Source organism: Streptacidiphilus carbonis (genome assembly GCF_000787775.1).
Classification (GTDB): Bacteria; Actinomycetota; Actinomycetes; order Streptomycetales; family Streptomycetaceae; genus Streptacidiphilus; species Streptacidiphilus carbonis.
This window is the reverse complement of the sequence record NZ_BBPM01000022.1, coordinates 1-82248: the sequence shown is the minus strand read 5'-3', so window position 1 is coordinate 82248 and position 82248 is coordinate 1. Positions and strand designations below refer to the sequence as shown.

The window sequence follows — 82248 nt, the reverse complement described above, 5'->3', positions numbered from 1 at the left end:
GGGCGGCGCCCGGCTCTGCGGCGGTGGGGGCTGGAGGGGCGGGACGACCTGGGGCGGGCCCTGCGGGCGCAACGGCGGGACGCCGCCCGGGGGTAGCCGCGCTGCGGGGGTGGGGTGCGGGGGTCTGCCGAGCGAGTTGCCGCCGGAGGGTGGCTTGTCGCGCAGTTCCCCGCGCCCCTGTTCCTTCCCACCGTCGGGGCTGACGTGACCCTGACGTGCCCCGAGGGCAGCTGACGGGCCGGGACCTCGTAGCATGGCCCGCGGAGTCGAGGTGTCGAGGAAAGGGCGTACGGGGGCATGGCGGACAACGGAGCAGGACCAGGGGCAGCGCCGGGGGGAGCTGACGGCTCGTCGAGCGCGCCGCCGCCGCCCGAGTACGCGCCCACGCAGACGTATACGCCCGGGGTGCCGCAGCAGGCTCCCCCGCCTGCGGCGGACGGGGGGATGGCCTACGCGCCGACGCAGACGTACAACCCCGGGACGCCGCCGCCCGCGCCGCAGCAGCAGCCCCAGCCACCGCAGCAGCAGCATCCTCAGGCTCCGCAGCAGCCCGGGCCGGGGGCGTGGCCGGCCGGCGGGGCGACCGGGGCGTACCCCTCTGCGCAGCACGGGGGTTACGGCTATCCCCAGCAGCAGACCCCGCAGACTCCGCCGCCCGCCTACCCGCAGGGTTACCCCCCGCAGCAGCAGGGCTATCCCCAGCAGGGCTACCCGGCCCCGCAGCAGGGCTACCCGCAGCAGCAGCAGGGGTTCCCGCCCCAGCAGGGCTATCCCCAGCAGCAGGGCGGCTATATGACGCCGCCTCCGCAGAAGCGCGGGCTGGGCGGGGGCGCGATCGCCGGGATCATCGCCGGTGTGCTGGTCGTCGTCTGCATCGCCGTGGTCGGTGTGATGATCGCCAACAACGGCAGCAAGAAGGACGCCAACACGCTGTCCAAGTCGTGGTCGGTGCCGGCGGCCGGCTCGGACGACCGGCTCATCGGCTCCTGGCTGACCACCAGCACGCTGGTCCGGTCCAGTTCGACCACCGGCGTGACCGCGTACGCCGTCTCCGACGGCAGCAAGAGCTGGACGCTCACTCCGCCGTCCTCGGCCATGACGCCCTGCGCCATGTCGCCGACGACGACCGCCGCCGGCGTCGGCACCATGGCCTTCGGCACGGACGACAGTTCCTGCTCCGTCTTCGCCGGGGTCGACTCGAACACCGGGAAGATCCTCTGGACGGTCCCGCTGACCGACGCGACCCACTCGGTCGCGATGTCGGCCAGCACCTACATCCAGGGCTCGGTGGCCACGGTCGTCAGCGGCGACCGGATCGGCGGCTTCAACATCGGCACCGGCAAGCAGGTCTGGGCGCTGAAGGCGCGCGGGGACTACTGCAACGAGTCCGCGGTGGCGACCACCGGCATCGTGCTGGTGGACGACTACTGCGCGGACGTCAGCCCGTCCTACACGCTGACGGCCGTCAACGCGAGCACCGGCGCGCAACTCTGGCGCAAGTCCGAGAACGACCACACCGACATCAACAGCCTGCTGAACAGCTCGCCGCTGGTCGCGATCGTCTCCAGCAACAGCGTCGCCTCACTGAACGTCTACGACAGCAGCGGCAACAGCGGCAAGACGCTGAACGCGCCCAACCTGAAGGTGGACGAGTACCACCAGGTGACCGCGTCGCTGCCGAACCAGATGCTGGTGGTGCAGGGCCAGGAGGACTCCAGCTCGTCCAGCAGCGACAGCACGGCCGGGAACATCGTCGCCTTCAACCTCTCCACCGGTACCGAGGCGTGGACGTACGACGGTGAGAGCAACCACGGTGCGCTGCTGGCCGAGTCCACCGGGGACGGCAAGCTCTTCGCCCTGTCCACCGGGTCCTACAGCGGCTCGCCGCACTTCGTCAGCCTGGACCCGGCCACCGGAAAGTCCACCGTGCTGGGCGCGCTGCCGTCCGACACCGACGGCTGGACCTTCTCGGACGGGATGCTCTACGCGACCGCCGACGGCGGCCTGATCGCGCTGAGCAGCTACGGCGACGAGGCCGCGGTGTCCAAGTACCACAAGTAGGTCTTCCCCAGGTGCTCAGGGCCCTGGGACCGGTCGCACCGCCGGTCCCAGGGCCCATGCCGCCACCGCGTCGGTGATCCGGGTCAGCAGTTCCTCACCGCTGATCGGGGCCGACTTGAGGACGGCGAAGGAGTGGTTGCCGTACGGGAGTGCGAGCAGCCGCTGGTGCGGCGGCAGCGGGGGGAAGTCCGGGCCGCCGCCGAAGGGGTCGGTGGCGCCCTGGACCACCAGCACCGGCCTCGGGCAGGAGAGCAGCTCCGCGGCGCGGCTCTTCTCCGGCTTGCCCGGCGGGTGCAGCGGGAAGGCCAGGGCCAGCACGGCGTCCGCGTCGGCCTGCTCGGCGGTGCGGCAGGCGACCCGGGCCCCGGCGCTGCGGCCGCCGCTGATCAGCGGGATCCCGGCGGCGGGGCCTTCGCGCAGCCGGGCCAGGACCGGGAGCCAGCCGGCGTCCAGGGTCTTCGGGGCCGGGGCGATCTTCTTGCCGGCCACCCGCCAGGGCTGCTCCACCAGGGCGACGGTGACCCCGAGCGGCGGCAGCGCAGCGGCCAGGGCCCGCAGGTCGGGGGCCTCGATCCCGCCGCCGGCGCCGTGTCCCAGCGCGAGGACGGCCAGCGGCCGGTCGGTGAGCGCGGGGTGGGAGGTGATCCGGGCGTCCCCGGCGGGGGTGTCGACCGTGCTGACCACGGTCCTGGTGGGAGCGTTCATGAGGGCACCCTAGGACGGGGAGGTTCGCCGTGCGCGGAGGCACGGTCGACCGTCCGTGCGACATGGGAGGATGCCGGACAGACACCGAGACGAAGGAGTCACGCAGCGTGCCTGGCACCAACCTGACCCGCGAGGAGGCCCGTACCCGGGCCCAGCTCCTCCAAGTGGACGCGTACGAGATCGAGCTCGACCTGAGCACGGCCACCGACGGGGGCACGTTCCGGTCCACCACCGTGGTCCGTTTCACCGCCACCACTCCGGGCGCGTCCAGCTTCATCGACCTGGTCGCGCCGAGCGTGCGCGAGGTCGTCCTGAACGGCACCGCGCTCGACCCCTCAGCCGTGTTCGCCGACAGCCGGATCGCGCTGCCGTCGCTCGCCGCCGAGAACGAGCTGCGCGTCGTCGCCGACTGCGCCTACACCAACACCGGCGAGGGGCTGCACCGCTTCGTCGACCCGGTCGACCAGCAGACCTACCTCTACACGCAGTTCGAGGTCCCGGACGCCCGGCGGGTGTTCGCCTCCTTCGAGCAGCCCGACCTCAAGGGCACCTTCCGGTTCACCGTCACCGCCCCCGCCGGGTGGAAGGTGATCAGCAACGAGGTCTCCCCCGAGCCGGAGAAGGGCGAGGCCGAGGGCACCGAGGTGCACCGCTTCGCGGCCACCCCGCGGATCTCCACCTACATCACCGCGCTGATCGCCGGCCCGTACACCGGGGTGTTCGACAGCTACCAGGGGGCCGACGGCCAGAGCGTGCCGCTGGGCGTGTACTGCCGCCCCTCGCTGGCGCCCTACCTGGACGCCGAGGCGATCTTCGAGGTGACCAAGCAGGGCTTCACCTACTTCCAGGAGAAGTTCGACACGGTCTACCCGTTCAGCAAGTACGACCAGCTGTTCGTGCCGGAGTTCAACGCCGGAGCGATGGAGAACGCCGGCGCGGTCACCATCCGGGACCAGTACGTGTTCCGCTCCAAGGTGACCGACGCGGCCTACGAGGCCCGCGCGACGACGATCCTGCACGAGCTGGCGCACATGTGGTTCGGCGACCTGGTCACCATGGAGTGGTGGAACGACCTGTGGCTGAACGAGTCCTTCGCGACCTTCGCCGAGGGCATCTGCATGGCCGAGGCGCCCGGGACCAAGTGGCCCAACTCCTGGACCACCTTCGCCAACCAGATGAAGACATGGGCCTACCGGCAGGACCAGCTGCCGTCCACCCACCCGATCATGGCGGACATCAACGACCTGGAGGACGTCCAGGTCAACTTCGACGGCATCACCTACGCCAAGGGCGCCTCGGTGCTCAAGCAGTTGGTGGCCTACGTCGGCCAGGACGCCTTCTTCGCGGGCGTGCAGGCCTACATGAAGCGGCACGCCTGGGGCAACGCCCGGCTCAGCGACCTGCTGGGCGCGCTGGAGGAGACCTCGGGCCGCGACCTCGCCTCCTGGTCCAGGGCCTGGCTGGAGACGGCCGGGATCAACATCCTCCGCCCCGAGCTGGAGGTGGACGCCGACGGCGTGCTGACCTCGCTCTCGATCCGCCAGGAGGCCCCGGCGCTGCCGGCCGGTGCCAAGGGAGCGGCGGTGCTGCGGCCGCACCGCATCGCGGTGGGCTTCTACGACCTGGACGACAGCGGCGCGCTGGTGCGCACCGAGCGGCTCGAGCTGGACGTGGACGGCGAGCTGACCGCCGTCGAGCTGCCCTCGGCCCGCAAGCGGCCCGCCGTGGTGCTGCTCAACGACGACGACCTCTCCTACGCCAAGGTGCGCCTGGACCCCGAGTCGCTGGCCAATGTCACCGCGCACATCGCCGACTTCGCCGATTCGCTGCCGCGCGCGCTGTGCTGGGCCTCCGCCTGGGACATGACCCGCGACGGCGAGCTGGCCACCCGCGACTACCTGGCCCTGGTGCTCAGCGGCGTCGGCCGGGAGTCGGACATCGGCGTGGTCCAGTCGCTGCAGCGGCAGACCGAACTGGCCCTGGAGCTCTACGCCGACCCGGAGTGGCGCGCCGAGGGCCTGGCCCGCTTCGCCGACACCGCGCTGGAGCTGCTCCGCTCCTCCGAACCCGGCGGCGACCACCAGCTGTCCTGGGCCCGCACCTTCGCCTCGCTGGCGAGCACCGACGCGCAGCTGGACCTGCTGGCCGCGCTGCTCGACGGCAGCAGCACCGTCGCCGGGCTGACCGTCGACGACGAGCTGCGCTGGACCTTCCTGGAGCGGCTGTCCGCGACCGGCCGGGCCGGCGAGGACGCCGTGGCGGCCGAGCTGGTGCGCGACAACACCGCGGCCGGGCAGCAGCACGCTGCGAGCTGCCGCGCCGCGCGGCCGACCGAGGCCGCCAAGGCGGAGGCCTGGGCCGCGGTGGTCGAGGCCGAGACGCTGACCAACACCGTCCAGGAGGCCGTGATCGACGGCTTCGCGCAGACCGGGCAGCGGGAGCTGCTGGCGCCCTACACGGCGAAGTACTTCGCCGCGATCAAGCGGGTCTTCGAGGAGCGCTCGCACGAGATGGGCCAGCAGATCATCGTCGGACTGTACCCGTCGCTGCAGGTCGAGCAGGCGACCCTGGACGCCACCGACGCCTGGCTGGCCTCCGCCGACCCCGCCCCGGCCCTGCGCCGCATGGTCGTGGAGTCCCGGGACGGGGTGGAGCGCGCCCTGCGCGCCCAGGCCGCCGACCGGGCGGCGGCCGCGAAGGGCTGACGGTCGGTCAACTGTAGGCCGGCCCCTGCTCCCCCTCCGCTTCGACGGTGTGGGGGGCGGGGGCCGGTTTCTCGTTCATGACGGCGGTGAGGGCCCCGGTGCGGGGGGAGGCGGTGATCTGCTCCAGGGAGACCGGGCGGCCCTGGGCGTCGGCGACGGGGAGGCGCCAGTTGGGGTACTCGGTGGAGGTGCCCGGGAGGTTCTGCGGGCGGGGGTCGCCGAGGGTGTCCGGGAGCCAGACACCCAGCAGCCGGGCCGGGGTCCGCAGCAGGTAGCGGTGCAGCGCGGCGACCGCCTCGGGGGCGGCCCCGCCCTCGGCGGGGTCGGCGAGGTCGGCGGCCGGGCCGTCGCCGTACGGCGAGACCGAGAGCAGTCCCTCACCGGCCAGCTCGCCCAGCCACTCCTCGACGTCCGACTCGGCGTCGGCCTGCTCCTCGGCCAGCGGACGGGTCAGCAGGCCGAGGCGGTGCCGCAGTTCGACGTGCTCGCCGCTGAGGCGGGAGGCGGTGCTGGGCAGGTCGTGGGTGGTCAGGGTGGCCAGGCACTGCTCCCGCCACTGCTCCGGCGGCAGCGGTGTGCCCTTGGCGTCGTCGCTGTAGTCGCGCTCGAACCAGAGCACCGAGGTGCCCAGGATGCCCCGGTCGGCCAACTGCTCGCGGACGCCCGGCTCGACCGTGCCCAGGTCCTCGCCGATGACGGCCGCGCCAGCCCGCTCCGCCTCCAGCGCGAGCACGCCCAGCATCGCCTCGTGGTCGTAGCGGACATAGGTGCCCTCGGTCGGCGGGCGGCCCTCGGGCACCCACCAGAGCCGGAACAGCCCCATGACATGGTCGATCCGCAGCGCGCCGGCGTGCCTGACCACACCGCGCAGCAGCGCGGCGTAGGGCTCGTAGGCGGCGTCGGCGAGGGCGTCGGGACGCCAGGGCGGCAGGCCCCAGTCCTGGCCGCGGGCGTTGAAGGCGTCCGGGGGCGCGCCCACCGAGATACCGGTGGCCAGGCAGTTCTGCAGGGCCCAGGCGTCGGCGCCCTCGGGGTGGCAGCCCACCGCGAGGTCGTGGATCAGGCCGACCCGCATCCCCGCGCCGCGGGCCGCGGCCTGGGCGGCGGCGAGCTGATCGTCCACCAGCCAGGCCAGCCAGCGGTGGAATTCGACCCGTCCGGCGAGCTCCGCGGCGGCCCGGCGGACCGCGGCCGAGCCGGGGTCGCGCAGCCCGGCCGGCCAGGAGCGCCAGGCCGGGCCGTGCGCCTCGGCCAGCGCGCACCAGGTGGCGTAGGCGTCCAGGCCGGCCCCTTCGCGATGGAGAAAGGCCTGGTAGGCGGCTTCCCGGCCGGGGCTGCGGCGGACCTGGTGCAGGAGTGTCAGTGCCTCGTGCTTGAGTGTCCAGGTGGCGTCACGGTCCACCAGTCCGTCGCTGAGCAGCACCGCGTCGCGCAGCGCCGCGCCGTGCCGGGCCAGCTCATGGACCCGGTCGCGGGCGGCGGCGTCGAGGTAGGGGAACTCCGGGACGGCCTCCACCCGCAGGTGCACCGGATCGGCGAAACGGCGGGAGGAGGGCCGGTAGGGGGACGGGTCGGTGACGTCGCCGGGCGTCGCGGGCAGGCCCGCGTGCAGCGGGTTGACCTGGACGAAGCCGGCGCCGTGGGCATGGCCGGCCCACTGCGCCAGGTCGGCCAGGTCGCCCAGGTCGCCCATGCCCCAGGAGTGCTGGGAGAGCACGGAGTAGAGCTGGGCCAGAAAGCCCCAACTGCGCTGCCGCACGCCCGGCAGCCGGGCCGGGGCGACCAGCAGCGGCGCCGCGGACGCGCGGCCGTTGCGGCGGGCGCACAGGGTGTGCCGTCCCGGGGGGAGGTCGCCGGGGATCCGGCCGGTGGCGGGGCGGTGGTCCAGGCTGCGCGGCGGGTGGCCGTCCGAGAACTCGATCCAGACCTCGGCGTCGACGGGAACGGTGAGGTCGTGCGGCTGCCCGGTCCGGGTGACCACGACCCGGGGCAGCAGCCGGGCCGCGGTGCGGCGGTGCAGCGCGTCCAGGGCCCGGGCGGCGGCGTCCGGGGTGGAGGCGTCGACGTCCAGCGCGGCGAGGACCGCGACCAGGGTGTCGCCGGGGACGGCGGCACGGCCGTCCGGGCCCTCCCGGACGGAGTCGACACCGTGCGCACGGGCGAGCGCGAGCAGCGCGGGGCCGGCTGCGCCGGACTCGGCGGATGCTGACGGCACGTCGGCGGGGACGGGGGCGGCAGTGGCCACAGGGGCTCCTCGGCGAGGGAGGCACAGCACGGGTGGACGCGGTGCGGATCGAAAGGGTGCGGATCGAAAGGGTGCGGACGGTGCGGTGTCGGGCGATGCGGCACATGCGGCGGTGCGGTCCGGGGGGCGCGAGCCGAACGCGGTGGACGCCCAAGCTCCTACCCGGGTATGGGGTAGGACGACACCGGGAGCGCCAGGGTTCACCCCGGTCGGCCCGGAAATCGGAGCGCCCTCCGTCGCGGGAACGCGATCGTTGACAGTGGACACGGCTCTCTGATGGTCTTAGCCCGCCCCCTTCACTGACGCAGGCACCAGGAGACCGCGTGGAGCACCGGCCTTCCCTCCCCGCCACCGTCGGCAGCGGCCTTCGGCGGCAGTTGGAGCAGAGCTCCGCCCTCCAGTCGGTGGTCTACTCGGGTGCCGCCCTCAGCGCCCGGCGCACCGCGGCCCGTACCGCGCGGCGGCTGGCGCCGGCCACCGCGGACCGGCTGATCTCGGAGTTCAAGGGCACCGAGCCGCTGCTGGACCGGGTGCGCGTCGCGGCGTCGCGGACCCGGCGGCGCGGGACCGCGCTGCGGGCCAGTGCGGCGCTGACGGTGGCGGCCGTGGTCGGCGGGATGATGGCGGCCGGTCCCCAGCAGGCGCTCGCGGCGACCCCGGCCACGGGCGCCGCGGCAGGTACGGCGACCAGCACCGACGTGAACGGCACGGCGGCCGGTACCCCGCAGATCTATCCGCGCCCGCAGTCCCAGGAGTCCTACGGCGCGGCCGTGTCCGTGCCGGCCCGGGTCCAGGTGGTGGCCGCGCCCAAGGCGGATCCCGGCGCCCTGGCCCAGGTGCGGGCCGCGCTGACCGCGGCCGGGGTGAAGCAGATCGACGCGTCGACCGCGACCTCGACCGGCGACCCGGCGCCCGGCACTCTCACCGTCTATGTCGGCGGCCTGGCCGAGGGAGCAGGCGGCGCCGCCGACCGGGCCCTGCGCGGCATCGCCGCGGCCGGCGGCACCGAGTCCCCGCTGAGCCCGGCCGGGCTGCCGGCCGGCGGCTACGTGCTGGCGGTGGGTCAGCTGCAGGTGGCCGGGGGCACCGCCGGCGCCGCCGTGCTGGCCGGGGTGGACGCCGACGGCACCTACAACGCCGCCCAGTCGCTGCGGCAGCTGTTCGTCACCACCGCCGGCGGCTCCCGGCTCCCGGGCGTCCGGGTCAGCGACTGGCCGACGACGCCGGTGCGCGGAACCGAGGAGGGCTTCTACGGGACCCCCTGGACCGCCCAGCAGACCCTGGACGAGGTGGACTTCCTCGGCCGCACCAAGCAGAACTACTTCCTCTACGCCCCCGGCGACGACCCGTTCCGCTCCTCGCGCTGGCGCGAGCAGTACCCCGCCGACCAGCAGCAGCAACTGCGGACGCTGGGTCAGGCCGCCTCGCTGAACCATGTGACCCTGGGCTACGGCCTGTCGCTGGGCGGCTCGGTCTGCTTCAGCTCGCAGCAGGACCAGGACGCGCTGATCAGCAAGCTGGAGTCGCTCTGGGCGCTGGGCTTCCGCTCCTTCCAGCTGCAGTTCCAGGACAGCAGCTTCAGCCACTGGCACTGCGACGCGGACGTGTCCCGCTACGGCCGGGGCGCGGCGGCGACGGCCCGGGCGCAGAGCGACCTGGCCGCGGCGGTACTCAAGCGCTTCATCTCCGCGCACCCGGACGCGGCCCCGCTGATGCTGCTGCCCACCGAGTACTACCAGGACGGCGCGACGCCGTACCGTACGGCGCTGGCCAAGGACCTGGACCCGGCGGTGCAGGTGGCCTGGACCGGTGTGGGCGTGCAGCCGTCGACCATCACCGGCAGTCAGACGAGCAGCGCCGCACAGGCCTTCGGGCACCCGCTGGTGACCCAGGACAACTACCTGGCGAACGACTCCACCCCGGACCGCCTCTACCTCGGCCCCTACGCCGGCCGGGACAGCGGCGTGGCCACCGGGTCGGCGGCGCTGCTGGTCAATGCGATGCAGCAGCCGGTCATCTCGCGGATACCGCTGTTCACCGCGGCCGACTACGCCTGGAACCCGACCGGCTACGACGCCCGGGCGTCCTGGCGGGCGGCGGAACAGGACTTGGCGTCGGGCCGGCCGACGGTGGTGGCGGCGCTGGCGGCGCTGGCCGGGAACAGCGCCTCCCCGGCGCAGAACCTGGCCCCGCAGGCGGCGAAGACCGGCGACTTCCAGGCGAGTTCGACCCCGGTCGCGTCGACCTCGTCGCCGGACCAGGAGGAGTCCGCCTATCTGCGCCCGCTGATGAGCGCCTTCTGGTCGGCCCTGGGCGGCAACGGCTCCGCCGTGGCGCTGCGGGCGGCCTTCACCACCATGGCGCAGGCGCCCGCGGACCTGGGCGCCGGGACGGACCCCGGCGGCAGCGCCGTCGCGGCCGAGGACGGCGACTGGCTGGCCCAGCTGGCGCTGTACGGGCGGGCCGGGCAGACGGCGGTGGACATGCTCACGGCGCAGCGCGCCGGGGCCGGCGCCACGGCCTGGGCCGACCAGCTGAAGCTGCGTCAGCTGATGCAGCAGCTGTCCCAGTCGGACGCCACCATAGGAAGCGGTGTGCTCGACGCCTTCCTCAAGCGGGCGCTGGCGGCCTCGAACAGCTGGGCGGGGCTCGGCGGCTCCCCGACGGTGCCGACAGGCACCCTGGGCACGGCGCAGGACCACGACCCCGCGCTGATGGTCGACGGCGACGCGAGCACCTACTACTGGAGCGACGCCCCGCCGCAGGTGTCCGACACCATCGGGGTCGACCTGGGCAGCACGCAGCAGGTCGGCACCGTCTCGGTGCAGATGGGGTCCGGTGACGGCGGCCCGGCGGCGCAGGACTACCTGCACGACGCCGTGCTGGAGTACTCCGACGGCGACGGCGGCTGGCACACCGCCGGCACGTACCACGATCAGATGACCGTCAAGGCGACCCTGCCCGCCGGCACCACCGCCCGCTACGTGCGGCTGCGGGCCACGGCGACGCAGGCGAACGCGGTGGCGGTGCGCGAGTTCACGGTGACGGCGCCGAGCACCCCGCTGACCGCGAGCGGCGGCCCGGTGGGCCTGCCCGGCTTCCCGGTCTCCAATGTGACGGACGGTGACCTCGACACCGCGTACAAGGCCGTGGCCGCGCCGCAGGCGGGGGACGCGCTGGCGGTGACCCTGGGCACCGCGCGGGCGCTGAGCCGGGTGGTGGTGCTGACCGACCCGACCGTGGCGGCCGAGGGCTGGATCGAGGTGCACCAGCTGCCGGCGAAGACGGCGGCGGGTGACACGGCGAAGGGCGGGACGGCGGCGCCGAAGGCCGGCTGGGTCCGCATCGGCGCGCTCACCCCCGGCTACACCGAGCTGGCCACCGACCCGCGGGTCGACATCGACCAGATCCGTCTGGTCTGGGCGGCAGGCAGTCCGCCGCCGGTGGTCGACCAGGTGGTCCCCTGGTACGCGGACACCCCGGTGGCGGCGCTGCAGCTGCCCCAGCAGAGCGTGGACGTCGAGGCCGGCGGCAGCGCGGCCGACCTGGCCGCAAGCCTGCAGGCGCTGGGCTTCTCCGGCGCCTCCGGCACCCTCACCGCCCAGCTGCCCAAGGGGCTCAAGGGCCTCACCGTGACCACGCCGAAGACGGTGCTGCTCCCCCGCGGCGGCACGGCGACGACCGCCCTGCGGATCACCGCCGACGCCGCCACCCCCACCGGCAGCTACACCGTGCCGGTGGTGTTCACCCCGGCCAAGGGGGGCCAGCAGGTCAGCGAGAGCGTGCAGGTGAACGTGTATCCGCGCACCTCGGGACCGGATCTGGCACGCACCGCCACCGCCACCTCCTCGGGCGACGAGGACTCGGACTTCCCGGCGGGCAGTGTCAACGACGGCGACGCGACGACCCGCTGGTTCTCCCCCGCCAAGGACGACGCCTGGGTCCAGCTGGAGCTGGCGCAGCCGGCCACGGTCGGCGAGGCGGTGCTGCACTGGCCGGACACCTTCCCGGCCCAGTACCGCATCGAGACCTCGGCGGACGGGGTGACCTGGACCACGGCCGCCACCGTGCTGGACGGTCAGGGCGGCGACGAGACAGTCCACTTCAACGCACCGAATGTCCGGTACGTCCGGATGCAGGGGGTGCAGCGCGGGACCCGCTTCGGCTACTCGCTGTTCGGCTTCGAGCTCTATGCCGTCGCCGGGACACAGACCACCGGCACCGGCCTCCCGCCGAGCACCCCCGGCGGCACCGCCTCCGCCTCCCCCCGCCCGGGCGCCGGCGCCTCGCCGTCCGTCGGGGCGACGTCCGGAGCCTCGCCGTCGGACCCGGTCTCCACGTCGCCCAGCACCGGTCCGACGGACGGTTCCACCACCGGCGCCGACCCGAGCGCATCGGCCGGGCCGCCGACTCCGGGGGCCGCCGAGTGATACCCAGACAACTGCACCTGGCCAACGAGGGCCTGGCCTTCCTGCTGGAACTGGCCGCCTTCGCCGTCCTGGCCTGGTGGGGCTTCAGCACCGGCAGCGGGGTGCCGGTCCATCTGCTGCTCGGGCTCGGCACCCCGGCCGCGGGGATGGTGCTGTGGGGGCTGGTCGCCGCGCCCCGGGCCAGGTTCCGGGTGCCGCTGCCGGGAGTGCTGCTGGTGAAGGTGCTGGTCTTCGGCGGTGCGGCGGTGTGCCTGGGCCTGATCGGCCACGGCGGCTGGGCGATCGCCTTCGGCGTCGTCGCCCTGGTGAACACGGCGGTGGCCACCGTCGATCGCAACGCCCTCTTCCGTACAGGGAGGGACGACGCCGGCCCGGACAGCATCGAACCCTCCGTCACCGGCCTGAACGGGTGACGAAGGGTTCGATGCGGGAGCCTCGCCGCTGCGACGGCTAGGCGGACAGTCGTTCGGTCGGTGCCTCCGGTCGAGGGACGTCGGGGGCGACGTGGGAGACCTCCTCACGGGAGCCGTAGGGCTCCAGATACGGGCGCCACCGGGGGTCCCGGTGCCCGGTGCCGATGATCCGCCAGGCGAGGCCGCTGGGCGGGGCCGGTGGACGCTTCATCCGCCAACCGAGGTCGGCGAGGTGGCGGTCGGCCTTGACGTGGTTGCAGCGGCGGCAGGCCGCCACCACGTTGTCCCAGCGGTGCTGGCCGCCCCGGCTCCGCGGCACCACGTGGTCGACGCTGGTTGCGACGGCACCGCAGTACACGCACCGGCCCCCGTCGCGCGCGAAGAGCGCGCGCCGGGTCAACGGAACAGGACCACGAAAAGGGACCCGCACGAAGCGGGTCAGTCGAACGACGGACGGCGCCGAAATGGCGCTGGTGGCGCTATGCATAAGTACCCCGGAGTCCTCAAGGCTGACAGCCTTCTTGTCGAGGACCAGAACGAGGGCGCGGCGCATCGATACGACGCCTAGTGGCTCGTACGACGCGTTGAGGACCAGGACATGCGGCACGAGGGCCTCCCTTTACGCCGACGGCGCGTGGCTCGCGCCGGGACGAGCACGCAGTCCGGACGGACTCCGTACCGGTCACACATGGTTCACTTCACGATCTCCCCTCAGTGTCGCCGTAGGCCTCCCCGTGGCGCCACTAAACCGGAAGAACAAGGGCAGTGTGTCCTGCCCCACATCCTTCATGCCCCAGATCTTCATCTGCTGCACTTCCTGCCTGACAGGCGGGCATCCTCGCTCATCCGATCGACAGGTGTATCGGCCCCGGGGGCGACGCGGCGGGGCCGGTGTCACAGCGACCCTCGGTAGGGTGTGCTGATGGCTACGCAGACTCCCTCTCCCACCCCGACCGCCCCGTCGATCGGCGATGCGACGAAGAGTGCAGGTCAGGCCGTCGGCTACCTCAGCAGCCACTGGGAGGGCTGGGTCACCGGCGGAGTGAAGATCATCTTCATTCTGGTGATCGCGCTGGTCGTGCGGGCGGTGATCCGCACCATGATCAGCAAGATGGTGACCCGGATGGCCCAGGCCCACCGGGAGAACCAGCCGGCGCTGATAACGAACCTGCTGGAGAACGCGGAGCGGCGCAAGCAGCGCTCGCAGGCCATGGGCTCCGTGCTGCGCAGCGTCGCCTCGTTCCTGATCCTCGGAACCGCGGCGCTCACCGCGCTGTCCGTTCTGGGCATCAACCTGGCCCCGCTGCTGGCCAGCGCGGGAGTGGCCGGTGTGGCGATCGGCTTCGGCGCGCGCAACCTGGTCACCGACTTCCTCTCCGGCGTGTTCATGATCCTGGAGGACCAGTACGGGGTCGGCGACCAGATCGACACCGGGGTCGCCACCGGGACGGTGCTGGAGGTCGGCCTGCGGGTGACCAAGCTGCGCGGCGACGGCGGCGAGATCTGGTACATCCGCAACGGCGAGGTGAAGCGGATCGCCAACATGAGCCAGGGCTGGGCCACCGCTGCGGTCGAGGTCCCGGTCGGGTACTTCGAGGACCTGGGCCGGGTGGAGGAGCTGATCCTGGTCGCCGCGGAGGAGATGGCCAAGGACGACCCCTGGACCGAGCAGCTCTGGGAGCCGGTGAAGGTGCTCGGCGTGGACTCGCTGGGGTCGGAGACGGTGGTCGTCAAGGTCGCCGCGAAGACCATGCCGGGCAAGGCGCTGTCGGTGGCCCGCGAGCTGCGGCGCCGCATCAAGGCGGCGCTCGACGAGAACGGCGTCCAGGTCGGCACGGTCGCCCTGCCGGCGGCGAGGAGCGAGGACGGCGCCGCCTCGACCACGCCCGAGATCGCCTCCCCGTCCGCACTGGCCGACCCCACCTCGGTCCAGTCCCGCGCGGCGGCGGCCATAGCGCCGCAGACGCCGCAGACGTCGCGGCAGCCGGGGCACGGGGACGGGCGCTAGGCCTTCGGCTGCGGCGTCTGCCTGGCTGGTGTTCGCGCAGTTCCCCGCGCCCTGGCTTGTGCAACTGAGGCAGTTGCAGACCCATAGGGGCGCGGGGAACTGCGCGACCAGCCATGCACACACCCGCACCCGGGCCCCGCAGCCCCGCCAGGTAACGCTTCGGTTTCCGGCGGGGACGACCCCGCACAGCCCATTGACACGCCCTTGCCGGGGCCGTACGTTCCTGCCCATAGTTAGGAAAGTTTCCTATTAGTTCATGCGCGGGTCCAAGTCGGCAGGGCGTTCACCGGGACGATTCCACGGCGAGCAGTGGAGTATGTCTCCGGTCCCCCGGTAGTTCGGTGTGAGGAGTGAAGAGGCAGATGTCCGCCACAGGCCACAGCAGCGGCAATGGAACGACCGGCGGCGGGAACCCCGGGCAGCCGGGGACCCCGAGCCTGCTGCGCGCCATCAACGACCGGGCCGCGCTGGAGCTGCTGCTGGAGCAGGGCCCGCTGTCGCGGAGCCAGCTCGGGGTGCTGACCGGGCTGTCCAAGCCCACCGCGTCGCAGCTGCTGGCGCGGCTGGAGAGCGCGGGGCTGGTGGTGCCGGTCGGCACCACGGCGGGACGGCCGGGGCCCGGGGCGCAGCTGTACGAGATCAACCCCGAGGCGGCGTTCGTCGCCGGGCTGCATGTCAACCCGTGGCGGATCCGGGTCGCGATCGCGGACATCACCGGCGCGGTGGTCGGCGAGTACCGGCTGGCCACACCGGGGCGGCACGCCGCGGGGACGGTCGAGCGGGTGCGCGAGGCCGTCTCGGCGGCCGCCGACGCGGCCGGGCTCGACCGCAGCGTGCTGAAGCAGGTCGTGATCGGTACGCCGGGAGCGCTGGACCCGACCACCGGCAAGCTCCGCTACGCCCCCCACCTGCCGGGATGGCATTCGCCCCGGCTGGTGGCGGAGCTGACGGAGGGTCTGGGGGTCCCGGTCGCACTGGAGAACGACGTCAACCTGGCCGCGGTGGCCGAGCAGCGGGTCGGTCAGGCCCGCGGCGTGGACGACTTCGTGCTGCTGTGGGTCGAGGACGGGATCGGCGCCGCGGTCGTGCTCGGCGGCAAGCTGCACCGGGGCCACACCGGCGGCGCGGGCGAGGTCGGCTACATGCCGCTGCCGGGCGCGCCGGTGGTCAGAAACGTCCGCCGGGAGAACGCCGGCGGGTTCCAGATGCTGGCCGGCGCCCCCGCCGTGCTGGCGCTGGCCAAGGAGCAGGCCATCGCCGCCCGCACCGCACCGGAAGCCGTCAGCAAGGCCGCGGAGGCGGCGGGACAGGGCGACGACGCCATGCTGGCCGAGCTGGCGCGACGGCTGGCGACCGGCCTGGCCGCGATCGTCGCGGTGGTCGACCCGGAACTCGTCCTGCTCAGCGGTGACATTCCGCAGGCCGGCGGGGAGCGGTTGCGCTTCCTGGTCCAGGAGGAGCTGACCGGTCTGGCCGTGTCCCGGCCACGGCTGGGGATCAGCACCGTCGAAGGCTCACCGGTGGTCGTCGGAGCGCTGCAGTCGGCGCTGGCGACCGCCAGGGAGCGTGTCTTCAGCACCCACTGACACCCCGGGATCCACCGGCAACCACCCCCACGAACCCCCTCGGACCGGCGCACGGCGCCGGGGCCGTGGATCAGCACACCCTGACGCAGCATCCACGAACTCCCCTCGGACGGGCGACGATGCCCGCCACCCCATTGGAGGAAACCCGTGACGACCTCTCCCTCCGAGAGAATCCGCAGCGCAAGCTTCCGGCGCGCCACCGCCGCACTCGCCTGCACCGCGGCCCTGGCGCTGACCGCCGCGGCCTGCACCGGCAGCAGCAACGCCGGTTCGTCCGGCAATGTCGGCAGTTCGTCCGCCCCGGTGACCATCACCTTCTGGCACGGCTGGAGCGCCCCGAACGAGCTCAAGGCGATCAACACCAGCATCGCGGCGTTCGAGAAGGCCAACCCCAACATCAAGGTCAAGGCGGTCGGCAACGACACCGACGACAAGGTGAACCAGGCCCTGCGGGCCGGCGGCGCCAACGCCCCCGACGTCGTCTCGACCTTCTCCACCAACAACGTCGGCGAGTACTGCAGCAGCCACGCCTTCGCCGACCTGACGCCGTTCATGAAGGCCGACGGCCTGGACCCGGCCAAGACCTTCCCCAAGTCGATGCTCGACTACACCGACTACAAGGGCGACCAGTGCGCGCTCCCCGAACTGGGCGACGCCTACGGCCTCTACTACAACACCGACATGTTCAAGGCGGCCGGCATAGCCAGCCCGCCGAAGACCCTGAGCGAGTTCGACGCCGACGCGGTCAAGCTCACCAAGGCCAGCGGCGGCAGCTACAGCCAGCTCGGCTTCATGCCCAACTTCCACGGCTACGAGAACCAGTCCGAGCACCTGCTCGGCCAGTGGGGCCCGAGCTACTTCACCGCCGCCGGCAAGTCCAACGTCGCCGCGGACCCGGCCTTCACCCAGATGCTGACCTGGGAGCAGGGCCTGGCCAAGTCGCTCGGCGGCTTCACCGAGCTCGAGAAGTACCGCAACACCTTCGGCGACGAGTTCAGCGCCAAGAACCCGTTCGAGACCGGCAAGGTCGCGATGGCGATGGACGGTGAGTGGCGGGTCTCGATGCTCAAGACCGACGCCCCCGAACTGCACTACGCCACCGCACCGTTCCCGGTCCCGGACGCGCTGGCCAGCACCTACGGGCGCGGCTACCAGACCGGCACGATCATCGGCATGAACGCCAAGAGCAGCAAGCAGGCGGCCGCCTGGAAGTTCCTGAAGTTCATGACCACGGACACGCCCATGCTGGTCCAGTTCGCCAACGCGATCTCCAACGTCCCGAGCACCTTCGCGTCGCTGCAGGACCCGGGCCTGGACCACTCGCCGCAGTTCCAGACCTTCCTGGACATCGCCAACAACCCCAACACCAACACCACGCCGGCCACCGTCAACGGCGGCAAGTACCTGACCACCATCCAGAACTTCGAGTACGACTTCGAGGCGGGCAAGGTGCCCAACCTGGCGAACGGGCTGAAGGGCCTGGACACCACCATCGACAACGACCTGGCGCAGGCCGGGCAGTAAGTGGTCCGGAGCAGGTCCCGGGCCGGCGCCCGCAGCGGCGCCGGCCCCCTCCCCCGCTACTCCCGCACGGCTACGACCCGTCCTGACCTGGTGGTGACAATCAGATGGCAACCGTCCTCGGCATCGGCAGGGGCCCCCGCGGCTCCAGGAGCGCAGTGAGCCTGCCGGTTCCGCCCGCGCTGCGCCGCAAGCGCCGCAGGGAGCTGTCGACCGCGGTCGGCTTCCTCTCCCCCTGGCTGATCGGCTTCGCGGTCTTCTTCGCGTACCCGCTGATCTCCACGGTGTACTTCTCCTTCACCCACTACGACGGCTTCAACGCGCCGACCTTCGTGGGCTTCAAGAACTACACCTACATCCTCACCAAGAACGCGGACTTCTGGCAGGCCGCCCGCAACACGGTCTGGCTGGTCGTGGTGATGGTGGCGCTGCGCACCGTCTTCGGCCTCGGCATCGGCCAGCTGATCGTCAAGATCCGCAGCGGTGCCGGCTTCTTCCGCACCGCGTTCTACCTGCCCTACCTGGCCCCGCCGGTGGCGGCGACCATCGGCTTCGCCTTCCTGTTCAACCCCGGCACCGGTCCGGTGAACCACTTCCTGGGCGAGCTGGGGCTGCCGCAGCCGGGCTGGTTCACCAGCCCCACCTGGTCCAAGCCCTCGCTGGTGCTGCTCACCCTGTGGGGCATCGGCGACCTGATGGTCATCTTCATGGCCTCGCTGCTGGACGTGCCGACCGAGCAGTACGAAGCGGCGTCGCTCGACGGCGCCAACTCGTTCCAGCGCTGGCGCTACGTCACCCTGCCCAACATCACCCCGATCATCATGTTCGCGGTGGTCACCGGGGTCATCCAGACCATGCAGTTCTACACCCAGGCGATCGTCGCCGGACAGGTCGCCTCGGGGGTGGTCGGCAACTCCGGCCAGCCGTTCCAGCCCGGCTACCCGAGCGGCTCGACCTGGACGCTGCCGCAGCTGGTCTACAACATCGGCTTCCAGAACTTCGACTACGGCTCCGCGTGCGTCATCTCGATCATCCTGTTCGTGGTCGCGATGGCCTTCACCGCCCTGCTCATGCGCCGCCGGGCCGGCCTCGTGGGCGAGGACTGATCCGCTGTGTCCACCGGCAATCCGCAGTCCTCTGCCCACTCCCCCGAAAGGACGGGTGCCCCCGCCATGAGCGACACAGCAGTCCAGACCCCGGGCGACACCCCCGGCAGCGCCCCGGCCACCGTCCGCTCCCGCAGCGGAGTCCCGTCCAGCTCGGCCGCGGCCTGGCGCAGGGCCAAGCGGCAGAAGCGGCTGGAGTGGATCGCGGTCCACTCGGTCGCCATCGCACTGGCGCTGATCTTCATCCTGCCGTTCGTCTTCCTGTTCCTCACTTCGGTGATGACGGACAGTCAGGCGCTCACCACCAACTTCTGGCCGCAGCACTGGGTCTGGAGCAACTACCGGACCGTCTTCAACGTCCCGGGTTTCGGAACCTGGTGGAAGAACACCATCGAGTACGCGGTGCTCGGCACCGCGCTCACCGTGCTCTCCTCGGTGCCGGTCGCCTACGCGCTGGCCAAGTTCCGCTTCCCCGGCCGCCGGGTGGCGATGCTGGCGGTCATCTCGATGATGATGCTGCCGCCGCAGGTCATCATCATCCCGATGTACCTGTTCTGGGCGAAGCAGATGCACCTGGACGGCACCCTCTGGCCGCTGATCATCCCGATGGCGTTCGGTGACGCCTACTCCATCTTCCTGCTCCGGCAGTTCCTGCTGACCATCCCCAAGGAATACCTGGACGCGGCCAAGGTGGACGGCTGCGGCGAGGTCCGCACCCTGCTCAAGGTGGTGCTGCCGATGGCCAAGCCGGCCATCTCGGCAGTCGCCCTGTTCCAGTTCTTCTCCTGCTGGAACGACTACTTCGGCCCGCAGATCTACGCCTCCGACAACCCCGCCGCCTGGACCCTCTCCTACGGGCTCCAGTCCTTCCACGGGGCGCACCAGACCAACTGGAACATGACCATGGCAGCAACCCTGCTGGTCATGGCACCGGTGATCGTCGTCTTCTTCTTCGCACAGAAAGCCTTCATCGAAGGCGTGACACTGACAGGGGTCAAGGGCTGATGAGCCGCACGTCCACAACAAGCCCGGCCACTCCCGGCCTGCTCAAGCTCGTCGTCGTCGGCGGCGGGTCGACCTACACGCCGGAACTCATCGACGGCTTCGCCCGGCTCAGGGACAGCCTCCCGATCGGCGAACTGGTGCTGGTCGACCCGGCCGCGGACCGGCTGGAACTGGTCGGCGGGCTGGCCCGGCGGATCTTCGCCAAGCAGGGGCACCCCGGCACCATCACCACCAGCACCGACCTGGACGCCTCGGTCCAGGGCGCCGACGCGGTGCTGCTGCAGCTGCGGGTCGGCGGCCAGGCCGCGCGCAACCAGGACGAGACCTGGCCGCTGGAGTGCGGCTGCATCGGCCAGGAGACCACCGGCGCGGGCGGGTTGGCCAAGGCGCTGCGCACCGTGCCGGTAGTCCTGGACATCGCCGAGCGGGTCCGCGGGGCCAACCCGGACGCCTGGATCGTCGACTTCACCAACCCGGTCGGCATCGTCACCCGGGCCCTGCAGACCGCCGGCCACCGGGCGGTCGGGCTGTGCAACGTCGCCATCGGGTTCCAGCGCAGGTTCGCCTCGCTGCTGGGCGTGGTGCCGGAGCGGATCCGGCTGGACCACGTCGGGCTCAACCACCTCACCTGGGAGCGCGGCGTCCACCTGCTGGACGAGCCGGGCGGCGGCACCGGGCGGGACGTGCTGCCCGAGCTGCTGGAGCGGTTCGGGCCGGAGATCGCCGCCGACCTGGAGCTGCCGCTGTCGCTGGTACAGCAGTTGGGCACGGTGCCGTCCTACTACCTGCGCTACTTCTACGAGCACGACCGGGTGGTGGAGGAGCTCAGGGTCAAGGGCTCGCGCGCGTCCGAGGTGGCCGCGATCGAGCGGCAGCTGTTGGAGATGTACGGGGACCCGGAACTTGACGAGAAGCCCGAACTGCTGGCGAAGCGGGGCGGCGCGTTCTACTCCGAGGCGGCGGTGAACCTGGTGGCCTCGCTGCTGGGAACCGGCTCGCCCGCCGGGGCGGTGCAGGTGGTGAACGTCCCCAACGACGGCACCCTGCCGTTCCTCCCGGACGATGCGGTGATCGAGGTGCCGGCGACGGTGGACCGCGGCGGGGCGACCCCGCTTCCCGTCCCCGCCGTCGAGCCGCTGTACGCCGGGCTGATCGCCCATGTGACGGCCTATGAGCAGCTCGCCCTGGACGCGGCCCTGCGCGGCGGCCGGGACCGGGTCTTCCAGGCCCTGCTGGCGCACCCGCTGGTCGGCCAGATCGACCTCGCCGACGGCCTGACCGACCGTCTGATCGCGCACAACCATGAACATCTGGCATGGGCGTGACCACGACCGACGAGCGGCCGACTACCGGTACGGAGAGCGACTCCGATCATCCGGGGGACGACCCCCGGGATTCCCACGCGAACCCCGGGGGGTCGATGGGCGGCGGGTGGCTACTACGTGCAGAAGCAGAGGACGACCCAGTGGGGCAGCAGCAGGTGTGTGAAGAGGAGAGCACGGTCGGCAACCCGTTGGGAGCCGGCAGCCGGGGGGCCGGCGGGCGCGAGCTGGTCCCCGGGGTGCTCGCCATCGACGCCGGGAACAGCAAGACGGACGTGGCCCTGGTCGGCGCCGACGGGCAGGTGCTCGGCACCGCCCGCGGCGGCGGCTTCGTCCCGCACGTGGTCGGCAGCGAGACGGCGGTGGCCGGGCTGGCACCGCTGGTGGCGGCCGCCGCCGCCGAGGCGCGGATCGACCTCGGCGCCGGACGGGGACCGCTGGCCACCCATGTGTCGGCCTGCCTGGCCAACGCCGACCTGCCGGTGGAGGAGCAGCGGCTGCAGGAGCTGATCGCCGGCTACGGCTGGTCGCGGACCACGGTCGTCGCCAACGACACCTTCGCGCTGCTGCGTTCCGGCACCGACGCCCCGCGAGGGGTCGCCGTGGTCTGCGGCGCGGGCATCAACTGCGTTGGGCTGCTCCCGGACGGACGTACCGCGCGCTTCCCTGCCCTCGGCATGATCACCGGGGACTGGGGAGGGGGCGGGGGCCTGGCCAACGAGGTGATGTGGGCCGCCGCCAGGGCGGAGGACGGGCGCGGCCCGCAGACCGCGCTCGCCGCCGCAGCGGCCGAGCACTTCGGCCTGCCGACGGCGCTGGCCGTGGCGGAGGCGGTGCACCTGGGCAGCCTGGCCGAGGCCCGGCTGCACGAGCTGGTGCCGGTGCTCTTCGCCACCGCCGAGGCGGGCGACCCGATCGCGCTGGAGCTGGTGGACCGTCAGGCGGAGGAGGTGGTCCGGCTCGCGGTGGTCGCGCTGCGGCGGCTGGACCTGCTGGACTCCCCCGCCGACGTGGTGCTGGGCGGCGGGGTGCTGGCCTCCCGGCAGCCGTTGCTGCTGGACGGCGTCAAGGCCCGGCTGGCCGCGGACGCGCCGAAGGCCGTGCCGCGGATCGTGACCACCCCGCCGGTGGTGGGCGCGGCCCTGCTGGGCCTGGACCACCTGGCCGCGGTCGGCCTGGGCGGTGCGCCCGACGCGCAGGAGCGGCTCCGCGCCTCCTACGCGCTGCGGCGGCCCTCGGCGGCCGAGGGGGGCGCGCGCGTGGTCTGAGGGGGCCGGGCGCGTACCCGGCGGACGGCCCGGCGGACGGACTCCGCCGGGCCGCCTGCCGTTCTTGTGTCTGCCGTTCCGTGCAGCGGCTCAGTTGGCCCAGGGCGGGGCGAGGGTGCTGCCGTCCGGGAGGGTGGCGGTCAGGCCGACCGTGGTGACGGTCCACATGGCGGCGGGTCCGCCGCTGAGGTTGTCGACCTGGAACAGCGCCCCGGCCGGGGCCACCACCGTGTCGCCCGACGACAGGTCGGCCGCCTCGCCGTCCACGGTGAAGCGCAGGGCTCCGGTGAGGACGTGGATGACCTCCTCGCGGCTGATGGTGTGCGGGACGCCGGCGGTACCGGCCGGGATCTCGCCGCGCCAGGCGCAGATCTCCTTGCTGCCGGTGCCGGGGTTGGCATGGGCGACGAACCGGACTCCGTGGATCTCGTGGACGGCGGCGTCGGCGCTGCGGATGACGGGCATGGTGACTCCCCAAAGAATGGTCAAGTGGCTTGTCCTTCTGGGGACAGTCAAGCTGCTTGCCCATCGATAGTCAAGCAGCTTGTCCTTCTGTGGCAGACTTGGCCCATGAACGACACCTCTGCCGAAGCCGGGGCCCTCACCGCACTGCTGCTCTCCCTCAGCGGCGAACTGGTCGCCGGCATCCAGGCCGGCGCCGTCGCACGGGGATTCGGCGACATTCGCCCGGCGCACGGCTATGCCTTCGCGCGGCTGGCCCCCGACGGCGCGACCATCGGCGAACTGGCCGAGCACCTCGGCTTCACCAAGCAGGCCGCCAGCCAGCTGGTCGACGAACTCGTCCGCAAGGGCTACGTCGAACGCCGCCCGCACCCCCGCGACGCCCGCGCCCGCCTGGTCGTCCTGACCGACCGCGGCTGGGCCTGCACCCGCGCCGCGGACCGGGCGGCGGAGGAGACGGTCGCCCCCTGGATCGCGGAGCTGGGCCCGGAACGTTTCCACGCCCTGGTCGCCGACCTGGCCCGACTCGCCCCGAGGGGGCCGATCCGGCCGAGCTGGTGAGGCGGCGATGCCCCGTTCTCGTCACAGCTGGGCGACGAAACCTCAAGATCGACGCAAGTCCCGTGTGGATGCCCCGGGCGTTGGCCATACTGCTCCCAAAGGACCGCAGCAGGGGAGCGACGGGGGAAGGGGGCGCGCCTGATGACGACGCCGGGACAGGGGTACGGGCAGGGCGGAGGGGCGGTGGCCATGGCGCCGCCGTCGCCGCCGGCCGTCGCACGGCCGGCGGCCCGAGGGGGTACGCCGAGCAGCGACAGCCGTGGTCCTGGCAGCGACGGACGCGCTCCGGGCCGGGGCGGGCGTGGTCGCCTGGCCGCCTCCCCGCTCCGGCGGTTGTGGACCATGGGGACGGTGCTGGCCCTGCTGGCCGTGGTGTTCGGCGTGCTGACGGTGACCCAGGTCGTGCAGAGCGCCGACGCCGCCACCAGCGTGGTGGAGCACAGCCAGCCGCTGAGTGACGACGCCGCGCAGATCTTCCACTCCCTGGCCGACGCGGACACCACCGCGGCGACCGGTTTCCTGCAGGCCGGCGATGAGACCTCGGCCGTGCAGAAGCAGTACAACGACGACATCGCGATGGCCTCCACGCTGCTGGCCAAGGCCGCCGGCAGCACCGCCTCCGATGATCCCGGCCAGGCCCAGATCCGGCAGCTCAACTCGCAACTCCCGGTCTACACCGGCCTGGTGGAGACGGCCAGGGCCGACGACCGACAGGGCCTGCCGCTGGGCGGCGCCTATCTGCGGTTCGCCTCCTCGCAGTTGCAGAACGCGATGCTGAAGGAGGCGAAGCAGCTCTACGCCACCGAGACCGACCGGCTGCACCACGACTACGCGGACGCGCAGGCGCTGCCCTGGGCCTCGATCGGCCTGGGCCTGGTGCTGCTGGCAGCGCTGGTGTGGGCGCAGGTCCGGCTGTTCCGGGGCACCAACCGGGTGTTCAACGTCGGCCTGCTGGCAGCCAGCGCCTTCACCGCCGTCGCGCTGATCTGGCTCGGCACCGCGCAGAGCCTGGCCGCGTCCGACCTGCGGGACAGCAACACCCGCGGCGCTGCGCCACTGCAGATACTGAACGAGGCTCAGATCACCGCGCTGCAGTGCCGCGGCGCGGAGAACCTCAACCTGGTGGCCCGCGGTTCCACCACCGACTACCAGACCCTCTGGGCCCAGGTCAGCAAGGAGCTGGCCGGCCAGGGCGGGTATCTCGACCAGGCCGCGCGGATGACCGGCGGCGACGCCGCGGCCCAGCAGCAGGTGCGGGCGGCCGTGGCGGCGTTCAGCACCTGGGACCAGCGGCACGAAGTCGCCGGGACCGCCAACAACGACGGCGACTACGCCACCGCGGTCAAGGACACCATCGGAGTGCCGGGGGCCGGGTCCACGAACACCACGGATGCGGCGTTCACCAGTCTGAACTCCAGCCTGGCCGCAGCCATCAGCCATGAGCAGGCGAACTTCGCCTCGCTGGCCGCGGACGGGCGCAACGCGACCGCGCTGCTGGCCGAGGGCGCGGGCGTGCTGGCGGCGCTGGCTGCGGCCGGGGCCCTGCTGGGCATCAACCGCCGTGCGGCGGAGTACCGGTGAGGGGGCGGCAGAACATGGGGAAGCTACTGATGGCCATGGGAACGGGCAGGCGGACCCGGGTGACCGTGCTGGCGGCGGCCGCGGTGCTGCTGGGCTCGCTGGCGCTGCCGGGCAGTTCGGCGGCAGAGCCGCGGCCGCAGAGCGTGCGGATCGTCGGCGGGACTCCGGCGCTCGCGCCCGCTGCCGCGTCCTGCAACACCACCACCGGCCTGACGCCCAGTACGGACGACAGCGGCGCGAACGTGCAGAAGATCGTGAAGCGCGGGAAGCTGATCGCCGGCATCGACACCAACAGCGACCTGTGGGGCTTCCGCGACCCGGTGACCGGGAACCTGCAGGGCTTCGACATCGACCTGGTGCACGCCCTGGCGAAATCGATCCTGGGCGACGCCAACGCGGTCGAGTTCCTCGCGGTGCCGACCGCCAACCGGATCACCGCGCTGCAGAGCGGCCAGGTGGACGTGGTGGTCCGGACCATGACGATCACCTGTGACCGGCTGAAGCAGGTGTCCTTCTCGGTGCCCTACTTCTACGCCGGGCAGGAGGTGGTGGCGCCCAAGTCCTCGTCGATCACCGGCCTGAACGACACGCTCAAGGGCAGGACGGTCTGCGCGGCGTCCGGCTCCACCGGCCTCGACCAGTTGAACGCCGACAAGCACGGCGCCAAGGTGATGCAGGTCGCCAACCAGCTGGACTGCCTGGTGCAGATGCAGTTGGGCAATGTCGACGCCACCGTCACCGACAACGCCCTGGGCGCCGGACAAGTGGCCCAGGACCCGACCATTCATCTGGTCGGCGGCCTGCTGGACCAGGAGGTCTACGGTGTGGCCATGAAGCTGGGCTCCACTGACCTGGTACGCAGGGTCAACGCGGCGATGCAGGACTTCCTGGCGAACCAGTGGGTCACGGAGTACAACAAGTGGTTGAAGCCGCTGGGATCCTCCCCGGGGGCGCCCGTTCCGCACTTCGCCGGCTGAGCGACAGGCAGATCGGCTCAGGGCGGGTCGGGTCGGGTCTGGGCGGTCAGGGCGGGTCGGGTCAGGCAGGTTGGGACCGAGCGGGTCGGAACAGGGCACGACGACGGGGACCGAAGAACGAATGGCGGACGGATGGCGTTGACAGGACCCAACGGTCCCGTGATGACCCGGGAGGAGGTGGACCGCACCCTGACCAGGCTCGGTGCCGAACGCGACGCCGTGGAGGCGTCGTTGCTGGCGCTGCAGGACCACCCGGGCCGCCGGCTGCTGGAGGGCGCCGAGTTGAACGGCCGCACCCGGGAGCGCTGGGCGCAGGCCGAACCGGGCCTGGGCCTGCTCTGGTCGATGTTCGACACCTACTCGGAGGCGCTGGCCGCCGCCCGCGCGGTGCGCTCCCGGCGGACCCGGCCGGGCCAGGCCGAGCTGTACGAGCTGACCGAACTGCTGCGCGGACGGGGTGTCACCGTCTCGGCCGGGCGGCTGCCGCAGGGCGGCCACACCGTCGTCGGGATCACCGGTGGCGCCCGGATGAGCGAGCAGGTCAGCCTGACCGAACTGGTCGACCGGATGAACGGCTGGTACGGGCGGGTCATGGAGGTGGCCTCGGCCGCCGACGCGGTCTGGTCCGCGCTGCCGGCCCGGATAGACCTGCTCACCGCCGAGTTGGGCCGGGTACGGGCGCTGGCCCGCTCGGTCGGCGTGCATCCCGGCGAGCACCCGGCCGGCGACGCGCTGGAGGAGATGGCCAAGGAACTGGCCGCGCTGCGCGGCGAGGTGGTCTCCGACCCGCTCGCCTTCTGGACGCCCCACCCGGCGGCCGCCGGCCAGGAGACGGCCCGGGGCGCGGTCCCCGGCAGCGTCGACACCGGACGCTACGACCGCGGCGCCCGCACCGTGGACGACCTCCGACTGGAGCTGGAGGACCTGCTGCGGCTGCGGGACGACGCCGACGAACGGCTGGAGGGCGTCGGCGAGACGCTGGCCAGAGCGGACGCCACACTGGCCGAGGCCCGGCGGGCGCGCGGCGAGGTGCTGGCGAAGATCGCTTCCACCGAGGTCCCGGCGGTGCCGGGACCGGCCAGCGCCATGCGCGAGCGGCTGGCCCAGGCCGACCAGTTGCGGCGGCACGGGCAGTGGCACCGGCTCGGCCCGCTGCTGGACACCCTGGAGGGCGCGGCCCAGCGGGAGTTGGAGCGGGCCAGGGAATCGCTGACGGCGGTCACCGCACCGCTGGCGATACGCGCGGAACTGCGCGGACGGCTGGACGCCTACAAGGCGATGGCCGCCCGGCGGGGCGTCGCGGAGGACCCGGAACTGATCGAGCGTTACGACCAGGCCCGGCGGATGCTCTGGAGCGCACCCTGCGACCTTCGGGCCGCGGAGTACGCGGTACGGCGCTACCAGGACGCGCTCCGGCCCCCGGGCAACGGTGCGCCGGCCGGCGGTTCGGCGGGCGGCGGCGGTTTTGACGGTGATCTCAACGGCGGCGGGGCGGGTCCGGTGGACGGGCGCCCTTACAGGGGTTGACCATGATGGCGAACAGTCGATCGATGGGGGGATGGCGGGGATGACGTCCATGACGGGCACACCGTGCACGCGGCCCGATTGCACCGGTGGCGGGGTGATCGACGCCGACGGCTACTGCACCGAGTGCGGACTGGCTCCGGCCGCGGTTCCCGCCCAGGCGGCGGCTCCGGCACAGGCGTCGGCGCCGGCACAGGCCGCACCGGGCAGGGCGGCGGGCCCCGGTTCGCCCTGCACCCGGCCGGACTGCACCGGCGGCGGAGTGATCGACGCAGACGGCTACTGCACCGAGTGCGGACTGGCGCCCGCGCCGGTCGTCGTCGCCCCGGCGGCGTCCTCCGTGCTGCCGGGCGCGCTGTCCGGCGCAGGCGTACCGGAGCAGGGGTCGTCCCGGTCGGCCCGCACCGGCAGCACCCGCGGCTCCTCGCGCTCGCTGTCGGGCCGTTCCCGGTCGGTGCGCAGCGGATCCACCCGCTCGGTGTCGGTGCGCAGCACCCGCAGCAGCACCGGGCAGTCCAGCCGGGGCGCCCTCGGCGCCGGGCTGGTGACGGTGCCTCCGATTCCCACCACCGATCCGCGCAGCATGGTGCAGGAGCACCCCGAGGTCCCCGAGCGCAAGCGCTACTGCAGCAAGTGCGAGGCCCCGGTGGGCCGTTCGCGCAACGGCAACGCGGGCCGCCCGGAGGGCTTCTGCACCAAGTGCGGCACCGAGTACTCGTTCAGCCCCAAGCTGTTCGCCGGCGACCTGGTCGGCGGCCAGTACGAGGTGGTCGGCTGCATCGCGCACGGCGGCCTGGGCTGGATCTACCTGGGCATCGACCGCAGGGTCAACGACAAGTGGGTGGTCCTCAAGGGCCTGCTGGACACCGGCGACGAGGAGGCGCTGGCGGTCGCCATCGCCGAGCGCCGCTACCTGGCCGAGGTCGACCATCCCAACATCGTCCGCATCATCAACTTCGTCGAGCACCCGGACCTGGCCAAGGGCAGCACCGACGGCTACATCGTGATGGAGTACGTCGGCGGCAAGTCGCTCAAGGACATCGCGGACAGCCGCCGCGGCGCGGACGGGCGGCGCGTCCCGCTGCCGGTCGAACAGGCCATCGCCTATGCGCTGGAGGCACTGCCGGCGCTGGGCTACCTGCACAGTCGGGGCCTGATCTACTGCGACTTCAAGCTGGACAACGTGATCCAGTCCGAGGACACGCTGAAGATCATCGACATGGGCGCGGTGCGCCGCCAGGACGACGACGGCGCGATCTACGGCACCATCGGCTACCAGGCCCCCGAGATCGCCACCGACGGCGTCTCGCCCGCCTCCGACCTCTACACCGTGGCCCGCTCGCTGGCCGTGCTGACCTTCGACTTCCAGGGCTTCTCCACCGTCTACCGGGACTCCCTGCCGGGCCCGGAGGACGTGGAGGTCTTCGACCGCTACGAGTCCTTCTACCGGCTGCTGGTCCGGGCCACCGACCCGGACCCGGACAAGCGCTTCTCCTCGGCGCAGGAGATGGCGGAGCAGCTCACCGGGGTGCTCCGGGAGATCCTGGCGCTCCAGGACAACCGGCCGCGGCCGGCCCTGTCCACCCTGTTCGGCGCGGAACTGCGGGTGGTCGACACCGAGTTGGTGGGCCCTGCGGCCTTCGACGCGCCCGGCAGGGACGGCGCCGGGCGGCGTGGACGCGGACGCAAGGGTGTGCCTGCGCCGCGCGGGCCGATGCCGGTGCACGCTGCGCCGGGTGCGGCGCCCGCGGCCGCGGTCGGGGTTCCCGGCGCCGGCGCCAACGGGACGCACCCGGCGACCATCCCCGGAGTGGGCCCGGCGCTGCCGTTCCAGCCGGGCGGCGACGCCGCGCCGCGGGTGCTGGCGCTGGACCCGCGGCCGGCCGCGCTGGCGCTGCCGGTGCCCCGGATCGACGTGGGCGACCCCAACGCCGGGTTCCTGGCGGCGCTGATGGCGACCGCTCCGGCCGATGTCATAGCGGCGCTGCGGTCCGCACCGGTGAGCTCGGTCGAGCTGCGGCTGCGGGAGCTGCGCGCACTGATCGAGATCGGCGACCTGGCCGCGGTGGACGCGGCGTTGAACTCGCTGTCGGCCGACCACCCCGACGACTGGCGGGTGGTCTGGTACCGCGGGCTGTCCGCGCTGGTCGCGGCGGGCACCGCCGGCGGGCCGGAGCCGCTGGCTGCGGCTCGGGCCGCGGCCGACTCCTTCGACGCCGTCTACGACGCGTTCCCGGGCGAGGCCGCGCCCAAGCTGGCGCTGGCCATCTGCGCCGAGGTGCTGGGCTCGCGCGAGGACGCCGCCGAGTTCTACCGGCTGGTGTGGACCACCGACCGTTCGTACGTCAGCGCGGCGTTCGGGCTGGCCCGGGTTCGGTTGGCCTCCGGCGACCGGGTGGGCGCGGTGGCCGCGCTGGAGTCGGTGCCGGAGACCTCCAACCACTATGTGGCGGCCCGGGTCGCGGCGGTACGGGCGCGACTGCGCGAGCGGTCGGCGGCGGAGCCGCTCAAGGGCGATCTGGACGCCTGCTCGACCCAGCTCACCGGGCTCGGCCTGGACGCGCGGCGGCGCGAGGAGCTCTCCGTCGAGGTGCTGGGCAAGGCCCTGGGCTGGGTGCTGGCCGGGCGTCCTGACGGGCCGGCAGGTGCAGGACCGATTTTGCTGCTGGGCCATCCGGCGGAGGAACGGGAACTGCGCTTCGCGCTGGAACAGTCGTACCGGGTGCTGGCGCGTCTCGCGGAGCAGCCCGAGAAGCGGATCGAGTGGGTGGAGCGGGCGAACCGCACCCGGCCCAGGACGTGGGTGTAAGCGCGCATGGACCAGTTGACCCTTTCCTGTCCGAACTGCGCGCAGCCGGTGAGCGAGAGCGACCGCTTCTGCGAGCAGTGCGGGCGCGACCTGACGGCCGCGGTCAACCCGCCCTCCGGGGCCGCGCCCGGCGGCCCCGCGGGGCACGGGTACAGCGGGGCTGCGCCTGCGGCCGGCCGGGCGTCGGGGGCGGACGGAGCTGCGGAGCAGGGGCAGGCCTATCGGGCGGAGGAACCCGTGGGAGCGAGCGGACACGGTGGCGGTCCGGAGTCGGGGGCCCCGGGCGGAGTGCCGCCCATGCCTCCCGGGCCGCCGGCGGTGGGGGTGGATCCCCGGGCCGGGTTGGGCCGCGGTGTCGCGGAGGCCTCTGCCGCGCCGCAGGCGCCGGCGCATGTGCCGGGAGCGACGGGGGACTTCCTGCTGGCGGCGCCCTCGCAACTGCTGGTCAGCGAGGACGACCTGGACCCGGAGCCGGACCACGCGCCGACCGAGCCCAACCCCGTGGTGGTGATCGCTCCGGGCAGCGGTCCGGTGTGTGTGGGGTGCGGGGCCCAGCGGATCGACGCGGACGGGTACTGCGAGGCCTGCGGGCGGGCGCAGCCGCGTCCGAGGGACCATCAGGAGCGCGCGCTGGCGGGGGTCACCGGGGTCAGCGACCGCGGCCACCGGCACCACCGCAACGAGGACGCCTTCGCGGTCGCCGCCACCTCCCGTCCCGGCGGCTCCCCGGCCGTGGTCGCGGTGGTGTGCGACGGGGTGTCCTCGGCGACCCGTCCTGACGAGGCGTCACAGGCCGCCGCCGACACGGCGAGCGAGTACCTGCTGGAGGCGCTGGAGTCCGGCGCCGACCCCAAGCCGGCGATGCACGCCGCGATCATGGCCGCGGCCCAGCGGGTCGAGGACCTGGCCAACGAGGGCCCGCTGGAGCCCAGCCGCAACTCCCCCGCCTGCACCATCGTCAGCGCCATCGCGGCCGGCGGCGAGGTCACCGTGGGCTGGGTCGGCGACAGCCGGGCCTACTGGTTCCCGGACGACCGGGTCGGCTCCGAACGGCTGACCGTGGACGACTCCTGGGCGGCCAGGATGGTCGAGGCGGGGCTGATGGAGGAGGCCGAGGCCTACGCCGACGCCCGCGCCCATGCGATCACCGGCTGGCTGGGGGCGGACGCCGTCGAGGTCGAGCCGCACACCACCGTCTTCGCGCCCCCCTCCGCAGGGGTGGTGCTGATCTGCACCGACGGCCTGTGGAACTACTGGGAGTCGGCCGCCGACCTGGGCGCCGTGGTCCCCGCGGACGCGCGGACCCGCCCGCTGGAGGCGGCCCAGGAACTCGTCAGGTTCGCCTGCGAGCGGGGCGGGCACGACAACATCACGGTCGCCGTACTGCCCTGCCTGCCCTCCCCTCTGTCCACCTCGTACACACCCACCGAGCTCTCGCTGCCCGTCATGGGCGCGGGAGAGAAGCGGGAGATCTGACCCATGGCCAGGCTCGCCAAGTCCAACCTGCCCCAGTTCGCCGTCGACATCTTCCAGAACGAGTACCTGGCCGAGGGGGCCCGGGAGGTCAACGCGATCGTCACGGTCACCGCGACCGGCGGAGGGACCAGCGGCAGCGTCGGCTCCCAGCCGGTCAACTACGCCGACGGACCGGACGCGGCGGTAGTGATCATGGTGGACTGCTCGGGATCCATGGACTACCCCTCCGACAAGATCCGCGCCGCCCGTGAGGCCACCGCCGCCGCGATCGACGCGGTCAGGGACGGGGTCGCCTTCGCCGTGGTGGCCGGGACGCACGAGGCCAAGGAGGTCTACCCGGGCGGCGGACAGCTCGCGGTGGCGCACGCCGGCAGCCGTGAGGAGGCCAAGCAGTCGCTGCGGCGGCTCACCCCCAGCGGCGGGACCGCCATCGGCACCTGGCTGAGCAAGGCGGAGCAGCTGTTCCACTCCCGCCGGGACATATCCATCCGCCACGGCATCCTGCTCACCGACGGCCGCAACGAGCACGAGAACCCCAACGACCTGCAGCGCACCCTGGACCGGGTGCAGGGCCACTTCACCGCGGACTGCCGCGGCGTGGGCACCGACTGGGAGGTCCAGGAGCTGCGCCGGATCTCTTCGGCGCTGCTGGGCACGGTCGACATCGTCGCCGACCCCGCGGCTCTCGCCGACGACTTCCGCGCCATGATGGAGAACGCCATGGGCAAGGAGGTGGCGGACGTGGCCCTGCGGGTGTGGACGCCGGCCAATGCCGCGGTGAAGTTCGTCAAGCAGGTCGCCCCGACCGTCGAGGACCTGAGCGGCCGCCGCAAGGAGTCCGGGCCGCGCGCCGGGGACTACCCCACCGGCTCCTGGGGCGACGAGAGCCGCGACTACCACGTGTGCATCGAGGTGCCCTCGGCGGCCGTGGGCAGCGAGATGCTGGCCGGACGGATCAGCCTGGTGGTGCCGCAGCCCGACGGGAGCACCGAGGTGCTGTCCCAGGGCCTGGTCAAGGCGGTGTGGACGGACGACATCGCCGCCTCCACCAAGATCAGCCCGCAGGTGGCGCACTACACCGGCCAGGCCGACCTGGCCAACGCGATCCAGGAGGGCATGGAGGCCCACCGGCGCGGCGATCTGGACAGCGCGACGTCCAAGCTGGGCAAGGCCGTCCAGCTGGCGCACGAATCGGGCAATGAGGACACCTTCCGGCTGTTGGCGAAGGTGGTGGACGTGGTGAACCCGAAGGAAGGTACCGTTCGATTCCGTAAGAACGTCAGCGAGGCCGACTCGATGACACTGGAGACCCGGTCCACCAAGACGGTCCGGGTCAAGAAGACGCCCTGATCAGACCCGCATCAGAGCACCACGCGTCCTGAAGAAGCAGGCCGCCCGGCCGGGCGCTGCACCCACGAGCCAGAGGGGGGCTCCCTATGCCGATCTGCCCGCAGGGACATGATTCGACAGCCGCCGACTACTGCGACTACTGCGGCTGGCCCATGCAACCACAGGCTGCCCAGCCGCAGCATCAGCAGCAGCCCCAGCAGCAGTGGGGGGCCCCGGAACCGGCACCGCAGACCGCCGGGCTGGAGATGTGTCCGATCTGCAGCACCCCGCAGACCGGCCGCTACTGCGAGGAGTGCGGGTACGACTACGACCTGGCCTCCCCCTCCCGGCGCGCCCAGCAGCCGCAGCAGCAGCAGCAGTCCCCGGTGCCGCCGCACTTCCAGCAGCAGCCTCCGCAGCAACAGCAACCCCAGCAGCCGCAGCAGCCCCAGCCCTACGGTCAGCAGCCGCAGCCCGGTTACGGACAGCAGCAGGGCTACGGGCAGCAGCCCGGCGGCTACGCCCAGCCCGGCCAGCCGCAGCCCCAGCAGCCGCAGCCGCAGCCGGGGAACTACGGCGGGGTGCAGTACTCCACCGGCGACACCAGCGGGGGCTTCGGTACCGACTACTTCCTGCCGCCGCCGGAACAGCAGCAGCAGTCCCAGCAGTCCCAGCCGCAGCAGCCGGCCGGCCGGGTCACCTGGGTGGCCAGCGTCGCCGCCGACCGCGACTACTTCAACGACATGATGGCGCGCAGCGGCCCGGACGCCGCCGGACTGTACTACCCGCCGTACTCGCAGGAGCGGCGGGTGCCGATGACCGGGCGCGGGCAGCTCCGGATCGGCCGCCGCAGCAACCAGCGCGGCACCGTGCCGGAGATCGACCTGTCCACGGCCCCCGAGGACCCGGGCGCCTCGCACCAGCACGCCCTGCTGCAGGAGCAGCCGGACGGCGGCTGGGTGGTGATCGACCAGGACTCCACCAACGGCACCACCCTCAACGGCGCGCCGGACTCGATCCCGGCGCACACCCCGATCCCGTTGAAGGACGGCGACCGGATCCACGTCGGCGCCTGGACCACCATCACCGTGCACCACGCCTGAGCGGCGTCGGGCAGCGCGCCCGGTTCAGGCCAGGTCGGCGCTGCCCTCGCGGTAGACCGTCGCCGAAACGATCAGCCCGTCGCGGAAGCGGAAGAACCCCGCGATCGGGACGGCGCTGGTCACGCCGTCGTGCGTGAGCGTCTCGGTGAGCTCGCAGGCGGCGGACTCACCCTCGGCCACCACGCTGCGGACGGTCAGCTTCGGCATGATGTTGGCCATCGCCCAGCCGAACAGCTCGGTCAACTCGGGCCGCCCGGCGGCGGTGTCGGAGCCGGTACGCCAGACCGCGTCGTCGGCGAACCCGGCCATCAGCGCGTCGAGGTCGCCGGCGTTGAAGGCGTCCAGATGGGCCTGCAGCAGTGCGCGCGGTGCGATCATCCGCCGAGTATGTCGGATGGCCGCTGCTGGCGTCTGCGAATATGGGGCTGTGGAGCAGATCAAGCGAGGCACCCCTGACACCCGGACGTTCTTCGAGCAGGTCGGCGGAGAGCCGGTGTTCCGGCGCCTGGTGCACAGCTTCTACCAGGGCGTCGCCGAGGACCCGCTGCTGCGGCCGATGTACCCGGAGCAGGACCTCGGGCCGGCCGAGGAGCGGCTCGCGCTGTTCCTGATGCAGTACTGGGGCGGCCCGCGCACCTACAGCGACGAGCGGGGCCACCCGCGACTGCGGATGCGGCACGCGCCGTTCACCGTGGACCGGGCCGCCCACGACGCCTGGCTGCGCCATATGAAGGCGGCGGTGGACGGACTCGGGCTGGCCGAGGAGCACCGGCAGCAGCTCTGGGACTACCTGGTGTACGCGGCCGCGTCGATGGTCAACACTCCCTGACCTGTACACGCTGATCAAGCTCCCGTCCACTCCCGGGTCGGACACGATTTGCCCAAGGCCCTTCCGCCACCACTGGCCTCCGTGACAGGATCGCCCGCGAATCAGCGGTGATCGGGCGAGGGCACGGGGGCTCAGGTGGGTGGCTTCGTCCTGCTGCGGGTGCGGGCCCACCGCCTGCTGATCACCGCCGCGCTGCTCACCGTGCTGCTCACCACCACGGTGCTGGCCGCGCTGGCCGGTTTCACCTCCTCGGTCGGCGACGCCGGGGTCCGCCGCACGCTCGCCACCACGGACGCCGCCGGCACCCCGCTGCTGCTGACCCGCGCCGCGGGCCAGGCGGACCGGACCAGGAACGACGCCGCGGTCCGGCAGCTCGCCGCCGACGCCTTCCCCGGGCTGCCCACCGGCACGCTGGCGCTGGCGCTGTCCGACCCCTACGCACTGCCGGGCGCGGCCGAGGGAGCCGACCCGGACACCGCCACGCTCGGCTCGCCGGACCGCGCCCGGCTGCGCCTGCTCAGCGGGGCCTGGCCGGGAACGGCGACGCCCGGCGCACCGATTCCGGTCGCGGTTCCGCAGGCCGCGGCCCGGCGCTTCGGCGCCACCGGCGGCCGCACCCCCGTCGTCACCGTCAAGGACCGGATCAGCGGCAAGCAGGTGCGGCTGCGGATCACCGGCGTCTACACCCCGCGCAGCGGCACCGACCGCTACTGGCAGCTCGATCCGCTGCTCGGCAAGGGCGCCTCGCGCGGCTCGGGCAACAGCAGCACCGCCTACGGGCCGCTGCTGGTCGACGACGCCGACTTCGGCAACGGCGCCGTCCCGCAGTACCAGGAGTCCTGGCAGGTCGTCGCCGACTTCGGCGGCCTGGGCAGCGCGCACCTGCCTGTGCTGGCGCAGAGCCTGCGCGCGGTGGTGAACGGCATCGGCGACCGGTCCGCCGGCAGCGGCGCCGGCCCCTTCTCCGCCACCTGCGTCCTGCCCTCGCTGCTGGACCAGTTGCAGAACTCGCTGTTGGTGGCCCGCGCCACGCTGCTGGTGGCGGTGCTGCAGCTGTGCCTGCTGGCGATGATGACGCTGCTGCTCGCGGCGCGACTGCTGGCCGAGGAGCGGGAGTCGGAGAACGCGCTGCTGCGGGCCCGCGGCGCCGCCCCGCGCCGGTTGACCCTGCTGGCCGCCGCCGAGGCCGTGCTGCTGGTGCTCCCCGCTGCCGCGTTCGCGCCGCTGCTCGCCTCCCCGCTGATCCGGCTGCTCGGCAGCTACGGCCCGCTGGCCCGCTCGGGAGTACGGCTGGACGGGCCGTTGCCGAACAGCGCCTGGTGGGCCGCGCTGGCCGCCGCCTTCGCCAGCGCGCTGGTGGTGCTCGGCCCGACCCTGGTGCGGGCCAGGAGCTGGTCCGAGCACCGGCGCGGCCGGGCCCGCCGGGCGGCGCTGCCCGGGCTGCTGCGCGGCGGCTCGGACCTGGCCCTGCTCTGCCTGGCGGTGGGCGCCTACTGGCAGTTGAACCACTACGCCGCCCAGGGCGACGGCAGCGGGGTGCTCACCGCGGACAGCGGCGGCAAGCTGGGCATCGACCCGGTGCTGGTCGCCGCGCCGACCCTGGCGCTGTGCGCGGGAACGGTGCTGACGCTGCGTCTGATACCGATGGCCGCCAAGGCCGCCGAACGGCTCACCGCACGCGGACGCTCGCTGCCGGCCGCCATGGTGGGCTGGCAGCTGGCCCGGCGGCCGCAGCAGGGCGCAGGACCGGTGCTGGTACTGGCACTGGCCACCGCCATCGGCACCCTCTCGATCGGGCAGACCGCCACCTGGCAGCAGTCGCAGACCGACCAGGCCGCGTTCAACACCGGCGGCCAGATCCGGGTGGCGGCCAACAGCACCCCGCCGTTCGGCCAGGGCGGGCAGTACACCGCGGTCCCGGGGGTGACCGGAGCGGTCCCGGTGGGCCGCGGCTCGGTGTCGGCGACCTCCGGCCGCTCCGCCGAGCTGGTCGCCCTGGACACCCGGCAGGAGGCCGACCGGTACCCGCTGCGTGCCGACCTGGCCGACCGCAGCGCCCGCCAACTGCTGTCCTCGCTGGCGGACAAGGCGCTGCCCGCGGCCGCCCAGGGCATCCAGGTCCCGGGCCGGCCCGACAGCATCGTGCTGGACCTCAGCGCCGGGCTGGCCCTGCGCGGGTCGGGGGCAGCGGGGGCGACAGGCCTGCCGCAGATGAGCGGCTCGACCGACGGGGTCGCGATCCAGGTCACCGACCGCTACGGCCTCCCCTACACACTCGCGGCGGGATCGGTCGAGGCCGACGGAGCCACCCACCCGGTCGTCTTCGACCTGGCCGCCGCCACCGGCGGCGGCGCTCCCGCCTACCCGCTGTGGGTGAGCGGAGTGACCGTCACCACTCCGGTCTCGCTGGGGCAGGCGGTCACCCAGACGTTCACCGTGCACGCGGTGCGCGGGCAGGGACAGGGCGGCGCCGCGGCCGCCCTGCCGCAGGGCGCCGACTGGAAGGCGTCCTTCGACGCGGGCGAGAACAACATCTCCTACGGCCCGGCCGACGGTGCCGCCGGCTACGTCGACGGGAAGGTGCTCAGCATGGCGTCCGGCCGCGGGGCGCTGCTGACCGCCGTCATCGACAGCGGCACCTTCCGCGCCGGTCCGGGCAGCGACACACCTTCCGGAACGCTGACCCTCCGCCCCGCCGGCACCCCGACCGGCGCGCTGCCGGCCGTGGCCGACCACCAGTTCCTCTCCTCCACCGGCACCCGTATCGGCTCGCAGCTGGCCCTTCCCTCAGGGTCGGGCTCGGTGCAGGTCGTCATCACCGCCTCGGTCGAGGCGCTCCCCGGCACCGGGAGCGCAGCCGAACAGGGGATCAACGGATCGGCGCTGGTGCAGGGTTCGGGGTACGGCAGCACCGACCCGAGCGAGTACGGCGGAGCCCTGCTGGTGGACCTGGCCTCCTACAACCGCCGGGCGCTGGCCGACCAGGCCACCCCGCTGCCGGCCGCCGAGTGGTGGCTGTCCGTCGCCTCCGCCCCCGGCACCGCCGACCGGGTCGGCACGGCGCTGCGGAGTCTGCAGGGAGTGGCGGCGGTGTACGTCCGCGACCAGGTCTCCGCGGCCGCCCTGTCCGACCCGCTGGGCACCGGACCGCAGGCGGCTCTGCTCGCCGCGGTCGCCCTGGCCGTCGCCCTGGCCGCGGTGGGCTTCAGCGCCGACGCGGCCGGCGCGGTGCGGCGGCGGACGGGCGAGGTGGCGGTGCTGCGGGCGCTGGGCGCCGGACGGTGGCAGCTGGTCCGCGGCACCGCCGCGGAGTTGGCGCTGCCGGTGGTGGTGGGGGTCGGCGTGGGCGCCGGTCTGGGGCTGGCGCTGACCCGGCTGGTGACGCCGCTGCTGGTGATCACCCCGGTGGCGCACCGACCGGTCCCCCAGGTACTGGTGCGGATACCCGGCGAACGGCTGGTGCTGCTGCTGGTGGCGGTCGCGGCGGTGCCGCTGCTGACGGCGGTGGTGGCGGGGCTGCGCGGCGGCGACCCGGCCCGGCAGCTGCGGCAGCCGGAGGACTCATGAGCGGGGAGCAGCAGGTGAGCGAGCGTCAGGAGCCGCGCCGGGGACGGCTTCCGGGCCTGCGTCGCGGGTACCGGTCCGGGCCCGGACCGGGGTCGGGGTCGGGGTCGGGCGCCGCCCGGCCGCCGGCCGTGGCGCCCTGGACCCGGACCAGGCTGCGGTCCGCCATGGGAGCGGCGCTGGCCCTGGTGGTGCTGGTGCTGGCCACCACCTTCATCGCGGCCGGCTTCCCGCGCTGGTACGACCGCTACCAGGACGGCGCGCTGCACAGCGAGCTGGCCAAGGCCGGAGTGTCGGGTTCGGCGGTGGAGGCCGTCGCCGGCTTCGCCCGCGACGGCACCCTTACGAAGCTTGACGACGCGTCCACGGTGTCGCCGTCGAACCTCGCGGCCGTCCGCGCCAAGCTCGCGGGCATCCTCACCGAGGTGCCCGCCGAGACCTCCGGCGGCAGCACCGGCGTGCACACCACCGGGGTCAGGGACTTCCTCATGGACCCCGGCCTGGCCCGGCCCGAGGGCATCCCGCCGCTGATGACCCTGGACTGGCAGGACGGCGAAGCCTCCCGGCTGAAAGTGGTCCGGGGCCGGATGCCGCAGCCGCCCCGCGCCGGCACCGCTGCGCCGCACGAGCTGGAGATCGCGGTCAGCGCCGCGACCGCGGGCACCGTCCACATCCGGCTCGGCCAGGTGCTGCACCTGGCGCCGCAGCGGGGCTCGCCGGTGCTGCTCCACGTGGTCGGCGTCTACCAGCCGCTCAACCCGAACCAGGACTACTGGAGCGCGGAGCCGCGCCTGATCGCCCCGGTCTCCACCTTCACCCTGCCCCCGACCGGCGGCCTCGACCCCGCCAGCACCTGGCACGTCGAGGCGCTGGTGGCGGCCGGCACCGTCCCGTACTTCCCCGCCGTCGGCACGATGGAGGCCTACTGGTGGTTCCTTCCGCAGCAGGGGGTTCTGCACGCGCACGACATCCCGGGGCTGCAGAGCCGACTGGCGAACGTGCTGACCGGCGACGGGCAGGCGGCGGCGAAGGCGCCCGGTGCCGGGTTCCCGCAGGGCCAGCAGTTCAGCTCCGGCCTGCCCGACGCCCTCACCCAGTTCACGTCCGAGGCGGACGCCATCGCCCCGGTGCTCACGGTGGGCCTGGCCGGCACGGCCGGGATCGCCGGCGCGGTGCTGCTGATGGCCGCCGGGCTGGCGGCGGACCGGCGGGACGGCGAACTGCGGCTGCTGCGGGCGCGCGGCGGCAGCATGCCCGCGCTGGGCCGCCGGCTACTCGGTGAGGCACTGTGCTGCACCACGCCGGGCGCCGTCGCCGGCATCGGCCTGGCCCTGCTGCTCCTGCCCACCGGCCGGACCCTGCCCGCGCTCACCGCGGGCCTCGCGGTCTGGGCGGTCGCCACCGCCGCGATGCCGCTGCGCGGGCTGTTCCGGCACCGCAGGATCCGGGCCGCGGGGCGTCCCGAGGACGTGACCACGGCCCGGCCCAGCCGTCGGCGCACCGTCGCCGAACTGGCAGTGGTGCTGGTGGCGGTCGCCGCCGTGGTCGCGGTACGGCGCCAGGGGCTGGTGTCGAGCGGCGGCGTCGACCTGCTGCTGACCGGTGCACCGCTGCTGATGGGCCTGGCCGGGGCGTTCCTGCTGATGCGGCTCTACCCCTGGCCGCTGCGGCTGGCTGCGCGCCCCTCGCAGCGGCGCGGTGGCGCCGTCGGCTTCCTCGGCCTGGCCAGGGCCGGGCGCGCCTCCTCGACCGCCTCGGTGCTGCCGCTGATGGCCCTGCTGCTGGCGCTGACCGTGGCCGTGTTCGGCAGCGAGGTGCTCAGCGGCATCGGCGAAGGCCGCGAACAGGCCGCCCTGGCCGAGGTCGGCGCGGACGCCCAGGTGAGCGGTACGGGCGCGCAGATCCCCGCGGCCGTGGTCGCGGCGGTACGCAGCTCGCCGGGCGTGCGCAGCGTGCTGCCGGTGGCGCAGAGCCGGGTCCAGTTCCCGCAGAACGACGCGGTGGCCGACTTCTACGCGGTGGACCCGTCCGGCTACCGGGGCGTCTCGGACCGGGTGGACGGCGGGTCCTTCCCGGCCGGGCTGCTGCACTACAGCGGCAGCGGCCCGATCCCGGTCCTGGTCTCCGCGGACGTGGCCGCGACCATGGGCTCGGCACCGATGGAGGTGCAGAACGACTTCGGCACCTTCCGGATCAGGGTCGCCGGAGTACTGGACTCGGTGCTGATGGGCAAGAATCCGTTCCTGCTCGCCTCCAGCGAGGCACTGGACGCCCAGCCGCACGCGTCCGCCGCCGCCGACGCGCCGCTGACGCTCTACGTCACCGGCCCGGTGGACGGAAGGGCACTGCGATCAGCGGTGTCCCGCGCCGCCGGGTCGACAGCCCTCACCGTCGACCTCCGCACCGAGGCGCTGGCCACGTTGCACGGCGACCGGCTGTCCGACGGGGCGGCCACGCTCTACCTGGCCACCGTGCTGGCGGGCGCCGCGCTCGCGGTGCTGGCGGTGCTGCTGTCGCTGCTGCAGGCCGCGCCGGGGCGCGCAGCCCTGCTGGTACGGTTGCGCACCATGGGGATGACCCCCCGTCAGGGCTACCGGCTGATCCTGGTGGAGGCGCTGCCGCAGGTGGTCGCGGCGGTGCTGGCCGGCACCGCGCTGGGCCTGGCGGCCGTCCCGTTGCTGGGTCCCTCGGTGGACCTGTCGGCGCTGGTGGGCGTGACCGTCGACGCCGGGCTGCGGGCCACCGCGCTGCCCGTGCTCGGCCCGGGACTGGTGCTGCTGGTCCTCGCCGTGGCGGTGGTCGTGGTCGAAGCAGCAGTGATCGGCAAACGCCAGATCGGTGTCGAGTTGAGAGTGGGGGACCAACGATGAGCACCACCGCGGAGAGCACCGCCGGCGGCTCCGAGGCCATGCCCAGCCTGGACGAGCTCCGCGGCAGGGCCGCCGCCGCCCGGGAGCGGCCCGCCTACGGGCACGACGCGGTGATCGCCTGCGACCGGCTGGTCCGGATCTTCTCCTCCGACGGGGTGGAGGTCCAGGCCCTGCAGGGGCTGGACCTGACGGTCACTCAGGGCGACCTGATGGCCCTGGTCGGCGCCTCGGGCAGCGGCAAGTCCACGCTGCTGCAGATCCTGGCCGGCCTGGACGTGCCCACCGCGGGCAAGGCCACCGTGGCCGGCCGCGACCTGATGGCGATGGGCGCCAAGGAGCGGCTGGCGTACCGCCGGGAGGTGGTCGGCTTCGTCTGGCAGCAGACCGCCCGCAATCTGATGCCGTTCCTGACGGGCCGCCAGAACGTGGCGCTGCCGATGCAGTTGACCGGTGGCCGGGGGCGGAGGCTGAAGCGCAGCCAAGGCGAGCGGGCCGGCGAACTGCTGGACCTGCTCGGCGTGGCGCACTGCGGCGACAAGCGACCCCAGCAGATGTCCGGGGGCGAGCAGCAGCGCGTCGCCATCGCCGTCGCCCTGGCCAACCAGCCCTCGGTGGTGCTCGCCGACGAGCCCACGGGCGAGCTGGACTCCGAGACCGGCGCGCAGATCTTCGAGGCATTCCGCACCGTCAACCGCGAACTGGGCGCGACGGTGGTCATCGTCACCCACGACCTCATGGTCGCCGGCGAGGTCCGCCGCACCGTGGCCATCCGCGACGGCCGCGCCAGCTCCGAGGTGCTCCGCCGCCTCGCCACCGACGAACACGGCGAGGAGTCCCTGGAGGAACGCGAGTACGCCATGCTCGACCGCACCGGCCGCATCCAACTCCCCCGCCAGTTCCTCGAAGCCCTCGGCATGGAACACCGCGTCGGCGTCTCCCTGGAACCGGACCACGTGGGCGTCTGGCCGGAGGAACAACGCGCCGCCGACGGCGCCGGCAGCGACGACGCCGACACCGACGGCTGAGGCTGTGCCTGGGCGAAGGCGCCCGGACCGCCCGCCTGGATCGCCGCGTACGGAGCTCCGCCGAGACCGCCGGGGACCGGGCTGGGCCCGGATCAGGCCAGGTGGGCGTTGACGGCGCGGGCCTCGGGGGCCAGTTCCGGGCATTCGAGGACGGTGCGGCCGGACTGCTGGAGGAGTTCGACGCCCTGGCAGTCGGCGACGAAGCGGGCGGGTTCGCGCCAGGCGAGGACGATGCGGCGGATGCCGGAGGCCAGGACGAGCTGGGCGCAGGGGGTGGGGCGGGAAGCGCGGGTGCTGCAGGGTTCCAGGGTGGTGTAGAGGGTGGCACCCGGGAGCCGGGGGTCGTCGGGGGAGAGCTTGGCGAGGGCTGCCTCTTCGGCGTGGACCTTGGGGTCGCCGCCCTCGCGGGAGTGGCCGCGCGCCAGTTCGGTGCCGTCCTCGGCGATGATCAGCGCGCCGACGGAGTAGGCGGTGTCGGAGGGCGGGCAGAGGCGGGACTCCGCGATGGCCTCGGCCAGCAGGCGGCGGTCGGCCGGGGTCAGCGGGGGGCGGTCCACCAGGTAGCGGAGCAGGGCGGTGTCGCCGAGGGCGCGGGTCCCGGCGAGGGTCATCCGGTGGGCGGCGTCCTGGGGGAACAGGCCGGGGCGGACGAAGCCGGGGGCCGCTGCGTCGCCGACGAAGAAGGGGGCGACGGCGAGTTGGATCTCGTCCACCAGACCCGCCGTCAGGAACAGGGTGTGCACCGCTCCCCCGCCCTCGACCATCAGCCGGCGCACGCCACGGGCGCCCAGGTCGTCCAGGACGGCGCCGGGGTTCAGCCGTGCGCCGGTGCCCACCACGTCCGCGAGCGGCCCCAGCCGCGCGGCGAGGGCCGGGGCGACGGCGTCCGGGGCGTAGGCGACCCTGGCGACGCCGTGGTGCCAGAAGCGCTGGTCCGGATCGAGGTCGCCGCTGCCGGTCAGCACCACCCGCAGCGGCTGCTCGGGACGGCCCCCGGCACTGCGCCCGGCGCGCCGGTCAGGGCTGTTGACCAGCAGCCGGGGGTCGTCGCCGCGGAGGGTCCCGGCGCCGATCAGGATCGCGTCGCTGTCCGCGCGCAGCCCGTCCACCCGGTCGAAGTCCTCCGGGGAGGACAGCAGCAGCCGTTCCGGCGAGGTGTCGTCGATCCGGCCGTCCACCGACATGGCGGCGCTGAGCAGGACGTAGGGGCGGGTGTCGGTCATGGCGGCGCTGGTCCTCAGTCCTGGTCGTGCCGGGTCGCCGGCTCCGCTTCCGGGGTCAGCCAGGTCAACCCTGCCACAACCGGTTCCGGCTGCCGCACGGCGACGGCGACGGCGTGGCCGTCGGGGGCGGGCAGGTCGGCCATCGCCCAGTCCGGGGGGCCGGGCTGCTCGCTGCCGACGTAGTCGAGGTCGAGGCCGCGGCCCAGGCCGGTGCCGAGGCCCTTGAGGTAGGCCTCCTTGCGGGTCCAGAGCCGGGCGAAGGCCACCGCGGGGTCGGCCGCTGCGGCGATCTCCGCGCGTTCGGCGGGGTGCAGTGCGGAGGCGACGTCGGCGACGGTTCCGGGCCCGGGCAGGGTCTCGACGTCCACGCCGACCGGAGCCGCGGCCACGGCGATCGCGACCAGGGCCCCGGCGTGGGACAGCGAGAACTCCAGGGACCGCTGCTCCCCCGCGAGCACCGGCCGCCCGTGCGGGCCGCCGCAGCAGGGGCAGGCGTCCCGGTCGAAGCACACCAGCGCGGGGTCCAGGCCCAGGCACTCGCCGAGGACCTGGCGCAGCATCACATGGGCGGCGGTGTAGCGGTTCCGCAGCCCGGGACGGGCGAAGGCGGCCGCCCTGGCCCGTTCCTCCGGGTCCAGCACGGCGGCCCGGTCGGTGAAACTCCGGTCCGCGTCCCCGCCGGCCGCACTGCCGTCGGCCCACCCCAGCCACACCCGTACCGCGTCCATCGGGCCAGCCTATGCGGTTCCGCGCGGGGCACGGCGGCTCGGGGCGGCTCGGGGCGGCTCAGGACACCCGGACCCCGGCCGCCTCCGCGATCAGGCGGGCGGTCACCTCCCCGGCCCGCAGGGCGTGGTCCGCGGTGGCGCCGCGGCAGCGGCCCAGGCCGCGGTCGTACTCGGCCATCACCACGCCGGAGTGGTCCGAGTCCGACTCGGTGAGGGTGACCGGCCAGCCCCGCGACCGCAGCGCGGCGGCGAACTCGCGGGAGCGGGCGACGTCGACGACGGCGTCGGCGGTGCCGTGGTGCAGCCGGACCGGGACCGGGGTGGCCCGGGAGCGGGCCAGCTCCGCCATCACGGTCGGGTACATCAGCTCGTCCTCGGAGTTGTAGTTGCTGCCGAGGCCGACGACGGCGGCCGGCCGCCAGCCGTCGGCGCTCGCCGCGGACGGCCGCAGCGCGGTCGCCAGGGCGGCGCGGCCGCCCAGGGACCAGCCGGCCAGCACCATCCGCCCGGCGTCGCCGCCGTGCCGGGCCGCGCGGGTGCGCGCGTAGGCGAGGGACTCGCGCAACTGCCCCCAGCCGCCGTCCGGTGCGTCCGTGCGCCAGTCGGGGACCAGGACCAGCAGGCCGTGGCCGGCCACCTCCCGGGCCAGCGTGGCCATCACCGCCCGGTTGTCGGCGGGGCGGCCGTGCCACAGCAGCACGGTGGGGACCAGGTCCCCGGGCGGGGAGGCCGGCCGGTAGACGTCGAGCAGCTGCCCGCTGGGGCCGTAGCGAAGGCCCCGTCGCATCTCGACACGGACCGCGAGTTTGTTCATGCAGGTCTCTTGGGCCGCAAGGAGTCTGCTGAAACCTCAGTGCGCACGGTATGCGGCCACCGCTGGTGGGCAGGGAACCGCTATGACGAGCAGCCATATCGAGAAGGAACGCAAGTTCGACGGCATGGTGGACGCGGCTCTCCCCGCCCTGGACGGGCTCCCCGGCGTCTCCGAGATATCCGACCCGGACGTCGAGAACCTCGACGCGGTCTACTACGACACCGCTGATCTGAGGCTGCTGGAGCACGGCATCACGCTGCGGCGGCGCACCGGCGGCCATGACTCCGGCTGGCACCTGAAGCTGCCGGTCGGACCGGACGAGCGCCATGAGGTGCACCTGCCGCTCAACGCCGGCGCGCCAGGGCGGGTGCCCCGCGTGCTCACCCAGCGCACCCGGGCGTACGCGCGCGGTCAGGCGCTGATCCCGATCGTGCACCTGCGCACCCAGCGGCGCCGCCGACTGCTGCTGGACTCCGAGCACCGGTCGCTGGCCGAAGTGGCGCAGGACGCCGTGTCGGCCCAGGTGCTGGCGCCGGAGCGGTTCGCACCGGAGGCCGCGGAGCAGGCACAGCCCGCCGTCCCCACCCAGCGCGAAGGTCACAGCCGGCACCGGGGCGGCGGCAGCTCCGCGGTGCTGACCTCGTGGACCGAGGTCGAGGCCGAACTCGTGGAGGGCGGCGCCGACCTGCTGGACGCGGTGGAGCAGCGCTTCTTCCGCGCAGGCCTGCGCCGCTCCTCCAGCCCCTCCAAACTGGCCCGGGCACTGGGCCGGGACACCATGGGACGGGGGACCATGGAAGCAGCGCCCGGCCGCCGCGCCCGGGGCAAGGGCCAGGACGGCAAAGGGCAGGACGGCAAAGGGCAGGACGGCAAAGGGCAGGACGGCAAAGGGCAGGACAAGGGCATGGGCCGGAAGCAGGCTGCCAGGCTCGGCGCCGGCACCGTCGGGGCCGCCGTCACCGCGCTGCTCCGCGCGCAGGTCCAGCAGCTGATCGCCCTGGACCCGGCCGTCCGCGCGGACGAGGCCGACGCCGTGCACCAGATGCGCGTCGCGGTGCGGCGGCTCCGGAGCACCCTGCGCACCCATCGGCGGCTGCTCGCCGAGGAGCCCGGCCGGGCACTGGCCGAGGAGCTGCGCTGGCTCGGCGCGGTACTGGGCGAGGCCCGGGACCGGGAGGTGCTGGGGGCCAGGCTGGGCGCGGAGATCGGACGGCTGCCGGCCGCGGAGTGCCCGGGCCCGGTGCGCGAGCGGATCGACAGCTGGGCCTCGGCCGAGTACCGCCGCTCCTGGAAGCGCGCAGTCGCCACCCTGGACGGCCCCCGCTACTTCACCCTGCTGGACGGCCTGGAGGAGTTGGCCGCCAGGCCGCCGCTGCGCGGCCGGGCCCGTCGCGGCGCGGTCGCGGAGTTCCGCCGCATCGCCCGCCGGGAGCAGCGCCGGGTGACGGCGCGAGCCGACGCGGCGGCGGCCGCACCGGCCGGATCGCAGCGCGACCAGGCGCTGCACGCGACCCGCAAGGCGGCCAAGCGGGCCCGGTACGCCGCCGAGGGCGCCCGGCCAGCGGTGGGGAAGCCCGCCAAGCGGATGGCCAAGGCGATGAAGCGGCTGCAGCAGCTGCTCGGCGAACGCCAGGACGCACTGCTGGCCTGCTCCGCGCTGCCGGAGCTGGCAGCCGTCGCGCACCGGGCCGGCGAGGAAGGCTTCGGCTACGGCGTCCTCTACGCGGGCCAGCGGGCCGCGGTGGCCGAGGTGGACCGCCGGTTCCCCGCCTGTCGGCGCAAGGCCGCGAAGCGCAGGCTCTCCCGCTTCCGGTAGGCCGCCTTCCGGTGGGCCGCCGTCCGGGCCGGTGTCGTACCCGCGGATCAGGGCAGGTGAACGGATGGACAGGTGATCCGAACTGCTCATGAGGACGGGCGGGGGAGCCACGGTGAACATCTTCGAACGGGCCCTGCGCTCCGTGGACGGGGCCCAACAGAATCACCGCGCAACAGCGTTCACCGTCGGCGTGGTCAAGAAGTTCGGCGACGACCGGGGCGGCCAGCTCGCCGCGCTGATCACCTACTACGCCTTCGCCGCGGTGTTCCCGCTGCTCCTGCTGCTCACCACCAGCCTGGGCTTCGTCCTGCACGGCAACCCGGCCGCCCAGCGGGCGGTGCTGCACTCGGCGCTCGCCGACTTCCCCATCATCGGCAACCAGTTGCAGGACAACGTGCACTCGCTGCAGGGCACCGGCGCCGCCGTGGCCATCGGCGTCCTCGGCCTGCTCTACGGCTCGCTGGGGATGACCCAGATCCTGCAGTTCGCCATGGCCGAGGTGTGGAACATCCCCGGCACCGAACGGCCCGGCTTCTTCCCCCGGATGGGACGCGGGCTGCTGATGCTGGTGGCCCTGGGCCTCGGCCTGGCCCTGAGCACCGCCACGGCCGGCCTGGTCGGCTTCCTCGCCCACGGCGCCCTGGCCTGGATCGGCGGCCTGCTGGGCTCGGTCGCCGTCAACATCGGCCTCTACCTGATCTGCTTCCGGATCCTCACCCCGGAAGAGGTGACGCTGGCCCAGCTCCTGCCCGGCTGCCTGGTCGCGGGCCCGGCCTGGACCGCGCTGCAGACCTTCGGCGGGATCCTGGTGGCCCATCAACTCCGGCACTCCACCCAGGTCTACGGCTTCTTCGGCACTGTCCTCGGACTGATCTCCTGGCTCTACCTCGCCGCTCAGATCACCATGTACGCCGCCGAGGCCAATGTGGTGCGGGCCCGCCGGCTGTGGCCGCGCACCCTGATGCAGCCGCCGCTGAACCGCGCGGACCGGGAGGTGCTGGACGCCATCGTGAAGCAGGAGGAACGGCGGCCCGAGCAGCAGGTGCGCACCTCCTTCAAGGACGAGGACACCGGGGAGCAGCCGTCCGGCAAGGAGACCGCCTGAGGGGCCGATCGACCCAGGACGCAGAGTGCCTGGGACGCAGAGTGCCTAGGACGCAGAGCGTCTGGGACGCAGAGTGCCTAGGACGGGGCGCGGTCCCGCGGCGGCGCGGCGTCGGCCGGCTGCTCCGGTCCGCGGCCGACGGCGACCCGGGGCAGGGCCTGCGGGTGGTGGTCGCGGAGGAAGGCGATCAGCCCCTCGCGGATCCAGCAGCGCAGGTCGAAGGCCTCCGGGGCGTCCCTGGCCGTCATCAGCGCCCGGACCACGATGGTGCTCGGGGTGGTGTCCACCACCTGCAACGCCTGCCCTCTGCCGTCCCACAGCTCGCTCTTGCGCAGCAGGGCCAGGAACTCCGCCCGCAGCGGTTCCACCGGGGTGGTGTGGTCGAGGTGGAGCAGCACCGTGCCGGTCATGCTGGGATCGTTGCGGGACCAGTTCTCGAACGGCTTGCCGGCGAAGTAGGACACCGGCATGACGATGCGCCGCTGGTCCCAGGTGGCGATGACCACATAGGTGAGGGTGATCTCCTCGACGGTGCCCCAGTCCCCGGCGACCACCACCGAGTCCCCGATCCTGACCATGTCGCCGAAAGCCAACTGGAGTCCGGCGAACAGGTTGGCCAGCGTGCTCTGCGCGGCGACCCCGGCGACCAGGCCGATCAGCCCGGCCGAGGCCAGCAGGCTGGCGCCGACGGTCCGCACGCCCGGGAAGGTCAGCAGCATCGCGGCGATGGCGACGACCGCGGTGGCCGCGCCGGATATCCGGCGCATCAGGTCCGCCTGGGTCCGGACCCGGCGGATCCGGGCCGGGTCCCGGGGGCCGGTCGCATAGGAGTTGAGGCTGAGGTCGATGGTCAGCGCGATCACCCTGGCCACCAGCCAGGACGAACTCATGATGGCGGCCAGCACCAGCATGTGCCGGGCCGGGCCGCGCAAACCCTCGGCCAGTCCGGCCCCCGGCTCGCCGAGCAGTGCGATCGTGCTGACCAGGGTGAGCAGGAACGGCATCCGGCAGCGGCGCAGCAGCACCCACAGCGGTGTGTCGGGGCGACGGGCGGTGAGTCTGCCCACGACGGCCTCGGCGATCCTGTTGAGGACCAGGGCGGCGAGAATCGCGCCCGTGATCACCGCCAGCGGTCGCAGTGCTGTCAGGAAGTGCACGTCCGGGACTCCTCACCAGGGTGGCTGATGTCGGGGACTCGTCTCACCGCCCCGGGACGGGATACACCTGCGGGTGACCCGGCGCACTCCTGGGCCCGCCCGGGTCGGCGAAGCGTGCACAATCGAGGGATGTCCCGACGCAGCAAAGCCCGCAACAGCAAGGCACGCACCAGCAGCAGCAGCCGCAGCGGCAGCGGCACGGCGAAGGCCGGCGCGCGCAGGACGGCGGCTGCCCCCGCAGCAACGTTCCCTCTGGACGCCGACTGCCCCTGCGGCTTCGGCAAGCCGTACGGGGAGTGCTGCGGGCCCTTCCACGCCGCCACCACGCCCGAGCCGGGCCGGGCCCCCGTGCCCGCCCCCGCCACCGCGGAGCTGCTGATGCGCTCCCGCTACAGCGCCTTCGCCGTCGGCGACACCGCGTACCTGCTGCGCAGCTGGCACTCCAGCACCCGGCCGCCGCTGCTGGCCCTGGACCCGGAGCAGCGCTGGCTCGGGCTGGAGGTCCTGGGCAGCGGCGAGGGCGGCCCGTTCCACCTCGCGGGCACGGTGGAGTTCCGGGCCCGCTTCGCCGAGGGCGGCGAGGAGGGCGTGCTGCACGAGCACAGCAGGTTCATCCGCGAGGGCGGCATGTGGGTCTATCTGGACGCGCTTCCGGACCGGCCGGGGCGCGGCTGAGGCGCTTGCGCGCCCCCGTTCCCGGAACTGCCGTCCGAGGCTACTGCCAGAGCTGTTCGGCGCCGGTCTCCGGCTCGGCGGCCGGAGCGGGCTCCGGCGCGGGCGCCGGGGTGCAGGTGAAGCCGAGCTTCTCCATCGCCCGGGTGACGTCGGCGGCGCTGAAGTCGCGCCGGTCCTGCTTGGTGATCACGGCGCCGACCTGCTTGACCGGGTAGGTGCGGCGCCCGATCCGGACGGACTCGCCGGTGACCGGCTCGGCCTTCACGTCCTTCATCAGCGCGACGACTTCGCTCGCCTGTAGATAGAAGGAGCAGCCGGCGATGGTGACGCGCATCGTGCCTCGCAGTCGGGGGGAGGGATGTCTGGGGGGACGGGGGTGGCGTCCGTACCTGCCAGCCTTGCACAGCCTGCCCCGGACGGAAAGAACGGCTGCGTCGGCGCGGCGTGTGCTAGCTTTGGAGGCGTTGCAGTTTTGGTGTTCCCATGAACGTTGTGTGCGCCTGGCGGGTCGACAGTGACCGCAGGCGCACTTTTGTTTTTTCCGGCCCTCTGTGCCATGTCGCAGATCTGTGTCTTGTCGCAGCCGGAGCGGGGCGATCATCGCGGCGACTCGGACACCGCACGTCGCGGCGCCCGAACTCTGCCCCTGAAGGAGACAGATCATGGCCAGTGGAACCGTGAAGTGGTTCAACGCCGAAAAGGGTTTCGGCTTCATCGAGCAGGACGGCGGCGGCGCCGACGTCTTCGCGCACTACTCGAACATCAACGCCCAGGGCTTCCGCGAGCTGCTCGAGGGCCAGAAGGTCGAGTTCGACGTCACGCAGGGCCCCAAGGGCCCGCAGGCGGAGAACATCCGCCCGCTGTAGTCCGATGTGGTGAGGGGCCCGCCGTCCTCGGACGGCGGGCCCCTCATGCTGTCGGCGCCGTGGGCAGCCCGTAGGCGCGGACGGCGGTGCCGGCCAGCACCGCCCGGCGCTCGTCGGCGCCGAGCGCTGCGACCAGGGCGCGGTTGGTGTCCATGACCCGGCCGTAGTCCGCCGCGAGGGTGCAGACCGGCCAGTCGGAGCCGGCCATCAGCCGGTCCGGGCCGAAGGCGTCCAGAGCCGTTTCGGCGTAGGGACGCAGGTCGGCAGGGGTCCAGCTGTCCCAGTCGGCCTCGGTGACCAGGCCGGAGAGCTTGGCATGGACGTTGGGACGGCGCGCCAGCTCGCGCAGCAGACCCGCCCAGGGCTCCAACTCGCCCGCCGCAACCGGCGGTTTGGCCAGGTGGTCCAGGACGAAGGTGAGCCCGGGCAGAAGTTCCGCGGCCCGGGCCGCCGCCGGGAGCTGGTGCGGCAGCACCAGCAGGTCGTAGGCCAACCCGGCCCCGGCGACGGCGGCCAGGCCGCGCAGCACCTCGGGACGGACCAGCCAGTCGGGGTCGGGCTCGCCCTGGACCTGGTGCCGGACGCCGACCAGGTACGCGCCGCCGGGCCCCTCCCGCAGCGCGGCGAGGACGTCGGCGACGGAGGGCGCGGTGAGGTCGGTCCAGCCGACCACCCCGGCGACCAGGCTGCTGTCCGCCGCCATGGCGAGCAGCTCCGGGGTCTCCTCGGCCACGGTGACCGTCTGCACCAGCACACTGGCGCCGACCCCCGCCGCCCGCGCCTGCGGCTCCAGTTCGGACACGGTGAAGTCGCGGCGCAGCGGCGCCAGTTCAGCGCCGGTCAGCCAGTCCTGGTCGCGGACCGAGAGGTCCCAGACATGGTGGTGGGCGTCGACGGCGCCGAACGGGTCGGTGCGGCTCACAGTTCCCACACCACCGGGAGCACCGCCGAGGCACCGTCGGACGAGTAGTCATGGGCCACGTCCAGCAGTCCGGCCATCCTGGCCTGCCAGGCGATGTTGACCGGCAACCGCTCCAGCGCGGCCAGCAGGCCCGGGTAGTCCGCGCACTCCAGCAGGTGGAACAGGTCGGTGCCGCTGCGCCAGATCGTCCAGGAGGTGGCTCCGGCCGCCCGGATCGCGGCGCTGAGCTCGGGCGGCACCTCGCGGTGGGCCTGCTCGTAGGCCTCGATCCGGTCGGCGCGGACCCTGGTGTGCAGGGCGACTCTCATACGGTCGGCTCCCATTCGACGGGCGTCGGGTTCCATGGCGCTGCCGGCCCGGGCATCAGCGCACCCCCTCCTCGGCGAGCTCGGCCCAGAGCGCCGCCGGGATCTCCCGGCGGTACTGCGCCAGTGCGTCCTCGACCTGGGCCGCGTCCCGCAGCCCCAGCAGCACCCCGGCGACGGCGGGCTGGCGCAGCGGGTAGCGGGCGGCGGCGGCGCGCAGCGGGACGCCGTGCCGCTCGCAGAGCTGCTGCAGCCGCAGCGCCCTGGCCAGGGTCTGTTCCGGTGCCGGGAGGTAGTCGTAGGTGGCGTCGGGGCGCGGGTCGGCCAGCAGGCCGGAGTTGAAGACCCCGCCGACGACCACGGAGACCCCGCGCCGGGCCGCCTCCGGCAGCAGTTCGTCCAGGCTGCTGCCGTCCAGCAGCGAACAGCGGCCGGCCAGCAGCACCACGTCCAGGTCGGTCTCCCGGACGAACCTGGCCGGCAGCGCGTTCTGGTTCATGCCGACGCCGATGGCGCCCACGACGCCCTCCGTGCGCAGCTGCTCCAGCGCCGGATAGGCCTCGGCGAGGGCCTGGTCGGCGTGGTCGTCGGGGTCGTGGATGAAGACGGTGTCGACCCGGTCCAGACCCAGCCGGACCAGGCTCTGCTCCAGGCTGCGGCGCACCCCGTCGGCGCTGAAGTCCCAGACCCGCCGCTGCGTGGCGGGGACCATGAAGCCCTGGTCGTCCCTGCCGGTCGCGCCGGGGTCGGGCACCAGCAGCCGCCCGACCTTGGTGGAGAGGGTGTACTCGGCGCGCGGACGGTCCCGCAGGGCGGCGCCGAGCCGGCGCTCGGACAGGCCCAGGCCGTAGTGCGGCGCGGTGTCGAAGGAGCGGATGCCCCCGTCCCAGGCCGCCGCCACGGCCTCGGCCGCGTCCTGGTCGCTGACCTCGGCGAACAGGTTGCCGATCGCGGCCGCGCCGAAGGACAGCTCGGTCACTTCGGTGCTGCTGCGGCCCAGCGGGTGCGCTCGCATCGTTCCTGCTCTCGTGGTCGTCGATGGGTGTTCGGCGGCTCAGTTCCCGCTCGGCGGCCGGAGCCGCAGGCCCTGCATACCACCGTCCACGGCCAGCGCGGTACCCGTGACCGACCCGGCGGCAGGGCTGAGCAGGTAGGCGATGGCGGCGGCCACCTCCTCGGCGCTGACCAGCCGGCCGTGCGGCTGACGCGCCATCAGCGCGGCCCGCTCGGCCGCCGGGTCGTCGGCGGAGTCGAGCAGTCTGCTGATCCAGGGGGTGTCCGCCGTCCCGGGGTTGACGCAGTTGACCCGGATGCCCTCGCGGATGTGGTCGGCGGCCATGGCCAGGGTGAGCGACAGCACCGCGCCCTTGCTCGCGCTGTAGAGGGCGCGTTGCGGCAGCCCGGCGGTGGCCGCGATGCTGCAGGTGTTGACCACGGCGGCGTGCGCGGAGGCGCGCAGGTACGGCAGCGCGGCGCGGCTGGTGCGCACGATGCCGAGCACATTGACGTCCAGCACCTGGTGCCACTGCTCGTCCGGATTGTCCTCGACGGTCCCGGCCGCGCCGATGCCGGCGTTGTTGACCAGCAGGTCCAGCCCGCCCAGCGCCTCGGCGGCGGCCGTGACGGCGGCGCGCACCGCGGCGTCGTCGGTGACGTCTGCGGTGAAGCCCAGCAGTTCCTTGGGCAGGTCGTCCGGCAGTCCGCCAGTGCCGCGGTCCAGTACGGCGACGGCCGCGCCGCGTTCGGCCAGCAGCCGCGCCGTCGCCAGGCCGATGCCGGAGGCCCCGCCGGTGACCAGGGCGCGGAGCCCGGTGAGTTCGCGCGGGCCGGTCGGTTCGCTCATACGGGCAGCTCCTCGGGTTGGCTGTGCAGGTCGGCGGCCCAGAAGGCGCCGTCGGGGTAGCTGAAGCGGGCGATCGACCCGGGGTGCATCCGGGCCGAGAAGCCGGGCCCGGTGGGGGCCAGGTAGCGGCCGCGCCGGATCCGGACCGGGTCGACGAAGTGCTCGTGCAGATGGTCGACGTACTCGATCACCCGGTCCTCGGTGGTCCCGGACAGGGCCACGAAGTCGAACATGGACAGGTGCTGGACCAGCTCGCACAGCCCCACCCCGCCCGCGTGCGGGCAGACCGGGACCCCGAACCTGGCGGCCAGCAGCAGGATCGCCAGGTTCTCGTTGACCCCGCCGACCCGGGCCGCGTCCAGCTGCAGCACGTCGATCGCCCCGGCCTGGAGCAGCTGCTTGAACACGATCCGATTCTGCACATGCTCGCCGGTGGCCACCTTCACCGGGGCGACCGCGGCCCTGATCGCCGCATGCCCGAGGACGTCGTCGGGGCTGGTGGGCTCCTCGATCCAGTACGGGTCGAACTCGCCCAGCGCCCGGGTCCACCGGACCGCCTCGTCGACGTTCCAGCGCTGGTTGGCGTCGATCGCCATTCGGATGTCGGGACCCACGGCCGCCCTGGCGGCGCGGCAGCGGCGGACGTCGTCCGCCAGGTCGGCGCCGACCTTCAGCTTGATCTGGGTGAAGCCGTCCTCCAGCGCCTGGTGCGCCAGCCTGGTCAGCTTCTCGTCGGAGTAGCCGAGCCAGCCCGGCGAGGTGGTGTAGGCGGGGTAGCCCTCGGCGCGCAGCACCGACTCGCGTTCGGCCCGGCCGGCCCGGCCGCGGGTCAGCAGCTCCAGCGCCTCGGCGGGGGTGAGCGCGTCGGCGATGTAGCGGAAGTCGATCTGGCCGACCAGCCACTCCGGCTCGGCGTCGGCGAGGAACTGCCACAGCGGCTTCCCCGCGGCCTTGGCGGCGAGGTCCCAGACGGCGTTGACCACAGCGCCGATGGCCATGTGCATCACCCCCTTCTCCGGGCCGAGCCAGCGCAGCTGGCTGTCGCCGATCAGCGCGCGGGACAGCGTCCCCGGGTCGGCGCACAGCTCGCTGACGGAGCGTCCGAGCACATGCGGGCGCAGCGCCTCGATCGCCGCGACCTGGACGTCGTTGCCGCGCCCGATGGTGAAGGAGAAGCCGTGGCCCTCAAGGCCGTCTCCGGCGTCGGTGCGCAGCACGACATAGGCGGCGGAGTAGTCGGGGTCGGGGTTCATCGCGTCCGAACCGTCCAGCGACCGCGAGGTGGGGAAGCGGATGTCGTGGGTGTCGACGGCGACGATGCGCGCCGCTGGTGCTGCCGGCATGCTGGGGCCTCTCGGGCTGGTGCTCGGGCGGGGGCTGGGACTCGGGCTCGGGCTGGGGCCGGAGGTCGGGCTGGGACTGGCGGACGGACGAGGGCTGGCGGACGGACGGGGGCTGGGCGAAGGGCCGGGGCTGGCCGAAGGGCCGGGGCTGGGCGAAGGGCCGGGGGTCATGCTCGGCCGAGGGTCTGGCGCTGGCTGCCGAGGCCGTCGATGGAGAGCTCCATGACGTCGCCGGGGCGCAGATAGGGGTGGTCGGGCAGGCCGAGGGCGACGCCCGCCGGGGTGCCGGTGTTGATCACGTCCCCGGGCTCCAGCACCAGGTACTGGCTCAGGTAGTGCACGATGTGGGCCACCCCGAAGATCATGTTCTTGGTGCCGGAGCGCTGCCGCTCGACGCCGTTCACCGACAGCGTCAGCCCCAGGTCCTGGGGGTCGGCGACCTCGTCCGCGGTGACCAGCCAGGGGCCCAGCGGATTGAAGGTCTCGCAGGACTTGCCGAGGTCCCACTGGCCCGAGTACTCCAGTTGGAACTCCCGCTCGGACACGTCGTTGCTGACGGCGTATCCGGCGACGGCCCGCAGCGCCTGCTCCGGCGAGTCCAGGTAGCGGGCCCGGCTGCCGATCACCACCGCGAGCTCCACCTCCCAGTCGGTCTTCACCGAACCCCTGGGGATCAGCACCTGGTCCTGCGGGCCGACGACCGTGCCCGGGTCCTTCATGAAGACCACCGGCCTGCTCGGGATGGCCGCGCCGGTCTCCTCGGCGTGGTCCCGGTAGTTCAGCCCGATGCAGACGACCTTGCCCGGACGGGCCAGCGGCGCGCCGACGCGCGCCCCCGCACCGTCCAGCTGGGGCAGCGTCCCCGCCGCGACGGCCGTCCGTACCCGTTCGATCCCGCCGCCGGCCAGGAAGGCGCCGTCGATGTCGGGGGTGAGACCGGAGAGGTCCCGGAGCACGCCGTCCGCACCGAGGAGCGCCGGACGCTCCAGACCGACCGGTCCTACGCGCATCAACTTCACGCTGTGTGCCCATTCTTGAGGTTCCATCAGAAAGGCCGGGAGGCGGTTTCACCAGCACGGTCCGCGACTGCCGGTGACTCTACCCAGCCTTCCGCCCTCCCACAAGCATTCATCGGAGGACTCCGTCGGAATCTTCGGCTGCGGCGAGGCCGCCCGACATCCGCCTTGCCATTTTCCTGGGCGTTCCATGGTTTGTCCGCAGGTCCGGGGGTTTCCGGAGGAGATCGTTCCAGAAGTGCTCAAATTCATCGGAGGTTAGCCCTTGTCGCCCCCGGTTCAGCCCTCGTATTCTCCGTCTCGCCCAGCGCACACCGACCGCACAGGCAGAGAAGAGTGGGCAATGAAGCTCGCACGATCCCGCACCACGGCCGCCGCAGCCACCGTCCTCGCCGTCGCCGCCCTCGCCACGGCCTGCAACCGGGGCAGTACCACCAGCTCCGCGTCCGGGAGTTCGGGCAAGTCGCCGATAGGCATCGACCTGCCGCGCTCCGACTCGGACTTCTGGAACTCCTACGCCCAGTACATCAACAAGGACGTGTCCGCCGACGGCGACGCCACCCTGCCCGTCAGCAACTCGCAGAACGACATCACCAAGCTGGTCGCCAACGTCCAGGTCTTCGAGAACACCGGGGCCAAGGCCGTGGTGATGGCGCCGCAGGACACCGGCGCGATCGCCTCCACCCTGGACGCGCTCTCGGCCAAGAACATCCCGGTGGTCAGCGTGGACACCCGGCCCGACAAGGGCAAGGTCTACATGGTGGTGCGCGCCGACAACCGCGCGTACGGCACCAACGCCTGCCAGTTCCTGGGCAAGCAGCTCGCCGGCAAGGGCAAGGTCGCCGAGTTCGAGGGCGACCTCACCTCGATCAACGGCCGCGACCGCTCCGAGGCCTTCGCCTCCTGCATGAAGGCGAACTTCCCCGGCATCACCGTCTACCCGCTGGTGACCAACTGGGACGGCTCGGTCGCCTCCAGCAAGCTGCAGACCCTGCTCGCCCAGCACCCCGACATCAACGGCCTCTACATGCAGGCCGGCGGGGTGTTCCTGCAGCCCACCCTGGCCCTGCTGCAGCAGAAGGGCCTGCTCAAGCCGGCCGGCACCGCCGGGCACATCACCATCATCTCCAACGACGGCATCCCGGCCGAGTTCGACGCCATCCGCAAGGGCCAGATCGACGCGACCATCTCCCAGCCGGCCGACCTCTACGCCAAGTACGCGCTGTACTACGCGGAGGCCGCGGTCCAGGGCAAGACCTTCAAGCCGGGCCCGACCGACCACAACTCGACCATCATCCAGTTGCCCAACGGCCTGGAGGACCAGCTGCCGGCACCGCTGGTGACCAAGACCAACGTCGACGACAAGACGCTGTGGGGCAACAACATCGGCAAGTGACCGGCGCCTCGCCCACCCCCTCGCAGCACCCAGCGAAAGGACGGCCACCCCCGTGCCGGACCCACAGCCGGACCCCCGACCCGACCCCCGACCCGATCCCCGCCCGGATCCCGGCCCGGATCACCCGACCGACCCCGGGACCGATCCGGCCGCCCCGGTCGTGGAGGCCACCGGGATCTCCAAGCGCTACGGCGCCACCGTCGCCCTGCACCAGGCCCGGATCACCGTGCGGCCGGGCGAGTCGCATGCGCTGGTGGGCCGGAACGGGGCCGGCAAGTCGACCCTGGTCTCCATCCTCACCGGGCTGCAGCGCCCCGACAGCGGCAGCCTGCAGTTCCACGGCGCGCCCGCGCCCGCCGTCGGCGACACCGACGCCTGGCGGGCCCGGGTGGCGTGCGTCTACCAGCACTCCACGATCCTTCCCGACCTGAGCGTCACCGAGAACCTGTTCCTGAACCGGCAGAGCCCCACCGCCCTGCGGGCGATCCGCTGGAAGGAGCTGCGCCGCCGCGCCGCCGAACTGCTCACCGAGTACGGCGTCGACATCGACTCGTCCCGGCGGGCCCGCGAACTGACGGTGGAGCAGCGGCAGTTCGTGGAGATCGCGCGGGCGCTGTCGTTCGGCGCCCGCTTCATCGTGCTGGACGAGCCCACCGCCAAGCTGGACGCCAGGGGTATCGACCGGCTCTTCGGCAAGCTCCGCGAGCTCCAGCAGCGGGGCGTGGCCTTCCTGTTCATCTCGCACCACCTGGCCGAGGTGTTCGAGCTGTGCACCACGGTCACCGTCTACCGGGACGCCCGGCACATCCTCACCACCCAGGTGGCCGGGCTCAGCCCGGACGCCCTGGTGGAGGCGATGACCGGCGAGCAGGCCGCCCCGGCGGCCACCGCCCCGGCCGCGTCTGCCGCCGCCAGGACGGCCGCAGGCGGGCCGGCCGCCGGCGGGACGGGCCGCGGCGCCGAACTGCTCCGGGTCACCGGTCTCGGCGTCCCCGGCGCCTTCCACGACATCACGCTCTCGCTGCACGCCGGCGAGGTGCTCGGCCTGGCCGGCGGCGCGGCCAGCGGCAACGTCCGGCTGGGCGAGACCCTGGCCGGACTGCACCGTGCCAGGTCCGGAACGGTCGAGGTGGCCGGGCGCCCGGTCCGCGGCGGCGACGTCCCCGCGGCGCTGGCGGCCGGGATCGGCCTGGTCCCCGAGGACCGCCGGGCGCAGGGCCTGGTGCTGCAGCGCAGCGTGGCGGAGAACGCCACCCTGACCGTCAGCGACCAGCTCGGCCCCTACGGCACCGTGCTGCCGTCGCGGACCAGGGCCTTCGCCCAGCGGATGGTCAAGGACCTCGACATCAAGACGCCGAGGTCGGACACTCCGGTCTCGGCCCTGTCCGGTGGCAACCAGCAGAAGGTCGTGGTCGCCCGGGCGCTCGCCACCGACCCGCAGGTGCTGGTGGCGATCCGGCCCACCAACGGGGTCGACGTGAAGTCCAAGGAGTTCCTGCTGGCCAGGATCGGCAGGGTGGCCGACCGGGGCCGGGCCGCACTGGTGGTCTCCGACGAACTGGACGACCTGCGCGGCTGCGACCGGGTGGTGGCCATGTTCCACGGCGAAGTGGTCGCCGAGTTCGGTCCGGACTGGACCGACGAGCAACTGGTGGCGGCCATGGAGGGGATGACGGTCGCCGACCGGAACGGCCGACCGACCGAGAACCGGAACGAGAGGGAGAACGACGATGTCCAGCAGCAGTGACCTCGCCCCGCAGGCGGAGGCGACCGCCGCGGCGCTGTCGGCGCCGGCCGCCGACCCCGGGTCGGCCCGGGACGGCTTCTCCTTCGCCCGCTACCGGGAGCTGTCGCTGATCCCGGTGCTGCTGGTGATGTGCGTGATCGGCTTCATCGTCTCGCCCGCCTTCCTGACCTCGGCGAATCTCCTCGGGGTGGCCCAACAGGCCACCGAGCTGAGCCTGCTGGTGCTGGCCGAGGCGCTGATCCTGATCTCCGGGCGGATGGACCTGTCGCTGGAGTCGACCATCGGCGTCGCCCCGGTGATCGCGGTCTGGCTGGTGCTGCCCGAGCACGGCGGCCGCTTCCAGGGCCTGGGCCTGCTGCCTGGCTGGACCGCGATCCCGCTGTGCCTGCTGGTGGGCGCGCTGATCGGGGCGTTCAACGGCTTCCTGATCCTGAAGCTGCGGCTGAACGGCTTCATCGTCACCCTGGGCGGGCTCACCATGCTCCGCGGGCTGCAGATCGCGGTCTCCCGCGGCCAGTCCATCGTGGAACTGCCCAGCTCCTTCACCTATCTGGGCCGGTCCTCGTGGCTGGGAGCCCCCGCCTCGATCTGGATCTGCGCGCTGCTGTTCCTGGTCGGCGGACTGGCCATGGCCTGGCTCCGGCACGGCCGCGCGCTCTACGCCATCGGCGGCAACACCGAGGCGGCCCGCACCGCCGGCATCAGGGTGGACCGGGCGGTGTGGACGGTGCTGGTCATCGGCGGGGTGCTGGCGGCTTTCGCCGGTATCCTCTACACCGGCCACTACGGCTCGATCTCGGCGGACCAGGGCAGCGGCTGGATCTTCCAGGTCTTCGCGGCGACGGTGATCGGCGGGGTCAGCCTGAACGGCGGCCGCGGCACCCTGTTCGGCGCGCTGACCGGGGTCCTCACTCTGCAGCTCGTCGTCAATGTGATGACCCTGGCCGGGGTGCCCCCGCTGTGGAACCAGTTCCTGAACGGCGCGATCATCATCCTTGCGCTGATCATCTCCCGCTTCGCCGCCGGCGAGCAGCAGGAGTAGACCCGACCGACCCGAGGAGTGCCATGGCCGTCACGGACGAGGCGATCGCCAGGATCAAGGAGATGATCGTCTCCGGCCTGCTGCCGGCCGGCGCCCGACTGCCGCGCGAGGAGGACCTGGCGGTCCAGCTCGGCATCTCCCGCAACTCCCTGCGGGAGGCGGTCCGGGCCCTCACCGCGATGCGGATCCTGATCAGCAGGCAGGGCGACGGCACCTATGTCTCCAGCCTGGAACCGCATCTGCTGCTGGAGGAGCTGTCGTTCGTCGCCGACGTGTCGCACGGCGATTCGGCCGCGCAGCTGCTGGAGGTGCGGCGGCTGCTGGAGCCGCAGGCCACCGCGCTGGCCGCGCACCGGATCAGCGACGAGGGCCTGGCCGCGCTGCGGGCGATCCTGGAGAGCAGCATGCAGGCGGACAGCGTGGAGTCCTTCATCGAGTGGGACGTGGCCTTCCACCGGGCGATCGTCGACACCGTCGGCAATCCGGTGCTGTCGCTGCTGCTGGACACCCTCTCCACGCACACCCAGCGGGTCCGCATCGTCCGCGGCGCACACCTCGCCACCGCCCTGGAGTCGGTGCACCGCGAGCACGAGTCCATCCTGCGCGCCCTGGAGGCCCACGACGGCCAACTCGCGGCCGCCGCCGCCATGCTGCATGTCTCGGCGGTGGAGCAGTGGCTCCAGGCGCGCACCGACGACCTGCTGGCGGGCAGCCAGTAGCCAGTAGGTCGTCGTCACCGGGGCGTCGCAGCGGAGTGCTGTCAGCGGGGCGCCGTTCGGCGGGGCGTCGTTCGGCGGGGCGTCGTTCGGCGGGGCGTCGTTCGGCGGGGCGTCGTCAGTGGGCGACCCCCACCGCCTGCTTGACCGTCGACGGGTCGTCCACGGCGGCGAGCATGGCGTGGGCCAGGTCGGCCCGGGAGATCGACCAGCCCTTGGGCACGGCGGATCCGACGATCCGCCGGTAGACGCCGGTCAGCGGGGCGTCCTTGAGCTGCGGCGGCCGGAACGAGGTCCACTCCAGGTCGCCGGCGGCCAGCGCCGCCTCCATGTCGGCGAGGTCCGCGTAGGCGTCCTTGAGCACCTTTCGGACGATCGGGGTGGCCAGACAGCGCATCAGCAGCGCCTCGTGCTCCGGGATCGGGAACAGCGGCGCGGCGCTGACCACCACGATCCGGCGGACCCCGGCTGCGTCCATGGCCTGGACGATGGCCGTGGTGGCCGCCCCGGCGATGCCTGGCGACTTGCGGCCGTGCGGCCCGAGACCGGAGAGCACCGCGTCCCGTCCGGTGACCTGCGGGACCAGCGCCGCGGGGTCGGTGACGTCGGCGGTGACGATCCGGAGCCCGGGGGCGACCAGCGTCAGCCGGGCACTGTCCCGTACCACGGCGGTGACCTCGTGCCCGGCGTCCAGTGCCTGGCGGACGATCTGTCCGCCGACCCCGCCGGTGGCGCCGAAGACGGTGAGTTTCATGGCTTCTCCCTGAGTCGGTGACCGCTCACCCACTCTGACGTCGGAGATTCCGGCGATGTGACCGTTGGGAGCCCTCCCAACAACTCTTGACGGCGCGGCAGTGCGGGCGGCGCTGGTAAAACTTCACAACACCTGCACTGACCTGCGCAGACACCGTCGACAAGACCCGTTGCTCCGACCCAAATTGGCCCAGACCATTGACGTGGCCATGTGACATGAGTTCAATCATGCTCTGAACACAGTCGCCCAGAGAGCGCTCACTGAGTTCACTTCTTGAACGTTTTACTCCGATCGACCAAGGAGAGGCCTGCCCGCCCCCACACTCGCCGTCTGCGGGTTGCGTGGGGTTCAGGAGGGCCGTTCCCGGGAGATCGGAGCCCTGCCCGGGCGCAGACCCCCACCGTCCCCAGGAGGACACGCCATGCCCAGGTTCAGCATGCCCAGAGCCCGATCGGCCGTGACCGCGGCACTCGTCGTCCCGCTGACCGCGGCCGGACTGGTGCTCAGCGGCAGCGGCGCCGCCCACGCCGCCGCCAACGCCGGCCCCGGCTTCCCCGCCCACTACGCCGCCCCCTACGTGGAGACCTGGAACTCCCCCTCCGCGATGGCCTCTGCCGAGGCGGCCACCGGCCTGAAGTACTACACGCTGGCCTTCGTCATCGCCGGAAGCGGCTGCCAGGCCACCTTCAACGGCAGCACCTCGATCTCCGACGCCGGCTGGACCGGCGCCATCAACACCCTGCGGGCCTCCGGCGGCGACGTCATCGCCTCCTTCGGCGGCGCCTCCGGCACCGAACTGGCCCAGGCCTGCACCTCGGTGTCGTCGCTGCAGGCGCAGTACCAGGCCGTGATCGACACCCTCAACCTGACCAGGGTCGACCTGGACGTCGAGGGCGCCGCGCTGGACGACACCGCCGCCAACGACCGCCGCAACCAGGCGCTGGCCAACCTGCAGACCCAGTACGCCGCGGCCGGGAAAACGCTCTCCGTCGACTACACCCTTCCGGTCGACCCGTCCGGTCTCGAGTCGAACTCGCTCAGCCTGCTGAACAACGCCAAGAGCCACAACCTCAACGTGAACCTGGTCAACATCATGACCATGGACTACGGCCCCAACGAGGACATGGGCCAGGCCGCGATCAGCGCCGCCAACGGGCTGCACAGCCAGCTCGGCGCGATCTGGACCGGCAAGTCCTCCGCCCAGCTCTGGGGCATGGAGGGGAACACCCCGATGGTCGGCGTGAACGACTCCACCAACGAGGTGTTCAGCACCGGCAACGCGTCCGCCCTGGAGAGCTTCGCCGCGTCCAACGGCATCCAGGAGCTGTCCTACTGGTCCCTGGGCCGTGACAAGACCTGTGCTACGGGCACCTACTCGGACACCTGCAGCGGCACCCCGGAGAGCGCGTACCAGTTCGCGAGCATCTTCAACCAGCTGACCGGGACCACCACCGGCGGTGGCGGCGGCACCACGCCGACCGGCGCGATCACCGGCTACGGCGGCAAGTGCGTGGACATCGCCGGCGCCAACAGCGCCAACGGCACCGCCGTCCAGCTCTACGACTGCAACGGCACCGGCGCGCAGAGCTGGACCGTCGCCTCCAACGGCTCGCTGCAGGCGCTGGGCAAGTGCATGGACGTCACCGCGGCCGGCACCGCCGACGGCACCCAGATCCAGCTGTACGACTGCAACGGCACCGCCGCCCAGCAGTGGCAGCACCAGAGCAACGGCGAGCTGGTCAACACCGGCTCGGGGAAGTGCCTGGACGCCACCGGCCCCAGCTCGGCCAACGGCACCCGGCTGCAGATCTGGACCTGCGCCGACAGCGCCAACCAGCAGTGGAACCTGCCGAGTTGATCAGCCCGCGCTGAGCGGGCCGACCGGCTGAGCCGGTCGGCCCGCTGCTCCCGCTTCACCACCCCGGCGTCACCACCCCGACGTCCCCATGGAGGACCCATGAGAAGAGCTCAGAAGGCGCGAGCGGCGATTGCCGCGTCCGCGCTGTTCGCGGGCGGCCTGACGGTCGCCCTCGTGCCGTCCGCGACGGCCGCCTCGGCGGCCGTCACCTCCGGCACCACCTACACCGTCACCAACGCCAACAGCGGCAAGTGCGTCGACGCCGCGGCCGCGGCCACCGCCAACGGGACCGTCGTCCAGCAGTACACCTGCAACGGCACCACCGCCCAGCAGTGGGTCTTCACCGCCACCAGCGGCGGCTACTTCCAGATCGGCAGCGCCAACAGCGCCGCGCAGGTGTGGGACGTCACCAATGTCTCCACCGCCGACAGCGCCCCGATCCAGCTGTGGACCTACGGCGGCGGCAACAACCAGCAGTGGCAGCCGGTCGCCGAGGCGAGCGGCAGCTACCACTTCGTCAACCGCAACAGCGGCAAGTGCCTGGACACCCCGTCGGCCTCCACCGCCGACAGCGTCCAGCTGCAGCAGTACACCTGCAACGGCACGGCCGCCCAGTCGTTCAACCTCTCCACCACCGCCGGGGGCGGGACCACCACCCCGCCGGCCGGCACCCCGGACCTCGGTCCCAATGTGCTGACCTTCGACCCGTCGATGTCCAGCTCCACCATCCAGAACCAGATCGACTCGGTCTACAACACCCAGCAGACCAACCAGTTCGGCACCCAGCGCTACGCCCTGCTGTTCAAGCCCGGCTCTTACAACGTCAACGTCCCGGTCGGCTACTACACCCAGGTGCTGGGCCTCGGCCAGAACCCCAACCAGGTCACCATCAGCGGCGGCGGCGTCAACGCGGACGCCCAGTGGGACGGCGGCAACGCCACCCAGAACTTCTGGCGCTCCGTCGAGAACCTCACCGACAGCCCCTCCAGCGGGACGGTGAAGTGGGCCGTCTCGCAGGCCTCGCCGATGCGCCGGGTGCACGTCACCGGCAACATGGTGCTGGACGACAACGGCGGCTGGTCCAGCGGCGGTTCGCTCAGCGACTCGCAGATCAACGGGCAGGTCAACTCCGGCAGCCAGCAGCAGTGGCTGTCCCGCAACAGCAGTTGGGGCAGCTGGACCGGCTCCAACTGGAACATGGTCTTCGTGGGCGACACCAACGCCCCGTCGAACAGCTTCCCCAACCCGCCCTACACCACGGTCGGGTCGACCCCGACCATCGCGGAGAAGCCGTACCTCTACATCGACTCCTCCGGCAACTACCAGGTCTTCGTCCCCGGTGACCGGACCAACGCCACCGGCACCACCTGGTCCGCGAGCGGCAACACCGCCGGGACCTCGCTCCCGATCAGCCAGTTCTACATCGCGAAGCCCGGCGACACCGCCGCGACCATCAACGCCGCGCTGGCGGCCGGACAGAACCTGCTGTTCACCCCGGGCGTCTACCACCTCACCGACACCATCAGGGTGACCCGCGCCGACACCGTCGTGCTGGGCCTCGGCCTGGCCACGCTGGAGGCCGACAACGGCGTCACCGCGATGTCGACGGCCGACGTCAGCGGCGTCCGGATCGGCGGCCTGCTGTTCGACGCCGGGACCACCAACTCCCCGGTGCTGCTCCAGGTCGGTCCGACCGGCTCGACCGCCGACCACAGCGCCGACCCGACCGTGCTCTCCGACGTCTTCGCCCGCATCGGCGGCGCGGCCGTCGGCAAGGCGACCGTCAGCGTCCAGGTCAACAGCAACAACGTGATCGGCGACGACTTCTGGCTGTGGCGCGCCGACCACGGCAGCGGCGTCGGCTGGACCTCCAACACCGCGCAGAACGGCCTGGTGGTCAACGGCGCCAATGTCACCATGTACGGGCTGGCGGCCGAGCACTACCAGCAGTACGCGGTGCTGTGGAACGGCAACGGGGGCCGTACCTACTTCCTGCAGAACGAGCTCCCGTACGACCCGCCGAACCAGGCGAGCTGGATGAACGGCAGCACCAGGGGCTACGCCGCCTACAAGGTGGCCGACTCCGTCACCAGCCATGAGGCCTGGGGGCTCGGCGTCTACTGCTACTTCAACGTCAACTCCGCGGTGGTGGCCGACCACGCCATCGAGGTGCCGCAGGTGTCCGGCGTGAAGCTGCACGACATGGTCACCGTCTCGCTCGGCGGTGTGGGCACGATCAGCCACATCGTCAACAGCACCGGCGGCCCGTCCAACTCCTCCAGCAATGTGGCGGACCTGGTCAGCTACCCCTGACCAGGACCGACCCCTGATACCCCGCCCCGCCGTGGACCGCTCCCCGGCGGGGCGGACCCACGCCGCGAGCCCGTGCCCGTGTCGCGGGCTGAGGTCGCGGAAACAGATCACGGACACAGGTCAGGGACACAGGTCCGGGACTCAGGTCACGGACCGTGTCGCGGACCCGGATCATCGGTCCCGCGCGGGCAGCGTCCCCGGTGCGGTCTCCAACCCGAACGCCGGGAACAGCGACAGATCCTGGAAGACGCTCATCCGGGTCACCTCATCGCCCTCCTGATTGAGCGTCAGCACCTGGATCGAGTGGGCCTCCAGCACCCCGGCCTCGGTGAGGTGGTAGTTGGCCACCGCCGGCTGGCCGTTGGCGCCGGTCAGCACCACCCGCACCCGGCCCCCGGCGATCACCTGGCGACTGGACAGGAACCGCACCGCCGCGTCACGCCCGCTGAACCAGTCCGCGTACGGCGGCATCTCCAGTACCACGTCCTCGGCCAGCAGTCGGCTGATCGCCGCCATGTCCCCCGCCTCGAACGCGGCGGCATAGCTGTCCAGCAGGGCCCGCCGACGCGGATCGCTCGGCTCCCGAACCGTCTCCTCCGCGAGCGCGGCCTGGTCGATCTGCGCCCGGGCCCGCTGCAGCAGGCTGTTCACCGCGAAGACCGAGATCCCGAGCAGGTCGGCCACCTCCGCCGCCCGCCAGGCCAGCACTTCCCGCAGGATCAGCACCGCCCGCTGCCGCGGCGGCAGGTGCTGCAGCGCCGCGATCAACGCCAGCCGCACCCCGGCCCGCGAGGCGACGACCGAGGCGGGGTCGCCGTGGTCGACGCCTCCGCCCCCGGCCGCAAACCCGGTCCCCGCGCCGGCCCCGCCCCCGAGCAGCACGTCCGGCATCGGCTGCAGCCACGGCACCTCCGGACGCGCCCGGCCCAACGACCCGTCCGGCGCGTTGCTGGGCGCTCCCAGCCCCGACGGCAGCGGACGCCGACTGCGGTTCTCCAGCGCGCGCAGACAGGCGTTGGTCGCGATCCGGTACAGCCAGGTCCGCAGCGACGACCGCCCCTCGAACCGCTCGAAGGACTTCCAGGCCCGCAGCATGGTCTCCTGCAGCAGATCCTCGGCGTCGTGCACCGAGCCCAGCATCCGGTAGCAGTGGGCCAGCAGCTCCCGCCGGAACGGATCGGTGAGCCGGACGAAGTCCTCGCTGCGCTCCATGGTCTCCGCCATCGCCAACCATCTCCTCGTGGTCCTACTGGTCAGCCCCCGCTGTGTGGGCTCTCGACGAGTACTGATCCCTGCGATGAGCGGAACTCATCGGTGAATCGCGCCGAAGCCCCGGATCGGTACCGGATGACCCTCCCATCCGCATCCCAGTTCCTGCAGTCACCACAGTTCCTGCAGTCACCACACCAAGGAGCAGTCCGCATGGCCTCCGCCGTCAGCACGCCCGAACAGCGCTGGGTACTCGCACTGGCCTCCACCGCCTCGTTCATGATGGCCCTGGACACCACCGCCGTCTCCACCGCGCTCAGCACCATTCAGCGCGACCTGGGCGCGTCCCTGGAGACCCTCCAGTGGACCATCAACGCCTACGTCCTCACCTTCGCGGTGCTCCTGCTCACCGGTGCCGCCCTCGGCGACCGCTTCGGCCGCCGCCGGATGCTCGCGCTCGGCCTCGGCCTGTTCACCACCGCGTCGGCCGCCTGCGCGCTGGCCCCCGGCGTGGGACCGCTCATCGCCGCCCGTGCGGTCCAGGGCGCGGGCGCGGCCCTGGTGCTGCCGCTGGCCATGACCCACCTCAGCGCCGCCTTCCCGCCCCGACAGCGGGGCCGCGCCCTCGGCCTCTTCAGCGGGCTGACCGGCCTGGCGACCTTCAGCGGCCCCTTCATCGGCGGAGCGGTCGCGCAGGGACTGGCCTGGCAGTGGCTGTTCTGGATCAACATCCCGATCGGCGTGCTGGCGGTGGTACTGGTCCGGCTGCGCCTGGACGAGAGCACCGCCCCTTCGGTCCGCTTCGACTTCGGCGGCGTCCTGCTCGCGACCGGTGGAGCACTCGGCCTGGTCTGGGGCCTGGTCCGGGGCAACGACGCGGGCTGGGGCAGCACCGAGGTCGTCGGCGCGTTCGCCGTCGGTGTGCTGCTGACAGCCGCCTTCGTCCGCTGGGAGCTGCGCACCGCCGCGCCCATGCTGCCGATGCGCTTCTTCCGCAACCGCAGCTTCGCGGCGGCGAACGCATCCATCTTCTGCGTGACCTCCAGCCTCTACGGCACCCTCTTCTTCCTCGCCCAGTACCTGCAGATCGCGCTCGGCCACGGCCCGTTCGCGGCGGGCCTGCGGATGATGGCCTGGACCGGGACCGTGATGGTCTTCGCGCCCGTCGCCGGCATCCTCGTCGACCGCCTCGGCGAGCGCCCCCTGCTCGTCACCGGGATGCTGCTGCAGGCGCTGGGCGGGATATGGCTGGCGCTGGTCGCGACGCCCTCGCTTCCGTACGACCAGATGGTGGCCCCCCTGCTCATCAACGGCTGCGGCATCTCCCTGGCGATGCCCGCCGCCCAGAAGGCCGTCGTCGGCGCGGTGGCCCCACCGCAGATCGGCCAGGCGTCCGGCGTGCTCAACATGCTCCGTCAACTGGGCGGCGTCTTCGGCATCGCCGTCTGCGCCTCAGCCTTCGCCGCGACCGGCGGTTACGGCTCCCCCGCCGCCTTCACCCACGGCTTCACGGCGGCGATGTGGGTGACCGCAGCGCTGGCGGTGGTCGGCGCGGCAGCTGGGGCGGCCGTACAGCGGGTGGAGCGGGCGGCCGTGGTGGCCGAGGACGCGGTGCGGCTTGATGAGCTGGAGGTGGAAGCGGGGGCAGGGGCGGGGAGTTGACACCTTTGGCGAGTGGGTGTCGTCCCACGCTTGCAACGGCAGACTCCGCGCCGCGACCTCACCCGCCCTCCTTGCCCGGCATCGGGCGGCCGTCTTACGGGAGGGGGCGCCTGCGCCCCGCCGGGCCACGCGCGCCCCACCCCTCGACCGCTACGATCAGCGTCAATGCCCGGATGTAGCGCAGAGGCAGGCGCCCTCTCTTTGCATGGGAGAACACGCCGGTTCGAATCCGGCCGTCTGGGCAGTCCGCAGAAGCAGGGCCCCGTAGCGCAGAGGCAGGCGCGCCTCCTTCTCAGGGAGGACACGCCGGTTCGAATCCGGCCGGGGCCACAGGAACGGGCGTGGGGTGAGCAGGAGCGATGGGCGACAGCGACGACCTCCCGCTCAGCGACGCCGAGCTCGACGCGTTCACCCGTACCGTCGGCCGGCTGCGGGCGCTTCCCGCCACGGACCCGGTGCGGCTCCGGGCCGAGCGGGTCGCGGAGTCGTTCGCGCGGGACGGGCAGCAGCAGCGACGGCGGGCGCGGAAGGCTGAGGCGGCCGAGGCGGATGCGGCGGTGGTGCGGGCGACTGCGACCGGAGACGGAGAGCGCCGCGAAGACGCGCCGCTGCTGCCGAGTGCCGGAGCGCCCCACACCGTCGGTAGTTATCGGCGACCGCGACGCTGCTACATCTGCAAGGACGTCTACACCCTCGCGCATGCCTTCTACCACCAGCTCTGCCCGCCCTGCGCGGCCGAGAACCTGAGTCGTCGTGAGGCGCGGGCCGACCTGCGCGGGCGGCGCGCGCTGCTGACCGGTGGGCGGGTGAAGATCGGGTTCCAGCTGGGGCTGTTGCTGCTGCGTGACGGCGCCGAGCTGCTCGTCACCAGTCGCTTCCCCAAGGACACCGTGCGTCGCTTCCGGGCCGAGCCCGCCAGCTGCGGCTGGCTGGACCGGCTGACGGTCATCGGCATCGACCTGCGCGACCCGCGCCAAGTGCTGGGACTGTGTGAGGAGTTGCGTGCCGAGGATCGCCCCCTCGACATCCTGGTGAACAATGCCGCACAGACCGTACGCCGCCCGCCGGGTGCGTATGCCGTGCTGTCGGCCGGTGAGCGGGAGGCGCTGGCCGAGAGCCCCCGCGCAGCGGCTGCGCATCGCATGCTGAACGCTCCCGGGTTCCGTACCGGTCAGGAGTTGGCGCCCGCCGGCGCCGCCGGGCCGGCGTCGGCGCTCGCGCTGCTCACCGACGAGGCCGGGCTTCTGCCCGACACCGCACAGGAGAACTCCTGGTCCGCCCGGCTCGGCGGGCTGGACCCCGCAGAGCTGCTGGAGACCCAGTTGGTCAACGCCGTGTCGCCGGCGCTGCTCTGCGACCGGCTGCTGCCGCTCCTTCTGGCCTCGTCCCACCCCCGCCGCTACATCGTCAATGTGACGGCGGTCGAGGGCCGCTTCGCCGTTCGGAACAAGACGGGCGGCCATCCGCACACCAATATGGCCAAGGCCGCGCTGAACATGCTGACCCGCACCAGCGCGGAGGAGCTCGCCGCCCGGGGCGTGCACCTCAGCAGCGTCGACACCGGCTGGATCACCGACGAGAACCCGGCGCCCAAGAAGGCGTGGATCGCCGGTCAGGGGTTCCGCACCCCGCTCGACATCGTCGACGGGGCCGCCAGGGTCTACGACCCGATCGTGCGCGGCGAAGCCGGACAGCCGGTGTCGGGCGTCTTCCTGAAGGACTACCGCGTCGCCGAGTGGTAGTCGACCCCGGCCCCGGTCACCGAGTCACCGAGTCACCGAGTCGGCCACCGGCTGCCTCGGCTGACGCGGCATCAGCGCGAAGGTCTCGATCCAGAAGCGCTGGTGCTCGTCCGAGGCCCCCACCAGATAGGTGGACCGCAGCTTCGGCGGCAGCCAGGCCACCAGCCGGGCTATCAGCTGCTGGTGCCTCCGCAGCTGCGACAGCTCGGCGTTGGAGATCGCCTGGTGCACCAGGTCGCTGTCGTTGGTGCCCTCGATGGAGTGCTCGGCCGCCCGGCGCAGCCGCTGCTCCCAGCCCTCCGGGTCCTCGGCCAGCTCCCGCAGCCCCGTCACCGGCCTGTGCTCCAGCCGCTCCTCCAGGGCGGTCAGCGGGACCGGCGCGTACTCGCCGTCCCCCAGGTACACGGTGCCGATCCGCAGCGGCAGGCCCTTGCCGTGCAGCTTGATCAGCCGTTCCAGGGTGCGCTTGGTCATCCAGGCGCGGCCGTCCTCGTCGATGTCGTTCTTCCACCACTCCAGCACCGTCTCCGCGACCGCGCCGTAGCGGTCGATCAGCCACTCGTTGGCGGGGATGTCGGCCGGGTCGACGACCAGCGAGGCGGTGAACCGCGTCGCCTGGGCGATGTTGTTCCTGGCCACCTGGAGCTTGCGGCCCAGGTGGTACGGCGGGTTCTGCAGGGCGATCTGGGCGCGCAGGCCGGCGATGCGCTGTCCGGCCAGCGACCACTCCTGGGTGATCTCCATCAGCTTGGCGAAGGCGGCCTTGTCCTTGGGGCGGTTGTACTCGTCCCAGACGATGGCCTTCGGCCGGTCGCCGGTGAAGTGTGCGGCGAGCAGGTTGTCCAGCGAGCCGTCCGGGGTCGGCACGGGCGCGCAGAGGTCCTCGACGTTGGTGACCGGCATGGAGTAGTACAGCGGCTCGCGGCCCAGCTCCTCCCGGACCAACTGCCGGACGATCTCGGTCTTGCCGCAGCCGGGCGGCCCCTGAAGCAGCACGGTCCAGCGGTTGCGCAGCGCGGCGCGGACCACCTGGCGCACCGGGTCCGGGATCTGGGAGGGGTTGCGGACGCCCAGGGCGGCGGCGATCCGGTCCAGGATCTCGTTGGTGCGGCTCGGATGCGGCTTGCCGTCGTCGCCCCGACCGGGATCGGCCAGCCGCAGTCGCTCGCCGTTGATCAGCGGCAGGCCCCAGACCAGCGGGAATCCTTCGCGGGCCTGGGCCAGGATGTGCTCCAGGGTGCGCGGGGACAGCAGCTCCCGCACCGCCGGGGACTGCGCGGCCCAGAGCCGGAACAGCGGCCGGAGGTCCCACTCGGGGAAGCGGGCGCTGAGCTCGGTCCGCCAGGCGGTGTCGTTGGCGGTGATCCGCACGGTGACCATGCGGTCCAGGATCGCCAGGTCGCTGCGCCTGGCCGCGGTCTCGGCCAGCGACTCGTTGTCGGTGAGGAAGACACCCACGCAGCCGAGCTCACGCAGGTCGAACTCGCCCAGGGTCCAGTTGCAGGCGATCTGCATCAGCTGCGACTGGATCGACTCCCCGGCCTGCAGTGAGTCGTCTAGGAGCAGGACGAAGCGTCTCCCCGGCCGGAGCTGCCGCATCACCAGCTGGCGCAGCACCAGTTCCCCACTGTCGGCGTCGCGCACCGGGGCGTTGGCGAGCAGGTCGTCGGGGGTGAGGTTGGCGGCGGGGACGAAGACCAGCTCGGTGTCCGGGTGGCAGCGGGCGATGTGCGAGAAGAACGTCGCCGTCTTGCCGATGCCGTGCTCGCCGAAGACCTGGCCGGTCTGGCCGAGGTCGATCATCGCGTCGATGAACTTCTCCAGCGGGGACAGTTCCCGCAGTTCGCCCAGTTCTCGCAGACCGGTCGGCTCCCGCAGACCGGTCGGCTCGTGGTGGTCCGCCGTGCTCTGCTCGGTCACTGTTCTCCTGTCGTCACGCGATGGCAGGCCATGGCGGGGGTATGGGTCTCGGGCCAGTCGTCGCCGCCCTCGGTGATCAGCCAGATCCACTTGTCGGGTTCGGCGGGGGTGATGTGCGGGGCGTAGCCGTCGGTGAGCACGACGACGGCGTCGGGTTGTTCCTCGAAGTACCGTCCGTCGATCTCCGAGCGGCCCTCCAGGTAGTCGGCGACCACCTGGAAGCTGGTGCCACCGCCACCGTGCACCCGCTCGCCCGGCTTGAACGGCATCACCGCACCGTCGAAGGACAGCCAGTGCGCCTGCACCCCGTCGATCTGCCCGACCAGTTCGGTGAGCCGGCGCACCACCCGATCGGGCATCGACCCCGAGGTGTCGAAGGCGATGGCCAGTACCTTGTCCCGGACCGGACCGCGCCTGGAGAGCATCGGGTCGTGGCCCAGGGCGGCCAGGATTGCGCCGCGCTTCTTCGGGTACACCAGCCGCTCGCCCTCGCGCAGCTTGGACGCCAGTACGTCCACCAGCCAGCGCTGCCACCAGTCGACCTGCCGGGTGCGCACGGTCTCGCCGCGCAGCACCCCGGCGCCGATCCGGCCCCAGACCCTGGAGGCGTTGGCGGAGCCGCCTTCGCTGCTGCCCATCAACTCCACCAGCTCCTCCTCAGCGGTCCGGTTACCGCGCCGGGCCGCGAGCAGGGCGTTGAGCAGCACTGACGAGACGGCGGCGTCCACCGCCTCCTGGTCGCAGGGCACGCCGTCACCGATCCCGCCGTCGCCACCGCCGCCGCCGCCGCCGAGGTGGATGCAGCGCGGTTGCGGGACGGGCGGGTTGCGCATCCGTTTGAGCTCGGAATAGCAGCCGTGGTCGGTCCGTACGAACAGCGGGTAGGGCAGCGCCGCCAGCCCCTGGGCGTCGAGGTCGGCGAGATAGCCGGCGTGCACCTCCCTGGGGTCGATGCCCACCGGGGCGCCGTCCAGCAGCGGGAGCCGCTGACGGCCGAGCCGGAGCAGGGCGACATGGTTGATGGTGACCTCGGCCGCCATCGTGAACACCGGGTCCTCACGCAGCTCCGGTTCGGTGTAGAGATGACGCTGGACCAGATGACGGGCCTCGTGGAAGAGCACGAACTTGACCCCGTCCAGACCGAGGGCGACGAAGAAGTCCGGGTTGTAGAGCAGCAGGCAGCTGCCGTCGCCGGAGGCCACCACGGCGGCCGTGTCCACCGCCGTGGTCGGCAGTTGGTGGTGGCACTTGGCGTACAGCCAGGAGGCGACGGCCGACTCGGTCAGGCCGAAGTCCAGCAGGGCGGCCTCCTTGAGCCGCCCTGCCTCGGCCACGACAGCCGGAGCCGCCGGACGGAACTCGGCCAGGGCCCGGCGGTCGGTGGGATCGACCACATGCAGCCGCGGACGCTCGTAACTCATGGCCGCCTCACCCCCTCCACCGCTAGGGTCGGTGCCGGCGGGGGCCGTAGCGCAGCGGCAGGCGCGGCTGACTGCGGATCAGCAGGACGTTGGTTCGAATCCAACCGGTCCTCGTCGTAGGCTCCGTCAGCGCCGAGATCCGGTCCGGGGTCTGGATCCGGTCCGACGATCGCACCAGCGGTGCTGATCAGCTCCGGCAGGGACCCGTTGAAGGTCGGCAGCAGTTGGGCCAGCACCGCCCAGGCGTCGCTGTGGCCACCCAGATGCTCCCGCACCAGGGGCTCCAGTTCGGCCCTGAACCTGCTGCCCCCGGGGACGTGGGGCTGCGCGATCGCGCCCAGGGTCAGCAGCACGTCTCTGGCCGAGTACTCGGCCAGGTACCGGTTCGGCTCCGCCACTACCCCGGCCTGCTGCAGCCGGTACTCGAACTTCGCATGACTGCCGAACTGCCCGCGCAGCGACGGCGGGCAGTTGACATGACAGGACAGCGCCCAGCGGGCGTAGCCGGGCAGCGGGTCGGCAAGGTCTGCCCGGGCGACCTCGTCCCACTCGTCGTAAGGCAGCGCCCCGGCCAGTTGCCGGGCCCGGCGCAGTTGCCTGGCCTCGCCGGCCGCGCGCAGCCTCGGCAGCAGCCGGCTCGCGGTCTGCCGGTCCGGCAGGTCGAACTCCTCCTCGAACCGTGCGAGCTCCAGCCGCCGCTCCAGTACCGGCGCCAGCGGAAGCCGCTCGGTGCGTCGGTCCCGCCCCGGACCGAACGGCACTCCCTCGATGATGTCCCTGCGGATGGCGTCACCCAGGCGACGTACCTCGAAGACCACCGCGTTGAGCTCCGGCAGGTCGCAGGCCAGCACCCACAGCCACACCCCGAGCGGCGGCGGCCGACGGCCGTTCAGCAGCATCCGCAGCTCGGTCGGTGCGGACTGCTCGCTACCGAGCTGCCCGAGTCGGCCCAGCACCCGCCGCGCCTGGTCCGGGCGGACCAGCTCCAGCAGAAAGGTCAGTTTCCGTCCGTCGGCAATCGTCAGCCCCACTCGAACCGCCCCCCCTCGTTCTCCCGAAGGCTATCGAGCAGGGCCGACAGACCGCATGCGGGATTCCGCCGCCTGTGGACAAGTCCTCGGCCGGTCGGAACCCGTCACCCGCTCGAGTGAGTCCTCACCCGCTCAGCGGCAGTGTCATGCTCGGCTGGGCCGGGGTGGAGTCCGGCCGGATCCGGTTCACCGCCGTGCCCGTCGCCAGGAACTCGATCGCGTGCTCTCCCCAGAACCGGTGGTCGTCGACCCTGCTCCCGACGATGCCGTCCGCACCGACCTGCTGCCCCTCGTACTGCATCCGGGACATCGCCAACTCCCGGGCGTCGTAAAGGGCCTGGGTGAAGTTGGGCAGCTCGGCGTTGGTGCCGATCCGGGACAGCGTCTGCCGCAGGCTCTGGTGTGCGACGTGGTAGACGCAGGTGCCCAGCACCAGCCGGCGCGGCAGCCAGCCGTGCTGCCACAGGGTCCAGAAGTCCTGGCCGGAGAGCGGGGTGGTGAACGGCTTGCCGTCGGAATTGCGGTACTGGCGGCCGTCGGTGCTGCGCACGGCCGTGCCGACTGCGACGAACTCGATGACATCGGCGAAGAACTGATAGTCCATCGGGCGCAGCACCACCCCCAGCACCCCGTCCGCGCCGAGCTGCGCCGCTTCGGCCTCCATTCGGGACATCGCCAACTCCCGGGCGCTGTACATCGCCTGACTGATGTAGCCGAGCTCCTGGCTGACCTTCCAGCCGGCCGACTGGATGCCGACGTGGAACACGCTGGTGCCCATCACCATCCCGAGCGGCTCGAAGCCGGCCTGCCCGACCAGCACGAACTCGTTGACGGACAGGTCGGAGGTGAAACAGGGCTTGCCGCTCCGTGAGTTGTCCAGCCGCCCCCGGGCGGTGTCGGGCAGCGGTGCGTAAGCGGGTGCAGGTGTGGTCATGGTGGGTGGGCCTCCCCTGGGATCGGATGGGGCCCCCGTGGTCCCACCCGCGCTGGGGAGCCTAGTCCTGGCTCCGGACCGGCCCTCCAGCAGCCCGGCCGCCCGGCGGCCGCACCACCGGAACTCAGACCGCGTCGAACTGCGCAAACGGACAAACCCTCCCGAACCAGCGCCAACATCTACGCCATTGCCGGGTCAGTACCCCCGGCGCCGCCGGGCCGGCGATCGCGCGGCGGAACGGTTGCGGGGCCGGCGGGACGGCTCTACGGTTCGGAAGACCCGGTTACCGACCGCCGATCACCGGTCACGCCGAGCCCATCACAACGGAGATCGCCTTGACGCAGCCTGTTGAGCCGACTGTCGTGCGAATCGCCGCCGGAGCCGTCCGCGGGGACCGGGTCGAGGGCGGCGGAGTGGCCTTCAAGGGCATTCCGTATGCCGCGCCCCCCTTCCGCGCCAACCGCTTCCGTCCGCCGGAGCCGCCGGAGCCGTGGAGCGGTGAGCGCGACGCCACCGCCTACGGTCCGACGCCGCCCAAGCCGCCGTACCCGGCACCGCTGGACGCACTGCTCCCCGAGGTCGACATCCCGGGCGAGGACTGCCTCAACCTCAACGTCTGGGTTCCGGCAGGAGGGCCCGCCAACCGCCCTTTCCCGGTCATGGTGTGGCTGCACGGCGGCGGATTCACCAACGGCTCGGGCTCCGTCCCCGGCTACGACGGCGCCCGGTTCGCCCGCGACGGCGTGGTCTGTGTGACCGTCAACTACCGACTGGGTGTGGAGGGATTCCTGTACCTCGGCGCCGACGACCCGGCCCCGGCCAACCTCGGACTGCTCGACCAGATCGCCGCGCTGGAGTGGGTCAGGGACAACATCGCCGCCTTCGGCGGGGATCCCGGGCAGGTCACTCTCTTCGGCCAGTCGGCCGGCGCGATGAGCATCGGCACCCTGCTGGCCGTACCCCGGGCGCGTGGACTGTTCCGGCGCGCCGTCCTGCAGAGCGGCGCCGCCCAGCACACCCTCTCCCCCGCCACGGCCGAACTGGTGGCCCGTCATATCGCCGACAGGCTCGGCATTCCGGCCACCCGCGAGGCGTTCGCCGCCGTACCGCTGGACCGGCTGCTCACCGTGCAGCGGGGGCTGCGCGGGGAGATCGCCTCCGATCCGGAACCGGGCCGGTGGGGGGAGGCGGCACGCAATCTGATGGCGCTGGAGCCGGTGGTGGACGGAGAACTGCTCCCCACCGCGCCGCTGGACGCGGTCGCGGCCGGAGCCGCCGCCGGGGTCGACCTGCTGATCGGCTCCAACAGCGACGAGTTCCGTCTCTACCTCACCCCCTCCGGCCTGCTCGACCTGGTGACGGAGGAACTGGCCCGGAAGAGCGCCACCGGATACGGCCTCGACGACCCGGAGCATGCCCTGGCGGTCTACCGAGAACGGCAACCGAACGCCTCGCCGGGAGAGCTGCTGGCCGCCCTCGCCACCGACTGGTTCTACCGCATTCCTGCCGTCCGGCTCGCCGAGGCACACGGCGCAGGTGATGGTGGCAGCGCCGGCGACGGTGGCGGAAACGGTTCTTCTTATGTGTACGAGTTCGGCTGGCGGCCGCCGACCTTCGACGGCCGGCTCGGCGCCTGCCATGTCACCGAACTGCCCTTCGTCTTCGACAACCTGCACGACAAGTCCATGGCGGGCCTGCTCGGCACGGACCCCCCGCAGCGGCTCGCCGATGTGGTGCACGCCGCCTGGGTCGCCTTCGCGACCACCGGGGACCCCGGCTGGCCCCCCTACGACCGCGACCGACGCGCCACCATGCGCTTCGACCTGGAATCCGAGGTCCAGTACGACCCGCGGCCGAGGGAGCGCGAACTCTGGGGGGGCCGCCGCTGAACCGCGTCGCTGAAACCAGGGCAGCCGCCGTGCCGCCACTGTCAGATCCCTTCCCGGGCCGTCCTCCGCTTGCCAGACTTCTGTGACGGGACGCCACCGCACCGGGCGTCCCCGCCAGCTGGACGAACAGCGGGAAAGGGGCCGTCCCACGATGCTGCTGCCGCCGGGAATGCCGCAGAGCCTGGACTATCCGCACTGCACCGTCGGCGACATCCTCGCCGGCACCGCGCCCCGACACCCGGACCGAGTGGCCCTGCGGGACGGCGAGGAGTCACTGACCTTCGCCGAGCTGTACGACCAGGCGCTGCGTCTGGCCCAGGGGCTGCGGCAGCACGGGGTCCGCCCCGGCGACGTGGTGGCCCTGCACCAGCCCAACTCGCTCCGCTTCACCCTCACCTACTTCGGGGTGCTGCTGGCCGGAGCCGTCGTCAGCCCGTTCAGCCCGCTGCTGCCCGCCGCACTGCTGGCCGAGCAGCTCACCGAGGTCTCCGCGGTCGCGGTGATCACCCACCCGGCCGTCGCCCCCGTCCTGGCAGAGGCACGGGCGCTGGCGTCATCGGCGTCGGCGTCACAGCCGGAACCGCAGCCGAAGCCGAAGCCCTGGTTCGTCGTCGAGGTCCCCGCCACCCACGCGGCCCCGGGACCGACCCCGGGCCGACCCGCGGGCACCGCCTCCGGCAACCTCCCGCTGGCCGAACTGCTCGCCGCCGATCCCGCGCCGGCGACCCGGGTCCACCCCGACGACCTGGCCCATCTCTCCTTCACCGGCGGCACCACCGGACGCTCCAAGGCAGTCCGGATCCTGCACCGGCACGCCGTCGCCAACGCCCTGCAGATGGGCTGCTGGCGCGGGGCCTCGCTGCCGCGACTGGACGACAACGGCGCCATGCACCTGGAGCAGGTCCCGGCGGCGGTCGGCGCCGGGACGGTCCCGATCGGCGAGAGCGTGCTGCTCTCGGTCGCGCCGATGTTCCATGCGATGGGCCTGATCACCCAGCTGCTCTGCACCGCGAACGCGACCACCGTGGTGGTCTCCGGCCGCTTCGACCCGGACCGCTACCTCGCCGAGGCGACCCGGTGGCAGGTGACCCACCTGGCCGGATCGCCCGCCCTGTTCCACGCACTGCTCGCAGTTCCCGGCCTGCACAAGGCCGATCTGTCCTCGGTCCGCCAGGTCAGCTCCGGCGCGGCGCCACTGGACTCGGAGACCATGGCCCGACTCCGCGAACTGCTGCCGCAGGCCGAGATCAGCGAGGGCTACGGGCTCACCGAGGCCACCATGGGGCTCACCGGCCACCCGCCGGAGCAGCCGGTGGCCGCCCCTATCGGCAGCGTCGGCGTCCCGGTGTTCGACACCGTGATCGAGATCAGGGACCCGGTCACCCGCGAGCCGCTGCCGGTCGGCGAGGTCGGCGAGGTCTGGGCGCACGGCCCGCAGATCGCCGACGGCTACCACAACCACCCGGAGCTGACGGCCGAGCAGTTCGAGGACGGCTGGCTGCGCACCGGCGACCTGGGCCGCAGCGACCAGGACGGCTGGCTGTACCTGGTCGGCCGGGCGAAGGACATGCTGATCCACAAGGGCTACAACGTCTATCCGGCCCCGTTGGAGGACCTGCTGCACCAGCATCCGGCGGTGGCTGTGGCCGCCGTGGTGGGCGCCCCCGACCCGCTGGCCGGGGAGATCCCGGTCGCCCATGTGGTGCTCCGGGCCGGCTACGACCCCTCCCCCGAACTGGCCGAGCAGCTGATGGCCCACGTCGCCGCCGGGGTCACGCCCTACCAGCGGGTACGTGAGGTGCATTTCAGCGCGGCACTGCCGCTCTCTGCGGCGGGCAAGATCCTCAAGACCGAGCTGCGGCGGGCGACCGCTGACCGCCGTGGCGCCGGGGGAGACGCGCCCTGAGGTGCGCCCAACTCCTCTGGGGCAATAGTGTGATGAGCTGCAACGGTCCGGTGCGGTCCGCAGCTGCCATGGTCCGGCGAATGGACGAACCCTGCGGCATGTTCCGCCGGGGATTGGCAGGGTGCGTGCGCCGCTCGCAAGCGCACCCGTATCGTGTGCGTTCACGCAGCACCGGGACCACCGCTGCGCATGACTCTGCCCCGACGCCGCAGTCCTCCCTGCCACGAAGCGGACCTCACCATGACGACGATCGATCTGACTAACACCGACGAGACACCATCGGCCGCCACGGCCACTCCGAACGATGAGCAGTCGGACGTCCTCTCAGGCGTCCGCGACGACCTGCTCAAGTACTCCGCCCAGGGCGGCTTCACCCTGAGCGCCGAGACCAACGCCTGGTACGCGGCGGCCGGTACCGTGGCGACCCCCGAGGACGCCCGCGCCGCCTCGACCATCCTCGCCGAGCTGCGCGGACGCGACCTGGAAACCGTCCGCGAGGCGGCCGAGCAGCTCGACGCCGGCACCCCGCTGAGCGGGCTGGACACGGTGGCGGCGGTGGCCGAGGCCTTCGCGCTGCTGCTCCGGGTCCGCGGGACGCTGGCCACGCTCGCCCCCGCCGCCTACCGGTCGGCCGACCTGGACCGGCTCTCCGCAGCGACCGCGAGCGGCGCAGAGCGCAAAGCCCAGGGCGTGAAGCTGTCCTGGGGCGACCGCCGTGCGCTGGCCAAGGCCGCCCGCAGGCTCGCGGTGTCCAAGCGCGTCCGTCGCGCCACGCTGCACGCGGCGATCGACGCCGCCGCGGCGGAGCGCGCGGACTGGGCGGCGCTCGCACCCGGCACCCTCCCGGCGCTGCCGGACGACGCGGCGGTACTGGACAGCGCGGCCCCGTCGGTCGAGACCGTCCGCACCGGCCTGGTCGTACTCGGCAAGCTGCTGCCCGGCCAGGACTTCGCCGCGCTGCCCTTCGCCGAGCTCGCCGAGGCGGTGGACCGCCTGGCCGCGGACGAGGGCACCCTCTACCGGCTGCCCACCCTGCGGGCGCTGCGCGACAGCATCGAGGAGCGCGGCAACGGGGACCTGCTGGCCGAGCTGACGGACCAGCAGGCCGACGCGGACGCCGTCGCAGCGGCATGCGACCGCGCCTTCGGCCTCCCGGCCGAGGCGGAGCCCGCGACAGCCCCCGCGGCTGCGGCGGCGACCGCGACGGACCTGCTGCCGAACCCGCGCGCGACGGACGACGAGGCCGAGGCCGAGGCCGAGGTCGCGGTCGAGGCTGAGGTCGACGCAGAGGCCGAAGCCGAGGTTGAGGCGCAGGTCGAAGACGCGGTCGAGGTCGAGGCTGAAGCTGAGGCTGCACCGGTCGAGGCTGAAGCCGAGGTCGAGCCCGAGGCATCGGCCGAGGCTGTCGAGGTCGAGGTCGAGGTCGAGGTCGCACAAGAGGTGGCCGAGGTGGAGGCTGAAGCCGAGGCCGCATCGGCCGAGGTCGAGGCTGAAGCCGAGGTCGCGCCGGTCGCGGCCCCCGAGGCCGAGATCGCCGCCGTCGAGACCGTCGAGGCCGTAGTGGAGCCCGAGCCTGCGACGGCCGAGGTCGAGGCCGAGGTCGAGACTGCCGAGCCGGAGGCGACCGAGCCCCCCGCCGCCGAGGAGCCGAAGGCGACCAAGCGTCCGCGCAAGCCCGCGTTCACCCCCGGCCGTCCGGTCACCGCCTACTCCGCCGACGAGCTCGTCTCGGTCGTGCGCTGGATCGACGGCGACGGCACCGACCGCTCCGAGGACGAACTCCTCCGCGCCGCCATGAAGGAGCTGGGCTTCTCCCGCCTCGGCCCCCGTATCAAGGAGGCGCTCGGCGCGGCCATCGCCGAAGCCCGCGCCTGATCCTCTTCCCCGAAAGCTGCACGAAGCCCCTCGGACCCGGTCACACCGGGCCCGAGGGGCTTCGTGGTTCCGCAACTGCGTTTGCGCACAAGAACATTGACACCCGTACATCAACGGCTGTAGACATCGACCACCTTCTCCAGAGAGCGCTCTCAGGAGGAGGCCGAAGCTCCACAGGACCCCCACCCGGTTCAAGGAGACACCATGTCCACCAGCACGTCCGCCCCCTTCTCCGCCGTCCGCGGCAGGCGCAAGCCGTACCTGCTCATCGCCCTGATGGTCGCGGTACTCGCCGCCCTCGTAGTGACCGTGACCCAGTCGCCGGCCCGGGCGGCGGGCACCCTGCTCTCCCAGGGAAAGCCCGCCACCGCCTCCTCCACCGAGAACGCGACCTTCCCCGCCTCCGCCGCCGTCGACGGCGACACCGGCACCCGTTGGTCCAGCGCCTTCAGCGACCCGCAGTGGATCCAGGTCGACCTCGGCGCCGAATCCTCCCTCAGCCAGGTCGTCCTGCAGTGGGAGGCGGCGTACGCCA

At 72.7% G+C, this 82248-nt stretch carries 60 protein-coding genes and 3 tRNA genes; 42 read left to right on the top strand and 21 right to left on the bottom strand.

Annotated features, from left to right (window positions below; translation table 11 throughout):
* The first annotated feature begins 444 nt into the window (after window positions 1-444).
* Window positions 445-2061 carry an outer membrane protein assembly factor BamB family protein gene (locus tag TR46_RS19110; protein ID WP_042402609.1) on the top strand — a complete coding sequence of 539 codons (1617 nt, stop codon included), beginning with the start codon at window positions 445-447 and terminating at the stop codon, window positions 2059-2061.
* 15 nt (window positions 2062-2076) lie between these two features.
* Here the strand turns inward: TR46_RS19110 and TR46_RS19105 are convergent, their stop codons facing one another.
* Complete coding sequence (locus tag TR46_RS19105; protein WP_042402605.1) at window positions 2077-2766, bottom strand: alpha/beta hydrolase family protein; 690 nt, start codon at window positions 2764-2766, stop codon at window positions 2077-2079.
* 107 nt (window positions 2767-2873) lie between these two features.
* On the opposite strand from TR46_RS19105, the gene pepN reads away from it, so the two are divergent.
* Window positions 2874-5471, top strand: a complete 2598-nt coding sequence (gene pepN / locus TR46_RS19100; protein WP_042402601.1) for an aminopeptidase N — start codon at window positions 2874-2876, stop codon at window positions 5469-5471.
* A 7-nt stretch (window positions 5472-5478) separates the two neighbouring features.
* Here the strand turns inward: pepN and malQ are convergent, their stop codons facing one another.
* Window positions 5479-7716 carry a 4-alpha-glucanotransferase gene (malQ, locus tag TR46_RS19095; protein ID WP_236655389.1) on the bottom strand — a complete coding sequence of 746 codons (2238 nt, stop codon included), beginning with the start codon at window positions 7714-7716 and terminating at the stop codon, window positions 5479-5481.
* Window positions 7717-8039: 323 nt separating this feature from the next.
* Between malQ and TR46_RS19090 the strand changes: the two genes are divergently transcribed.
* Window positions 8040-12146, top strand: coding sequence for a glycoside hydrolase family 84 protein (locus TR46_RS19090; RefSeq protein WP_052432928.1), 4107 nt, complete (start codon window positions 8040-8042; stop codon window positions 12144-12146).
* Window positions 12143-12559 carry a YrdB family protein gene (locus TR46_RS19085; RefSeq protein ID WP_063770622.1) on the top strand — a complete coding sequence of 139 codons (417 nt, stop codon included), beginning with the start codon at window positions 12143-12145 and terminating at the stop codon, window positions 12557-12559. The genes TR46_RS19090 and TR46_RS19085 overlap by 4 nt, the downstream gene beginning before the upstream one ends.
* A gap of 37 nt (window positions 12560-12596) precedes the next feature.
* Here TR46_RS19085 and TR46_RS19080 read toward each other — a convergent pair whose 3' ends face one another.
* Entirely contained in the window at window positions 12597-13166 is a 570-nt protein-coding gene (locus TR46_RS19080) for an HNH endonuclease (RefSeq protein WP_042402598.1), read from the bottom strand.
* 315 nt (window positions 13167-13481) lie between these two features.
* Here TR46_RS19080 and TR46_RS19075 point away from each other — a divergent pair, with 315 nt between their 5' ends.
* The 7 genes from TR46_RS19075 (at window position 13482) to TR46_RS19045 (ending at window position 22375) form a co-directional block, all read left to right on the top strand.
* Window positions 13482-14567 (top strand): mechanosensitive ion channel family protein, encoded by a 1086-nt coding sequence (locus TR46_RS19075; protein ID WP_042402728.1) that lies wholly within the window; start codon window positions 13482-13484, stop codon window positions 14565-14567.
* Between the two features lie 362 nt (window positions 14568-14929).
* Complete coding sequence (locus TR46_RS19070) at window positions 14930-16153, top strand: ROK family transcriptional regulator (RefSeq protein ID WP_042402595.1); 1224 nt, start codon at window positions 14930-14932, stop codon at window positions 16151-16153.
* 147 nt (window positions 16154-16300) lie between these two features.
* Window positions 16301-17677 carry an ABC transporter substrate-binding protein gene (locus tag TR46_RS19065; RefSeq protein WP_236655388.1) on the top strand — a complete coding sequence of 459 codons (1377 nt, stop codon included), beginning with the start codon at window positions 16301-16303 and terminating at the stop codon, window positions 17675-17677.
* A gap of 155 nt (window positions 17678-17832) precedes the next feature.
* On the top strand, window positions 17833-18780 hold the full coding sequence (locus TR46_RS19060; protein ID WP_236655387.1) for a carbohydrate ABC transporter permease: 948 nt from the start codon (window positions 17833-17835) through the stop codon (window positions 18778-18780).
* Between the two features lie 66 nt (window positions 18781-18846).
* The gene (locus tag TR46_RS19055) at window positions 18847-19785 is read left to right on the top strand and encodes a carbohydrate ABC transporter permease (RefSeq protein WP_042402592.1); all 939 of its coding nucleotides are present in this window, start codon (window positions 18847-18849) and stop codon (window positions 19783-19785) included.
* The gene (locus TR46_RS19050; protein ID WP_042402589.1) at window positions 19785-21110 is read left to right on the top strand and encodes a 6-phospho-beta-glucosidase; all 1326 of its coding nucleotides are present in this window, start codon (window positions 19785-19787) and stop codon (window positions 21108-21110) included. The genes TR46_RS19055 and TR46_RS19050 overlap by 1 nt, the downstream gene beginning before the upstream one ends.
* 236 nt (window positions 21111-21346) lie before the next feature.
* A complete protein-coding gene (locus TR46_RS19045; RefSeq protein ID WP_439654369.1) occupies window positions 21347-22375 on the top strand; it encodes an N-acetylglucosamine kinase in 1029 nt (342 codons plus the stop codon).
* 90 nt (window positions 22376-22465) lie between these two features.
* Here TR46_RS19045 and TR46_RS19040 read toward each other — a convergent pair whose 3' ends face one another.
* Window positions 22466-22840 carry a cupin domain-containing protein gene (locus TR46_RS19040; RefSeq protein WP_042402586.1) on the bottom strand — a complete coding sequence of 125 codons (375 nt, stop codon included), beginning with the start codon at window positions 22838-22840 and terminating at the stop codon, window positions 22466-22468.
* Window positions 22841-22945: 105 nt separating this feature from the next.
* Here TR46_RS19040 and TR46_RS19035 point away from each other — a divergent pair, with 105 nt between their 5' ends.
* The 8 genes from TR46_RS19035 (at window position 22946) to TR46_RS19000 (ending at window position 34197) form a co-directional block, all read left to right on the top strand.
* Window positions 22946-23398 (top strand): MarR family winged helix-turn-helix transcriptional regulator, encoded by a 453-nt coding sequence (locus TR46_RS19035; protein WP_042402583.1) that lies wholly within the window; start codon window positions 22946-22948, stop codon window positions 23396-23398.
* Window positions 23399-23539: 141 nt separating this feature from the next.
* Complete coding sequence (locus TR46_RS19030) at window positions 23540-24979, top strand: GlnX family signal transduction membrane protein (protein WP_236655386.1); 1440 nt, start codon at window positions 23540-23542, stop codon at window positions 24977-24979.
* 14 nt (window positions 24980-24993) lie between these two features.
* Window positions 24994-25956 carry a glutamate ABC transporter substrate-binding protein gene (locus tag TR46_RS19025; RefSeq protein WP_052432927.1) on the top strand — a complete coding sequence of 321 codons (963 nt, stop codon included), beginning with the start codon at window positions 24994-24996 and terminating at the stop codon, window positions 25954-25956.
* A 162-nt stretch (window positions 25957-26118) separates the two neighbouring features.
* Entirely contained in the window at window positions 26119-27483 is a 1365-nt protein-coding gene (locus tag TR46_RS19020) for a hypothetical protein (protein WP_063770621.1), read from the top strand.
* A gap of 49 nt (window positions 27484-27532) precedes the next feature.
* Entirely contained in the window at window positions 27533-30289 is a 2757-nt protein-coding gene (locus TR46_RS19015) for a serine/threonine-protein kinase (RefSeq protein ID WP_439654368.1), read from the top strand.
* A gap of 6 nt (window positions 30290-30295) precedes the next feature.
* Window positions 30296-31765 carry a PP2C family protein-serine/threonine phosphatase gene (locus TR46_RS19010; protein ID WP_084718713.1) on the top strand — a complete coding sequence of 490 codons (1470 nt, stop codon included), beginning with the start codon at window positions 30296-30298 and terminating at the stop codon, window positions 31763-31765.
* Window positions 31766-31768: 3 nt separating this feature from the next.
* Window positions 31769-33115 (top strand): vWA domain-containing protein, encoded by a 1347-nt coding sequence (locus TR46_RS19005; protein ID WP_042402575.1) that lies wholly within the window; start codon window positions 31769-31771, stop codon window positions 33113-33115.
* Between the two features lie 152 nt (window positions 33116-33267).
* Window positions 33268-34197 (top strand): FHA domain-containing protein, encoded by a 930-nt coding sequence (locus TR46_RS19000; protein ID WP_236655385.1) that lies wholly within the window; start codon window positions 33268-33270, stop codon window positions 34195-34197.
* 24 nt (window positions 34198-34221) lie between these two features.
* Here the strand turns inward: TR46_RS19000 and TR46_RS18995 are convergent, their stop codons facing one another.
* Complete coding sequence (locus TR46_RS18995; protein WP_042402568.1) at window positions 34222-34575, bottom strand: nuclear transport factor 2 family protein; 354 nt, start codon at window positions 34573-34575, stop codon at window positions 34222-34224.
* A gap of 49 nt (window positions 34576-34624) precedes the next feature.
* On the opposite strand from TR46_RS18995, the gene TR46_RS18990 reads away from it, so the two are divergent.
* From TR46_RS18990 to TR46_RS18975, 4 genes are all read left to right on the top strand, one after another.
* Window positions 34625-35026, top strand: a complete 402-nt coding sequence (locus TR46_RS18990; RefSeq protein WP_042402565.1) for a globin — start codon at window positions 34625-34627, stop codon at window positions 35024-35026.
* Window positions 35027-35161: 135 nt separating this feature from the next.
* A complete protein-coding gene (locus TR46_RS18985; RefSeq protein WP_042402562.1) occupies window positions 35162-38593 on the top strand; it encodes an FtsX-like permease family protein in 3432 nt (1143 codons plus the stop codon).
* Between the two features lie 14 nt (window positions 38594-38607).
* The gene (locus TR46_RS41180) at window positions 38608-41460 is read left to right on the top strand and encodes an ABC transporter permease (protein ID WP_152626567.1); all 2853 of its coding nucleotides are present in this window, start codon (window positions 38608-38610) and stop codon (window positions 41458-41460) included.
* Window positions 41457-42485, top strand: coding sequence for an ABC transporter ATP-binding protein (locus TR46_RS18975; protein WP_042402559.1), 1029 nt, complete (start codon window positions 41457-41459; stop codon window positions 42483-42485). The genes TR46_RS41180 and TR46_RS18975 overlap by 4 nt, the downstream gene beginning before the upstream one ends.
* A 92-nt stretch (window positions 42486-42577) precedes the next feature.
* Here the strand turns inward: TR46_RS18975 and TR46_RS18970 are convergent, their stop codons facing one another.
* The 3 genes from TR46_RS18970 to TR46_RS18960 are packed head-to-tail and all read right to left on the bottom strand — an operon-like array spanning window position 42578 to window position 45250.
* Window positions 42578-43708, bottom strand: coding sequence for a dihydrofolate reductase family protein (locus TR46_RS18970; protein WP_042402557.1), 1131 nt, complete (start codon window positions 43706-43708; stop codon window positions 42578-42580).
* Between the two features lie 14 nt (window positions 43709-43722).
* Window positions 43723-44436 (bottom strand): 4'-phosphopantetheinyl transferase family protein, encoded by a 714-nt coding sequence (locus TR46_RS18965; protein WP_063770619.1) that lies wholly within the window; start codon window positions 44434-44436, stop codon window positions 43723-43725.
* A gap of 58 nt (window positions 44437-44494) precedes the next feature.
* Complete coding sequence (locus TR46_RS18960) at window positions 44495-45250, bottom strand: alpha/beta hydrolase (protein ID WP_052432925.1); 756 nt, start codon at window positions 45248-45250, stop codon at window positions 44495-44497.
* Window positions 45251-45332: 82 nt separating this feature from the next.
* Here TR46_RS18960 and TR46_RS18955 point away from each other — a divergent pair, with 82 nt between their 5' ends.
* Both TR46_RS18955 and TR46_RS18950 read left to right on the top strand, forming a co-directional pair.
* Window positions 45333-47066 (top strand): CYTH and CHAD domain-containing protein, encoded by a 1734-nt coding sequence (locus TR46_RS18955; protein WP_042402555.1) that lies wholly within the window; start codon window positions 45333-45335, stop codon window positions 47064-47066.
* A 112-nt stretch (window positions 47067-47178) separates the two neighbouring features.
* Window positions 47179-48171, top strand: a complete 993-nt coding sequence (locus tag TR46_RS18950) for a YihY/virulence factor BrkB family protein (RefSeq protein WP_161790154.1) — start codon at window positions 47179-47181, stop codon at window positions 48169-48171.
* Window positions 48172-48248: 77 nt separating this feature from the next.
* On the opposite strand, the gene TR46_RS18945 is transcribed toward TR46_RS18950, so the two are convergent.
* The gene (locus TR46_RS18945) at window positions 48249-49328 is read right to left on the bottom strand and encodes a mechanosensitive ion channel family protein (protein ID WP_152626566.1); all 1080 of its coding nucleotides are present in this window, start codon (window positions 49326-49328) and stop codon (window positions 48249-48251) included.
* Between the two features lie 129 nt (window positions 49329-49457).
* Between TR46_RS18945 and TR46_RS18940 the strand changes: the two genes are divergently transcribed.
* The gene (locus TR46_RS18940) at window positions 49458-50003 is read left to right on the top strand and encodes a YchJ family protein (protein ID WP_161790153.1); all 546 of its coding nucleotides are present in this window, start codon (window positions 49458-49460) and stop codon (window positions 50001-50003) included.
* Window positions 50004-50043: 40 nt separating this feature from the next.
* Here TR46_RS18940 and TR46_RS18935 read toward each other — a convergent pair whose 3' ends face one another.
* Window positions 50044-50337, bottom strand: coding sequence for an SCO5918 family protein (locus TR46_RS18935; protein WP_042402554.1), 294 nt, complete (start codon window positions 50335-50337; stop codon window positions 50044-50046).
* 328 nt (window positions 50338-50665) lie between these two features.
* On the opposite strand from TR46_RS18935, the gene TR46_RS18930 reads away from it, so the two are divergent.
* A complete protein-coding gene (locus TR46_RS18930; protein ID WP_030250513.1) occupies window positions 50666-50869 on the top strand; it encodes a cold-shock protein in 204 nt (67 codons plus the stop codon).
* A gap of 43 nt (window positions 50870-50912) precedes the next feature.
* On the opposite strand, the gene TR46_RS18925 is transcribed toward TR46_RS18930, so the two are convergent.
* The 6 genes from TR46_RS18925 to TR46_RS18900 all read right to left on the bottom strand — a co-directional run bounded on the left by TR46_RS18925 (window position 50913) and on the right by TR46_RS18900 (window position 56301).
* Complete coding sequence (locus tag TR46_RS18925; protein ID WP_042402549.1) at window positions 50913-51791, bottom strand: amidohydrolase family protein; 879 nt, start codon at window positions 51789-51791, stop codon at window positions 50913-50915.
* Entirely contained in the window at window positions 51788-52099 is a 312-nt protein-coding gene (locus TR46_RS18920; protein WP_042402548.1) for an L-rhamnose mutarotase, read from the bottom strand. Before TR46_RS18920 ends, TR46_RS18925 begins: the two co-directional genes overlap by 4 nt.
* 55 nt (window positions 52100-52154) lie before the next feature.
* Window positions 52155-53111 (bottom strand): aldo/keto reductase, encoded by a 957-nt coding sequence (locus TR46_RS18915; protein ID WP_042402546.1) that lies wholly within the window; start codon window positions 53109-53111, stop codon window positions 52155-52157.
* A 39-nt stretch (window positions 53112-53150) separates the two neighbouring features.
* Window positions 53151-53939 carry an SDR family NAD(P)-dependent oxidoreductase gene (locus TR46_RS18910; RefSeq protein ID WP_042402544.1) on the bottom strand — a complete coding sequence of 263 codons (789 nt, stop codon included), beginning with the start codon at window positions 53937-53939 and terminating at the stop codon, window positions 53151-53153.
* Window positions 53936-55282, bottom strand: coding sequence for an L-fuconate dehydratase (locus TR46_RS18905; protein WP_042402541.1), 1347 nt, complete (start codon window positions 55280-55282; stop codon window positions 53936-53938). Before TR46_RS18905 ends, TR46_RS18910 begins: the two co-directional genes overlap by 4 nt.
* Window positions 55283-55449: 167 nt before the next feature.
* Entirely contained in the window at window positions 55450-56301 is an 852-nt protein-coding gene (locus TR46_RS18900; protein WP_042402538.1) for a fumarylacetoacetate hydrolase family protein, read from the bottom strand.
* 340 nt (window positions 56302-56641) lie between these two features.
* Between TR46_RS18900 and TR46_RS18895 the strand changes: the two genes are divergently transcribed.
* The 4 genes from TR46_RS18895 to TR46_RS18880 all read left to right on the top strand — a co-directional run bounded on the left by TR46_RS18895 (window position 56642) and on the right by TR46_RS18880 (window position 61202).
* Complete coding sequence (locus tag TR46_RS18895) at window positions 56642-57694, top strand: sugar ABC transporter substrate-binding protein (RefSeq protein WP_042402535.1); 1053 nt, start codon at window positions 56642-56644, stop codon at window positions 57692-57694.
* Window positions 57695-57854: 160 nt separating this feature from the next.
* Window positions 57855-59441, top strand: coding sequence for a sugar ABC transporter ATP-binding protein (locus TR46_RS18890; protein ID WP_042402694.1), 1587 nt, complete (start codon window positions 57855-57857; stop codon window positions 59439-59441).
* On the top strand, window positions 59425-60483 hold the full coding sequence (locus tag TR46_RS18885; protein WP_042402532.1) for an ABC transporter permease: 1059 nt from the start codon (window positions 59425-59427) through the stop codon (window positions 60481-60483). Before TR46_RS18890 ends, TR46_RS18885 begins: the two co-directional genes overlap by 17 nt.
* Window positions 60484-60506: 23 nt before the next feature.
* Window positions 60507-61202: a FadR/GntR family transcriptional regulator gene (locus TR46_RS18880; protein WP_042402530.1), complete on the top strand. Its 696-nt coding sequence runs from the start codon at window positions 60507-60509 to the stop codon at window positions 61200-61202.
* A 115-nt stretch (window positions 61203-61317) separates the two neighbouring features.
* Here the strand turns inward: TR46_RS18880 and TR46_RS18875 are convergent, their stop codons facing one another.
* Entirely contained in the window at window positions 61318-61953 is a 636-nt protein-coding gene (locus TR46_RS18875) for an NAD(P)-dependent oxidoreductase (protein ID WP_042402528.1), read from the bottom strand.
* 421 nt (window positions 61954-62374) lie between these two features.
* Between TR46_RS18875 and TR46_RS18870 the strand changes: the two genes are divergently transcribed.
* Window positions 62375-63811 carry a chitinase gene (locus TR46_RS18870; protein ID WP_236655384.1) on the top strand — a complete coding sequence of 479 codons (1437 nt, stop codon included), beginning with the start codon at window positions 62375-62377 and terminating at the stop codon, window positions 63809-63811.
* A gap of 99 nt (window positions 63812-63910) precedes the next feature.
* Window positions 63911-66124, top strand: coding sequence for an RICIN domain-containing protein (locus TR46_RS18865; RefSeq protein WP_042402525.1), 2214 nt, complete (start codon window positions 63911-63913; stop codon window positions 66122-66124).
* A gap of 171 nt (window positions 66125-66295) precedes the next feature.
* Here TR46_RS18865 and TR46_RS18860 read toward each other — a convergent pair whose 3' ends face one another.
* The gene (locus TR46_RS18860) at window positions 66296-67348 is read right to left on the bottom strand and encodes a sigma-70 family RNA polymerase sigma factor (RefSeq protein ID WP_042402523.1); all 1053 of its coding nucleotides are present in this window, start codon (window positions 67346-67348) and stop codon (window positions 66296-66298) included.
* 198 nt (window positions 67349-67546) lie between these two features.
* Here TR46_RS18860 and TR46_RS18855 point away from each other — a divergent pair, with 198 nt between their 5' ends.
* The 4 genes from TR46_RS18855 (at window position 67547) to TR46_RS18840 (ending at window position 70737) form a co-directional block, all read left to right on the top strand.
* Window positions 67547-68995, top strand: a complete 1449-nt coding sequence (locus TR46_RS18855; RefSeq protein ID WP_042402520.1) for a DHA2 family efflux MFS transporter permease subunit — start codon at window positions 67547-67549, stop codon at window positions 68993-68995.
* A 169-nt stretch (window positions 68996-69164) separates the two neighbouring features.
* A tRNA-Ala gene (locus tag TR46_RS18850) sits at window positions 69165-69237 on the top strand.
* A gap of 16 nt (window positions 69238-69253) precedes the next feature.
* Window positions 69254-69325 (top strand) — tRNA-Glu (locus TR46_RS18845).
* A gap of 29 nt (window positions 69326-69354) precedes the next feature.
* Window positions 69355-70737 carry an SDR family NAD(P)-dependent oxidoreductase gene (locus TR46_RS18840; protein WP_042402517.1) on the top strand — a complete coding sequence of 461 codons (1383 nt, stop codon included), beginning with the start codon at window positions 69355-69357 and terminating at the stop codon, window positions 70735-70737.
* Window positions 70738-70761: 24 nt separating this feature from the next.
* Here the strand turns inward: TR46_RS18840 and TR46_RS18835 are convergent, their stop codons facing one another.
* The gene (locus tag TR46_RS18835) at window positions 70762-72540 is read right to left on the bottom strand and encodes an AAA family ATPase (protein WP_152626570.1); all 1779 of its coding nucleotides are present in this window, start codon (window positions 72538-72540) and stop codon (window positions 70762-70764) included.
* Window positions 72541-72653: 113 nt separating this feature from the next.
* Complete coding sequence (locus TR46_RS18830; protein ID WP_042402514.1) at window positions 72654-74078, bottom strand: vWA domain-containing protein; 1425 nt, start codon at window positions 74076-74078, stop codon at window positions 72654-72656.
* Between the two features lie 40 nt (window positions 74079-74118).
* Between TR46_RS18830 and TR46_RS18825 the strand changes: the two genes are divergently transcribed.
* Window positions 74119-74192 (top strand) — tRNA-Arg (locus TR46_RS18825).
* 1041 nt (window positions 74193-75233) lie between these two features.
* Here TR46_RS18825 and TR46_RS18815 read toward each other — a convergent pair.
* Window positions 75234-76043, bottom strand: coding sequence for a heavy metal-binding domain-containing protein (locus tag TR46_RS18815; RefSeq protein WP_042402509.1), 810 nt, complete (start codon window positions 76041-76043; stop codon window positions 75234-75236).
* A gap of 335 nt (window positions 76044-76378) precedes the next feature.
* Between TR46_RS18815 and TR46_RS18810 the strand changes: the two genes are divergently transcribed.
* The 4 genes from TR46_RS18810 to TR46_RS18795 form a co-directional block, all read left to right on the top strand.
* Complete coding sequence (locus TR46_RS18810; RefSeq protein ID WP_236655383.1) at window positions 76379-77932, top strand: carboxylesterase/lipase family protein; 1554 nt, start codon at window positions 76379-76381, stop codon at window positions 77930-77932.
* A gap of 151 nt (window positions 77933-78083) precedes the next feature.
* On the top strand, window positions 78084-79838 hold the full coding sequence (locus tag TR46_RS18805; RefSeq protein WP_042402505.1) for a class I adenylate-forming enzyme family protein: 1755 nt from the start codon (window positions 78084-78086) through the stop codon (window positions 79836-79838).
* 240 nt (window positions 79839-80078) lie between these two features.
* Window positions 80079-81713, top strand: a complete 1635-nt coding sequence (locus TR46_RS42405) for a hypothetical protein (RefSeq protein WP_052432923.1) — start codon at window positions 80079-80081, stop codon at window positions 81711-81713.
* A gap of 276 nt (window positions 81714-81989) precedes the next feature.
* Window positions 81990-82248, top strand: a 259-nt coding sequence (locus TR46_RS18795) for a discoidin domain-containing protein (protein WP_161790156.1), incomplete at its 3' end; no start/stop codon positions are given.

Excerpts from the sequence above, each read along its gene's own strand:
- TR46_RS18955 (WP_042402555.1), top strand. The coding sequence starts at position 45,333 with ATGACGAGCAGCCATATCGAGAAGGAACGCAAGTTCGACGGCATGGTG.
- TR46_RS18840 (WP_042402517.1), top strand. The coding sequence starts at position 69,355 with ATGGGCGACAGCGACGACCTCCCGCTCAGCGACGCCGAGCTCGACGCG.
- TR46_RS18875 (WP_042402528.1), bottom strand. The coding sequence starts at position 61,953 with ATGAAACTCACCGTCTTCGGCGCCACCGGCGGGGTCGGCGGACAGATC.
- TR46_RS18935 (WP_042402554.1), bottom strand. The coding sequence starts at position 50,337 with ATGCGCGTCACCATCGCCGGCTGCTCCTTCTATCTACAGGCGAGCGAA.
- TR46_RS18885 (WP_042402532.1), top strand. The coding sequence starts at position 59,425 with ATGTCCAGCAGCAGTGACCTCGCCCCGCAGGCGGAGGCGACCGCCGCG.
- TR46_RS18815 (WP_042402509.1), bottom strand. The coding sequence starts at position 76,043 with ATGACCACACCTGCACCCGCTTACGCACCGCTGCCCGACACCGCCCGG.
- TR46_RS19000 (WP_236655385.1), top strand. The coding sequence starts at position 33,268 with ATGCAACCACAGGCTGCCCAGCCGCAGCATCAGCAGCAGCCCCAGCAG.
- TR46_RS18895 (WP_042402535.1), top strand. The coding sequence starts at position 56,642 with ATGAAGCTCGCACGATCCCGCACCACGGCCGCCGCAGCCACCGTCCTC.
- TR46_RS18905 (WP_042402541.1), bottom strand. The coding sequence starts at position 55,282 with ATGCCGGCAGCACCAGCGGCGCGCATCGTCGCCGTCGACACCCACGAC.
- TR46_RS19055 (WP_042402592.1), top strand. The coding sequence starts at position 18,847 with ATGAGCGACACAGCAGTCCAGACCCCGGGCGACACCCCCGGCAGCGCC.
- TR46_RS18915 (WP_042402546.1), bottom strand. The coding sequence starts at position 53,111 with ATGCGAGCGCACCCGCTGGGCCGCAGCAGCACCGAAGTGACCGAGCTG.
- TR46_RS18965 (WP_063770619.1), bottom strand. The coding sequence starts at position 44,436 with ATGGACGCGGTACGGGTGTGGCTGGGGTGGGCCGACGGCAGTGCGGCC.
- TR46_RS19105 (WP_042402605.1), bottom strand. The coding sequence starts at position 2,766 with ATGAACGCTCCCACCAGGACCGTGGTCAGCACGGTCGACACCCCCGCC.
- TR46_RS18880 (WP_042402530.1), top strand. The coding sequence starts at position 60,507 with ATGGCCGTCACGGACGAGGCGATCGCCAGGATCAAGGAGATGATCGTC.
- TR46_RS18920 (WP_042402548.1), bottom strand. The coding sequence starts at position 52,099 with ATGAGAGTCGCCCTGCACACCAGGGTCCGCGCCGACCGGATCGAGGCC.
- TR46_RS42405 (WP_052432923.1), top strand. The coding sequence starts at position 80,079 with ATGACGACGATCGATCTGACTAACACCGACGAGACACCATCGGCCGCC.
- TR46_RS19075 (WP_042402728.1), top strand. The coding sequence starts at position 13,482 with ATGGCTACGCAGACTCCCTCTCCCACCCCGACCGCCCCGTCGATCGGC.
- TR46_RS19050 (WP_042402589.1), top strand. The coding sequence starts at position 19,785 with ATGAGCCGCACGTCCACAACAAGCCCGGCCACTCCCGGCCTGCTCAAG.
- TR46_RS18960 (WP_052432925.1), bottom strand. The coding sequence starts at position 45,250 with ATGAACAAACTCGCGGTCCGTGTCGAGATGCGACGGGGCCTTCGCTAC.
- TR46_RS19025 (WP_052432927.1), top strand. The coding sequence starts at position 24,994 with ATGGGGAAGCTACTGATGGCCATGGGAACGGGCAGGCGGACCCGGGTG.
- TR46_RS18975 (WP_042402559.1), top strand. The coding sequence starts at position 41,457 with ATGAGCACCACCGCGGAGAGCACCGCCGGCGGCTCCGAGGCCATGCCC.
- TR46_RS19070 (WP_042402595.1), top strand. The coding sequence starts at position 14,930 with ATGTCCGCCACAGGCCACAGCAGCGGCAATGGAACGACCGGCGGCGGG.
- TR46_RS18860 (WP_042402523.1), bottom strand. The coding sequence starts at position 67,348 with ATGGCGGAGACCATGGAGCGCAGCGAGGACTTCGTCCGGCTCACCGAT.
- TR46_RS19030 (WP_236655386.1), top strand. The coding sequence starts at position 23,540 with ATGACGACGCCGGGACAGGGGTACGGGCAGGGCGGAGGGGCGGTGGCC.
- TR46_RS19005 (WP_042402575.1), top strand. The coding sequence starts at position 31,769 with ATGGCCAGGCTCGCCAAGTCCAACCTGCCCCAGTTCGCCGTCGACATC.
- TR46_RS19040 (WP_042402586.1), bottom strand. The coding sequence starts at position 22,840 with ATGCCCGTCATCCGCAGCGCCGACGCCGCCGTCCACGAGATCCACGGA.
- TR46_RS18995 (WP_042402568.1), bottom strand. The coding sequence starts at position 34,575 with ATGATCGCACCGCGCGCACTGCTGCAGGCCCATCTGGACGCCTTCAAC.
- TR46_RS18835 (WP_152626570.1), bottom strand. The coding sequence starts at position 72,540 with ATGATCGACCTCGGCCAGACCGGCCAGGTCTTCGGCGAGCACGGCATC.
- TR46_RS18805 (WP_042402505.1), top strand. The coding sequence starts at position 78,084 with ATGCTGCTGCCGCCGGGAATGCCGCAGAGCCTGGACTATCCGCACTGC.
- TR46_RS19010 (WP_084718713.1), top strand. The coding sequence starts at position 30,296 with ATGGACCAGTTGACCCTTTCCTGTCCGAACTGCGCGCAGCCGGTGAGC.
- TR46_RS19110 (WP_042402609.1), top strand. The coding sequence starts at position 445 with ATGGCCTACGCGCCGACGCAGACGTACAACCCCGGGACGCCGCCGCCC.
- TR46_RS18830 (WP_042402514.1), bottom strand. The coding sequence starts at position 74,078 with ATGAGTTACGAGCGTCCGCGGCTGCATGTGGTCGATCCCACCGACCGC.
- TR46_RS18855 (WP_042402520.1), top strand. The coding sequence starts at position 67,547 with ATGGCCTCCGCCGTCAGCACGCCCGAACAGCGCTGGGTACTCGCACTG.
- TR46_RS18870 (WP_236655384.1), top strand. The coding sequence starts at position 62,375 with ATGCCCAGGTTCAGCATGCCCAGAGCCCGATCGGCCGTGACCGCGGCA.
- TR46_RS18940 (WP_161790153.1), top strand. The coding sequence starts at position 49,458 with ATGTCCCGACGCAGCAAAGCCCGCAACAGCAAGGCACGCACCAGCAGC.
- TR46_RS19035 (WP_042402583.1), top strand. The coding sequence starts at position 22,946 with ATGAACGACACCTCTGCCGAAGCCGGGGCCCTCACCGCACTGCTGCTC.
- TR46_RS19020 (WP_063770621.1), top strand. The coding sequence starts at position 26,119 with ATGACCCGGGAGGAGGTGGACCGCACCCTGACCAGGCTCGGTGCCGAA.
- TR46_RS18970 (WP_042402557.1), bottom strand. The coding sequence starts at position 43,708 with ATGACCGACACCCGCCCCTACGTCCTGCTCAGCGCCGCCATGTCGGTG.
- TR46_RS18910 (WP_042402544.1), bottom strand. The coding sequence starts at position 53,939 with ATGAGCGAACCGACCGGCCCGCGCGAACTCACCGGGCTCCGCGCCCTG.
- TR46_RS19015 (WP_439654368.1), top strand. The coding sequence starts at position 27,533 with ATGACGGGCACACCGTGCACGCGGCCCGATTGCACCGGTGGCGGGGTG.
- TR46_RS18865 (WP_042402525.1), top strand. The coding sequence starts at position 63,911 with ATGAGAAGAGCTCAGAAGGCGCGAGCGGCGATTGCCGCGTCCGCGCTG.
- TR46_RS18930 (WP_030250513.1), top strand. The coding sequence starts at position 50,666 with ATGGCCAGTGGAACCGTGAAGTGGTTCAACGCCGAAAAGGGTTTCGGC.